109 protein-coding genes, 2 tRNA genes and 1 other RNA gene (2 of these 112 cut by a window edge) are annotated in these 113062 nt (G+C 58.7%); 53 read left to right on the top strand and 59 right to left on the bottom strand.

The window, feature by feature from the left end:
* The 3 genes from G6N80_RS10610 to G6N80_RS10600 all read left to right on the top strand — a co-directional run.
* Positions 1-1461: the 3' portion of a sensor histidine kinase gene (locus G6N80_RS10610; RefSeq protein ID WP_165133653.1), read on the top strand. Its footprint begins 396 nt before the window's first position; the window shows 1461 of its 1857 coding nt (coding positions 397-1857); the start codon falls outside the window, past its left edge; the stop codon is at positions 1459-1461.
* Complete coding sequence (locus G6N80_RS10605) at positions 1458-2819, top strand: sigma-54-dependent transcriptional regulator (RefSeq protein ID WP_062554878.1); 1362 nt, start codon at positions 1458-1460, stop codon at positions 2817-2819. The genes G6N80_RS10610 and G6N80_RS10605 overlap by 4 nt, the downstream gene beginning before the upstream one ends.
* Before the next feature lie 91 nt (positions 2820-2910).
* The gene (locus G6N80_RS10600) at positions 2911-4212 is read left to right on the top strand and encodes a UDP-glucose dehydrogenase family protein (RefSeq protein WP_062554879.1); all 1302 of its coding nucleotides are present in this window, start codon (positions 2911-2913) and stop codon (positions 4210-4212) included.
* A gap of 10 nt (positions 4213-4222) precedes the next feature.
* Here the strand turns inward: G6N80_RS10600 and G6N80_RS10595 are convergent, their stop codons facing one another.
* On the bottom strand, positions 4223-4675 hold the full coding sequence (locus G6N80_RS10595; RefSeq protein WP_062554880.1) for a response regulator: 453 nt from the start codon (positions 4673-4675) through the stop codon (positions 4223-4225).
* Entirely contained in the window at positions 4672-5808 is a 1137-nt protein-coding gene (locus G6N80_RS10590; protein ID WP_165133650.1) for a PAS domain-containing protein, read from the bottom strand. Before G6N80_RS10590 ends, G6N80_RS10595 begins: the two co-directional genes overlap by 4 nt.
* Before the next feature lie 156 nt (positions 5809-5964).
* Between G6N80_RS10590 and G6N80_RS10585 the strand changes: the two genes are divergently transcribed.
* Positions 5965-6041 (top strand) — tRNA-Pro (locus G6N80_RS10585).
* A gap of 89 nt (positions 6042-6130) precedes the next feature.
* Here the strand turns inward: G6N80_RS10585 and G6N80_RS10580 are convergent.
* Positions 6131-7102 (bottom strand): helix-turn-helix domain-containing protein, encoded by a 972-nt coding sequence (locus tag G6N80_RS10580; RefSeq protein ID WP_062554937.1) that lies wholly within the window; start codon positions 7100-7102, stop codon positions 6131-6133.
* A 164-nt stretch (positions 7103-7266) separates the two neighbouring features.
* On the opposite strand from G6N80_RS10580, the gene G6N80_RS10575 reads away from it, so the two are divergent.
* From G6N80_RS10575 to ccoS, 11 genes are all read left to right on the top strand, one after another.
* The gene (locus G6N80_RS10575; protein WP_082547200.1) at positions 7267-8019 is read left to right on the top strand and encodes a YqcI/YcgG family protein; all 753 of its coding nucleotides are present in this window, start codon (positions 7267-7269) and stop codon (positions 8017-8019) included.
* Between the two features lie 26 nt (positions 8020-8045).
* Positions 8046-8741: a class I SAM-dependent methyltransferase gene (locus G6N80_RS10570; protein ID WP_062554939.1), complete on the top strand. Its 696-nt coding sequence runs from the start codon at positions 8046-8048 to the stop codon at positions 8739-8741.
* A gap of 110 nt (positions 8742-8851) precedes the next feature.
* Entirely contained in the window at positions 8852-10123 is a 1272-nt protein-coding gene (locus G6N80_RS10565; RefSeq protein WP_165133647.1) for an APC family permease, read from the top strand.
* Between the two features lie 245 nt (positions 10124-10368).
* Positions 10369-11994 carry a cytochrome-c oxidase, cbb3-type subunit I gene (gene ccoN / locus G6N80_RS10560; RefSeq protein WP_165133644.1) on the top strand — a complete coding sequence of 542 codons (1626 nt, stop codon included), beginning with the start codon at positions 10369-10371 and terminating at the stop codon, positions 11992-11994.
* A gap of 12 nt (positions 11995-12006) precedes the next feature.
* Positions 12007-12738 carry a cytochrome-c oxidase, cbb3-type subunit II gene (gene ccoO / locus G6N80_RS10555; protein WP_165133641.1) on the top strand — a complete coding sequence of 244 codons (732 nt, stop codon included), beginning with the start codon at positions 12007-12009 and terminating at the stop codon, positions 12736-12738.
* Positions 12739-12751: 13 nt separating this feature from the next.
* Positions 12752-12904, top strand: coding sequence for a CcoQ/FixQ family Cbb3-type cytochrome c oxidase assembly chaperone (locus G6N80_RS10550; protein ID WP_062554943.1), 153 nt, complete (start codon positions 12752-12754; stop codon positions 12902-12904).
* 2 nt (positions 12905-12906) lie between these two features.
* Positions 12907-13770 (top strand): cytochrome-c oxidase, cbb3-type subunit III, encoded by an 864-nt coding sequence (gene ccoP, locus G6N80_RS10545; RefSeq protein ID WP_165133638.1) that lies wholly within the window; start codon positions 12907-12909, stop codon positions 13768-13770.
* 207 nt (positions 13771-13977) lie between these two features.
* Entirely contained in the window at positions 13978-15558 is a 1581-nt protein-coding gene (ccoG, locus tag G6N80_RS10540) for a cytochrome c oxidase accessory protein CcoG (RefSeq protein WP_165133635.1), read from the top strand.
* The gene (locus G6N80_RS10535) at positions 15555-16049 is read left to right on the top strand and encodes a FixH family protein (protein WP_062554946.1); all 495 of its coding nucleotides are present in this window, start codon (positions 15555-15557) and stop codon (positions 16047-16049) included. The genes ccoG and G6N80_RS10535 overlap by 4 nt, the downstream gene beginning before the upstream one ends.
* On the top strand, positions 16046-18352 hold the full coding sequence (locus G6N80_RS10530) for a cation-translocating P-type ATPase (RefSeq protein ID WP_165133632.1): 2307 nt from the start codon (positions 16046-16048) through the stop codon (positions 18350-18352). The genes G6N80_RS10535 and G6N80_RS10530 overlap by 4 nt, the downstream gene beginning before the upstream one ends.
* Entirely contained in the window at positions 18349-18498 is a 150-nt protein-coding gene (gene ccoS, locus G6N80_RS10525; RefSeq protein ID WP_165133629.1) for a cbb3-type cytochrome oxidase assembly protein CcoS, read from the top strand. Before G6N80_RS10530 ends, ccoS begins: the two co-directional genes overlap by 4 nt.
* A gap of 12 nt (positions 18499-18510) precedes the next feature.
* On the opposite strand, the gene G6N80_RS10520 is transcribed toward ccoS, so the two are convergent.
* From G6N80_RS10520 to G6N80_RS10475, 10 genes are all read right to left on the bottom strand, one after another.
* Positions 18511-19206 (bottom strand): ParA family protein, encoded by a 696-nt coding sequence (locus G6N80_RS10520; protein WP_165133626.1) that lies wholly within the window; start codon positions 19204-19206, stop codon positions 18511-18513.
* A gap of 148 nt (positions 19207-19354) precedes the next feature.
* Positions 19355-20440: a protein-glutamate methylesterase/protein-glutamine glutaminase gene (locus G6N80_RS10515; protein WP_165133623.1), complete on the bottom strand. Its 1086-nt coding sequence runs from the start codon at positions 20438-20440 to the stop codon at positions 19355-19357.
* Between the two features lie 3 nt (positions 20441-20443).
* Positions 20444-21304 (bottom strand): CheR family methyltransferase, encoded by an 861-nt coding sequence (locus G6N80_RS10510; protein WP_165133620.1) that lies wholly within the window; start codon positions 21302-21304, stop codon positions 20444-20446.
* Positions 21305-21316: 12 nt separating this feature from the next.
* On the bottom strand, positions 21317-21805 hold the full coding sequence (locus tag G6N80_RS10505) for a chemotaxis protein CheW (RefSeq protein WP_062554951.1): 489 nt from the start codon (positions 21803-21805) through the stop codon (positions 21317-21319).
* A gap of 1 nt (position 21806) precedes the next feature.
* Complete coding sequence (locus tag G6N80_RS10500) at positions 21807-23735, bottom strand: methyl-accepting chemotaxis protein (protein WP_165133617.1); 1929 nt, start codon at positions 23733-23735, stop codon at positions 21807-21809.
* A gap of 84 nt (positions 23736-23819) precedes the next feature.
* Positions 23820-25505 carry a methyl-accepting chemotaxis protein gene (locus G6N80_RS10495; protein ID WP_165133614.1) on the bottom strand — a complete coding sequence of 562 codons (1686 nt, stop codon included), beginning with the start codon at positions 25503-25505 and terminating at the stop codon, positions 23820-23822.
* An 18-nt stretch (positions 25506-25523) separates the two neighbouring features.
* Positions 25524-26039 carry a chemotaxis protein CheW gene (locus G6N80_RS10490; protein WP_165133611.1) on the bottom strand — a complete coding sequence of 172 codons (516 nt, stop codon included), beginning with the start codon at positions 26037-26039 and terminating at the stop codon, positions 25524-25526.
* Positions 26036-28051: a chemotaxis protein CheA gene (locus tag G6N80_RS10485; RefSeq protein ID WP_165133608.1), complete on the bottom strand. Its 2016-nt coding sequence runs from the start codon at positions 28049-28051 to the stop codon at positions 26036-26038. The genes G6N80_RS10490 and G6N80_RS10485 overlap by 4 nt, the downstream gene beginning before the upstream one ends.
* Positions 28048-28416 carry a response regulator gene (locus G6N80_RS10480; protein WP_062554956.1) on the bottom strand — a complete coding sequence of 123 codons (369 nt, stop codon included), beginning with the start codon at positions 28414-28416 and terminating at the stop codon, positions 28048-28050. Before G6N80_RS10480 ends, G6N80_RS10485 begins: the two co-directional genes overlap by 4 nt.
* Positions 28416-28739 carry an STAS domain-containing protein gene (locus tag G6N80_RS10475; RefSeq protein ID WP_165133605.1) on the bottom strand — a complete coding sequence of 108 codons (324 nt, stop codon included), beginning with the start codon at positions 28737-28739 and terminating at the stop codon, positions 28416-28418. The genes G6N80_RS10480 and G6N80_RS10475 overlap by 1 nt, the downstream gene beginning before the upstream one ends.
* Positions 28740-29033: 294 nt before the next feature.
* Here G6N80_RS10475 and G6N80_RS10470 point away from each other — a divergent pair, with 294 nt between their 5' ends.
* Positions 29034-30764, top strand: a complete 1731-nt coding sequence (locus G6N80_RS10470) for a chemotaxis protein (protein WP_206531711.1) — start codon at positions 29034-29036, stop codon at positions 30762-30764.
* 8 nt (positions 30765-30772) lie between these two features.
* Here the strand turns inward: G6N80_RS10470 and G6N80_RS10465 are convergent, their stop codons facing one another.
* Together G6N80_RS10465 and G6N80_RS10460 are read right to left on the bottom strand one after the other, a co-directional pair.
* Positions 30773-31525 (bottom strand): siderophore-interacting protein, encoded by a 753-nt coding sequence (locus G6N80_RS10465; RefSeq protein WP_165133599.1) that lies wholly within the window; start codon positions 31523-31525, stop codon positions 30773-30775.
* 145 nt (positions 31526-31670) lie between these two features.
* The gene (locus G6N80_RS10460) at positions 31671-32741 is read right to left on the bottom strand and encodes a DUF475 domain-containing protein (protein ID WP_062554959.1); all 1071 of its coding nucleotides are present in this window, start codon (positions 32739-32741) and stop codon (positions 31671-31673) included.
* A 467-nt stretch (positions 32742-33208) separates the two neighbouring features.
* Here G6N80_RS10460 and rbfA point away from each other — a divergent pair, with 467 nt between their 5' ends.
* The 5 genes from rbfA to G6N80_RS10435 all read left to right on the top strand — a co-directional run bounded on the left by rbfA (position 33209) and on the right by G6N80_RS10435 (position 38629).
* A complete protein-coding gene (rbfA, locus tag G6N80_RS10455; protein WP_165133596.1) occupies positions 33209-33625 on the top strand; it encodes a 30S ribosome-binding factor RbfA in 417 nt (138 codons plus the stop codon).
* Positions 33626-33632: 7 nt separating this feature from the next.
* Positions 33633-34562 carry a tRNA pseudouridine(55) synthase TruB gene (gene truB / locus G6N80_RS10450; protein WP_165133593.1) on the top strand — a complete coding sequence of 310 codons (930 nt, stop codon included), beginning with the start codon at positions 33633-33635 and terminating at the stop codon, positions 34560-34562.
* 160 nt (positions 34563-34722) lie between these two features.
* On the top strand, positions 34723-34992 hold the full coding sequence (gene rpsO / locus G6N80_RS10445) for a 30S ribosomal protein S15 (protein ID WP_062554961.1): 270 nt from the start codon (positions 34723-34725) through the stop codon (positions 34990-34992).
* Positions 34993-35297: 305 nt separating this feature from the next.
* Entirely contained in the window at positions 35298-37433 is a 2136-nt protein-coding gene (pnp, locus tag G6N80_RS10440) for a polyribonucleotide nucleotidyltransferase (RefSeq protein ID WP_062554962.1), read from the top strand.
* Between the two features lie 179 nt (positions 37434-37612).
* Entirely contained in the window at positions 37613-38629 is a 1017-nt protein-coding gene (locus G6N80_RS10435; protein WP_165133590.1) for a class I SAM-dependent methyltransferase, read from the top strand.
* 76 nt (positions 38630-38705) lie between these two features.
* Here G6N80_RS10435 and fabI read toward each other — a convergent pair whose 3' ends face one another.
* The 3 genes from fabI to fabA form a co-directional block, all read right to left on the bottom strand.
* The gene (gene fabI / locus G6N80_RS10430; protein WP_062554964.1) at positions 38706-39512 is read right to left on the bottom strand and encodes an enoyl-ACP reductase FabI; all 807 of its coding nucleotides are present in this window, start codon (positions 39510-39512) and stop codon (positions 38706-38708) included.
* A gap of 4 nt (positions 39513-39516) precedes the next feature.
* Positions 39517-40740 (bottom strand): beta-ketoacyl-ACP synthase I, encoded by a 1224-nt coding sequence (gene fabB / locus G6N80_RS10425; RefSeq protein ID WP_165133587.1) that lies wholly within the window; start codon positions 40738-40740, stop codon positions 39517-39519.
* 70 nt (positions 40741-40810) lie between these two features.
* Positions 40811-41326 (bottom strand): 3-hydroxyacyl-[acyl-carrier-protein] dehydratase FabA, encoded by a 516-nt coding sequence (fabA, locus tag G6N80_RS10420; RefSeq protein WP_062554966.1) that lies wholly within the window; start codon positions 41324-41326, stop codon positions 40811-40813.
* Positions 41327-41615: 289 nt separating this feature from the next.
* Here fabA and irrA point away from each other — a divergent pair, with 289 nt between their 5' ends.
* On the top strand, positions 41616-42032 hold the full coding sequence (irrA, locus tag G6N80_RS10415; protein ID WP_165133584.1) for an iron response transcriptional regulator IrrA: 417 nt from the start codon (positions 41616-41618) through the stop codon (positions 42030-42032).
* Here the strand turns inward: irrA and G6N80_RS10410 are convergent, their stop codons facing one another.
* A complete protein-coding gene (locus G6N80_RS10410; protein ID WP_062554968.1) occupies positions 42033-42689 on the bottom strand; it encodes a trimeric intracellular cation channel family protein in 657 nt (218 codons plus the stop codon). It abuts the gene before it with no gap.
* Positions 42690-42848: 159 nt separating this feature from the next.
* Between G6N80_RS10410 and G6N80_RS10405 the strand changes: the two genes are divergently transcribed.
* Positions 42849-43304 carry a hypothetical protein gene (locus G6N80_RS10405; protein ID WP_062555447.1) on the top strand — a complete coding sequence of 152 codons (456 nt, stop codon included), beginning with the start codon at positions 42849-42851 and terminating at the stop codon, positions 43302-43304.
* Here the strand turns inward: G6N80_RS10405 and G6N80_RS10400 are convergent, their stop codons facing one another.
* From G6N80_RS10400 to G6N80_RS10375, 6 genes are all read right to left on the bottom strand, one after another.
* Positions 43305-44078, bottom strand: a complete 774-nt coding sequence (locus tag G6N80_RS10400; RefSeq protein ID WP_165133581.1) for a YdcF family protein — start codon at positions 44076-44078, stop codon at positions 43305-43307.
* Between the two features lie 5 nt (positions 44079-44083).
* Positions 44084-44791, bottom strand: coding sequence for a YoaK family protein (locus G6N80_RS10395; RefSeq protein WP_165133578.1), 708 nt, complete (start codon positions 44789-44791; stop codon positions 44084-44086).
* A gap of 230 nt (positions 44792-45021) precedes the next feature.
* Entirely contained in the window at positions 45022-45849 is an 828-nt protein-coding gene (locus tag G6N80_RS10390) for an alpha/beta hydrolase (RefSeq protein ID WP_062554970.1), read from the bottom strand.
* Between the two features lie 18 nt (positions 45850-45867).
* Positions 45868-46707 carry a tryptophan 2,3-dioxygenase gene (gene kynA / locus G6N80_RS10385; RefSeq protein WP_062554971.1) on the bottom strand — a complete coding sequence of 280 codons (840 nt, stop codon included), beginning with the start codon at positions 46705-46707 and terminating at the stop codon, positions 45868-45870.
* Positions 46704-47903 (bottom strand): kynureninase, encoded by a 1200-nt coding sequence (kynU, locus tag G6N80_RS10380; protein ID WP_062554972.1) that lies wholly within the window; start codon positions 47901-47903, stop codon positions 46704-46706. Before kynU ends, kynA begins: the two co-directional genes overlap by 4 nt.
* A gap of 120 nt (positions 47904-48023) precedes the next feature.
* The gene (locus tag G6N80_RS10375; RefSeq protein ID WP_062554973.1) at positions 48024-48581 is read right to left on the bottom strand and encodes a DNA-3-methyladenine glycosylase; all 558 of its coding nucleotides are present in this window, start codon (positions 48579-48581) and stop codon (positions 48024-48026) included.
* Between the two features lie 109 nt (positions 48582-48690).
* Between G6N80_RS10375 and G6N80_RS10370 the strand changes: the two genes are divergently transcribed.
* A complete protein-coding gene (locus tag G6N80_RS10370) occupies positions 48691-48945 on the top strand; it encodes a hypothetical protein (protein ID WP_062554974.1) in 255 nt (84 codons plus the stop codon).
* 91 nt (positions 48946-49036) lie between these two features.
* On the opposite strand, the gene G6N80_RS10365 is transcribed toward G6N80_RS10370, so the two are convergent.
* Positions 49037-49112, bottom strand: a tRNA-Ala gene (locus G6N80_RS10365).
* 151 nt (positions 49113-49263) lie between these two features.
* Positions 49264-49650, bottom strand: a complete 387-nt coding sequence (locus tag G6N80_RS10360; RefSeq protein WP_062555449.1) for a TIGR02300 family protein — start codon at positions 49648-49650, stop codon at positions 49264-49266.
* Between the two features lie 266 nt (positions 49651-49916).
* Between G6N80_RS10360 and cmk the strand changes: the two genes are divergently transcribed.
* Complete coding sequence (cmk, locus tag G6N80_RS10355) at positions 49917-50552, top strand: (d)CMP kinase (RefSeq protein WP_165133575.1); 636 nt, start codon at positions 49917-49919, stop codon at positions 50550-50552.
* 171 nt (positions 50553-50723) lie between these two features.
* Positions 50724-52427, top strand: a complete 1704-nt coding sequence (gene rpsA / locus G6N80_RS10350) for a 30S ribosomal protein S1 (RefSeq protein WP_062554976.1) — start codon at positions 50724-50726, stop codon at positions 52425-52427.
* Between the two features lie 69 nt (positions 52428-52496).
* Here the strand turns inward: rpsA and G6N80_RS10345 are convergent, their stop codons facing one another.
* From G6N80_RS10345 to rimP, 10 genes are all read right to left on the bottom strand, one after another.
* Positions 52497-54218, bottom strand: a complete 1722-nt coding sequence (locus tag G6N80_RS10345) for a hypothetical protein (protein ID WP_165133572.1) — start codon at positions 54216-54218, stop codon at positions 52497-52499.
* A 228-nt stretch (positions 54219-54446) separates the two neighbouring features.
* Entirely contained in the window at positions 54447-55073 is a 627-nt protein-coding gene (locus G6N80_RS10340; RefSeq protein WP_165133569.1) for a ribonuclease D, read from the bottom strand.
* Between the two features lie 534 nt (positions 55074-55607).
* A complete protein-coding gene (locus G6N80_RS10335) occupies positions 55608-56609 on the bottom strand; it encodes an Ldh family oxidoreductase (protein WP_165133566.1) in 1002 nt (333 codons plus the stop codon).
* 117 nt (positions 56610-56726) lie between these two features.
* Positions 56727-57707 (bottom strand): TonB family protein, encoded by a 981-nt coding sequence (locus G6N80_RS10330; protein ID WP_165133563.1) that lies wholly within the window; start codon positions 57705-57707, stop codon positions 56727-56729.
* A gap of 10 nt (positions 57708-57717) precedes the next feature.
* Entirely contained in the window at positions 57718-58173 is a 456-nt protein-coding gene (exbD, locus tag G6N80_RS10325; protein WP_062554982.1) for a TonB system transport protein ExbD, read from the bottom strand.
* Between the two features lies 1 nt (position 58174).
* Entirely contained in the window at positions 58175-59173 is a 999-nt protein-coding gene (exbB, locus tag G6N80_RS10320) for a tonB-system energizer ExbB (protein WP_183898024.1), read from the bottom strand.
* A 413-nt stretch (positions 59174-59586) separates the two neighbouring features.
* Positions 59587-62388 (bottom strand): translation initiation factor IF-2, encoded by a 2802-nt coding sequence (gene infB, locus G6N80_RS10315; RefSeq protein ID WP_165137008.1) that lies wholly within the window; start codon positions 62386-62388, stop codon positions 59587-59589.
* A gap of 100 nt (positions 62389-62488) precedes the next feature.
* A complete protein-coding gene (locus G6N80_RS10310; RefSeq protein WP_062554984.1) occupies positions 62489-63175 on the bottom strand; it encodes an RNA-binding protein in 687 nt (228 codons plus the stop codon).
* Positions 63172-64794: a transcription termination factor NusA gene (gene nusA, locus G6N80_RS10305; RefSeq protein WP_062554985.1), complete on the bottom strand. Its 1623-nt coding sequence runs from the start codon at positions 64792-64794 to the stop codon at positions 63172-63174. The genes G6N80_RS10310 and nusA overlap by 4 nt, the downstream gene beginning before the upstream one ends.
* 74 nt (positions 64795-64868) lie before the next feature.
* Positions 64869-65456, bottom strand: a complete 588-nt coding sequence (rimP, locus tag G6N80_RS10300) for a ribosome maturation factor RimP (RefSeq protein ID WP_062554986.1) — start codon at positions 65454-65456, stop codon at positions 64869-64871.
* A gap of 235 nt (positions 65457-65691) precedes the next feature.
* On the opposite strand from rimP, the gene G6N80_RS10295 reads away from it, so the two are divergent.
* Both G6N80_RS10295 and G6N80_RS10290 read left to right on the top strand, forming a co-directional pair.
* Positions 65692-67341, top strand: coding sequence for an MFS transporter (locus G6N80_RS10295; RefSeq protein ID WP_156379214.1), 1650 nt, complete (start codon positions 65692-65694; stop codon positions 67339-67341).
* A 27-nt stretch (positions 67342-67368) separates the two neighbouring features.
* Entirely contained in the window at positions 67369-67824 is a 456-nt protein-coding gene (locus G6N80_RS10290; protein WP_165133557.1) for a GNAT family N-acetyltransferase, read from the top strand.
* A 1-nt stretch (position 67825) separates the two neighbouring features.
* Here G6N80_RS10290 and G6N80_RS10285 read toward each other — a convergent pair whose 3' ends face one another.
* Together G6N80_RS10285 and recR are read right to left on the bottom strand one after the other, a co-directional pair.
* The gene (locus G6N80_RS10285) at positions 67826-69073 is read right to left on the bottom strand and encodes a lytic murein transglycosylase (protein ID WP_183898018.1); all 1248 of its coding nucleotides are present in this window, start codon (positions 69071-69073) and stop codon (positions 67826-67828) included.
* A 10-nt stretch (positions 69074-69083) separates the two neighbouring features.
* Positions 69084-69689, bottom strand: coding sequence for a recombination mediator RecR (gene recR / locus G6N80_RS10280; RefSeq protein ID WP_165133554.1), 606 nt, complete (start codon positions 69687-69689; stop codon positions 69084-69086).
* 56 nt (positions 69690-69745) lie between these two features.
* On the opposite strand from recR, the gene G6N80_RS10275 reads away from it, so the two are divergent.
* Positions 69746-70366, top strand: coding sequence for an MOSC domain-containing protein (locus G6N80_RS10275; RefSeq protein ID WP_165133551.1), 621 nt, complete (start codon positions 69746-69748; stop codon positions 70364-70366).
* A 33-nt stretch (positions 70367-70399) separates the two neighbouring features.
* Here the strand turns inward: G6N80_RS10275 and G6N80_RS10270 are convergent, their stop codons facing one another.
* From G6N80_RS10270 to ffs, 3 genes are all read right to left on the bottom strand, one after another.
* Positions 70400-70723, bottom strand: a complete 324-nt coding sequence (locus tag G6N80_RS10270; RefSeq protein ID WP_062554991.1) for a YbaB/EbfC family nucleoid-associated protein — start codon at positions 70721-70723, stop codon at positions 70400-70402.
* Between the two features lie 24 nt (positions 70724-70747).
* Positions 70748-72628 carry a DNA polymerase III subunit gamma/tau gene (locus G6N80_RS10265; RefSeq protein ID WP_062554992.1) on the bottom strand — a complete coding sequence of 627 codons (1881 nt, stop codon included), beginning with the start codon at positions 72626-72628 and terminating at the stop codon, positions 70748-70750.
* A 125-nt stretch (positions 72629-72753) separates the two neighbouring features.
* Positions 72754-72850, bottom strand: an RNA gene (ffs, locus tag G6N80_RS10260) — signal recognition particle sRNA small type.
* A 106-nt stretch (positions 72851-72956) separates the two neighbouring features.
* Between ffs and G6N80_RS10255 the strand changes: the two genes are divergently transcribed.
* The gene (locus G6N80_RS10255) at positions 72957-73367 is read left to right on the top strand and encodes an HIT domain-containing protein (RefSeq protein WP_165133549.1); all 411 of its coding nucleotides are present in this window, start codon (positions 72957-72959) and stop codon (positions 73365-73367) included.
* Positions 73364-74326 (top strand): NAD(+) diphosphatase, encoded by a 963-nt coding sequence (gene nudC, locus G6N80_RS10250; protein WP_165133546.1) that lies wholly within the window; start codon positions 73364-73366, stop codon positions 74324-74326. Before G6N80_RS10255 ends, nudC begins: the two co-directional genes overlap by 4 nt.
* A 16-nt stretch (positions 74327-74342) precedes the next feature.
* On the opposite strand, the gene G6N80_RS10245 is transcribed toward nudC, so the two are convergent.
* The 3 genes from G6N80_RS10245 to G6N80_RS10235 are packed head-to-tail and all read right to left on the bottom strand — an operon-like array spanning position 74343 to position 76926.
* Entirely contained in the window at positions 74343-75284 is a 942-nt protein-coding gene (locus tag G6N80_RS10245) for a DMT family transporter (RefSeq protein WP_165133543.1), read from the bottom strand.
* A 10-nt stretch (positions 75285-75294) separates the two neighbouring features.
* A complete protein-coding gene (locus G6N80_RS10240) occupies positions 75295-76158 on the bottom strand; it encodes a prephenate dehydratase (RefSeq protein WP_062554996.1) in 864 nt (287 codons plus the stop codon).
* Between the two features lie 12 nt (positions 76159-76170).
* The gene (locus G6N80_RS10235) at positions 76171-76926 is read right to left on the bottom strand and encodes a 3-deoxy-manno-octulosonate cytidylyltransferase (RefSeq protein WP_165133540.1); all 756 of its coding nucleotides are present in this window, start codon (positions 76924-76926) and stop codon (positions 76171-76173) included.
* Between the two features lie 156 nt (positions 76927-77082).
* Here G6N80_RS10235 and G6N80_RS10230 point away from each other — a divergent pair, with 156 nt between their 5' ends.
* A complete protein-coding gene (locus tag G6N80_RS10230; protein ID WP_062554998.1) occupies positions 77083-77631 on the top strand; it encodes a c-type cytochrome in 549 nt (182 codons plus the stop codon).
* A gap of 81 nt (positions 77632-77712) precedes the next feature.
* Here the strand turns inward: G6N80_RS10230 and G6N80_RS10225 are convergent, their stop codons facing one another.
* Positions 77713-78660 carry an AEC family transporter gene (locus G6N80_RS10225; RefSeq protein ID WP_165133537.1) on the bottom strand — a complete coding sequence of 316 codons (948 nt, stop codon included), beginning with the start codon at positions 78658-78660 and terminating at the stop codon, positions 77713-77715.
* A gap of 328 nt (positions 78661-78988) precedes the next feature.
* On the opposite strand from G6N80_RS10225, the gene G6N80_RS10220 reads away from it, so the two are divergent.
* Complete coding sequence (locus G6N80_RS10220; protein WP_062555452.1) at positions 78989-79981, top strand: adenosine kinase; 993 nt, start codon at positions 78989-78991, stop codon at positions 79979-79981.
* 9 nt (positions 79982-79990) lie between these two features.
* Here the strand turns inward: G6N80_RS10220 and G6N80_RS10215 are convergent, their stop codons facing one another.
* On the bottom strand, positions 79991-80545 hold the full coding sequence (locus G6N80_RS10215; RefSeq protein ID WP_062555000.1) for an SH3 domain-containing protein: 555 nt from the start codon (positions 80543-80545) through the stop codon (positions 79991-79993).
* A 180-nt stretch (positions 80546-80725) separates the two neighbouring features.
* Between G6N80_RS10215 and G6N80_RS10210 the strand changes: the two genes are divergently transcribed.
* Positions 80726-81730, top strand: a complete 1005-nt coding sequence (locus tag G6N80_RS10210) for a 2-hydroxyacid dehydrogenase (protein ID WP_062555001.1) — start codon at positions 80726-80728, stop codon at positions 81728-81730.
* 212 nt (positions 81731-81942) lie between these two features.
* Complete coding sequence (locus G6N80_RS10205) at positions 81943-82443, top strand: DUF3833 family protein (protein WP_165133534.1); 501 nt, start codon at positions 81943-81945, stop codon at positions 82441-82443.
* Here G6N80_RS10205 and G6N80_RS10200 read toward each other — a convergent pair.
* Genes G6N80_RS10200 through recF form a run of 3 tightly spaced genes read right to left on the bottom strand, consistent with a single transcriptional unit; the run spans position 82433 to position 84838 of the window.
* Positions 82433-82924, bottom strand: a complete 492-nt coding sequence (locus tag G6N80_RS10200; protein ID WP_165133531.1) for a GNAT family N-acetyltransferase — start codon at positions 82922-82924, stop codon at positions 82433-82435. The genes G6N80_RS10205 and G6N80_RS10200 overlap by 11 nt on opposite strands.
* A 2-nt stretch (positions 82925-82926) precedes the next feature.
* A complete protein-coding gene (locus G6N80_RS10195) occupies positions 82927-83688 on the bottom strand; it encodes a molybdopterin-synthase adenylyltransferase MoeB (RefSeq protein WP_165133528.1) in 762 nt (253 codons plus the stop codon).
* A 28-nt stretch (positions 83689-83716) separates the two neighbouring features.
* Positions 83717-84838, bottom strand: a complete 1122-nt coding sequence (gene recF / locus G6N80_RS10190) for a DNA replication/repair protein RecF (RefSeq protein WP_165133525.1) — start codon at positions 84836-84838, stop codon at positions 83717-83719.
* A gap of 173 nt (positions 84839-85011) precedes the next feature.
* Between recF and G6N80_RS10185 the strand changes: the two genes are divergently transcribed.
* Genes G6N80_RS10185 through G6N80_RS10175 form a run of 3 tightly spaced genes read left to right on the top strand, consistent with a single transcriptional unit; the run spans position 85012 to position 86108 of the window.
* A complete protein-coding gene (locus tag G6N80_RS10185; protein WP_165133522.1) occupies positions 85012-85302 on the top strand; it encodes a hypothetical protein in 291 nt (96 codons plus the stop codon).
* 33 nt (positions 85303-85335) lie between these two features.
* Positions 85336-85554, top strand: a complete 219-nt coding sequence (locus G6N80_RS10180) for a SlyX family protein (protein ID WP_062555006.1) — start codon at positions 85336-85338, stop codon at positions 85552-85554.
* A gap of 11 nt (positions 85555-85565) precedes the next feature.
* Positions 85566-86108 (top strand): DUF924 family protein, encoded by a 543-nt coding sequence (locus tag G6N80_RS10175; RefSeq protein WP_165133519.1) that lies wholly within the window; start codon positions 85566-85568, stop codon positions 86106-86108.
* Between the two features lie 7 nt (positions 86109-86115).
* Here G6N80_RS10175 and G6N80_RS10170 read toward each other — a convergent pair whose 3' ends face one another.
* The 5 genes from G6N80_RS10170 to G6N80_RS10150 form a co-directional block, all read right to left on the bottom strand.
* Positions 86116-86412: a hypothetical protein gene (locus G6N80_RS10170; protein ID WP_165133516.1), complete on the bottom strand. Its 297-nt coding sequence runs from the start codon at positions 86410-86412 to the stop codon at positions 86116-86118.
* Between the two features lie 96 nt (positions 86413-86508).
* A complete protein-coding gene (locus G6N80_RS10165; protein WP_165133513.1) occupies positions 86509-88137 on the bottom strand; it encodes an ABC transporter ATP-binding protein in 1629 nt (542 codons plus the stop codon).
* A 5-nt stretch (positions 88138-88142) separates the two neighbouring features.
* Positions 88143-89291 carry an ABC transporter permease gene (locus G6N80_RS10160; RefSeq protein WP_062555008.1) on the bottom strand — a complete coding sequence of 383 codons (1149 nt, stop codon included), beginning with the start codon at positions 89289-89291 and terminating at the stop codon, positions 88143-88145.
* Complete coding sequence (locus tag G6N80_RS10155; RefSeq protein ID WP_062555009.1) at positions 89288-90370, bottom strand: microcin C ABC transporter permease YejB; 1083 nt, start codon at positions 90368-90370, stop codon at positions 89288-89290. Before G6N80_RS10155 ends, G6N80_RS10160 begins: the two co-directional genes overlap by 4 nt.
* A 161-nt stretch (positions 90371-90531) precedes the next feature.
* The gene (locus G6N80_RS10150; protein ID WP_425503943.1) at positions 90532-92313 is read right to left on the bottom strand and encodes an extracellular solute-binding protein; all 1782 of its coding nucleotides are present in this window, start codon (positions 92311-92313) and stop codon (positions 90532-90534) included.
* 269 nt (positions 92314-92582) lie between these two features.
* On the opposite strand from G6N80_RS10150, the gene mepA reads away from it, so the two are divergent.
* The 9 genes from mepA (at position 92583) to G6N80_RS10105 (ending at position 101223) form a co-directional block, all read left to right on the top strand.
* On the top strand, positions 92583-93599 hold the full coding sequence (gene mepA / locus G6N80_RS10145; protein ID WP_165133507.1) for a penicillin-insensitive murein endopeptidase: 1017 nt from the start codon (positions 92583-92585) through the stop codon (positions 93597-93599).
* A gap of 103 nt (positions 93600-93702) precedes the next feature.
* Positions 93703-94083: a methylglyoxal synthase gene (locus G6N80_RS10140; RefSeq protein ID WP_062555457.1), complete on the top strand. Its 381-nt coding sequence runs from the start codon at positions 93703-93705 to the stop codon at positions 94081-94083.
* A gap of 13 nt (positions 94084-94096) precedes the next feature.
* Entirely contained in the window at positions 94097-95119 is a 1023-nt protein-coding gene (locus G6N80_RS10135; RefSeq protein WP_165133504.1) for a glucokinase, read from the top strand.
* Positions 95120-95345: 226 nt separating this feature from the next.
* On the top strand, positions 95346-97067 hold the full coding sequence (locus tag G6N80_RS10130) for an ABC transporter ATP-binding protein (RefSeq protein ID WP_165137002.1): 1722 nt from the start codon (positions 95346-95348) through the stop codon (positions 97065-97067).
* Between the two features lie 30 nt (positions 97068-97097).
* A complete protein-coding gene (gene dapB / locus G6N80_RS10125) occupies positions 97098-97919 on the top strand; it encodes a 4-hydroxy-tetrahydrodipicolinate reductase (protein ID WP_165133501.1) in 822 nt (273 codons plus the stop codon).
* Between the two features lie 24 nt (positions 97920-97943).
* Entirely contained in the window at positions 97944-98579 is a 636-nt protein-coding gene (locus G6N80_RS10120) for a 2,3-bisphosphoglycerate-dependent phosphoglycerate mutase (protein WP_062555013.1), read from the top strand.
* A 398-nt stretch (positions 98580-98977) separates the two neighbouring features.
* Positions 98978-99676: a DUF1045 domain-containing protein gene (locus G6N80_RS10115; RefSeq protein ID WP_062555014.1), complete on the top strand. Its 699-nt coding sequence runs from the start codon at positions 98978-98980 to the stop codon at positions 99674-99676.
* On the top strand, positions 99673-100812 hold the full coding sequence (locus G6N80_RS10110) for an alpha-D-ribose 1-methylphosphonate 5-triphosphate diphosphatase (protein WP_062555015.1): 1140 nt from the start codon (positions 99673-99675) through the stop codon (positions 100810-100812). The genes G6N80_RS10115 and G6N80_RS10110 overlap by 4 nt, the downstream gene beginning before the upstream one ends.
* Before the next feature lie 108 nt (positions 100813-100920).
* A complete protein-coding gene (locus G6N80_RS10105) occupies positions 100921-101223 on the top strand; it encodes a hypothetical protein (RefSeq protein ID WP_165133498.1) in 303 nt (100 codons plus the stop codon).
* Positions 101224-101233: 10 nt separating this feature from the next.
* On the opposite strand, the gene polA is transcribed toward G6N80_RS10105, so the two are convergent.
* Positions 101234-104224, bottom strand: coding sequence for a DNA polymerase I (gene polA / locus G6N80_RS10100; protein ID WP_165133495.1), 2991 nt, complete (start codon positions 104222-104224; stop codon positions 101234-101236).
* Positions 104225-104426: 202 nt separating this feature from the next.
* On the opposite strand from polA, the gene G6N80_RS10095 reads away from it, so the two are divergent.
* From G6N80_RS10095 to G6N80_RS10085, 3 genes are all read left to right on the top strand, one after another.
* Positions 104427-104816, top strand: a complete 390-nt coding sequence (locus G6N80_RS10095; RefSeq protein ID WP_165133493.1) for a hypothetical protein — start codon at positions 104427-104429, stop codon at positions 104814-104816.
* 360 nt (positions 104817-105176) lie between these two features.
* Positions 105177-105635, top strand: coding sequence for a MarR family winged helix-turn-helix transcriptional regulator (locus G6N80_RS10090; protein ID WP_062555019.1), 459 nt, complete (start codon positions 105177-105179; stop codon positions 105633-105635).
* 80 nt (positions 105636-105715) lie between these two features.
* Complete coding sequence (locus tag G6N80_RS10085) at positions 105716-107098, top strand: dipeptidase (protein WP_165133490.1); 1383 nt, start codon at positions 105716-105718, stop codon at positions 107096-107098.
* 355 nt (positions 107099-107453) lie between these two features.
* Here G6N80_RS10085 and G6N80_RS10080 read toward each other — a convergent pair whose 3' ends face one another.
* Positions 107454-107663, bottom strand: coding sequence for a cold-shock protein (locus G6N80_RS10080; protein ID WP_062555021.1), 210 nt, complete (start codon positions 107661-107663; stop codon positions 107454-107456).
* Between the two features lie 442 nt (positions 107664-108105).
* Between G6N80_RS10080 and G6N80_RS10075 the strand changes: the two genes are divergently transcribed.
* A complete protein-coding gene (locus G6N80_RS10075; RefSeq protein ID WP_165133487.1) occupies positions 108106-108585 on the top strand; it encodes a YbaK/EbsC family protein in 480 nt (159 codons plus the stop codon).
* Here G6N80_RS10075 and G6N80_RS10070 read toward each other — a convergent pair.
* Positions 108582-108938 (bottom strand): hypothetical protein, encoded by a 357-nt coding sequence (locus tag G6N80_RS10070; RefSeq protein WP_062555024.1) that lies wholly within the window; start codon positions 108936-108938, stop codon positions 108582-108584. The two genes, G6N80_RS10075 and G6N80_RS10070, sit on opposite strands and share 4 nt — an antisense overlap.
* A gap of 171 nt (positions 108939-109109) precedes the next feature.
* Positions 109110-109322, bottom strand: a complete 213-nt coding sequence (locus G6N80_RS10065) for a hypothetical protein (RefSeq protein ID WP_137134937.1) — start codon at positions 109320-109322, stop codon at positions 109110-109112.
* Between the two features lie 498 nt (positions 109323-109820).
* Here G6N80_RS10065 and G6N80_RS10060 point away from each other — a divergent pair, with 498 nt between their 5' ends.
* Positions 109821-112424 (top strand): PBP1A family penicillin-binding protein, encoded by a 2604-nt coding sequence (locus G6N80_RS10060; protein ID WP_062555026.1) that lies wholly within the window; start codon positions 109821-109823, stop codon positions 112422-112424.
* 256 nt (positions 112425-112680) lie between these two features.
* Positions 112681-113062, top strand: partial view of a molecular chaperone DnaK gene (gene dnaK / locus G6N80_RS10055; RefSeq protein WP_062555027.1) — the start only. It continues 1517 nt past the right edge of the window; only the first 382 of its 1899 coding nucleotides appear in the window; the start codon lies at positions 112681-112683; its stop codon lies beyond the right edge, outside the window.

Raw genomic sequence — 113062 nt, 5'->3', positions numbered from 1 at the left:
TGGCGTGAACCGTCGAGCTTCGTCGGTGTCGATTACAGTTTTCGCCAGTATTTTTCCCGCGCGATGGCTGAAGGAAAGGCGGAGCATTTTGCGCTTGGCAGCATCAGCCTGCGCCCGGGTCTCTACATCTCGCAACGGGTGGGTCCGCCGGACAATCCGATCGGGGTGGTGGTGGCAAAGGCCGAGTTCGACCAATTGGAGCGGGACTGGCGCGATGCGCAACGACCGACCTATGTCACGGACGCCCATGGTGTCGTGCTGATCACCAGCATCGAGTCCTGGCGGTTCATGGTCGAGGCGCCCTTGTCTCCGCCGGTGCAAGCCGAGATCAGGAGTAGCCTGCAATTTGGCGATGCACCGCTTCTGCCCTTGCCGATCACGCGGGAACGACAGCTTTCCGGGGATGCCGCTACAATTGATGCACTGCTTCCAGGAGCCTCAGTCGCCGGGTTTGTCGAAATGAGCCTCCCAGTGCCATCCACCCCCTGGTCACTCAGGTATCTGCTGCCCGTCCAGCCGCAACTCGACAATGGTGTGGGGCAGGCGCAGGTTTTATCCATGGCCATCCTGTTGCCCCTGCTTGGCCTCGCCGCTCTGGTAATCTGGCGCAGACAGACATCTCTTCGTCATATTGCAGCGGAGCAGGCGGCGCGGATCGAGCTGGAGCGTCGGGTTCTGGAGCGCACAACGGATCTGAGCCGGGCGAGAGACCGTCTTGAAGCGGAAATTGCCGATCACCGAGCCACCGAGAACCGCTTGCAGGGCGTCCAGGAGGAACTCGTCCAGGCAAACCGCTTGGCCATTCTTGGACAGGTCGCGGCCGGTGTCGCCCATGAGATCAACCAGCCTGTGGCGACAATCCGGGCCTATGCCGATAATGCTATAACCTATCTTGACCGTCAGCGAGAGGATGCAGCGCGTGACAACCTTACGGAGATCGCCGGACTGACTGAGCGGATCGGGTCCATTACCGAGGATCTGAAGGCCCTTGCACGGCGCGGTCGATCTGCAGCCGAGCCGGTGGATATGCGGGAAGCGATCGCGGGTGCGCTGGTCCTGTTGAAAAGCCGCTTCTCCGGACGTCTGGACCGGGTCGAGATCTGGGCGGAAGAGCAGGATCTCTATGCGATCGGCAACCGTCTTCGGTTGGAGCAGGTGCTGATCAACCTGATCCAGAATGCGCTGGAAGCGGTCGAACCTGTCGCTGACGGGACGGTGGTCGTCTCGGCTGGCCGCGATGCCGACAGGATTCACATCAGAATTGAAGATAATGGCGGCGGCATCGCTCCAGCAATCCAGGAACAGCTGTTCTCGCCTTTCAACAGCTCGAAGGAAAAAGGGCTTGGTCTCGGTCTCGTCATCGCCAAAGACATCGTGACGGATTATGGCGGCAAGCTTTCGGTGGAGACCTCGTCGCAGGGCACAATCTTCCTCATTGATCTGAAGCAGGCTGACAGATGAACGCTACGACCTCCCTCCTTCTGGTCGATGATGACCGGGATCTGTTAAAAGCCACCGCTCAGACCCTTGATCTTGCCGGTTTCTCCGTCACCAGCCGAACCTCTGCATTGGAAGCATTGAGCAGTCTTGAGCGCGACTATGCCGGTGTCGTCGTCTCAGACATTCGAATGCCTGCTATGGATGGTCTGGAGTTTTTCGAGCGTATTCGATCCATCGACCCCGATATACCTGTCATCCTCATGACCGGGCATGGCGATATTCCCATGGCCGTGGTGGCTATTCAGGCGGGCGTTTATGATTTCATGACCAAGCCTTTTGCCGCCGATCGTCTGGTCCAATGCGTGAGGCGTGCTGCTGAAAAGCGCAAGCTCGTGCTTGAGAACCGCCGTCTGCGCGAGGCGGTGCAGGATGAAGATCAGGGCGATGTAACCCTTCTCGGTCAAACCCCGGTCATGCAGCGGCTTCGAAACACCATTCGCCAGATCGCCGACACAGATGTGGACGTTCTCCTGACGGGCGAAACCGGTACCGGGAAGGAGGTCGTGGCAAGCCTTCTGCACCGATGGAGCAGCCGCTCGAAGGGGAATTTCGTAGCACTGAACTGCGGCGCCTTGCCGGAGCAGATTCTGGAGAGCGAATTGTTCGGGCACGAGACGGGCGCTTTCACCGGCGCACAGAAGCGACGTGTCGGGCGCATTGAGCATTCCAGCGGCGGCACTCTTTTTCTGGATGAGATCGAGAGCATGCCGCCAGTCTCCCAGATTCAGATGCTTCGCGTGCTGGAAATGCGCGAGGTTACGCCGCTTGGGACGAACGAGGTGCGGCCAGTCGATCTACGGGTCATCGCCGCCGCTAAGGTCGATCTCGGCAACCCGCAGGAACGCCGCGATTTCCGCGAAGATCTCTATTATCGATTGAACGTTGTCAGTCTGTTTATCCCTCCCTTGCGTGAGAGGCGGGACGACGTGCCACTGCTTTTCCGCTTTTTCTGTCAGCGCGCGGCTAAGCGTTTCAATCGCGAGGTTCCACCGCTGACGATCTCCCTCAACCGCCATCTGCAGGATCACACGTGGCCCGGCAATGTTCGCGAGCTGAACCATTTCGCCGAGCGGTTCGTTCTGGGTCTCGAGACGCTCACCCATGACACCTTGATGCCGGAAGCTGAGGTAATGGATCGCTCCGGAACGCTGCCGGACCGCATGGCAAAAATCGAGGCGGAACTGATACGGGAGGCCCTTCAGGCGAATGATGGGGACGTGAAGCGCACAATCGAGGCCTTGGGAATTCCGCGCAAGACATTCTACGACAAGCTTCAGCGACATGGGATTTCGCGCGCGACTTTCGTCAATGGTAGCTGAATGACATTTGAAAGTTGAGAGCATGGCCTATATGCCATGGCTATGAACCCTTCATGCTCCCGCCCGGGAGAACGTCAAGCGAGAGCTCTTCATGCGTATCACGATGATCGGTGCCGGCTATGTGGGTCTGGTATCGGGTGTGTGCTTTGCCGATTTCGGTCACCATGTGACCTGTGTGGATAATGTCGAGGAAAAGGTTGCCGCCCTGAAGGCAGGCACCATTCCCATCTATGAGCCTGGACTGGACGAACTGGTAAAGTCGAATGTCAAGGCGGGTCGCCTGATGTTCACGACTGATCTGAAAGCGGCGGTGGCAGAGGCAGACGTGGTGTTCATCGCGGTGGGGACGCCCTCACGTCGTGGCGATGGCCATGCCGATCTCTCCTATGTGTACGCCGCAGCAAAGGATATCGCGCACGCCATGACCGGTTTCACGGTTGTCGTGACGAAATCGACGGTACCCGTTGGAACCGGCGACGAGGTGGAGCGGATCATCCGCTCTGAGCGCCCGGATGCTGAGTTCGCGGTGGTTTCCAATCCGGAATTCCTGCGCGAAGGTGCCGCGATTGCCGATTTCAAGCGGCCCGATCGGATCGTCATCGGCTCGGAGGATGAGCGCGCAAGCGAGGTGATGCGGGAAGTCTATCGTCCGCTCTACCTCAACTCCGCGCCCCTGTTCTTCTGCGATCGCCGGACGTCCGAGCTGATAAAATATGCCGGCAATGCGTTTCTTGCCATGAAGATCACCTTCATCAACGAGATGGCTGATCTCTGCGAAAAAGTGGGCGCCGATGTCCAGAAAGTGGCCAAAGGCATTGGCATGGACAAGCGCATCGGCGACAAGTTCCTGCATGCCGGGCCTGGCTACGGGGGCTCCTGTTTTCCGAAGGACACGATGGCTTTGGTGAAGACGGCGCAGGACAATGACAGTCCGGTCCGCCTGATCGAAACGACAGTCGCGGTCAACGATACCCGCAAGCGTGCCATGGCCCGCAAGGTTATCGCAGCCTGCGGTGGCTCCGTGCGCGACAAGAAGATTGCTGTATTGGGGCTGACCTTCAAGCCGAATACGGACGACATGCGGGACGCGCCTTCGCTTTCGATCATCCAGGCACTTCAGGACAACGGGGCGCTCGTCCATGCCTATGATCCCGAAGGCATGGAGGCCGCACGAGGTATGTTGCCAGATGTCGACCTTGGCGACAGTCCCTACGATATCGCCGCAGGAGCGGACGCCCTGGTCCTTGTTACCGAGTGGGATGAGTTCCGGGCTCTGGACCTGCGACGGCTGAGGCCGATCATGAACGCGCCGGTGCTGGTCGACCTGCGCAACGTCTATCCGGCCGATGAAGTCCACCGTTACGGCTTCGAATATCACGGCGTCGGGCGATAGCGAGCGGCAACTATGCCTGCGATTGACGTTGCTGTCTGCTTTCCGTCATCTGTCGCCGACGCAGCCAGGGAGATGGCACGAGGCTCGGCGGGATGTTGCCGCGATTTTCGCCACGCACGAACGTTTCGATGAAGGAGAGCGCATTCTCGAGCCCGTTCATCGTATAGGGCTTCTCGATCGCTCCCATCGCTCCGGCAAAATCTTCCGGGATGCGCTTTAGATTGCCACTCACGAAGACATAGGAAATACCCTTGCTTTCAAGGTAGCGGCCCACATCGATGCCAGTCGGGCCATCCAGCAGGTGGATGTCGACGAAGGCGAATTCGGGGTGCTCCCGGTCGATGATGGCCTTTGCCTCCTGGCTGGACATTGCGACGCCCACGATCGTGTGTCCGGCATTTTCCAGCTCGCTTTCGAGTTCCAGCGCCAGCAAGGCCTCGTCTTCAACAATCAGAATATTCACGCTTTCCTGCTCTCCTCGACACTTCCGACCGGCAGACGAATATCGACGATCGTGTCGTGATGGTGTTGGTGTCGTTCTATCTTTGCATTCACCTGCCGCGCGCAGGTTTCCAGAATCGTGCGGCTGAAGGCTTCAGCTTCACTGTCGACGGCCACATCGACCGGTGGCATTGTGTCCTTGACTCTGATCTGGAAGTGTCCGTTCAGGCGGCGGATGCAGATGTCGATGGCACCGCCCCCGTCCTTGAGACCTCGCCGCACGGCGTCCCCGACAAGCTCGTTGATGATCAGTGCCAGAGGCGAGGCCTTTATGGCCGGCACGAGGACTGGCGATAGGTCGAAATGAACGTGGATGTCGTCGCGTCGCAGCGCGCTGATCATATCCGTAATGAGGTCTCGCGCGAAGTCCGATACGTCGAAGCGTTCTACATCTGCGGTCGTGAAAAGTTTCCTCTGGACCGTGCTGAGCGCTTCGACACGGTCCAGAACCGATCTTAGTGTTTTCTGAACGGTCGTATCCGCACTGGTTCTCGCCTGCAGTTTGAGAATGGATGCGATTGTCAGCAGGTTGTTCTTGACGCGATGATCCACCTCGTGAACCAGCAGCGTTTTGGCATCCAGGGCATCGCGCAAGTCCTTGGTACGGCGCGCCACCTCTTGCTCTGCGGAACTGCGGGCCGCAGCGAGTTCCTTCTGCTTGTCTTTCACATGCGTGAAATCCAGCTGAGACGCGAAAAAGTAAATGACTTCGCCTTCGCTGTTACGGACTGGACTCATGAAAAGCGCATTCCAGAACGTCGAGCCATCCTTTCGATAATTCAGGATATCGACCTCAAGGCTTCGCTCGGCAGCAATGGCTTCGCGAAGCTGTGTGATGGCTGTTTGGTCGCTTTCAGACCCCTGCAAAAGCCGGCAGTTCCGACCGACCAGCTCCTCCTGCGAATAGCCTGTAAGCTGTGAGAATGCCTTGTTCGAAAAGATGATCGGATTATCGGGCTGCCGCGGATCGGTAATCAGCATCGGCATGCGCGTTGCTTTGAACGCGGCAGCAAACGGATCCTCCGACCCATGTTCCGCAAGAAGACGGTCGCCGGCTTCCCTTGCGTTCTGCTTTGAATTCTCTTCGCTGTTCATACAATGTGAGCCGCCTGAAAGAGTGCGAAACCAGATAATGAAATAAGGCTGGATTGGTTCCTGAAAAGTACTTCTGCCCACTGCGGGCGACTTAAAAAAATCGTGCCAAGTGCTTGTTAAAGCCGCAGGCCTCGGTTATAGGAGCGCCACTGGTCACGGAGTGTAGCGCAGTCTGGTAGCGCACCACGTTCGGGACGTGGGGGTCGAGTGTTCGAATCACTCCACTCCGACCAGTCGAAAAGCTCGCAGTCGTGGGCTTTTTTCGTCTTTGTCTCCCGGTTTCCTTTTTTCTTTGCCCATGGTCCCCTATTGATCGGAGACGTCAGGCGCCCGAGCAATCCGAGTCGGAGCGAAAACGGCGTCGATAGGCCGCCGGAGACGTATGAAACTGTCGCTGGAAGTGATGGCGGAAGGTATCGATCGTCCCGAAGCCGACAACCAGCGCTATGTGTTCCAAGGGCATTACGGTTTCTTCAAGCAGCTCGCGAGCACGCGCCAGCCTCTGCTGTATAAGCCATTCCGCTGGTGCGGTGCCGGTTGCCGCCTCGAAGCGGCGAATGAATGTGCGGCGGCTCATCAGGGCCTTTGCGGCCATGTCATTGACTGAAATCCTTTTCTGCAGATTTCGTCCCATCCATGCGCAGAGGTCGGCAAGGCCATCTACTTGCGTCTGAGCCGACGCAGGGATGTATTGACTCTGATCACCATCTCGATGCGCCGGAATGACCATGCGCTGCGCCACGGCCCGGGCGATCCTGCCGCCTTGATCCTTTCGAATGATATGGAGGCAAAGATCAAGGCCAGCGGCTCGCCCGGCTGAACTCATCACGTCCCCGTCATCGACATAAAGAACTTTCGAATCCACCTGTATGCGCGGAAATCGTTCGGCAAGAAGCCGCGCCTGCGACCAGTGGACTGCTGCCCGCCGTCCATCCATGATTCCAGCCTCCGCCAGAAGAAAGACGCCAGAGCAGATGGAAACGATCCTTGCTCCTCTGGTGCTGACACTCTGGATGGCATGAATGGCCGCACGAGGCAGCGGAGTATCCACGTCGAGCCAGCCAGGCACAATAACGGTATGGGCATTGAGAAGCGCTGAAGGACCCGCCTCGACATCAAGGCTCACCGGTCCAGCCGAGATCCTGCCCCCTTCTCGTGCGGCGCAGACAAGAACCTCGTAGCAAGGCTGAAAAGCGTTGCTCAGAGAAAATATTTCGAGCGCCGCTCCAAGCTCAAAGATGTTGACGCCGTCATAGGCGAGGATCGCAACACGCGGCAGAGATTTGGAATCCATCGCTCACTATCCTTGCAGGGCAATTTGGCACGATTTTCGGCAATACTGTCACATCCGACCGTTGTGAACATCTTACCACAAATGTGAAGTTTGCACCCCGACGGGCAAGCATGACCGATGGCCGATAACGGCATCAGTTACGCCCGATCTCAAAGGGTAATTATATGATTTTATTATCTTCTCATATTCAATCACTAGGCGCACCCAGTGCTGCAGATCTGAATTGGTCAGGTCATCTGATGCAGCAGATTTCCTCTCGCTTCGAGCTCAAGGATGGACCGGAGTTCCCTTGTGTATTCGCGCAAAACGCGCATCAACGAGGCAACATCCTTTGCCTTCCCATCCCCTTTCAGAGCGATCTCGGAACCTACCGGTTCGAAGTGCTTTTTGAGGGATTGAAAGCCTATCTCAAGGCGGAGTCCCAGTGGGACGGTTCAGTCAACACCGCTCGCCCGTTATTAGTTCTGTTCCAGCCGATGGAGCACCTTTCGACCACGAAAGACTACGAACGGATCTTCGTCGAAGCGCTCCAGTATCTTATCGATAACGATCAAGTTCCGTGGGTGAACGGAACGCCGACGAAGCCTGAACAGGAATATTGGTCGATGTGCTTCGACGGCCAGCAACTCTTCATCAATGTGAGCCATCCCCAAAACGTAAATCGCCTAAGCCGCAACCTCTGTGACGCCATGGTGCTGGTCATCAACCCGCGAGAACGCTTTGACGTGGTCGCCGGTGCTCACAAGCGCGGCTACGCGGTGCGCGAAAAGATCAGGAAAAACATCGATCTGTATGATCGGATCTCGCATAGCCCGCTTCTCGGTCACTATCAGGCCGGTGATCTTGAATGGCCGCAATACATGCTTCCAGACAACAATGAGGCGCCTCCCATGAGATGCCCGTTGAAATTTCGTTGATTGATGGGGTGAAAGGGGGGGCAGTAATGGCAGGTTTGGCATTTCGTATTCCAGAGCCGGAATACATGACGGAAGAGGAGGAATTTTGCTACGCGCTGGCGGACTACAGTGTTCCGCATGAGGCGCTGGCGAGAGAGATCGTCTTTACGGTCGACAGACGGTCGGTGCGGGCGCTCGATATCGGCTGTGGTCCGGGAGACGTACTGCTTCGATTGCGCAATCATGCGCCGAACTGGACGCTCTTCGGTGCTGATATCTCGGCGCGGATGTTGACGATTGCCCGCGACGCGGCACAAACGAGACTTGCATCGCATCACCAGGGCATCAACTGGATTTTGACCAACGGCCGCAGTCTTGGTTTTGAAGACGGCTTCTTCGACGTCATTCTGAGCAATAGCGTGTTGCACCATGTCGCCGATGCGGATCAATTCTGGCGTGAGATCGGTCGTCTTGCGGTCGACGGCTGTCATATCTTCGTCCGAGACCTGCGGCGGCCTGCTAACGAGGAAGAGGCGCGCCGACTTGTAGAACTGCACGTGGGACAGGAATCGAGGGTGGTTCAGGATCACTATCTCAGCTCCCTGAAAAGTTCCTACACCTGCCAGGAAGTCCGGGCGCAACTGGATGCTGCAGGTCTGGAAGGCCTGCAGGTCGAGGCTCTGGAGGACCGTTACCTGACGGTAAGCGGCCGGCTGCGTCGTACTGTTACAGCAGAGATATGAAACAGCAGCGCGTGGAAAACGGGTGAGCGGGTCCGGGCAGTTCGATTGTGCTTTCATGCCAGTCGTCGCCCGGCCCGGGAGAACTGCAAAAGACCGGGTGGAGAATTGCCATGTCACTCAAGAAATCGATGTCGGTTCCACAGGGCGTCGTCCTCGCCATATGCACCATCATCGGCTCCGGATTGCTTGGCCTTCCCGGCCTGGCAATAGAGGCAGGCGGAGGCGCGGCAGCCGCATTGGCCTGGCCGCTGACCATGCTGATCTCTCTTCCGCTCGTCGTCATCTTTCTCAGCCTCTCATTGCGCGTCCAGAGTTCCGGCGGTGTTGCCCGCTATGCAGCGATGGCGCTGGGCGACTGGGCGGAAACGGCCGTGTCCCTTATCTTTGCGATAACCTTCATGCTGTGTATTCCGATCGGGACATACATGGGCTGCATCTATCTGCAGAACATATTCGGACTGCCGGAAAGCTCGGTCATCTGGTTGGCGATCGGCGTTCTCTCCGTCTCGACCATAGTGAATTTCTTTGGCTTGCGGCCCGCATCCTGGATCAACATTGCATCGGCGCTTTCGCTCGTATTGCTCGTCGTACTCATTGTCATCAGCCAGCCTGATTTGCTGGCAAAAGGAACGACAGCCTATCGGCACTACGCGCTGTCTCTCCCCGATGTCCCAATCTCCTCGCTCTGGACTGCCGCCGCTGTGCTTTTCTGGGCGTTTCTGGGATGGGAGAACTTGAGTTTCGGGACGGAAGAAGTGTCCGGCGGCACGAAAGCGATCAAGACGATCTTTGCGGTCGGGTTTGTTCTGGTGACGGCAATCTATGCGGCTCTTGCTGTCGTTGCTACAGGGGCCGAAGCATCGGGATTGAACATCCACGGCGTTGCCGGGCTTCTGGGGTTGCTGGATGGAAGCCCGCTTGCAATTGTCGCCTATCCACTCATCGTTCTTGTGGTGCTGGCCAATGTGAACGCCTGGGTATTTGCCGCCAGTCGTCTGATCTATTCCGCGGGGCGCGCCCATATCTTGCCGTCATTTCTGGGTCATCTCGCAGAAAATGGTATGCCGAGACGCTCGCTCGCGTTCATGCTGGTGGCCTATATATGCATCTGTACAGCGCTTCACCTCGGTCTGTTCTCCATCACAGATGGATTGATGCTGGCAAACCAGAACTTCATCGTCATCTATCTGGCTGTCATCCTCTGCTATGTTCGGCTCAATCGCAGCTTGTTCGCAAGGTTGATCGCTCTGCTTGCCGTCGCTTCGAGCCTTTTCCTGGTTGCTGGCTTCGGTTGGACATTGCTGGTCCCGCTCGCGCTGATACTTGCGGGCCATCAGTTGGAACAGCGTCGGCGGCTGCGACCTGCCGCGCTCGCAAGCTGATCCAACAGGCGTCTTTCCTCCCGGACCAGCAGCCTGCTGCTCCATGAACTGGAGTGGCAGGCTGTTGAGCGGAGAGCAAGAAGTGCTCTAGTTGCGATTATTTGAGCCTGGACGTGCACTTCGAAAATCTCTGTTGATTCAGATCAAGGCTCTCTTCTCCCGATAATGTGATTTCTCCCAAGCGAAGGGGTTCGTCGGTCCAACCGGTGCGGATCCTGCAATTGACGTCTCTGGGGGATGTTCCGATGAACAATACCATACCCGTCGTGGCGCTGACCCTGGGGGCCTTCGTGGCCCTCCTGGGGGCTGGCTTTGCCAACGACAGTCTTTTCGCCGCGCATATGTGGGTGCTCTTTTTCACCCTGACGGCATTCACAATCATTCTGCTTCGGCGGGTCAACTTCGCTCCCGTTAAGAAGGTGGCGCAGGCTTCCGATCATTCCGGCTACTTCGATGAAGTGGTGAAATACGGTGCGATCGCCACGACCTTCTGGGGTGTCGTCGGCTTTCTGGTCGGCGTGGTCGTTGCCTTGCAACTGGCATTCCCCGATCTCAACTTCGGACCTTGGTTCAACTTCGGGCGCATGCGTCCGTTGCACACATCTGCCGTCATCTTTGCCTTTGGTGGTAATGCGCTGCTGTGCACCTCGTTCTACGTGGTCCAGCGAACATCGCGTGCACGCTTGTTCGGTGGTGATGGTTTGGGTTGGTTCGTCTTCTGGGGCTATCAACTCTTCATCGTCATGGCCGCTACTGGTTATCTGCTCGGCATCACACAGGGCCGCGAATATGCAGAACCTGAATGGTATGTCGATCTTTGGCTGACGGTTGTCTGGGTCGCCTATCTGGTCGCTTTCCTCGGCACGATCCTGATGCGCAAGGAGCCGCATATCTATGTGGCAAACTGGTTCTACCTTGCCTTCATCGTTACCATCGCCATGCTTCATGTGGTCAACAATCTGGCGATTCCGGTGTCCTTCCTGGGCGTCAAGAGCTACTCGGTCTTCTCCGGTGTTCAGGATGCGCTCACACAGTGGTGGTACGGCCATAACGCGGTCGGCTTCTTCCTGACTGCTGGCTTCCTTGGCATGATGTACTATTTCGTGCCCAAGCAGGCCAATCGCCCGGTCTATTCCTATCGCCTGTCGATCATCCACTTCTGGGCTCTGATCTTCATGTACATCTGGGCCGGCCCACACCATCTGCACTACACCGCACTGCCGGATTGGGCGCAAACGCTGGGAATGGTCTTCTCGATCATGCTGTGGATGCCATCATGGGGCGGCATGATCAACGGTCTGATGACGCTGTCCGGCGCTTGGGACAAGATCCGCACGGACCCGATCATCCGCATGATGGTCATCGCGATTGCCTTCTATGGCATGTCGACCTTCGAAGGCCCGATGATGTCCATCAAGGCCGTCAACTCGCTCAGCCACTATACGGAATGGACCATCGGTCACGTTCACTCGGGCGCCCTTGGCTGGGTCGGTATGATTTCCTTCGGCGCCGTCTACTTCCTCGTGCCGAAGCTGTGGAACCGTAACCGCCTCTACAGTCTGGCCATGGTCAACTGGCACTTCTGGCTGGCCACCCTCGGCATCGTTGTCTACGCCGCCGTGATGTGGGTTGCCGGTGTGCAGCAGGGCCTGATGTGGCGCGAATACGATAATCAGGGCTTCCTGGTCTATTCCTTCGCGGAAACCGTGGCCGCCATGTTCCCCTACTATGTGCTGCGTGCCGTTGGTGGCCTCATGTATCTGGCTGGTTCGCTGATCATGGCCTTCAATATCACCATGACCATCCTGGGTTACGAGCGGCGTGAAAACGTACCGGGTGCTATCCCGGCCGCCCTCCAGCCTGCCGAATAAGGAGTGGATCCCATGTCCATTATGGAGAAACACCAGTTTATCGAGCGCAATGCGACCCTGCTTCTGGTCGGCTCGCTTCTCGTCGTCTCGATTGGCGGTATCGTGGAAATCGCACCGCTTTTCTACCTGCAAAATACGATCGAGAAGGTGGAGGGCATGCGCCCCTACTCGCCGCTCGAGCTGGCGGGTCGCAATATCTATATCCGCGAAGGTTGCTACGTCTGTCACAGCCAGATGATCCGTCCCTTCCGCGACGAGGTCGAGCGCTACGGCCACTATTCGCTTGCCGCGGAAAGCATGTACGACCACCCCTTCCAGTGGGGCTCCAAGCGAACCGGTCCGGATCTTGCACGCGTCGGTGATCGTTATTCCAACGAATGGCACGTCCAGCACCTCACCCGTCCGCGCGATGTTGTGCCGGAATCGGTCATGCCCGGCTATGCCTTCCTGAAGGAAACGCAGCTCAAGGTGACTGATGTCACCATGGATCTGAAGGCAAACGCGTTGGTCGGCGTCCCGTATTCGGAAGAAATGTTGCAGAACGCCAAGGCAGACCTTGCAGCGCAGGCTGATCCGAACGCCGATACGGCGGGTCTTCTGGCTCGCTATCCAAAAGCCAAGGTTGGCGATTTCGACGGCAACCCGGCTCAGCTTACCGAAATGGATGCTCTGGTTGCCTATCTCCAGATGCTCGGCACGTTGGTCGATTTCACGACCTATGACGACGCCACTGGTTATCGTTGAGGAGGGCTGATCCATGGAAGTCTACACGGCAATGCGCCACTTCGCCGATAGCTGGGGTCTCCTGGCGATGGCTCTGTTTTTTGTCGGCTCGGTCCTGTTCGTTCTGCGCCCAGGCGCAAAGCGCTCGGCTCAAGACGCCGCAAGCATCCCTCTGAAGGAGGATTGATCATGGCAGACAAACATATCGATGAGATCAGCGGCGTCGAAACCACCGGCCATGAGTGGGACGGCATCCGCGAGCTGAACAATCCGTTGCCACGCTGGTGGCTCTGGTTCTTCTACGGCACGATTGTCTGGGCTATCGTCTACATGATCCTGTATCCGGCCTGGCCTTTGCTCACCAGCGCGACGCCGGGAATATGGGGCTATTCCAGCCGGGCCGAAGTTGCAGCTGAAATCGTCGCTGCGAAAGAGGCGCAGGGCGAAATGCTGCAGAAGATCGCAGACTCGTCCGTGCAGGAGATTCTCGCCGATCCGCAGCTGACCAAGTTCGCGACCGCTGCCGGTGCCGCGGCCTTCAAGGTCAACTGCGTCCAGTGCCATGGCTCGGGTGCGGCCGGTGGAGCTGGCTATCCGAACCTCAACGATGACGACTGGCTGTGGGGTGGAAACATCGAGCAGATCCATCAGACGATCTCGCACGGTATCCGCTTCCAGGATGATGCCGAAACAAGGGCATCCGAAATGCCAGCCTTTGGCGATATTCTGAAGCCGGATGAGATCAAACAGGTGGCGGCTTATGTCGTGAGCCTGACCGAAAAGCCGCACAATGCCGCACTCGTTGAACCCGGCAAGCAGCTGTTCGCAGACAATTGCGCTTCCTGCCACGGCCAGGATGCCAAGGGTAACCGCGAATTCGGAGCCCCAAACCTTGCCGATGCCATCTGGCTGAAGGTCAGGGGTGAGGAGCAGATCATCGCCCAGATTCGCCAGCCCAAACATGGAGTCATGCCAGCCTGGACAGCGCGCCTCGGCGATACGACTGTGAAGGAGCTGGCAGTCTACATTCATTCGCTCGGTGGCGGCGAATAACGATCTCCCGGACGGAACCTGAGTTCAACACTCGTCCTGAATTAGAGCCGTCTCTTCAACAAGAGGCGGCTTTTTTCAGTTTCGCCGAACGGGCTGGTTTCCATAGCGGTGCGACATCGCGGCGCGGCGGATCCATTCTTGACCTATATCAAGGTATGCTGTCGCATCCGGTGCGAAAAGGCTGGGAGATCATACTGGATCCTTGCCATGAACCTTTACACAGCCCCATCCACCAAAGACCGGAAGAAGACAGAGGACGAGAAGCGCCCCGCTGCGCCGCCGCCTCACGAGCCGCTCTACGAAGCCCAGAAAAAGATTTTTCCCAAGGAAATCAAAGGTCGCTTCCGGCGCTTCAAATGGCTGGTCATGCTGATCACGTTGGGGATCTATTATCTGACGCCCTGGATACGGTGGGACAGAGGGCCCTTCGCCCCTGATCAGGCGGTGCTGGTGGATCTGGCCAATCGTCGCTTCTATTTCTTCATGATCGAGATCTGGCCGCAGGAGTTTTTCTTCGTTGCCGGTCTGCTGGTCATGGCAGGCTTTGGCCTTTTTCTCGTGACGTCTGCGGTCGGTCGCGCCTGGTGCGGCTATGCCTGTCCTCAAACGGTGTGGGTCGATCTCTTTCTGGCTGTCGAACGCTTTGTCGAAGGCGACCGGAACGCGCGCATAAAGCTGGATGCGTCACCCTGGAGCGCGCAAAAGCTGGCCAAGCGCACTGTCAAGCATGCGGCATGGCTTCTCATTGCCATTGCAACAGGCGGCGCCTGGATCTTCTATTTCGCCGATGCACCTTCGCTTGCCTTTGATTTCGTCACCGGCCATGCAGCTTTCGTCGCTTATTCCACAGTCGCGATCCTTACAGCCACGACCTATGTGCTGGGCGGGCTGATGCGCGAGCAGGTCTGCATCTACATGTGTCCCTGGCCCCGCATCCAGGGGGCCATGCTGGATGATAATTCGCTGGTCGTGACCTATAATGACTGGCGGGGCGAGCCGCGCGGCAAGAGCGCGAAGAAGGCGGTCGCGGAAGAGCGAGCCGTTGGCGATTGCGTCGATTGCAACGCCTGCGTCGCCGTCTGTCCCATGGGTATCGATATTCGCGATGGCCAGCAATTCGAATGTATCACCTGCGCTTTGTGCATCGATGCCTGCGACAACGTGATGGACAAGCTCGGACGTGAACGTGGTTTGATCGCCTATGCCACATTGAATGAATATCAGTCCAACATGGCGCTGGCGACTGATGGCGGGCGCTCGAGCATCGATCCGAACCGTGTACGCAAGTCCGACGGAAGCTTTGTCGATCAGATCCGGCACTTCGACTGGAAGATCCTGCTTCGTCTTCGCACGCTTCTCTATATGGGGGTCTGGAGTGCGGTAGGGCTTGCCCTGCTGGTCGCCTTGCTCAGCCGCGATCGGCTGGAGATCAACGTCCTCCATGACCGCAACCCCCAATTTGTTCTCGAATCGGACGGTTCGATCCGCAACGGCTACACGGTGCGCCTCCTGAATATGATCCCAGAGCGCCGCACGGTATTTCTGTCGCTACAGGGATTGCCGGGCGCGGAAATGAAGATCCCCGAAATCTCGACCGATTATGCGGACCGCGTCTTCGCCATTCCGCTGGATCCGGACAAGGCAACGCCACTCAAGGTCTTCGTCACTTTGCCCAAGAAGGCGATCTTTGATCCGAGAGAAGGCTTCAACTTCGTCCTGGAAGACCGCGCCAGCGGCGAGACGGATATTTACCACGCAAACTTCAACACCCCGGGAGCCAGCAAATGACAACGCGCGATGCAGGCAGCTTCACCTTTACAGGCTGGCATATGCTGGGAGTGATCGGACTCTTTTTCGGTACGATCATATCGGTGAACTTCTACATGGCCTATCAGGCCGTCCATTCATGGAGCGGGCTCGTCGTCGAAAACACCTATGTCGCGAGCCAGCAGTTCAACGCGAAGGTCAATGAAGCAAAACAGCTGAATGCGTCAGGCATAACAGATGTACTCTCTGTCACACCCTCGAAGATCGAGATCCTGATCACCGATGCCAAAGGCCAGCCGGTCTTTGCAGATGAGGTCTTTGCGATCTTCAAGAGGCCCGTGGGCGACCATCAGGATTTCAGAGAGACACTTCAGCCATTGGGCAGAGGTGTATACGCTGTGGAACGAACCGTACAGGCGGGCCACTGGATCGTTGATATCAGTGCCCTGAAAGATGGAAGCCGCATCCTCCACCATTCGCAGCGGATTGCCGTCATGGGAGAGGCAAGATGAGCTGCTGCGCGCCCGGTACCGAGGCCGCGCTTGAACTGGCCGGCGCCTCACACACATTTCCCTCTTCCGAAGAACTGAGGCTGGCAAGCCGGGATGTCGGCGATGGCTTCCGTCAACTGGATCTCAGCGTTCCGGGCGTCCACTGCGGTGCCTGCATCACAGCGGTAGAACAGGCCTTGCGTGACGTTCCAGGCATTCGCAGGGCGCGCGTCAATCTTTCAACGCGGCGGGTTTCGATTGTCTGGACTGCGACCGCCGAAGTAGCCGGGCAAGAAACGGATCCGCGATCCTTCCCGGCGGCCATCTGGAAGCGAACCGGTTACGAATCTCACCTCTTCTCCGCAGAGCTCGAGGGAGACGATGAGATCAGGTCCCAGCTTCTCCGCGGTGTTGCAGTCACAGGCTTTGCCGCGGCCAACATCATGTTGCTTTCCGTCTCTGTCTGGTCCGGAGCAGAGGCGGCGACGCGTGATCTGTTTCACTGGATCTCGGCCTTCATCGCAGCACCCGCGCTGATCTACGGGGGACGCTTCTTCTATCAGTCAGCCTGGGCTGCGCTCCGGCACGGACGCACGAACATGGACGTGCCGATCGCGCTGGCAATATCCTTGTCCTATGCTGTCTCCCTGTGGGAAACGATCAATCATGGCGAACATGCATGGTTTGACGCAACCGCCTCGCTCCTGTTTTTTCTGCTGATCGGCCGCACTCTCGATCATATCATGCGTGATCGTGCCCGCTCCGCCATCGTCGGCCTTGCACGTCTGTCTCCGCGGGGCGCCATGGTCATTCAGCAGGACGGCTCGCGTGAATATCGTCCGCTTGATGAAGTGAAGCCGGGCGATCGTATCGCAATCTCTGCCGGTGATCGATTGCCAGTCGACGGGATTATCAAACAGGGCAGCAGCGATGTCGACCGCTCCATCGTCAACGGCGAGTCTGATCCGTGCCCGGTTGGCCCCGGGGCCAGCGTCCAGGCGGGCACCATGAACTTGACAGGCGCTCTCGTGATCGAGGCGACGGCGTCAGCGCGCCAATCGTTCTTGTCCGAGATCATCGGGCTCATGGAAGCAGCTGAAGGTGGCAAGGCACATTACCGGCGCATTGCCGATCGTGCTGCCCAGATCTATGCCCCTTGCGTGCATGTTCTGGCGCTTGCAACCTTTCTGGGCTGGGGCATTTTCGGTGGTGACTGGAAACAGGCGCTGCTGATCGCCATTGCCGTTCTGATCATCACCTGCCCCTGTGCGCTCGGCCTTGCTGTGCCTGTGGTTCAGGTGGTCGCGGCCGGACGCCTTTTCAAACACGGGATCATGGTGAAGGACGGCTCGGCAATGGAGCGTCTCGCCGAGGTCGAAACGATTGTCTTCGACAAGACGGGAACACTGACCCTGGGCAAGCCACGCCTCGTTTCGAGTCGAGGAAAACCCGCACACGTGGCAATGGCAGCATCGCTGGCCGTCCATTCGCGACATCCCCTCTCGCAAGCGATCCACGCTAGTCATGTTGGGCCTGTTCTGGCTTTTGACGGTGTCGAGGAACTGGCGGGGCAGGGGATCCAAGCAGAAACGCCGGACGGGACCTACCGACTGGGCCGTCGTACATTTGCCTCGCCTGCCTCTCCCGAGATTGACACAGGAGGATTCTCAGAGGTTGTCCTGTCGCTGGAAGGACAGGAACTCGCGACATTCCTGTTTGAGGATATGCTTCGTTCCAATGCGCGCGAGGCAATCGAGGCTCTGAAGCAGCACGATCACGAACTGATGCTTTTGTCCGGTGATCGGGAAAGCGCTGTGGCTCGGGTGGCCGATCATCTGGACATTGACGCCTGGCGGGCTGAACTGACGCCGCGTGACAAGTGCGAAGCCCTCGCAGAACTCACACAAACCGGCACAAAAACGCTGATGGTCGGTGACGGCATCAACGATGCGCCAGCTCTCAGGACAGCCTACGTGTCAATGGCACCTGCAACCGCAGCTGACGTTGGAAGGCAAGCCGCCGACTTCGTTTTCATGCACGAGGGGCTGGATGCGGTACCGACGGCGATCAGCATCTCGAAGCAAGCCGGTCGCCTCATTCGAGAAAACTTCGCCTTGGCAATTGGCTATAACGTCATCGCCGTTCCGATCGCCATTGCCGGTTATGCAACACCGCTTATTGCCTCGATAGCAATGTCCACATCATCGCTGATCGTTGTGGCTAATGCTCTGCGTCTCAATGGAATCGTCAGATCACGGGCTAATTCGGCTCCTCGGCAGGCTGTGATGACGACGAGCCAAACCAGAGAGGTGCATGCAGCATGAACATGCTGATTTATCTTATCCCGGTCGCTCTGGCTTTGGGTGGATTGGGTCTTGCAGCGTTCCTCTGGTCGCTGAAGAGCGGCCAGTATGATGATCTGGATGGCGCGGCCTGGCGGGTGCTGGAAGACGACGGGCCGAAATCCTGATTTTCGAACCATTCAGGCGGCGTTGCGTGACTTTGCCGCCTGTTGGGTGCGTGCAACACGCCGCATGACATCCTCGGCATAGAGGCGAGCGTTTTCACGTGCCTTGTCCAGATTGCTGATCCGACCAAGATCCATGGTGTGAAGTGTGCCGCCGCAATCGAAGACGTCGCGGAAAGCCGACCGCTCTATGATCGGAACGTTGAGAACATCCACGTTCTTCTGGGCCAATAGTCCTTTGACGGCCAGGAGTGCACGCGTCGTTACCATCGAATTGACCCGGGTGAGGATCACGGAATGGGGCACCTTCAGTCCGAGCTTGTCATCGAGGTATTGCAGCAACTCAAGAACATGTGCGCCGCCCTGCGCATCCATCGCACACCCTTGGATTGGTATCAGCACATGATCGGAAAGCCCGATTGCCTTGGCAAGAAGCGGGCTGCGTGCACCGGGAAGATCGATCAGAACATAGTCCGATTTCTTCCGGGCTTCCTGCAGATGGCGGTCGATCGAGGATTGCGTGACATAGGGGATGACATTGAGGCGGGCGACGGGCTGCGATAGATCGTACCAGCGCGACATCCAGTACTGCGGATCGGCATCCAGAACCGTCACCCGGTGGCCCATCTGTGCCAGTTCTGTAGCGAGCAAAAGTACGGCGGTTGTCTTACCGGCGCCGCCCTTGGTGTTGGCAAAGGTGATAACGGACATGGTCTATCCTGATCAATGAAATCATGAGGCTGCATCGCTCGGCTGCTGCACGCTCATCGTGTGATTGCATTGTCGGTCTTCATGGTTAATCAACGGTATATGAACAACTAAAACAATAGAGGTTTGATCCAGTCCGTGCAGCCAGATTTCACCGGCGCCGGTCTGCTGCCATGATCTCCTGTGCGATCTGTTGAAGCGACACGATACGGTCAACGCCGCCGCGCGCGATAGCTTCCTTTGGCATGCCGAATACGACGGATGATGCCTCGTCCTGGGCGAGCGTAAAGGCACCCGCTTGATGCATTTCCTCCATTCCCCGGGCACCATCGTCTCCCATGCCGGTCATGATCACGCCCATGGCATTGGCGCCGGCGGCGCGGGCGGCGGAGCGAAACAGAACATCGACGGATGGTCGGTGGCGGCTGACAAGCGGACCGGTACGTACAGAAACATGGTAACGTGCGCCACGACGCTCAAGCAGCATGTGCTTGTCGCCGGGTGCAATCAGTACATGACCCCGCAGAACCGGATCGCCATCCTCTGCTTCCTTCACCTCGACTTCGCATAAACCGTTGAGGCGCTTGGCGAAAGCCGCGGTAAATTTCTCTGGCATATGCTGCACGATGATGATGCCGGGCGCGTTGGCAGGTAAGGTTTCCAGCATTTCGCGCAGCGCCTCCGTGCCGCCGGTGGAAGCACCGACGCACACGACCATCTCGGTCGTTTTTGCCATCGCCCCCCCGGTGGGCGGTGGAAGGATTACATCGGCAGTCAGCTTTTCCTGGACCGGGCTGGGAGCCTCGCTCCGGAAACGCTTCAGTTTGTTCATCCGGGCCCGGGCGGCGCCCTTGACGGCGGTTCGGACGCGCTCGGCGCTTTCGGCAAGTTGATCGGCTGCGCCGATCTTTGGTTTCAGGATGATGTCGACTGCGCCTGCCTCCAGAGCCTGCATCAGGGTCTCCGAGCCCTGTTCGGTCAGCGAGGAGCACATGACCACCGGGATCGGATGCTGGGACATCAGCTTGCGCAGGAAGGTGATCCCGTCCATCTGCGGCATCTCCACATCAAGCGTGATGACATCCGGGATCTCATCTCGGATTTTTCGTGCTGCCATGAACGGATCGGTAGCCGCACCGATCACCTCGATTTCATCATCTTCGGACAGGATCTTGGTGAGTGTCTGCCGGATGCTGGCGGAGTCGTCGACGATCAGAACTCGGATCTTTTTCTTCATCAGTCAGATTCGCTTGAAGATGGTGTTCGCGACCTGCTTGATCGGCAGATCGAGCCCTGTGGCAGATTCGGAGTGGCCGATAAAAAGATAACCCCCTGGAATTAAGCAATCGCAAAGGTTGGAGAGGACGTGCTTTTGCGTAGGCTTGTCGAAATAGATCAGCACATTCCGGCAGAAGATGATGTGCTGCAAATCCCGGACGGGATAGGCTTCATCCATCAGGTTCAAACGTCCAAAGCCAACCTTGCGACGGAGCGATACGTCGATCCGGACTTCTCCTCTGTCCCGGTCGACATGATCCAGCACGTATTTCCGTCGAAGATGATGGGGTACGGGATCAACCATGCCCACCGGATAGATCGCTTTCCGGGCTGTCTCCAGCACTTCCGTGGAAAGATCGGTGGCGATGATCTGGTAATCCAGGTTCGGGTCACGTGATCCGAGTGCTTCGGAAAGCACCATGGCTAGCGTATACGGCTCGGCACCGATCGAGCAGGCAGCACTCCAGACCCTCAGCTTTCCCGGAACATCTCTCAAGAGATCCGGCAGGGCCGTGTCGATGAGATACTCGAAATGCTTTGGCTCACGAAAGAAGTCAGTCTTGTTGGTCGTCACCGCGTCGATGAGGAAGATTGCTTCTCTTTCCAGCCCGTTATGGTCGAAGAGATAATCGCAATAGTCGTCGAACGTGGCGATATTGCACACGCGCAGGCGCTTTCGAAGCCGGCCCTCCAGCATGGTCGCCTTGGTAACGGGCATCTTGATGCCGCTATATTTGTAGATGAACTTCGCCAGACGATCGAAATTCCGCCTGCTTAAACGGTCATCCGGAGACTGGGAAACCTGCCTGGCTGCTAAGCTCACGTAAGAACTCCGTTACGCTACGTGCTGCATGCGCGTGGCAGTCGCCAGTGCGCTGCCGCTATCGGAGAACAACCGGGCAAGATCGATGATGACGACGAAGCCGCCATTGCGGCGCACGACGCCGGAAATATAGTCGGAGCGCCACTGAATCCCGATATCAGGCGCTTCTTCGATCTGATCTCGCAGGAATGGCACGACTTCGTAAACACGGTCCGCGACCAGCCCGAGGGCGAGAACGCGATTCTCGACGGGAACATCCAGAACCAGGATACGTGTATGGGACGTCTTGACGGTTGGTGTCATCCCGAGCCGAACGCGAAGGTCGATGACGGGCACACCCTGACCTCGCACGTCCCGGAGCCCCAGAAGATAGTCAGGGCCATGGGGGATTTTGAACGCATCCTCGTGATCAAGGATTTCTCGGACGACTTCAACAGGCACGGCGAAGATTTCTTCGCCGAGACTGAAGGTTACGAACTGCGCTTCGGTTTTCTGCGCCATATCAGGCAATCCTCTGAAAGTCGTGATCCTCGTCATCGGGTCCACCCATGTCGAGCGCGAAGCCCTTCACGCGGGATTGTTGGCCCGCCACGCTGTTGTCCGATGAGCGAGCCGACGAGGCAGTCTTGGTGGCCGGACGCTTGGCTGATGGCTTCGGCTTTGCTGCCTGCTGCGGCGCGACGACCGGTCGAGAACCACCGGAGCGTTCGACCCGGAAGAAGGCGATGGACGCCTGTAATTCCTCGGCCTGTGCGGCGAGTTCTTCCGAGGTCGCCGACATCTCTTCCGATGCCCCGGCATTTTGTTGAATGACCTTGTCGAGTTGCTGGATCGCTTCGTTGATCTGGCTTGCACCAATATCTTGTTCGCGGCAGGCGGCTGAGATTTCTGCAACAAGTTCCGCTGTCTTCTGGATATCTGGCACGAGCCGGTTCAGCATCTCACCTGCTTCCGTCGCAACCTGGACAGTGGCGCCAGAGAGGGCGGAGATTTCGGCGGCTGCAGCCTGCGAGCGTTCTGCGAGCTTGCGTACTTCGGAGGCGACGACGGCAAAGCCCTTGCCATGCTCCCCGGCACGCGCAGCCTCGACCGCGGCATTGAGGGCAAGCAGATCCGTCTGCCGTGCGATTTCCTGTACGATGGAAATTTTCTCGGCAATCGTGCGCATCGCGAGGACCGCCTTGTTCACGGCCTGGCCGGACGCTTCAGCATCGCGCGAAGACTGGCGGGCAATCTTCTCCGTCTGAGCCGCATTGTCGGCATTCTGCTTGATGTTGGCGGCCATCTCTTCCATTGAGGCAGAGGCCTGCTCGGCAGCGGAGGCCTGCTCGGTCGCGCCCTGGCTCAATTGTTCCGAACCAGCCGATAGTTCCTGACTGCCGCTGGACACGTTGTCTGATGCAGACAGTGCATCGCCCACGATTGTGCGAAGGCGCTCCACCATCTTCTCCAACGAGATTCCCAGAGTGTCCTCGTCGGACTTGCGGCGCACATCAGTCGTCAGATCGCCTTCTGCAATGTCCTGGGCAATCGCTGCCGTTCTATGCAGATAGCCCACCATACGCTCCATGGCGATGCCGAGCGTGTCTTTGTCGGACAGCCGTTTCACGGTAACACTGATGTCACCTTCGGCGATCTGATCGGCAATGGAGGCTGTCTGACGCAGATTCGCAGTCATCTGGTTGACGGTGTCGATGACGTCCTTGACTTCATCATTGGTCTTGACCTGGATCTGCTGGTTCAGGTCTCCAACAGCGACCGCGCTGGCCGCAGATTGTATTGCAGCCAGCCCGCCTCGAATTCCGCGAAGAATGACGAACGCGGTTACGGAACCAACGAGCAGGGCGATGATAAGTCCGGATGTTACGATTGTGAGAGCGAGCGTCTTGCTTTCGATTGCATGCTCTTCCGCCTGCTGCATCTGACTGCGGTTGGTCGCGAGCCGACCTTGCAGCAGGGTTTCGATCTGCGACATGAGGGGAGAACTCTGACCTTGCATTAGAGCGAGGGCAGCCTGGCGATCACCGGCCCGAATATGCGCCCGAATCTGGTCATCGATCCTGCCGATGTCCCCCGCCAGTTTTACGATGTCCGCATAGGCCTTCTTGCCGGCCTCGGTTTCCGCAGCATCGGCCGCCCACTGGGCTGATTCGATGAGTGCTTTACGACTTGCGTCACTTTCTGCGATCAAGCGAGACGTTTCAGCTGCCGTCTGAGCTTCGATCAGGCTCAATTGCGCACGCGCGATCTGAGCCTGATCTTTTGACATGGTCAGCGCATTGGCCTGACGCGCCACCGGCCCCTGGAGGACGTGATGGAGTGTCTTTGCGGAGTCATCAAGGGCGTAGAGACCATATCCGCCCGTGATCAACATCAAACCCAATAGAAAGGCAAATGTAGCCGTCAGTTTTGTCTTGATAGTCAGGCGCATCACACTGAATCCCCGTGAGCGAAGAAAGCTTAAACGACCCGGTTCCCCAGAACGGGCGAGATGTAGGTTTGGAAGTCAGAGCGCCTAGGCGCTCTGACGAAAGTGTGCGTCTTCATCATCGGGTCCGCCCATATCCAGCGCGAACCCTTTGACGCGGGACTGCTGACCAGCCACGCTGTTGTCAGGGCGACGTTGCGGCGCGGCTTTGGGGGGGGCACGTTTTGTCTTGGCACTCGCCGACGATACGGGAGCTGTCCGGTGCCCACCGGAAGCCTCGACCCGGAAGAAGGCGATGGAGGCCTGCAACTCCTCGGCCTGTGCGGCGAGCTCTTCCGAGGTCGCCGACATCTCTTCCGATGCCCCTGCGTTCTGCTGTGTCACCTTGTCCAACTGCTGGATCGCGTCGTTGATCTGGCTTGCACCGATATCCTGTTCACGGCAAGCGGCAGAGATTTCGGAAACAAGTTCCGCCGTCTTCTGGATGTCTGGTACCAGCCGGTTCAACATCTCGCCTGCTTCCGTCGCAACCTGCACGGTGTCACCGGAGAGGGCGGAGATTTCAGCCGCCGCAGCCTGCGAGCGTTCTGCGAGCTTGCGTACTTCGGAGGCGACGACGGCAAAGCCCTTGCCATGTTCCCCGGCACGTGCGGCTTCGACGGCAGCGTTCAGGGCAAGCAGGTCTGTCTGTCGGGCGATTTCCTGAACGATGGAGATCTTTTCCGCAATCGTGCGCATCGCACCGACCGCCTTGTTTACGGCCTGGCCGGACGCTTCTGCATCGCGCGAGGACTGGCGGGCGATCTTTTCCGTCTGGGCGGCGTTGTCGGCATTCTGCTTGATGTTGGCGGCCATCTCTTCCATTGAGGCGGAGGCCTGCTCGGCAGCAGAAGCCTGCTCAGTCGCGCCCTGGCTCAGCTGTTCCGAACTGGCAGAAAGTTCCTGGCTACCGCTGGAGACGTTATCGGAGGCAGAGAGCGCGTCGCCCACGACGCTCCGGAGGCGCTCGATCATCGTATTCACGTAGCCGAGAAGATCGCCGATCTCATCGCGGGTCGTCACATTTGCAAGCTTGGTCAGATCACCTTCGGAAACTCCCTGCACAGCCCCAACGGCGTTGCGCAGACCGCGATTGATACCGACCGCAACGAAAATGCCAACCGCGCAGGAGAAGATCAGCAATGCTGCTGTTCCAGCAATCAGGGTCGTGCGTGATTGAGCGTAGAGCTGATTTGTTTCCTCATCGATCTGGACCAGTTCATCCGCAACCGCTTTGTTCACGGCTTCAACAGCTTGCAACAGCCTGCCAACCATTTGTGCGCCTTCACCCATCGAAAGCTCACCAGCCTTACGATTAGATTCGTCGGTGTTTTCGGTCGCTAGTGCCAGAATACTATCCTGCAGACGTTCAAAGCCTTCGAATGTTGCTCGGAAATCCTGCAATTGCTTCTGCAGATCCTTATTTTTGCTTTCCTCAAGCGTGGCGAGGTTCTTGCGGACCTCGGCGCGCGCATTCTTGGCGCCCTCAACAAATGACGGGATACGCTTGGCATCGGTGTTGAGGATCGCGTTTTTCTCGAACCGAATGCTGTTCAGCACCGCTTTGCCCAGCGCGCCGGAATCGGCCAGGTTCTCGGCCGGTCCCTTGACGATGTCTGTAATTGCCGAATTGAGCGTGGAGAGATTGTTAATGGAGAGGACTGCCATCGCCGCAGACATCAAAACGATCAGAGCGAATGCAACTGTCAATTTTAACTTTATGGTTATCCGCATGTCGGTCTTCCTTTTGGCTCAGGCTTGCGACGAGCTTCCGCCGAGGCGGTCACCCTGAGCCGAGAAAATGGTGTGAAGGTTGGGGATTATGATGAATTCTCCACCTCGTCTGACGAGGCAGTCGATGAAGTCAGGACGCCAGCGCATGCCGACGCTCGGAGGCGGTTCACCCGCGGACTTCATCAGAGTGGTGACTTCATTCACCTTATCCGTACGGATGCCGACCAAGGTCGGCTCCCCTTCTATCTCGAGCTGGATGACGATGATCCTGCTATCGATCGTTGTGCGTGTGGCCTCCATGCCGAAGGCCAGGCGGATATCTGCAAGCGGGATGACCTTTCCGCGAAAGTTGATGACGCTCGCAACGAAGGCCTTGGCGCCAGGCACACTGGTTTCTGGTACAAGATCGAGTATTTCCTGAACCTTGATCGCTTCCAGGGCGAACATTTCGCCAGCGATATCGAAGGTCAGAACCTCCAGTTCTTCTGCATTTCCCCAGAGGCTTTCGGGAAGTTTTCGTGCCGGTTCGCTCATCCTGCTGCGCGCAATTGCGCCTCCTGATGCTGCCCCGCCGCGACCAGATGGCCGACGTCGAGGATAAGGGCGACCCCGCCATCGCCAAGGATGGTTGCACCGGAGAAGGTCGCGACGTCATGGTGCAGTTTGGACATGCTTTTGATCACGGTCTGGTGGTCGCCGATGATCTGGTCCACCACGAGACCGACACGTTCCGAGCCGGTCGAGATCACCACGACCTTCTGGAAGGGATCTGGCGTCGTGTTCGTATGGAAGAGATCCCGCAGGCGGATGAAGGGAACCAGGCTGTCGCGCAGCGAGATGAAGCTGCGTCCGCGAGAACGCATGTCCTCTTCCGGCGAAAGTTCCAGGCATTCCTCCACGGCGGAGAGCGGTATCACGTAGCGACCGGCGCCAACCCGCACCAATAGCCCATCGATGATTGCAAGCGTCAGCGGAATGGCGAGCGAGATTTCCGATCCGGTGCCGTTGTGGCTCATCACGTCGATCGAGCCACGCAGAGCGTCAATCGTCCGCTTGACCACGTCCATGCCGACACCACGGCCGGACAAGTTTGTCACCTGCTGTGCTGTCGAGAAGCCCGGTTGGAAGATGAGCTGTAGAAGATCCTGATCTGCCAAGACCGCGTTGGGAGCGATGATCCCGGACGCTTCCGCCTTGGCTCGCACACGCTCGCGATTGATGCCGCGCCCATCATCCTTGATGGTGATGATGACTTCGCCCGCCGCCTGGCGCGCGGAGAGGTAAATGTGACCGACAGGGTCCTTTCCGGCGGCTCTGCGTTCTTCCGGCGTTTCCAGCCCATGGTCGCAGGAGTTTCGAACAAGATGAACCAGAGGGTCCGCGAGACGTTCGACGACGCTCTTGTCCACCTCGGTCGTCTCGCCTTCGGTGATCAGTTCAATGGTCTTGCCGGTCTCGATGGCAAGATCATGGACCAGACGGCGGAAGCGACTGAAGAGATGCGCAACCGGAACCATGCGCAGGACCATCATCGTGTCACGCAATTCGCCGGAAAGCCGCTCGACGTCCTCCGACACGGCGCGCAGTTGCAGGTCGCCGCTGGAGCCAGCCAACTGGCTAAGGCGAGACTGTGCAATAACCAGTTCGCCGACCCGGTCCATCAACTCGTCAAGTCGCTCCGCCGGGACACGCACGTTCTCGTTCGATTTTGCCTGCTTCGCGTCCTGTTGCTGCGGAGCAGATTTCGCAGGCACCGCACTGTCCTGACGGGCAGGGGCGCTGGCGATCTCGATTTCCTTGGTCTGTGGTGGCTGTGCCTGTTCGATCGGCGCAGCGATAGTCTTCCGACGCTCGCCTACAATTTCGAGGCTGAGCTGCATTTCATCCATGACGAAAATGAAGACGTCGTCGATAGCAGAGCGTGGCTGTGTGGTTTTCAGATCGACAGTCCAGGAGAGGTAGAGATCGCGCGGGTTCAGATCGTCGAGCGCCGGGATTTCCTGTTTGTCGACTTCGATAGTGCACTCTCCGAGCTCACGAAGCTCATCAAGCAAGGGAAGCGGATTTGTGCCATTCACCATCGCATTGCGAGGCAGGCTGAAGTGAAGCCTGTAATGGGTCAGGTCGGGGCCGGCCGCAGGCTTGGCGATCGCCTGCATGTCAGGATTGCCAGCATGCTCAACGGCCAGCCTCAGCGCGGATAGAAGATGTTCGCTTGCCGCGTCGTGATCCCCGGCAGGAACCTCTATGAGCGCGCGCATGTGGTCGGTGGCATTGAGGACGGCACTGACCAGGTCGTGCGTGGCCGGAACAACACCCTTGCGAACCTGATCGAAGGCGCTTTCGCAGTGATGGGTGAAGGCCGCCAGCGCCTCGAACCCGAACATGGCGCCGGATCCCTTCAGCGTGTGCAGCCCACGGAAGACGGCGTCGACCTGGTCCTTGTTGGCCAGGTCATGATTGAGATCCAGCAGACCGGTTTCGATCTGCTCAAGCAATTCCGCAGCTTCCGTACGGAAAACCGCTATTGGATCGGGAAAACTCATCTGCCGAGAACCTTCTTGACAATCTTGACCAGGCTTTCCGGGTCAAAGGGCTTGGTCAGCCAGCCTGTCGCACCGGCGGCCTTGGCTTGGCTCTTCAGTTCGTTGTCGGATTCAGTCGTGAGAAAAATGACCGGGACCCCCATATAGGCAGGGAGCTTGCGAAGCTCGCGGATCATGGTCAGGCCATCCATCTGCGGCATGTTCAGGTCTGTCACGATCAGATCGAATTGACCGCTTCGCATTTTGCTTAATCCATCCATACCGTCCACGGCTTCCGTGATGGCATAGCCCGCATTGGTGAGCGCAACGCGTGTGGTAAGGCGGATACTGGCAGAATCGTCAACAGTCAGAATCTTGGCGGTCATTACTTAACTCCATCATGCAGCCAGAAGTTGGAATCTTCCGGAGATATGTTTTGCAGGAAACCGCCTCGCTCAAGCACGTCACGCACATGACCTGACGCCGGCTTCAGCAGTGTGAGCTTCTTGCCGGAGGTCGAGGCATAGATGCGCGCCGACTCTATAAGTTGGATGAGGCTGAGATCTACAGGCTGGTCATCAGTTATATCTATAGCAACCGCAGATTTCTGGGTTAGTGCTAATAGAAGCTCATCGCAATGGTTAGATATGGTGCGAAGCGTAAGGCTTTCGTCCCAGGAAAGGACCGCCACAGTCTCATTGCTGCTCATCGCGAATTAACCTGTCGCTAAACGGTGATTCAACTTTGGGTAATGTGGTGCCGGATGCTTAACAAGTTACTAATAGTCGAGCATCACTTCTTGCCTAGTAATTTCCGGTGCCTTCAGAATTGCGCACTTCAGCGTCAGGAAAATTAACCAAGCTGCAGAAATCGTGAGTCCTATTGGCAAGTCTTTAACGCCCGGCAGGTCAACTAATTCACGCACAAGTCGAGTAAAGCGATTCGGAACTCGATGCGCAGTGCTGGAACGGGGCAATTCTGCCTAAAACCGGAGATTGACGGCGTGGTAATGGCAGCAACCAGAAAAGAGATGAGCTTTCCGCGCGATGCCTCATCTTATGCGGATCGGCTGGAGGAAGCGCGTACGCGCATCGAGCAACGCTTTCTGGACGGTGGCGCTGTACTTCTGTCTATTCTCGATATCTTGAACAAGATGATCTCTTCTCTCGATGCCCTGACCGGCTCGCTGGACGAAGGAACTGCCAACGCCACCATGGGCGAACTGAAAGCCACCGTTGCCAGGCTTTCCAGCCTCACGGAAGGCGAGGCGAAGCGGCAGATCGGATTTCGAGAAATTGCCGAGGCAGAACGCTCTTTGCGTCCTCACATCAGCCGGATGCAGGAAACACTGCGTTATCTTCGAACCTTTGCCGTAACAGCCAAGATCACAGGGGCCGGTATCCCGGATTTCGCAGGATTTGCGGAAGAGATCCTCGAACGCATCCAGGAAGGCAGCGAGCAGGTCAATGGCCTGTCGCAAAAGCTCGGCGAACTCGGATCAGGACTTGGTCCTGTCATGAGCAAGGGCTCCGCGACACTGGACCGATATAGCCAGACGATTCCGACGATCGTGTCTGGCCTGGGGCGCGGCATCGATCAGATCAGCGCGCACCGCCACGAACTCAACCAGCGTGCCGAGCAGGTAAAGGGTATTGCAAGGGGCATCCAGAACAAGTTGGCTTCCACCCTTTCCGCCATGCAGGTGGGTGATATCACTCGCCAACGTGTCGAACACTGCCAGACCTCATTCTCGATACTGGAGGATTATCTTCTATCCGCGGAAGCGGCATCGCTGAGCCGTGACGATCATGAGGCGCTCAGAGCCATCGTTCGCCAACTCGTCGCTGAACAATTGCATCAGACGCGCCAGGATTTTGAGCGCGATACGGCGAGAATCGTCGAGACAATCGCGAGCTTCCGTCATGAACTTGGCCAGATCACGACAATCCAGCGTGAAATGGTCGGCGAGGGTGACGAGCCCTCGAACGGATCGTTACGCGATCTCGAAACCGGCATTGGACAGGCGCGTTCAGCCGTTACCGAAATCGAGGCGGTCGCTGACGAGGCTTCCCGGATGACGAGGCGCACCCTGGCGACAGTGGAAGTTCTCCTGAAAGACATCGGGATCGTTCGTGTCGTTCGCGGCGACATCCACTATATGGCCCTCAATACGAACCTGCGTTGCGGCAAGATTGGCGAGGAAGGCAAGGCCATCAACGTTGTCACGGCGGAATTACGCATCTTCGCAGGTCATCTGGATGAAGCGGCTGAGCAGATCCTCGAGCAATTGAAGTTGCTTGAAGGAGCGGCAAAAGGCCTTTTGACCGATACGCCAGAAGATGCTCCACAGGATTGCCTTGATGATCGTCTGCGGCGCGCGCTGGAAAGCATCCGCTCGGTCGGCCAGGCCATGGAGGGTGATCTTTCCAATTTGGCGAAGGAAGGCGCTTCTGGAGTTGCTGAAATGAATGCCGCTCTTCAGCGATTGGATTTTCGTGCGGATCTGGGTGAAATCCTCCATCGGTGCGAAGAGGAACTGCATACCAGTTCCCACCAGTCCGTCGATGTCACGCGCCTTCAGCCTGCACTCGATGTCATTGGTCCCAGGATCAACCGGATCTACACAATGGCGGCCGAGCGAGAGCTTCACGCTGCCATCCTTGGAACCGCTGTCCCGGAGCAGGCACCGCTTACCGTCCTCTCGGATGATGATCTCGATGCCGCTCTGTTTTGACCTGAAAGTCAGTCATCGACGTGATCGTGACCGCCGTTGCGACCGGGGCGCCAGTAACCTTCTGATGCGATCCGATCCCGGCTGAAGCCACGTTCGATGAGATAATGGCGCTGGGCCCGCACATTGCTGGTCTCGCCGATGATGAGAGCCTGCCCATGTCCGTCAGGCAGCGCAAGCGTGCTCAACCGATCGATCATCACCGAGCTCGGGCCTGCCTTGCCGCGTGCGATCCACTCGATCGTGACTTCCCCTTGCGTCTCGAAATCCTGTTTCCAGCTATCATCCTCGATCTCGATGAAAGCCATCGCTCGTGCGCCGGTCGGCAATGTCTCGAGAATGTGCAGGATGCCGGGAATGCAGGTTTCATCGCCAGTCAGCAGGTGCCAATCGGCATCCGGCCTGAAAACCACCCGTCCGCGCGGCCCCTTTACCTCGACCTGATCGCCCGGCTTTACGCTTCGGGCAAAGTTGGGACCGACGGAATTACCGTGCAGAACGAAGTCCACAGAGAGGGTGTTGGCATCCCGGTCAACTGCGCGCACGGTATAGTGCCGGCGTCCATGGCCGCCTGCCGGATCATTCAAGAAAAAGACGATGTCCTGTCCAGGTTTGTACTCGAAACGGTCTATGTTTTCGACGCTGAACACAATACGCCGCATCTTTGGCGTCACGTCGAAGCTTTCAAGCACGGTGAGTGTCCAGGAGGGCAAATTGGGGCCTCGACGAGGCGTCTCTGTCACAGGGGGTGAAACTTGATCCATGGCAAATTCCTGAAAATTGAGAAGCAATCTGCCTCCCTGAATAGCGGTCAATTCCTGTATTTAAAAGTCATGTTTTATTACGGTTATGTCATGATACCTGCAAAATGAAACCGGGCCCATCAAGGGCCCGATATCGTGTCTGAACTCAAGTCAGTGCTTCGGCACCATGTGCCTGTTCACGTCGATTGTAGCGGATGGACGACCAGAGCGAGAGACCAATCAGACCTGCGCCGCCGAGACCGGTAATGACCTCCGGGATATGATACAGCGTCTGTACATACATGATGACCGAGAGGATCAGGATGGCATAGAATGCGCCGTGTTCCAGGTAGCGATACTCTGCAAGCGTGCCCTTCTCCACCAGCATGATGGTCATCGAGCGCACATACATGGCGCCGATACCGAGGCCGATGGCGATGATGAACAGGTTCTGCGTCAGGGCGAAAGCCCCGATCACGCCATCGAAGGAGAAGCTGGCATCGAGCACTTCGAGATAGATGAAGGCTCCGAGGCCACCTTTGGCCGCTTCGCTCATTGTCTTCTGGGACGCATCAAGAACGCCGCCCAGCACTTCCACCAGAAGGAAGGTCAGGAGGCCGTAGACTGCTGCATGCACGAAGGTCGAGGCATCGGCTTCCGGCAGCAATTGCGAGAACAGCATGATCAGCAGCAGGACGAAGGCGATCTCGACGCCCTTGATCGTCGCAAAACGTGCAACACGGCTTTCGAGAAACTCCACCCAGTGCACATCCTTCTCATGGTTGAAGAAGAAGGTGAGGCCGACCATCATCAGGAAGGTACCGCCGAACGCGGCGATCGGCAGATGCGCCTCGTGCATGATACGTGAATATTCTTCCGGACGCGATGCCGCCAGAACGATGGCATCAATGGGTCCAATGCCTGCTGCGATCACGACGATCAGTAGCGGGAAGACGATACGCATGCCGAAGACGGCAATCAGGATGCCCCATGTCAGGAAGCGCTGCTGCCACACGGGCGTCATGTCTTTGAGCTTGTTCGCATTGACGATGGCGTTATCGAATGACAGGGAAATCTCCAGCACGGCCAGGACCGCACAGATAAAGAAGACCGTGAGGGTTCCGCTCACGGTTCCCGTCGACTGCCAGCCGAGAACGCCACCCAGCACAAGTCCGACAAAGGTGACGATGAATGCCCATCGAAAATAACCGAGGGTGGAGGATGAGGAACTGCTCATGGCTGCACCTCCTGGCTATTCGCGAAGGAGGGCATGCAAAAAGTTGCGGGCACGCGCAGGGCGTCACCCGTCGAACGGATTGGATAGTAGGTCATGTTTGTTATCCGCCGGCTATGCTGCAGGCGGTACCGACATCGCGAGAGCGCCGTAAAAACTCTCGCCAGAGGGGCCCGGCACCAATGTTCAATCCCCGGCTTCGGTTTAGCCATGGGGGAGACAGCGGTTAAAATGGAGGATTCTCATAAAACGTCAAGTTCGATGTGCGACACGGTAACGCATCAGGTCAAAAATTCGTAGGGTTGGGTTATCGAAAAACTCAGCTCTTCGTGAACGCATGTCAGGCAGATTTGCCCGGAAACCTTGACGTTTGGCATCAAGCGAGGCATTGAGCACGCCTGCCCGCGCCAACCGGTCCGGATTCTGCTATTCTGGCATCTTGAGATTGGCCGAAGGAAAGAAAAACAACAATGAGCAAAGCAACTTCTTCAGCGCCTTCCCAGCGCATGCTGCGCGTTGGCGAACAGGTCCGTGCCGCTATCACGCAAGTCCTGCAGCGGGGCGAAGTGCGCGACGATATCATCGAGCGTACGGTCATTTCTGTTTCGGAAGTGCGCATGTCACCTGATCTCAAGATCGCAACCGCCTATGTCACACCGCTCGGCGTGTCCGATCATGCCAAGGTTATCGAAGCCTTGAACCGCAACGCGAAATTCATTCGCGGACGTATGGGCGGCGCACTTCGCCAGATGAAATACATGCCCGAAGTTCGCTTCCGCGACGATACGAGCTTCGACAACTACAAGAAAATCGATGAGCTTCTGCGCTCACCGGAAGTCAGCCGCGATCTCGCCGCTGATGCTGAAAAAGATGACGAAAACGAATAAGAGCAAGATGTCCAAACCGCGTAAACCCAAGGGCCGGGCCATTTCCGGCTGGCTCGTTCTCGACAAGCCCGTTGATTTTGGCTCCACCGAAGCCGTGGGCAAGATCAAATGGCTGTTCAACGCCCAGAAGGCCGGCCATGCCGGTACGCTCGATCCGCTTGCATCTGGCATGTTGCCGATCGCTCTGGGCGATGCGACCAAGACCGTGCCTTACGTCATGGATGGGCGCAAGATCTATGAGTTCACGGTTTCCTGGGGCGAAGAGCGCACGAGCGACGATCTGGAAGGCGAGGTGACGCAAACCTCTGACAAGCGTCCCTCAGAGGAAGAGATCCTGGCGCTGCTGCCGAATTATACGGGCGTCATCAGCCAGGTTCCTCCGCAGTTTTCGGCGATCAAGATTGCTGGGGAGCGCGCCTACGATCTGGCGCGTGACGGCGAGACGGTCGAAATTCCGTCTCGAGAGGTCGAGATCCACCGGTTGACGCTGTTGAAGGCGGAAAAAGATCGCGCCTTCTTCGAAGTCGAATGCGGCAAGGGAACCTATGTTCGTTCGCTGGCGCGCGATTTTGGCCGCGACCTTGGATGCTACGGCCACATTTCAGGCCTCCGTCGTACGTTTGTAGCGCCTTTCGCTGAAGAGGCGATGGTGCCACTGGCGGAACTGGTGGCTCTGGAAGAGATCGAGGACCGTGACGAGCGTCTGGCAGCACTCGACGCATTCCTCATGGAGACGAGCGAGGCCTTGTCTGCGCTGCCGCAGATCCGCATCAGCGATGATCAGGCCCATCGTATTCGCATGGGCAATCCGATCATTCTGCGTGGACGCGATGCGCCCGTCGATGAGCCGGAGGCCGTGGCGCTTGCCGGTGGCAAGCTGGTAGCAATCGGCGAAATCGGACAGGGCGAGTTCCGGCCGAAGCGCGTTTTCGCCTGATTTGCGGCAACTAACATAGCTCTTCCCATCAATGGCCGAATGGTTTATAGCCACGGCCAGCTAGGGTGCGCTTGTGCGTGCCCTTTGCGTTCATGGCCAAGGCTGGACGACATCCCGGCCTTTGGTGTCTTTATTCCTAAATTTCAGAAAGGATTGTCCGATGTCGATCACTGCAGAGCGTAAGGCTGCCCTCATCAAGGAATACGCAACCGTTGAAGGTGATACCGGTTCTCCGGAAATCCAGGTTGCTATCCTGACCGAGCGGATCAACAACCTCACCGAGCACTTCAAGGGCCACAAGAAGGACAACCACTCCCGTCGTGGCCTTCTCAAGATGGTCTCGAGCCGCCGTTCGCTGCTCGACTACTTGAAGAAGAAGGACGAAGGCCGTTACACGAAGCTCATCTCGAGCCTCGGTATCCGTCGCTAAGACCAGATTCGGCGGACGATCCAAAGGGTCGTTCGCCGCATTTCATCCGGGCGCAAGACCCGGAAACGGCCGCATGGATTGCGGCAGACTTGGCAGGCCCGGATCCGCCGTTCCTGCTAACTTAACCGATGACCTGTCATGGGGCAGGATTGCCGGATGCTTTCGCCAGGCACATAGTCTGGCTCATTGAAAGCCTCTTGTTGTCTTGCCCGTGATCTCGTCACACGAAGCGCTGGATGCGGCTTTCGGCATGCTCCCCTTGGCGGGTGAGGTGCAAGGCCGCCGCGCATGAAGGACTGAAAATCATGTTCAACACACATGCTGTCGAAATCGAGTGGGCAGGCCGCACGCTCAGACTGGAAACCGGCAAGGTTGCTCGTCAGGCGGATGGCGCCGTCATCGCCACCTATGGCGAAACCGTGGTCTTGGCGACTGTGGTCTCTGCCAAGGAGCCGAAGCCGGGCCAGGACTTCTTCCCGCTGACCGTCAACTATCAGGAAAAGACCTATGCTGCCGGCAAGATCCCGGGCGGCTATTTCAAGCGTGAAGGCCGTCCTTCGGAGAACGAAACGCTGGTTTCGCGCCTGATCGACCGTCCAATCCGTCCGCTCTTCCCGGAAGGCTACAAGAACGACACGCAGGTTGTCGTCACCGTCATTCAGCATGACCTGGAAAACAACCCGGACATCCTGTCCATGGTTGCTACCTCTGCTGCCCTGACGCTGTCCGGCGTTCCGTTCATGGGCCCGGTTGGCGGCGCACGCGTTGGCTACATCAATGGCGAATACGTTCTGAACCCGCATCTGGACGAGATGGACGAGTCGACGCTCGACCTCGTTGTCGCCGGTACATCCGACGCGGTTCTGATGGTTGAGTCCGAAGCCAAGGAACTCAACGAAGAAGTCATGCTTGGCGCCGTCATGTTCGGCCACAAGGGTTTCCAGCCGGTCATCGACGCCATCATCAAGCTGGCTGAAGTGGCTGCCAAGGAGCCGCGCGAGTTCGAACCGGAAGATCATTCCGAACTCGAAGCCGAAATGCTGAAGCTTGCCGAAGCCGAACTGCGTGACGCCTACAAGATCACCCAGAAGGCTGACCGCTACGCTGCCGTTGATGCCGTCAAGGCAAAGGTCAAGGCACACTTCCTGCCTGCCGAAGGCGAAGCCAAGTATGCGCCCGAAGTGGTTGCAGCCGTGTTCAAGCACCTGCAGGCCAAGATCGTTCGCTGGAACATCCTCGACACCAAGAGCCGCATCGACGGTCGCGACCTCGAAACCGTTCGTCCGATCATTTCGGAAGTTGGCATCCTGCCGCGCACACACGGTTCCGCTCTCTTTACCCGCGGCGAAACGCAGGCTCTGGTCGTTGCAACGCTCGGCACGGGCGAAGACGAGCAGTATGTCGACAGCCTGACGGGCATGTACAAGGAGCAGTTCATGCTCCACTACAACTTCCCGCCCTATTCTGTCGGTGAAACTGGCCGCATGGGCTCCCCGGGCCGCCGCGAAATCGGCCATGGCAAGCTCGCATGGCGCGCTATCCACCCGATGCTGCCCACGCCGGAACAGTTCCCCTACACTCTGCGCGTCGTGTCTGAAATCACCGAGTCCAACGGTTCGTCCTCCATGGCAACCGTTTGCGGCACCTCGCTGGCGCTCATGGACGCAGGCGTTCCTTTGGCCAAGCCGGTTGCCGGTATCGCCATGGGCCTCATCCTCGAAGGTGAGCGCTTTGCGGTTCTCTCCGACATCTTGGGTGACGAAGATCACCTCGGCGACATGGACTTCAAGGTGGCCGGCACCGAAGCGGGCATCACCTCGCTGCAGATGGACATCAAGATCGCCGGTATTACCGAAGAGATCATGAAGGTCGCTCTCAACCAGGCCAAGGGTGGCCGTAACCACATTCTCGGCGAAATGGCCAAGGCCATCACCGAAAGCCGTGGTCAGCTGGGCGAATTCGCACCGCGCATCGAAGTCATGAACATCCCGGTCGACAAGATCCGTGAAGTCATCGGTTCGGGCGGTAAGGTCATCCGCGAAATCGTTGAGAAGACCGGCGCCAAGATCAACATCGAGGACGACGGTACGGTCAAGATCGCATCTGCTTCCGGCAAGGAAATTGAGGCAGCCCGCAAGTGGATCCATTCCATCGTGGCAGAGCCGGAAGTTGGTCAGATCTACGAAGGCACCGTCGTGAAGACGGCCGACTTCGGCGCATTCGTCAACTTCTTCGGCGCACGTGACGGCCTCGTTCACATCTCGCAGCTGGCTTCCGAGCGCGTTGCCAAGACCTCCGACGTCGTCAAGGAAGGCGACAAGGTATGGGTCAAGCTGATGGGCTTCGATGAGCGTGGCAAGGTTCGCCTGTCCATGAAGGTTGTCGATCAGGCAACCGGCCAGGAAATCAAGAAGGCTGAAGGCGACGCTGCCGCTGAATAAGGTTTCTTCTTGAGACCATTCTTGGGGCGCGGGATCGTTTCCGCGCCCTTTTGCTATCCCGGAGCACGTCCGAGCAAAAATGCGTTAGCGGTTTTGCGTCCGGACTGCGTAGAAACAAAGACATAGAGCATAATCAATGATCCGGTTGACCGGAAAAGCTCTAAGACCCGGAACCCACCATGATCCGCGACGCCGCTAAAACACTGTTTCATCCCTTCGCCATTGGCACGCTGGACGCGCCGGGCGAGGGCAGCCGCTTCCTCTTTCTTGCTGCGGAAGTGGCGCCTCGTTTACCCGAGGACTTCAAGGCTGAGATCCTGAACATCCAGCCGCTTCGCCCTCTCTTTCGTCCCTTGAGCGCGACCGGTGCCCGTGTGGTTCCGGAAGTTGAAGGCGAGAACTTTGATGGTGCGCTGATCCTGTGCAGCAAGCACAAAGGCGAAAACGAGCAAAATGTTGCCGAAGCCCTGACGCGTGTGCGCGACGGCGGGGTCATTGTTCTGGCCGGCGCCAAGGAAGACGGCATCCAGCCGCTTCGCAAGCAGCTCGCCAATCTTGGCTTCGACGTGGAGCACATGCCGAAGTATCACGGGGTTGTCGCCTGGTTCACAAGACCGGCAGACGTTACGGCTGCTGTGGTCAAGCTCGCAAAGCAGCCGCAATTGATCGACAATCGGTTTGAGACCGTTGCTGGAACCTTCTCGCACGATCATGTCGATCCGGGCTCGGAGCTGCTCGCAAGCCGCCTGCCGCGCGATTTCGATGGAAACGCAGCCGATCTGGGCGCAGGTTGGGGCTATCTCTCGGTCATGCTCAAGGAAGCGTCGCCGCGTACCAATCGTATCGATCTCTTCGAGGCCGATCACCGTGCATTGGAGTTCGCGAAGCAGAACCTTGCGCGCGATTGCCCGGATCTCGCGACCCGCTTTTTCTGGCAGGATCTGGTGGCTGAGCCGATCAAGGAGAAGTACGATCTCGTGATCATGAACCCGCCATTTCATGAGGGCCACGCGGCCGATCCAGCCATCGGCCAGGCTTTCATCAAGGCAGCATCCAGCGCGCTGCGCATCGGCGGCCAGTTGCTGATGGTGGCCAACCGCGGTCTGCCCTATGAGCCGGTCCTGAAGGCAGAATTCAAGGAAAGCAGTGAAGTTTGCCGCAATGCCCGCTTCAAGGTGCTTCAGGCACGAAAGTAGGTCAAAGTCGCCATCGATTAGAAAAGGCCCCCGGATCTGATGATTCGGGGGCCTTTCTTGTTCGACGCTCGGTTTCTTACTCGGAGTCGGCGTTGCGCAGACGATCCAGATTGGGCAGCGAGGTGATGTTGTAGCCCGCATCCACGTAGTGGATTTCACCCGTGACGCCGCGCGAAAGATCTGACAGGAGATAGAGGGCGGAACCGCCGATATCCTCGATTGTCGCGGTGCGGCGGAGCGGCGAATTCTTCTGGTTCCAGGAGTAGATAGCGCGTGCATCCGAAATGCCAGCGCCGGCCAGGGTCCGGACAGGGCCAGCCGAGATCGCGTTGACGCGAATACCCTTTGGACCATAGTCTGCGGCCAGATAGCGTACGGACGCTTCCAGAGCTGCCTTTGCGACGCCCATGACGTTGTAGTTCGGGATAACGCGCACCGAGCCGCCATAGGTCAACGTCAGCATCGCGCCTTCGTCCGTCATCAGTTCTGCGGCGCGCTTTGCGATCTCCGTGAAGGAGAAACAGGAGATGACCATGGTCCGGCTGAAGTTGTCGCGCGTCGTATCCGCGTAAAGGCCCTTCAGCTCGTTCTTGTCGGAGAAGCCGATCGCGTGGACGATGAAGTCCAGCTTGCCCCAGCGCTCCTTGATGGCATCGAACGTGGCATCGACAGATGCCAGATCCTCGACATCGCAGGGCAGGACGAAATCGGAATTGACCTCTGCTGCCAGCGGCTTGACGCGACGGCCCAGCGCTTCACCCTGATAGGTGAAGGCCAGCTCTGCGCCCTGCGCCGAAACAGCCTTGGAGATGCCCCAGGCAATGGAGTGATTGTTCGCGACGCCCATGATGAGCCCGCGTTTTCCCTGCATGATACCGCTCATGGTCTTATCCGTTATAGCGCTGGAAGACGAGCGTGGCGTTGGTGCCGCCGAACCCGAAGGAGTTGGAAAGGGCAATATCGAATTTCGCATTGTCGATGCGCTGACGAACGACAGGCATATCGGCAAAATCTGGATCGATCTCTTCGATATGCGCGCTTTCACCAATGAAGCCAGCCTGCATCATCAGCAACGAATAGATCGATTCCTGAACGCCGGCCGCGCCGAGAGAATGGCCCGTCAACGACTTGGTGGATTGAATGTGCGGGATCTTGGAGCCGAAGACTTCGCGGATCGCTCCCATTTCCTTGGCGTCACCCACGGGCGTGGATGTGCCATGCGTGTTGATGTAGTCAACCTCGCCTTTAACTGTAGAGAGCGCCTGCCGCATGCAGCGGATTGCGCCTTCGCCGGAGGGGGCGACCATATCGTAGCCGTCGGATGTCGCACCGTAGCCGACCACTTCCGCATATATCTTCGCGCCACGCGCCTTGGCACGCTCCAGCTCTTCGAGAACGAGGACGCCTGCGCCACCGGCGATGACAAAGCCGTCTCGGTTGGCATCATACGCGCGCGAAGCAACCTCTGCGCGGTCGTTGTACTTCGTTGACATGGCGCCCATGGCGTCGAAGAGGTCGGACATCGTCCAGTCCAGATCCTCGTGGCCACCGGCAAACACCATATCCTGCTTGCCCCATTGGATCATTTCGACCGCATTGCCGATGCAGTGCGCCGATGTCGAGCAGGCTGAGGAGATCGAGTAGTTCACGCCATGCAGCTTGAACCATGTGGCAAGCGTTGCCGAAGCAGTGGAAGACATGGCCTTCGGCACAGCGAACGGCCCAATGCGCTTGGGGCTGTTGTTCTGGCGTACGATATCGGCAGCTTCAACGATCTGGCGGGTGGAAGGACCGCCGGAGCCCATGATGATGCCAACGCGCTCATTTTGCGCGTAATCGGCTTCTTCCAGGCCTGCGTCGGCAATCGCCTGCTTCATCGCAACATGGTTCCAGGCGCCGCCCTGGGAGAGAAAGCGCATCGCGCGCCGATCCACCAGTTCGGTCGGATCAAGGGTAGGCTTGCCCCAGACCTGGCACTTGAAGCCGTGCTCGGCAAAATCGCTGGAGAAGGTGATGCCGGACTTGGCATCGCGAAGCGAGGTGGTCACCTCATCGGCATTATTGCCGATTGAAGAAACGACACCCAAACCCGTGACAACTACCCGTCGCATGACAATGAACCTTTTGAAGTCGTTGAAAAAAGAAAGCCGACATCGCCGGCTTCCTGGCACTGGCCTGCAATCAGGCCGCCTTGTCCTTGGAAAGCCCAACACGAAGGTCGGTCGCCTGATAGATCGTCTCGCCATCGGCCTTCAGCCAGCCATCGGCGGTGCCAAGAACCAGACGCCCACGCATGACACGCTTGAAGTCGATGCCGTATTCCAGGAGTTTTGTGTGCGGGCGAACCATGCCCTTGAACTTGACTTCGCCGGTTGAGAGAGCCATTCCGCGGCCTTCCTCACCCAGCCAGCCGAGGAAGAAGCCGGTCAGCTGCCACATCCCGTCAAGGCCGAGGCATCCTGGCATGATCGGATTGCCCTCGAAATGGCACGGAAAATACCAGTCGTCCGGCCGCACATCGAACTCGGCGCGCAGAAAGCCCTTGTCGAAGGCGCCGCCTGTTTCGGAAATTTCCGTGATCCGGTGAACCATCAGCATGGGCGGCAGCGGCAATTGCGCATTGCCCGGCCCAAACAGTCTGCCGTGGGCGCACTCGATCAGTTCTTCGTATGTGTAGCTGGATTGTCTGCTGCTCATGAGGTCTTTCCGTTCCCCCTCGTCTTTGGTCCACAGCGTGTTTAAAGCAAGACCGCTGGAAAATGAAGCGCGAGGGTTAGGTCTCCTGCGGATAAGCAGAAGCTTTTCGCGCCATCTTGGTGGTCGGCATATAGGAAGCGGCACCGGCAAACCAGAGGCTTTGAGCGCATTTTTCGCATTTCGACCTAACAGGAACCTTAGAAGCGCCATTTCTCGCTATTGAAAGTAAGGGCTGCAAAAGTTATATCGAAAACTTGAGTACATTGGTCTTGATGGAGCAAGGCAACGAATGGCGGACGCCACAGTTCAAGTGGAAACAAGACTTCGCGCGTGCGGCTTGCGCCCGACGCGTCAGCGCGTAGCGCTGGCCGATCTCCTGTTCGCCAAAGGTGATCGTCATCTGACGGTCGAAGAACTGCATGAGGAAGCCTCCCAGGCAGGCGTGCCTGTGTCGCTGGCGACCGTCTACAACACGCTCCACCAGTTTACGGAAGCCGGACTGATTCGCGTTCTGGCCGTCGAGAGCGCCAAGACCTATTTCGATACGAATATCTCCGATCACCACCACTTCTTCGTCGAGGGACGCAACGAGGTGCTGGATATTCCGGTCAGCAATATCGAAATCGGCAATCTTCCCGAAGCACCCGAGGGAATGGAAATCGCCCATGTGGATGTGATCATCCGCCTGCGCGAAAAGAAATCCTGATTAATTCCGCTTTTTGGTTTTCGTCTTCAGCGCCTCGTCCGCGGGCCTGCCTGGACGCGGGCGATAGCGTGGCAGCGTCCATCCGAAATGCAGTGCACCTCCGCGAAGCGCAAAAGCGATGACGATGCCCGCTGCGGAACTGGCGGCCAGCGGCAGATCCAGCAGCTGTGCGGCTGTGAAGGCGCTGGCGCCAGCAAGTGCTGCCGTCACATAGATTTCAGGGCGCAGCAGAATTGACGGCTCGTTGGCAATCAGATCGCGCAGAATACCGCCGAACGTTGCCGTCATCGTGCCGGTAACGATGGCGATGGTTGGCGAACCGGTGGTCGCCAAGCCCTTGGCCGCCCCCATAACGCTATAGGCCGAGAGACCGATCGCATCCAGCCAGATCAGCAACTGGTAGCGCCATTCGATCATGTGCGCTGTCAGAAACACGATGATTCCAACTGCAACACAGATGAGCAGATAGGTCGGGTCAGCGACCCAGAAAACTGGCTTGCCGAGCACGAGATCACGCAGAGTCCCGCCGCCCACCCCCGTGGCCGCCGAGAAGAACAGAAAGCCGATGAGATCCAGTTGCTTGCGTGATGCTGCAAGCGCGCCTGTGGCGGCAAACAGGGCGACCCCTGCGTAATCCAGCAATCCGAGCAGAGCCATGGCAGGGCTTTCCCCTTAATGTTCACAAGCGTCGCACAAGTACGGCGCGATTATATGCGCGGCATCTGATTTTGATGCCGCCGTCCCGGCAGGTTTGTATGCCGTGAAAAAGCATCGGGGAAGTCGATCGTGGTAAAAAGCTTCAGCAATCTTTTCTTGATGTCATCGCTCGCTATCCTCATGGCAGTCGCGCCCTCGGTTGCCTCTGCGCAGCAGCCGTTGTTAAGTGATCCCGAGATCTACGAAAAGGATCACTACCGCAAGGAATGCCCCGGCGTTTTGTTCGGCGATGGCTTCATCAAGCGCTTTGACGTCAATAATGATGGGTTGATCGACGCAGTCGTCAATCATGGAGAAATGACCTGCAAGGGTCAGAAGGGCATTGGCTGCACCGAGGAAGGTTGCCCCAACAACTTCTATCTTCAGGTCAAGGAAGGCGGCTACTTCATGATCGCCACCGCCCAGATCTATGGCTATGATTTCGTCAAGCGGTTCGGCAACATGGTGTTCGTCTTCAAGATGCACCCGAAATATTGCAACCGTACCGAAAAGCCCGATTGTGAAATGACGGTCCGGATCCGCGGCGCGCAAATGGTCACGATCTCGAAGAAATAGTCAGCCGGTTCGCCCGGATAGCCGATAGGCGACGATCGCCAGCCATTCCCGGACCGCCGTTGCCATGTTCTGGGCATTCAGCGAGGGTTGGGTGAAATCGAAGCCGATCTCCGTCCTACCAGTCGTTCGGTAATCGACCGGGTAGGGAATAACGCCGATCCCCATTTTGGCAAAGAGCGCCGTGGCGCGTGGCATGTGGAAGGCGGAGGTCACCAGCAGGCAATCTGTCAGGCCATGCCGCTCTAATAGCTCCCTGGTGTTGGCTGAGTTCTCAAACGTATTGCGCGACGTGTTTTCCTTGATCAGACGGTCGGCGTTGATCCCCAAATCGGTAAAAAACCGTTCTGTCGCCTCTGCTTCACCTTCATAACGCCCGCTGAACGAACCATCGCCACCGGAAATGATCAGACTGGCTTGCGGGTATTTTAGAGCCAGTCTCACCGTCTGCGTATAGCGGTCCGCCGCTGCATTGAACTCTATGCCACCGCGTGCGTCCATCACGTCATTTTCGATCGCGCCACCCAGCATGATGATGCAGGAGACAGAGGCGGGGTCCGGTTGAGGGCGCAGTGCCTTGTTCTCGAGCCTTTGCAGAAGAACATTGCCGGTTGTCGTGTAAAGCGTCACGAACAGCAGAAGCGCAGCAAGGCTCGAAAACAGGAAACCGGATTTCCGCCAACCCGCGAGGCTGAGAAGCAGCGCCAGCAGGATCGCCAGGAACACAAGCGAAAGCGGCTGTGCGACCAGCCAGACGATCTTCGAGAGATAAAACATGAACACTATCTACGTGAGGTGCTGGCAGGGCGCTGGTTATAGCGGTGGTGCAGCGTCTTGCGGATGAAAAGCGACGAAATGGCGATGCCCATGGCAAATACAGCCGCAAGGAACAATGATTCGCGCGCAAATGCACCGCCGATCAGGGCGCCGCACAGGGCACCCGTCACCATGCCGGACCAGGGTACGATCTGGATGGACCAGTCCAGCCGCCGGTCTCCCATGATGAAGCGGCCAATGCCGCGCCCCAGACGCGATAACGCGCCCGTCACATAGGTCAGGCCGATTGGCAGGCCTTCGATCTGTTCGACGGCGGCATTCACGACCCCCATGGCGAGAACGACGAGGTAGAAGCGCAAGACGCCAAGCTGAGGCTGGTCCAATATCGAAGCGAAACTAAGGAGCAGGGACACCGCCGCCAGAACCCCGAAGATCCTGCGTCGAACGATACTGGCGATGACGATGCCTAGCGCGTTGCCCATGACGAAAAGGGCAATGGCGCCGAGCAGCACCAGTCCATGTCCCCAGTTGCCATCCACGAAGAAAATGGCGGCGCGCGTGGTATTTCCCGTCATGAACGAAACAAAGTCGCCGGAAAGCCGCAGGCCGATGGCATCAGTCATTCCGGCCAGGAAGGAAATCGCGGCAACGAGCGCAATCCCTGTCCAGGCACGTTGCGCCCGAATCAATCGCTTTCGCCTCGCCACAGTCATTGGTCGTCACCCGGTGATTCGCATTCCGTCCCACCCAAGCGTAAAGCATGTCGCGCAAAAGTGTGCAGCGGTTTTGCGAAAACGACATGCGTTAAAACAAAGAGACAAAGCGCCAGGAGCGAATCTGAAAGATCGCGACACGCTTTGGATCCCCTTCAGACCGAAGGGGAGGGGCCATGTTGAGGAAGGTCGCTCACATTTTACAGACGAAGACGAAGAAGCGTGAAAAGTCAGGAAAGAAGGGTCTTCACCAGAGGATGATGAGGATCGGCAAGGCCGTCGACAATGGTGAAATGGTGCTTGTCAGGTTCCGCATAGGCTCCGGTTTCCGCGCCGAGACCGAGCCACACGCTGGCCATCAACGTATTCTGGCGAACGAATTCAGAGCGCTCGTTCGCACCCACCCAGCAGAAAAGGCGCGTGTCGCGACCGGGCCTCATCAAGACGGGACTTTCCTGAGCGGCCTCCGCATCGTCTAGCCGCAGCTTGGCATTGAGGTTGGTGTTCACCAGCGGCCGCAGATCATGAACGCCGGAAATCGAAACCACCGTCCGCACCCGTGACCGAACATCGTTCGGCAGCGGTGAAGTTTCGGCCACCATGCGGGTGACAAGATGCCCGCCGGCGGAGTGGCCTGTCAGGTGGATTGGTCCGTCGATCTCGCCTGCCGCATCCGAAATCGCAGCGGCAACTTCCTGAACGATGTTACCCACACGCACATCCGGACAAAGCGTGTAGGAAGGCATGGCCACCGCAAAGCCATGCTCGATGCTGCCATGGGCCAGATGCGACCAGTAGTTTTTGTCGAGTGCCTGCCAATAGCCGCCGTGGATGTAGACGACCAGACCCTTCGGGGTTCCTTGTGGCAGGAAGAGATCAAAGCGATTACGCGGGTTTGCACCATAGGAAAGATCGAGCCGGGCGCGACCTGCTTCGATCATGCGTTCGCGATAGAGCCTTGCCGGTTCCACCCAGACTTCAGGCCAGGCTTCGCCGCGCGGGATGTTGCCGCCGTTTGTATAGGCGTCGCTCCAGTCATCGATCCGGTAAAACAGCATGAATCCCTCCCGCTGGTGTCAAAGTACGGTTCTGACGCGCCACAATTCTGGAAACAGTTCCACCTCCAGCATCTTCTTCAGATACTGGGTGCCAGACGTCCCACCGGTGCCGCGCTTGAAGCCGATGACACGCTCGACGGTGGTGACATGGTTGAAACGCCAGCGACGGAAATAGTCTTCGAAATCCACCAGCTTTTCCGCCAACTCGTAAAGCACCCAATGTTTGCCGGGCGCCGCATAGACGGCTCGCCAGGCTTCCAGCACCTGCTCGCTCTCACCACGTTTGTCACGCCAATCCTGGCGTTCGCCGTCAGCGCCGATGTCGAAACCGCTTCGTCCGAGAAGCAGAATGGCTTCATCGTAAAGGCTTGGGCGGGACAAGATGTCTTCCAGATGCGTCATCAGGTCCGGGCGGTGCTGGTGCGGCCCCAGCATCGCTGCATTGCGATTGCCCGCCAGAAACTCGATGGCGCGATACTGATAGGACTGAAAGCCGGAAGACTGACCAAGCGCGTTGCGGAAATCGGTATATTCGCTTGGCGTCATCGTGCGCAGCACGTCCCAGGCACTGTTCAATTGCTCGAATATGCGTGCCACGCGTGACAGCATCTTGAACGCGGGCTGCGGATCGTCCCGTCGAATGGCCTGCATGGCGGAGGTTATCTCGTGGATCGCGAGCTTCATCCAGAGCTCGGACGTCTGATGCTGGATGATGAACAGCAATTCGTCATGCGCGCTGGAAAGCGGCTTCTGGGCAGACAGGATCGGGTCGAGCTGCAGATAATCCGTATAGGACATGCGCTCGCGAAAGGACATTTGCGCCCCCTCCCGGGAAGGATCGTAGGGCTTGTCGGTCACGTCACGAGCGCCTTCTGCTTGAATTGCGGTTGGTCCCAGAGATTATTCGTCATGATGTCGGCCAGAATATCGACAGCAGCGCGAACGTCGGTCTCATCGATATAAAGCGGCGTGAAACCAAAGCGGATTGCGTCTGGCGCACGGAAATCACCAATCACGCCGCGGCTGATCAAGGCCTGCATGATCGCATAGCCTTCCGGATGGATGAAGGATACCTGGCTGCCCCGCTGGGTGCCGTCGCGTGGTGAACCGAGTTTCAGGCTCGGGCATTTGCCTTCAACCTCACGAATGAACAGATCGCACAGCGCAATCGACTTCTGTCGGATATCGGCCATGTCGATGCCGTCCCACGCATCGAGAGCCGCATCGAGCGCCGCCAGCGCAATGATCGGCGGCGTACCGACGCGCATGCGGTCTATTCCGTCGCCCGGACGATAGGTAAGATCGAAAGCAAACGGTCTTTCGTGCCCCAGCCATCCCGAGAGGGCAGGACGTGCCTTGTCCGCCCATTTCGGCGCCACATAGATGAAGGCGGGCGCCCCCGGCCCACCGTTCAGATATTTATAGGTGCAGCCCACGGCGAAATCGGCTTCAGCCCCCGCGAGGTCAACCGGGATGGCGCCTGCAGAATGCGCCAGATCCCAGATCGCAAGTGCACCCACGGCATGGGCCTTGGCGGTCAGCACCTTCATGTCATGCAGCCGGCCGGTGCGATAATCCACTTCCGTGAGCATCGTCACGGCCACGGTCTCATTGATCGCCGCCTCCACTTCGTCCGGCGCGACCACTTTGAGCACGTAACCGCGATCGAGAGACTTTATGAGTCCTTCCGCCATGTAGAGATCGGACGGAAAGTTACCGCTGTCCGACAGGATCACCCTGCGGCTTTTGTCTTCAACGAGATCGAGGGCTGAGGCAAGTGCCTGATAAACCTTGATAGAAAGCGTGTCACCCATGACCACGGTTCCGGCAGGTGCACCGATCAGTCTGCCAACGCGGTCGCCTATCCGGCGGGGCATGGTCATCCACTGCGCGTCGTTCCAGCCGCGGATCAGCATCTCGCCCCACTGATGTGTCATCAGCGAGGAAACCCGCTCGACGGCTGAATGCGGCAAGGGCCCGAGCGAATTCCCATCCAGATAAATGACACCATCCGGCATGTAAAACAGTTTGCGTGTCCTAGCGAAATCCATCATGCCGACAATCCCATCATAAACCTCACCGCCTCGTCATAGCCGAAGAATATAGACGATAACGATAATCCAGATATTTTAAGTTTAAAATAGTCTTGGTGAGGTGACTGCCAATTTTACCAATCAAGACGACCTGAATTTTTTGCTCACGTAGACGGAATTCTGCAGACCGAAGCGCCAGAGATGATCAACCGCCTTGCTGATGCCGATTCTCCGGTCTGTGACGACCAGCACCGATTCGTGGGATGGTTTCAGTTCGAAGGGCGCGTCTGACAAGGGTAGGCCATCATGCCGGATGTCGATGCCGAGTGCCTGGGAAACCCTTCCGGGTCCAGCGCATAGCAGTAATGGATCGGAAACCCGGCGCCGCTCTTCCATTTCTGCCAGGCCGTGGACCGGCTGGAGGGCGCGGATCAGCACCGCGCTTGCGGGAAGGCACACGAAGTTCAGGCACCAGTGGATGCCATAGGAACGGTAGACATAGGCGTGCGCGGGCGGCCCGAACATGGAGCGGTTGCGGTTGGTCTGACCGCGAAAACTATGCGAAGCCGGATCATCGGGCATATAGGCTTCAGTCTCGACGATGACCCCGCCAATGCCATCAACGCAAAGGCTCGCACCGATGAGATCGCGGGCAACCTCGACGGCGCTCCTGTTGAAAAACTGTTCTAATTCCTGCAAACGCCTCTTTCTCCCATTTCCCTGTCGCTATCTGGACGCGGCGAAAACATTCGGCAAGTCAAAGATCAGCAGGCTTGCCATCGTCAAGCTCCCATCTTAGGTAAGCGCCATGGCTGCGCGCGATCGATACTCCCGGAAACTTGAATGCCCTCAATGCGGACACTCCGGCTTTGCCGAGGTTTCCGAGGATGATGACCCGCGCCGCAAGGACCCCGGCTTCCAGATCGACGAAATGCCGAGGGGCTTCTCGACCGAATTCGCGTCACGCGATCCCCGCAAATACATGCTGCGCTGCCAGTGCAGCCACAAGTTTCGCTTTGAAAGCAAAAGCGTTTACGCGCCGGGCGGCGAGCCGCGGCGGTAGGTGGTCTGGTAGGTCGACGAGGTTGGTCTGAAACGCTCGTCTGCTACGACAGATGCAACAGCTTCAAACGTAGAATTAGAACGGAAAAGTTTGGTGGAGCTAAGCGGGATCGAACCGCTGACCTCTTGCATGCCATGCAAGCGCTCTCCCAGCTGAGCTATAGCCCCATCAGGGTACCGGGCATTTACCGGTTCCGGGAACCCGTTCGAAGCAGCGCTTCTGTCGGGGTGGCGGCTTATTACTTCCGGAAATTTCCAAGCGCAAGCCGAAAATGAAAAGCCCGGTGATTTTTTTCACCGGGCCTCGAAATTCAAGAGCTTAGACTTCGTCTTCGTCGCCACCGACGCCGATGATGCCGGACACATCGTCATCATCATCATCTTCATCGGCTTCCAGGAACGTGTCGTCGTCGTCGCCGTCGATCTCGACGTCGTCATCGCCCATATCCGGAATGTCATCGCCAGCCGCCGCGTCATCACCCTCTTCGAGCGAGACCAGTTCGACATCGGGATTTTCCGTATCGACTTCGGCGACCTCTTCCTCTTCGGCCTGCTCCATCTTCATCTGCGCCGTGTTCTCTTCAAAGAAAGAGAGTGGCCAGGATTTGCCGGTGTAAGGAGAGACGACCGGATCTCTGTTCAGGTCGTAGAATTTCTTGCCCGTATCCGGGTCGGTACGCTTGGTTCCAAGTTCCGCTTTTGCCACTGTGGATGCCCCGTGAGAATGGCCGATCAGTTCGGCGTTGCCGCAAATGCGACGCTCAAAAATGTTAGCCGGTCCCATTAAAGCTTGTAAATCCCCATGTCAAAGGCAAACTTCGCATGTAAATGCCCGGTTTCCGGCCCTTTTGCAGAACCTGTCGCGTGCGCGTTGTCTCCCATCAACTCACGAGGACAATACAAAACTTCTCCGTCTGGTCATGCGGCGGATATTTCGTTAAGCCGGATCCCGTTGATTTTCGGGAGTGAGTCATGACTTTTATCATCGCGATCGATGGGCCAGCTGCTGCCGGCAAAGGAACGCTCTCGCGCAAGATAGCCGATACCTACGGCTTCCATCACCTCGATACGGGCCTGACTTACCGGGCCACCGCAAAGGCGCTTCTGGATGCCGGCCTGCCGCTGGACGACGAGGCCGTGGCCGAGAAAATGGCTTGCGAGGTCGATCTGGCCGGTCTTGATCGCTCCGTCCTGGCGCAGCACCATATTGGAGAGGCGGCCTCCAAAATCGCAGTCATGCCGTCGGTTCGGCGCGCCCTTGTCGAAGCCCAGCGCGCCTTTTCGAACCGAGAGCCGGGAACCGTATTGGATGGGCGCGATATCGGCACGGTTGTCTGCCCACAGGCGCAGGTCAAGCTGTATGTGACGGCCTCGCCGGACGTGCGAGCAAGGCGTCGTCATGACGAAATCATCGCAAATGGTGGAAGTGCCGATTACGAGGCCATTTTCGAAGATGTCAAAAAGCGCGATGAACGCGATATGGGTCGCGCCGATAGCCCTTTGAAACCGGCAGATGATGCGCACTTGCTTGATACATCGGAAATGAGTATAGAGGCCGCATTTCAGGCAGCCAAGATCTTGATCGACGCAGTCCTGAACCCCAATTGACGGTCCGTCGGCCAAGCCGGTGAACCGGAGACTGAACAGACTAAGCTTGAAGATATGGGTCCTGCGCCGGATTGCCCTCGAAGTGTGTAGGGCGGACTTGTTCTTTGGGTATGAACAACACCAACCCCCGGCGCATTGCGTGCCAGACAAACGGCACGATCAGGAGATTTCATGTCAGTAGCAACCCCCACGCGGGAAGATTTCGCAGCCCTTCTCGAAGAATCCTTTGCCTCTAACGATCTGGCCGAAGGCTATGTTGCCAAGGGTACAGTCACGGCAATCGAGAAGGACGTCGCGGTTATCGACGTAGGCCTCAAGGTTGAAGGCCGCGTTCCGCTGAAGGAATTCGGCGCCAAGGGCAAGGACGGCTCGCTCAAGGTCGGCGACGAAGTTGAAGTTTACGTAGAGCGCATTGAAAATGCTCTCGGCGAAGCTGTTCTGTCGCGCGAAAAGGCTCGCCGCGAAGAAAGCTGGATCAAGCTCGAAGCCAAGTTCGAAGCTGGCGAGCGCGTTGAAGGCGTTATCTTCAACCAGGTCAAGGGCGGCTTCACGGTTGACCTCGACGGCGCTGTTGCCTTCCTTCCGCGCTCTCAGGTCGATATCCGTCCGATTCGTGACGTAACGCCTCTGATGCATAACCCGCAGCCCTTCGAAATCCTCAAGATGGACAAGCGTCGCGGCAACATCGTTGTTTCGCGTCGTACGGTTCTGGAAGAGTCCCGTGCCGAGCAGCGTTCTGAAATCGTTCAGAACCTCGAAGAAGGTCAGGTTGTTGACGGCGTCGTCAAGAACATCACCGATTACGGTGCGTTCGTTGACCTCGGCGGGATCGACGGCCTGCTGCACGTCACCGACATGGCATGGCGCCGTGTGAACCATCCGTCGGAAATCCTGAACATCGGCCAGCAGGTCAAGGTTCAGATCATCCGTATCAACCAGGAAACTCACCGCATCTCGCTCGGCATGAAGCAGCTCGAGTCGGATCCGTGGGATGGCATCTCCGCCAAGTACCCGGTTGGCAAGAAGATCTCCGGTACCGTCACCAACATCACCGACTACGGTGCATTCGTTGAGCTGGAGCCGGGCATCGAAGGCCTCATCCACATCTCCGAAATGTCCTGGACGAAGAAGAACGTTCACCCCGGCAAGATCCTGTCCACGAGCCAGGAAGTTGACGTGGTCGTTCTCGAAGTCGATCCGTCCAAGCGTCGTATCTCGCTCGGCCTGAAGCAGACCCTCGAAAATCCGTGGCAGGCATTTGCCTACAGCCATCCGGCTGGCACGGAAGTTGAAGGCGAAGTCAAGAACAAGACCGAATTCGGCCTGTTCATCGGCCTCGAAGGCGACGTCGATGGCATGGTTCACCTGTCCGACCTCGACTGGAACCGTCCAGGCGAGCAGGTCATCGAAGAGTTCAACAAGGGCGATGTCGTCAAGGCTGTCGTTCTGGATGTGGACGTCGAGAAGGAACGCATTTCGCTCGGTATCAAGCAGCTCGGCCGTGATACGGTCGGTGAAGCCGCTTCCTCTGGCGAACTGCGCAAGAACGCTGTCGTTTCGTGCGAGGTCATCGGTGTTAACGATGGCGGCGTTGAAGTGAAGCTCGTCAACCATGAAGACATCACGTCGTTCATCCGCCGCGGCGATCTTGCCCGCGACCGCGATGATCAGCGTCCTGAGCGCTTCTCCGTTGGCCAGGTCTTTGATGCTCGCGTCGTCAACTTCTCCAAGAAGGACCGCAAGGTCATGCTGTCGATCAAGGCTCTCGAGATCGCAGAAGAGAAGGAAGCTGTTGCACAGTTCGGTTCGTCCGATTCTGGCGCGTCGCTCGGCGACATCCTGGGCGCGGCTCTGAAGAACCGCAGCAACGACTAATCGTCGCTGGACTGAATAGAACAACCCGCCGGTGCCTTGATTGGCCCCGGCGGGTTTTTTTGTTGCCTGTTACCAGCCGCCCAGTCGCCCGTAGAAGTCGGATGATTCTGCCGAGGTAGTTTCGTCCGCTTCAGATGTCTCGGGAGCGCCGCTGCGATGCGAAGCCTCATCACGGTCACGGGATTGGTCTTGCTGATTGTCTCGCCGCCGCCTGTGGTGCCGGTCCTCATCCTCTGCCTCCACCGCCGGAATCAGGGCATCCTCATCGTCACCCGGTCCGCCGTCTGAGGGGTAGAGCACATGCGCCGGCACAGCACTTTCCTTCAGGACTGTCCGCATCTGGACCAGAGCCTGCGCCAGACCCGCGATGGCGGATTCATCCTGAAGCAAGGCCGCGGTCAGACTGAGCGGGATCGCAGGCTGTGGAATGATCTCCGCCGCACTGGGCACGGACATGGCGTCTGGTGGGGACGATTTCAAAACTGGTGCGTGATCTTTGGAAGCGGCTGCTTGCCGTGCGATCAGCGCCTCCTTGTTCAGACCTTCAAGCACATCTTCCCCAGCTGCCGAGCTGGCTACTCCGATGCGCTGAAAAAACAGATTGGAGCTGTTTTCCCCCTCTGCGCCGCCCATGATCTGCACTTCCGAGGCTTCAAGGATCAATCGCTTGGCAAGCATAGCATCATTTGCTTGCACTGCGCGGCCAGTTGGGTTGGCAGTGGTTTTCACATCCGTCGGGCGTGTCCCTGCCTCCTCATCTGCTTCACCATAGGCGTTGGGCAGGATCTGCCGATAGCCCCTTTCGTCAAAATCACTCTCGTCCAGAGTGAGAGAAGGGTTCCCCGTCTGCAGCGTTTCGGCTTTGGTTGAAGTGCTGGCAGAAACCTTCGTGAGGTTAGGCAGCGAATCTGCTGCCGCCTCGCTGTCGGATTGGGGGAGCGACGCCGGCATTGCCGTGGCCAGGGCAGGCGATGTGCTGGAGGGCATCGCGCTTCGGCCCCCCGGAACTGCGCGTTGCGAAGCCGCCCGGTCAATATCCGAATCACTGCCCTTGATGGCGATCTCAAGACTGACAGGCTCGTCGGCTCCAGATATGGCTTCTTGCGGACCTCGATCGGCCATTGGTTGGCCGCTGGAAAGGGCAGATCGAGTAGGCGCCCGCAGGTCGCCTGGAACCTGCTCTGGCAGCTGCAGCATAGGACGGGTGGTTCGAGACTGATCTATCGCCCCCGTATCATTGGCGGCTTTTGGCGGAATGACAGGCCGAAACGTCTCTGAAAAGTCGTCGATATCGTCAAGATCGGTATAGCCGGCTGTGATTTGACGCTGAGCCGCCTCGCGATCGCGACCGACCGTTTCCAGCTGCGCCGCAAGCTTCGTAGCCTCCGGCCCTGCTGGATTACGCAGTGCCTGCACAAGCATGCCAATCGCCAAACCACGGACCCACTGATTGAGCGCTTTCTGCAGAGCGGCTTGAGCGGATGGAGGCAATGCCTTCAGAGCGTCCAGCAACCGCTCCGTAAAGTTTGCCATGCTTTCGTCTGGTTGCCGCTCGATGTTCAACAAGGAGCCGATCATGTCCGTCACATTGGCAATGCTGCGCCCGCTGGAAAGCTGTCCGGCAAGTGCGAGTGCGACAAGCCGTTCCTGAACGGGTTGAGCCGCATTGACCGGGATTACCGGCTCAATGTCACTGCCTGCTGGCGGTTTGATGGACGGGGCTTCAACTGGTGCGTCCTGGGGTGATTGTGCCGGACGGAGAGAGGCAACGCTGGAAATAGGCGGCAGCATAGGGACACCTCCGCTTGCCTGGAACAACGGGCATTTCGGCGAACTTCAGGAGCCTCCCGGGTTTCCTTTCCCTGCGCCACGTCTCATGACGTGAATCTGCCGACAGGCTGTCAGCCTGCCCAGATCAAGGTAAATCTTTGGTAAACAAACTCCGCCGGGAGGCCGGTTTTATTGCGATCAGGCAATCAATATGTCGCAAATCGAACCAGTCGATCACCTTTGCAACCATCAACTATGGGCGAAGATATCCGTCTCTTCCCAGCCGAGAAGGTCGAGTTTCGAACGTGTCGGCAAGAAGGCAAAACAGGCTGCCGCCAGTTCCATACGATCGTCACGCATCAGGCGTGCGAGCAGCTTGTCTCGCAACGCGTGCAGATGCAGAACATCCGAGGCTGCATATTCGAGCTGTGCCTGAGACAGGACCTCGGCCGCCCAGTCTGTCTGCTGCTGCGCCTTGGAGATATCGACCTCAAGCAACTCCTTGAGATTGTCCTTCAGGCCGTGGCGGTCCGTATAGGTACGGGTAAGGCGGGAGGCGATCTTGGTGCAGAACACGTTTTCCGTCGTCACGCCGAAGGTATGGAAAAGCACCGCGATATCGAACCGGCCATAATGAAAGATCTTTTGCCGCGAAGCATCGGCCAGAAGACTGCAAAGATTCGGTGCCTGGGGTTGACCGCGGGCAATGCGAATAACGTCCGCTGTGCCGTCTCCGGGCGAGAGCTGGACGACGCAAAGGCGGTCTCGGCGCGGAACAAGGCCCAGAGTCTCCGTGTCGATTGCAACAGCATCCGTGTATCGCTTCATGTCCAACCCGGAAATGTCGCCCTCGTGATAGCGGATCGTCGTGCTCATGCCTGCCCTCGGTTATCAAGTCTCGGATCTATCGAGTGAATGCCTACTTCAATCCCAGCTTGATCAAAAGAGAAATCACCCTGAAGATCGAGGGTCTCCGCCCCATCCTTCCAAAGCCTCCCCATAGCAATCGCTCAAACATTTGGCGGCGGCGAGAAGAGATATGCAGTATACGCATTGCTGCATTGCGGTGAAACTCTTGTTCCCGCCGACCGTAAATCATATATATCAACCATCGAAGCGACGCACTCCTCCTCCCAGCGTCGCACGATGAGATCGGCAATCTCCTCCTCCTCCCAAATTGCCGATCAGGTTTAAAAGCCTGCCGCACCTCCTCCCGCGGCAGGCTTTTTCATTTCTAAAGCATGGCGCGCAATAGTGTGCCGCGGTTTTGCGGTAACGACACGCGATAAAACAAAGAGATAAGCGTCAGGAGCGAATCTGAAAGATCGCGACGCGCTTTAGAACGCCTTCATCAGCCGCTCTTGTAAACGCCTTGAAGCCGTCTAGGCTGCTTCTGCTGACTTCACGCCGTCAGTGACGCACAATCAGCTTTTCGATTGCCTGCATCAGGCTATCATCCACCTCTAGCCCGTTCTGAAGGGCAAGCGCGCGCAGACCCAGACCCCGTCGGCCAGGCAATCGTACACCTTCTTCGCGAGACATCTCCTCCGCAAGAAGCTGAATACGACTGTTGACGCGTTCACCGGCAGCCGCGCAGGGATCAATCGCGATGATGAAATGGCCGAGTGCCGGAGCGGGCCCTTGATCGTCGAAAAGCGAGCTTGCCTCGAAAGAATAGTTGGCGCCGGTCAGGCTGGCCGCCAAAACCTCCACCATCAAGGCCAAAGCGGCTCCCTTGGCGCCTCCAGCGGGGGCCATGGTGCCGGTCAGGGCGATCGTTGCATCGGTCGTGGGGTTTCCGTCAGGATCCAGAGCCCAGTCATCCGGTATTGATGTACCCTTCTGGTGCGCCTCCATAACCTTGCCGCGCGCGACTTTCGACAGGGCGAGATCAATGATGATCGGCTCCTGCCCTGGAACGGGCAAACCAAACGCTATGGGGTTCGTGCCGAAAAGCGGCCGTCTGCCACCCCATGGCGCCATGGATGCCGGAGCATTGGCAAACATCAGGGCAATGAGACCCTTCTCGGCAAACCGCTCCACCGTCAGCGCCAGAACGCCTGCGTGGTGCGAGCGATGAATGGCCGCCGCCGCAATACCTTGGCTCTTCGCAAGCGGAACGAGCCGATCAACGGCAATGTCGATGGCCGGATAAGCAAAACCCAACCCTGCATCGATTGAAAGCATCGAAGGTCGCGGTTGGATCACGGCAACATGTGCGTCCGGCTTCACCTTTCCGGACCGCGCCTGCGCGACGTAGGCCTGCACGCGTCTCAGGCCATGCCCGGATTGTCCAGCCGCCTCTGCCGCAACAAGGCTTTTCGCAACAGACAGTGCGGCTGTCGCAGGAACGCCATTGGCTTCGAAAACGGAAGCGATCTGACGTTCGAGTTCGGAAAGCGAAATATGCATGCTTCAGTCCTTGGCTGGTCGCGGCGAACGAATCCCGAGAGCGCGACCCGCAAGGGCTTCACAACATTGGCGCATATCGATATCGCAAAATCGCAACACACGTTTGCGCGGCATGCTTTAGCAGTTTCTATAGCCGAGCGGAACCGTAACCTTGTTGCCGATGCCCGAAGGCGGTGGCGGCACGGGAGAGGCCCGGCGAACCAGATCCACCATGTAGTCATCGAAATCGCCAAAGCCCGAAGAACGCGCCAGCGAAACGGCGCTCAGATTTCCGCCACCATCAATCCGGAAGCTCACATAGGCGGTGCTACCACGTCCATTGGCCGGGCACTTTCCGCGCTGACGGGCCAGATGCGCCGCAAGCTTGGCCTGCCACTTCGCCGGTGAAACGGAAGACGTGCCAGTTGCGCTGGATGTGGCGGCTGCAGCTGTCCGCGTCGATTCCTGAACGTCGGCCTTTGCCTGTACGGTAGCTTTCGCTGCCGGCGGCTGCGGCTTTGGCTTGCGCTGTTCTACCTTCTTTTCAGGCTTCGGCTCGGGCTTCTGCGTCACCACCGGCTTTGGCGTCTCCGGGGCAGGGCGGGCTGCGGGCAAAGGAACCTCGACATGCTCCAACATGGTCAGTTGTTGTTCCGCCGGTTGTTCAACGGGCTCCGGAATCTCTTGTGGAATGGTCTGGGTGGTTTCCTGCACCGGTTCCGGCTTCTCCTCGATCGGTGGCGGCTCCGGTTTGAGCATGGCAGTTTCCAGAGGCTGCTCTGCTGACGGTTCCGGTGTTGGCTCAGGTTCCGGGACGGGCTGTGCGTCAGGCGTCAACTCGGCCTGCTCAACCGGTTTGCTTTGCTCTGTCTTGACCTCAAGCGAGTCTTGCGTTTCTTCGGACACAACCGTTTCCTCGGTCGCTGCGGCTTCCGGAACCGCTGCAAGCTCGATCATGATCGCGGCAGGCGGCGCAAGATCACCGCTCTCCTCCGGCTCATGACGCAGCAGAACAGCGGCCGCAGCCAGATGCGCGGTTAGAACCAGCGAACTTGCCCCGGTCCACAGGGCTGCTTCACCCAGTCTTCGTTTCCATCTGCCGGCTGTGGATGTCATCATGACTAACTCCTCAAGGCCCTAGTGCCGGTGTCGTCGTTGATGGAACGCCAACCGTTTCCAGGCCCACAAGAGCGATCTTCAAATAACCAGCATCGCGCAAAAGGTTCATGACTTCCATGAAGTGGCCGTAGTCCACCATCTTGTCGGCACGCAGGAAGATCCGCGTATCCTTGTTGCCCTGTGTCTGCGCTTCCAGAGCCTGTGAAAGCTGCTCGCGCGCTACGGGGTCATTGCCAAGGTTAAGGCTAAGATCTTCCTTGACGGTCAGATACAGCGGTTGGTCAGGTCTCTGGGCCGGTTTCGCGGTCGAGGCGGGGAGATCGACATTGACATCCACTGTCGCGAGCGGCGCCGCCACCATGAAGATGATCAGCAGAACGAGCATGACATCGATGAAAGGGGTGACATTGATCTCATGATTCTCGCTCAGATCATCCCCATGGTTTTCGCGAATTCCACCTGCCATGTCACTCTCCCGCCATCAGCGACACGTTAGGCTTTGTACGCTGGCCAGGCGGCACTTTGCGGAAATCCAGATCGCGGCTCACCAGCCGCTCGACACCTGCGGCGGCATCGGCCAGTAACTGCCGGTAACCGGTAATGGACCGGGCAAAGATGTTGTAGATCACCACGGCAGGAATGGCGGCTACCAGACCGATCGCAGTCGCCAGCAGCGCTTCAGCAATGCCGGGTGCAACAACAGCAAGGTTGGTCGTCTGGGATTCGGAAATGCCGATGAAGGAGTTCATGATCCCCCAGACGGTCCCGAACAGTCCAACGAAGGGTCCGACGGAGCCAATCGTAGCAAGTGCACCGGTCCCGCGCATCATCCGGCGACCCGCGCCGACCTCGATCCGTGAAAGTACCGACGCGACGCGCTCCTTGACGCCTGAATTGTCGGCATGATCGAGCGTGGTCTCGGAAAGCTTGAGTTCGCGTGCTGCCTCATGAAGCATGGTGGCAGCCGGACCTTTACGCCGCTCCGCAAGCACAATGGCGTCCGCCAGTGTGCGCGACTGACGAACCGCCTCCACGATTGCCGTCGCGCGCCGCCGCGCGCCCATAAGTTCCAGAGATTTGGCCAGCCAGACCGTCCAGGTCAGCAGAGAGGCCAGCGCAAGGCCGATCATGACGCTCTTGACCACCCAATCGGCGGCCATGAACATGCCGAGAGGCGAAAGATTATGGGGAATGTCCGAGCGCTCGCCGCTTGGGAGCAACTGGGAGAGCGCTTGACCCGTTGCCTCGACAATTGACTTACCCTGTGGCGCGTCGCCGGCTGGCGGCGTTGCTGCCGAAGTAGCACCGGTTGACGGCGTGGTCTGCCCAGGGGCAGCAGGAGCGCTCCGGTCCAAAGGTGCCGTAACTGCCGGGGCGGCTTGCTGGGTCTGGGGAGTTGAAGGCTGCTCGGTTTGCGCAAGGACTGGCAGGGCAATAAATGCAAGGCAGGTTGCCACCAGAAGCATCCGGCTCCAAGAATTCCGGGCTGTCGGCGGTTGAATAGAGAGGTTGGCGAGTGTGTAAGACATGGACAGCTCCCGATTTCTGACCGGCATCAGGGATGACGGGTTATCCCGCCCTATCGCGGACAGGCCAGTCCTGCCACGCTCCGTTGAGCTACCGCATAATAAACATGACGAAAAATGTAAACTATTAAAGGCCGCCGTTTGAAAGAATCTTTCAGACGGAACTCATGTTTTAAAGCATGGCGCGCAAAAGTGTGCAGCGGTTTTGCGATAACGACATGCGATAAGGGAAGAGAGATAAAGCGGCAGGAGCGAGTCTGAAAGATCGCGACGCGCTTTATCTCAAAAGGCTTTCTGAAACGAAAAACGCCGGGCACGAGGCCCGGCGTCGGATGCAATCGATCGTGTGACGATCAGAGTGTGCGTGTAACGTGTTCGACACGGAAGCACTCGATGGTGTCGCCAGCGCGAATGTCTTCGTAGTTTTCGAAGGCCATACCGCATTCTTGACCCACCGGTACTTCAGAGACTTCGTCCTTGAAGCGCTTGAGTGTCTTGAGCTTGCCTTCGTGGATGACCACGTTGTCGCGAACCAGACGCACGCCTGCGCCGCGCTCGACCTTGCCTTCCACGACACGGCAACCGGCAACCTTGCCGACCTTCGTGATGTTGAAGACCTCGAGGATTTCGGCATTGCCGAGGAAGGTCTCGCGACGTTCCGGCGACAGAAGACCCGACATCGCTGCCTTCACGTCATCCACCAGATCGTAGATGATGTTGTAATAGCGAATTTCGATACCTTCGCGTTCAGCCAGCGAGCGAGCCTGTGCGTTAGCACGAACGTTGAAGCCGATGATGGCTGCGTTCGACGCTTCAGCGAGTGAGATATCCGATTCCGTCACGCCACCCACTGCGGAGTGAACGATGCGGGCACGAACCTCGTCGGTGCCGAGCTTGTCGAGAGCGCCGGCAATGGCTTCGATCGAGCCCTGCACGTCACCCTTAATGACCAGCGGGAACTCCTTCATGCCGGAGCTCTGGAGCTGGTTCATCATCTGCTCGAGCGAGCCGCGCGAACCGGACTGGCGTGCTGCCGCCTTGTCACGGGCCAGACGCTGGCGGTACTCGGAGATTTCGCGAGCACGTGCTTCGTTCTCGACGACGGCGAACTTGTCACCGGCAGCAGGTGTGCCCGACAGGCCAAGAACCTCGACAGGCATGGCCGGACCGGCTTCCTTGACGTGCTCACCCTTGTCGTTGACCAGCGCGCGAACGCGGCCCCACTGATCGCCCGCCACGATGATCTGGCCCGGACGCAGAGTACCCTTCTGGATCAGAACGGTCGCAACGGCACCGCGACCACGGTCGAGCTCGGCTTCGATAACCGTACCTTCAGCCGTCCGGTTCGGATTGGCCTTCAGGTCGAGAATTTCGGCCTGCAGCAGGATAGCTTCAAGAAGCTTGTCGAGGTTGGTCTTGTTCTTTGCCGAAACTTCGACGTCAAGAACTTCACCACCCATGGATTCGACGAAGACTTCATGCTGCAGAAGCTGCGTGCGCACCTTCTGCGGATCAGCCGTCGGCTTGTCCACCTTGTTGATCGCCACGATGATCGGCACGCCGGCCGCCTTCGCGTGGTTGATCGATTCGATCGTCTGCGGCATCACGCTGTCGTCGGCCGCAACCACGAGGATTGCAATGTCCGTCGCTTGCGCACCACGGGCACGCATGGCCGTAAAGGCGGCGTGGCCGGGCGTATCGATGAAGGTAATCTTCTGGCCGTTCTGTTCGACCTGATAGGCACCGATATGCTGCGTAATACCACCAGCTTCGCCAGCAACGACGTTGGCGTGACGGATGGCGTCGAGAAGCGAGGTCTTGCCGTGGTCGACGTGGCCCATGATGGTCACGACCGGCGGACGCGAAACCAGCTCGCCTTCATCGTCCTTCACGTTGAAGATACCTTCTTCAACGTCCGACTCGGAAACGCGCTTCACGGTATGGCCGAATTCGGTTGCGATGAGTTCTGCAAGGTCGGCGTCGATGACGTCGCCCGGCTTCATCATCTGACCTTCCTTCATCAGGTACTTGATCACGTCGACAGCGCGTTCGGACATACGCTGCGAAAGTTCCTGGATCGTGATCGTTTCCGGCAGGATGACTTCGCGCATGACCTTTTCACGCGTTTCCTGCATCTGGCTGCGGCGGAACTTTTCCTGACGGCGGCGCATGGCAGCCATCGAGCGGCCACGCGAGGAACCGTCATCATCCACATCGGCGGTGGTCACCGTCAGCTTGCCGCGGCGGCGATCGTCTTCCTTCGGACGGGCCGGAACCTTGGCCGGAGCCGGGGCGGCAACCTTGCCACGCGCCGGACCGCTACGGGCTGGACCGCGATCATCGTCTTCGTCATCCGATGGCTTGCGACCACGAACCGGCAGACCAGGCTGCGGGGCAGGTGCGGCCGGAGCCGCACGGGGCGGCTGGGGACGGTTGTTGTTTTCGCGCGGGCGAGCCGTGACCGGAGCCGCAGACTGGGAACGTTCCGCTGGAGCCTCTGCAGCCGGAGCTGGCTGTGCAGTGGCGGGCGCAGCAGGCTCGGCGAGCGCCTGAGCCTTTGCCTCCGCAGCACGACGCTCTTCTTCGGCACGCTGTTCTGCAGCGCGACGCTCTTCCTCAACCTTGCGACGGGCCTCGTCTTCGGCACGCTGCTTGGCTTCGATGATATCGCGTGCCTGAGCTTCTGCCAGGGCGCGGCGGCGTGCATCCATTTCCGATGCGGAAAGGTCGTGCAGCACTGCACCGCGCGGACGGTCGTTGTTCGGACGCGAGTTGTTCTGCTGGGGGCGGGAATTACCCTGCTGCGGCCGCTGGTTCTGCGAGCTCGGCTGATGAACGCGCTGGGGTGACTGCGGCGCCGGACGGGCGGGCTGCGGCGCGGGCGCTGCGGGGCGTGCCTGCTGAACAGGAGCCTGCTCTACGGGGCGCGGCGGCTGGGCAGCCGGTGCTGCTGCAACGGGAGCCGCAACAGGCGTGATCGGCTTTTCGTCTTCGGGGCGGAGAGGGCGGCGCTTGCGGGTTTCAACCACAACCGCTTTGGTGCGACCGCGACCCATATCCTGGCGCACGGTACCCTGGCTCATCCCTGACGGCTTCAGGGTGAGGGTTTTCTTGCCCGATACGCTGAGTGTCTTGTCGTCTTTACTGTCGGTCATCCGTTCCTGTTCCTTCCGGCAGGAGCGGATGGCAACCATCAGGTCCTGTCGTTCAATACACGTCTTCCAATGCGGCAGCCGGCAATAGCCGGTGACCGCGTCATGTGTCTGACCGGCCAGCGCCACCATCTGCTCCGGAGTGACCGCCATTGCGGTACGTTTCGAGCATGGTTGCGCGCTTCACTACACCTTCACCCGCCTGTCCGGCAAGCGCCGCGGCATGGATAAAAGCATTCTGGCCCATCAGTTCGTCCATTTCGGCTGCGGAGAAGAGCCGGAAAGAGGGAATCTCCTCCTCGGCATCCGTTCCGAGCCTCCAGGCCTTGCGGGCCTGGTCAATCTTTCGCACGCCATCTGCGGCGGCATCGGCAGCGTGAAACACGCCGACCGCTTCGCCGGTCCGCACGGCATTATCCACCTTCATCGCGCCGGAGATGAACTGTCCCGCCTTGCGAGCCATGCTCATCATCCCGACCAGATCGGTTACCAGCAGGCGCTCGACCATCAGGCCCAGATCGGGCTCGGCCTTCACGTCCCGCTTGAGAGCCCTGGCGAAGAGCTTGCGTTTGATCGCGAGCTCCACCAGATCCCGTTCCGCCTTCACCCAGCATCCACGACCGGGTAATTGCCGCTTCAGATCCGGCACAACCTGCCCCTGCGGGCCGGCAACGAACCGGATCAGTTCATGAGGGTCGAAGGTCTTGCGGCTCACGATACAGGTACGATCGTTCACCACGAGTTCCTCTTCATCCGCTGCGTGATCACGGGCGTCAGCCGCCGCAATCATTGTTCGGCAGCGGCGTCCGCCTCCTCGTCAACGGCCTCTTCTTCAAGAGCAGCCTGTTCGCGAGCCAGATCTTCCTGCGTGATCCAGCCAGCAGCCAGGCGCGCCTGCAGGACCATGTTTTCCGCTTCCACGCGGGAAACGTCGAACTTTGAAAAGAGGCCTTCGAATTTCTTGGTCTCACCGTCCTTGCGCTCGGACCAGCCAACCAGATCGTCTGCAGCGCAACCGGCGAAATCCTCTACGGTCTTGATACCGTCTTCGCCAAGCGCAACGAGCATCTTTGCCGTCAGGCCGTCGATCTGGCGCAATTCGTCGGATACGCCGAGTTCCCGGCGTTTTGCATCCATTTCGGCTTCGATCCGGTCGAGATATTCACGAGCACGCGTCTGGATCTCGTTGGCCGTATCTTCGTCGAAACCGTCGATAGAGGCGATTTCGCCAAGTTCAACGTAAGCCAGTTCCTCGACCTGCGCAAAGCCTTCGGACGCCAGAACCTGACCCACCATTTCGTCGACGTCGAGCGCATCCATGAACAGGTTCGTGCGCTCGTTGAATTCCTTCTGGCGGCGCTCGGATTCTTCCTGCTCCGTCATGATGTCGATATCCCAGCCCGTCAGCTGCGAGGCAAGACGAACGTTCTGGCCACGACGACCGATGGCCAGCGAAAGCTGCTCGTCCGGCACCACGACTTCGATGCGCTCTGCATCTTCATCAAGAACCACCTTGGCCACTTCCGCAGGTTGCAGTGCGTTGACGATGAACGAAGCCGGATCGCCCGACCACGGAATGATATCGATCTTTTCGCCCTGAAGTTCGCCGACGACCGCCTGAACTCGGCTACCGCGCATACCAACGCAGGCGCCGACGGGATCGATCGAGCTGTCGTTTGAAATGACGGCAATCTTGGCGCGAGAACCCGGGTCGCGAGCAACCGACTTGATCTGGATGATGCCATCGTAGATTTCCGGCACTTCCATGGTGAACAGCTTCACCATGAACTGCGGATGGGTACGCGAGAGGAAAATCTGTGGGCCACGCTGTTCACGGCGAACGTCGTAAACGTAGGCACGAACGCGGTCACCATAGCGCATGTTTTCGCGCGGGATCATCTCGTCACGGCGAATAATGCCTTCGCCACGGCCAAGGTCGACGATGACGTTGCCGTATTCGACGCGCTTGACCGTTCCGTTGACGATTTCGCCGACACGATCCTTGAATTCGTCATACTGGCGATCGCGCTCGGCTTCACGAACCTTCTGCACGATAACCTGCTTGGCAGACTGTGCAGCGATACGGCCGAAATCCATCGGTGGCAGCGGATCGGCAATGAAGTCGCCGATCTTGGCGTCGACGTTGCGGTCACGGGCCAGAGCGAGCGGAATCTGGGTCGTGTAGTCTTCCGCATGTTCCACGACTTCCAGCAGGCGCTGAAGGCGGATCTCGCCCGTCTTGGAATTGATGTCCGCGCGGATATTGCTTTCCGTGCCGTAACGCGAACGAGCGGCCTTCTGGATAGCATCGGCCATAGCGGCCAGCACGATTTCGCGGTCGATGACCTTTTCGCGCGCCACTGCATCTGCGATTTGCAGAAGTTCAAGCCGGTTCGCACTCACTGCCATTGTCGTCAGTCTCCGTCGATCGATTTTGTCTGTGCCCCAACCCGAGGAGGGTGAAGGTCTTGAAACGTGTTGTCTTACTCTTCGTCAGCGTCGTTCTGGTTCGCGGCTTCCGCCTTGGCCAGTTTGTCGGCGCGCAGGGCGTCGCGGATCAGATCATCCGTCAGGATCAGCTTGGCTTCCGCCAGGGCTGTGAACGGAACACGCAGGCGGGGCTCTTCCCCGTAGCCGATCTGGTCGCGCTCCAGCGTGAAGCCTTCGTCGTCTGCCTCGGTAATCTTGCCGCGAAAACGCTTGCGGTTATCCAGCAGGATGGAGGTCTCGCATTTCACGATATGACCGGACCAACGGGCAAAATCAGACTTGCGAACCATGGGCCGGTCGATTCCGGGCGACGATACTTCCAGATGATACGCCTTATCGACGGGATCTTCCACATCGAGAACCGGAGAAATCGCCATCGAAACCTGCTCGCAGTCTTCAACGGTCATCGTACCGTCGTTGCGCTCGCACATGACCTGAAGGGTCAAACCGTTGAGGTTCAGCAAACGCACCCGCACAAGACGAAAATCCATCGCGTCGAGAGTGGGTTCAATGATTTCGGCGATCCTGAGATCGAGGCCCGTCTCGACGATGAGACGCGGTTCCTTCTGGTTTTCCTGCATATGGTCTTCCGGCTTTGCTCGCACAAGGGCGAGAACGTCGCGTGCATCGACCGCCTAACAAAAAAGAGCGGGTCCGGTGCGGCCCCACTCTTCATCTGACGATCAAGAATTTGAACTCTCTATACCGCTTAAGCCCCGTGAATGCAAGGGTTGCGGTCAGAGCCGCCAAAGCCTCTCGATTTGCGCTTGTTAGAGGTGGCCAGCACGCTAAGTTAGTCAGCCTAAACAAATCAGCATGAGGTTCAACGTGCCCGAGCGCATCTCATCCTTTGCGCCCTTCCGTCACCAGACCTTCCGTGAAATCTGGCTCGCAAGCGTCGTTTCCAATTTCGGCGGTCTGGTGCAAGCGGTCGGTGCCGCCTGGATGATGACGGCGATCTCCAGTTCGGAAAACATGGTGGCGCTTGTTCAAGCCTCGCAGGCTCTGCCGATCATGCTGTTTTCCCTGATTGCCGGGGCGCTGGCGGACAATTTCGACCGTCGGGCGATCATGATCTCCGCGCAGGGGTTCATGCTCATTGTCTCGGTTTTTCTGGCAGTGTTTGCCTGGGTGGATCTTCTGACACCCTGGCTGCTGCTGGCCTTCACCTTCCTCATCGGCTGCGGAACGGCGCTCAACAATCCATCCTGGCAGGCCTCCGTCGGGGATCTCGTCCCGCGTCCGGTCCTTCCTGCCGCGGTCTCCTTGAACAGCGTCGGCTTCAATATCACCCGCAGTGTCGGCCCTGCCATCGGCGGCATTATCGTGGCCTCTTTCGGAGCGGCCGCGGCCTTCGCCGTCAATGCCATGAGCTACATCTCCCTGATCTTTGCCCTGTCGCGCTGGAAGCCCGAAACACCGGACAACCGGCTTCCGCGCGAGACTCTCGGGAGAGCGCTTTCGGCGGGCTTTGGCTACGTGGCCATGTCTCCGAAGCTCATCAATGTCCTGTTTCGCAGCCTCCTCTTCGGCGTCTCCGCCAGCGCCATTCTGGCGCTGCTGCCGCTGGTCGCGCGCGATCTTGTCGTGGGTGGTCCGCTGACTTACGGTCTGATGCTCGGTGCCTTTGGCGTGGGTGCCGTGATCGGCGCCCTTTTGAATGCGCGCATTCGCGAAACATTTTCGACGGAGATCATCGTCCGCATCGCTTTCACCGGCTTCGGGGTGAGCGCTGTAACCGCTGCGCTCTCATCCTCCACGCTCCTGACCTGTGCAATCCTTACGATCCCTGGGGCGTGCTGGGTTCTGGCGCTTTCGCTGTTCAATACAACGGTGCAACTGTCGACACCGCGCTGGGTGGTCGGGCGCGCACTTTCCTTTTACCAGACAGCGACCTTCGGCGGTATCGCCCTAGGCAGCTGGCTCTGGGGCATGCTGGCGGAAACCTATGGCGTCTCAACCTCACTGATGATTGCCAGCCTTGCGATGGTCTTCGGCGCACTGTTCGGCTGGCGTTTCGCGCTTCCCTCCATGGAAGCCCTGAACCTCGATCCGGCCAACACCTTCCGCGAACCTTCGCTTCGGCTCGATCTCCAGCCAAGAAGCGGCCCGATCGTTCTGCTTGTTGACTATACGGTGCGCGAAGAAAACGTGCCCGCCTTCCTGGCGCTGATGTCCGAGCGACGCCGCATCCGTATTCGTGACGGTGCACGCCAGTGGGCCCTGATGCGGGACTTGGAAAACCCGGATATCTGGACGGAAACCTATCACACGGCCACCTGGGCGGATTATGTGCGTCATAATCAGCGCCGCACCAAGGCAGATGCGGAGATCTGGACCCAGATCCGGGCGCTCCACGCGGGGCCGGATGGTCCACGTGTCCATCGCATGCTGGAGCGGCAGGCCATACCTCCCGATCACGCCCGTGAGGATGTCTTCCACAAATCGGCGCTCGATCTCCATTGACCTTGTCGCAACATCCGGAAAACCCGCATGACCGAATATCGCAGAGCCGAAGAGACAGACCTTACCGCCATCGTCGCCATGCTTGCCGATGACGCTCTGGGCCGGACCCGTGAAGTGGTATCCGATCCGGTCGACCGACGGTATGTCGATGCATTCCATGCCATTCAGGCGGATCCAAACCAAATGCTGGCAGTCGCCGTCGATGGCTCAGGCGATGTCGTAGGATGCCTGCAGATCAGCTTTCTGCCTGGGCTTTCCCGCCTTGGCCTCTGGCGCGGCCAGATCGAAAGCGTGCGGGTGGCGGCAAGCCAGCGTGGCAAGGGCGTCGGGCGGGAGATGATTCGCTGGGCCATCGAAGCGTGCCGCAAGCGCGGCTGCGGCGCCGTTCAATTGACCTCCGATAATCGCCGGGAGGACGCCCATCGCTTTTATGAAAGCCTTGGCTTCGAGAAAAGCCACGCGGGCTTCAAACTGAACCTTTGAACTATCTAAGCCGCGCCTTCAGGCTCTCGTCCGGGAAACAAGTGGGAGCCATCCCGCTCTTCGCCTGCCAGTCGCCAATCGAGCGGCGGGTCTTGAAACCTGCCAGCCCATCGGCGCGGCCGACATCATAACCCTTTGCCTGCAAGCTTTTCTGCATGGCCAGCACATCGGAACGCAGCATCTTCCCCGTGGGGTTCCAGCCTGCCTGAAACGGACCTGCTCCATTTGCGATGCGGTCCGAGAGATTGCCGATGAAGAGCGCATAGAGATCGGAGTTGTTATATTCCTTCAGCACGTAGAAGTTCGGCGTCACGATGAATTCCGGTCCGTAGCGACCGGCAGGCACCAGCATCATGCCATCTACCTTTGCCTCATGTGCCGGAAAGCCTTTGCCGTTGACGCGGGAAATTCCGAGCGAAGCCCATTGCGAAATCAGCTTGGCGAGATCCGGCCCCTCCTGCGCACAGGAAACCTGAGCCGGGATCGTCACCTCGAAGCCCCAGTCGCGGTCGCGCTGCCAGCCCTTCAGCACGAGATAGTGTGCGATGGAGGCGAGTGTATCCGGCACGGAATCCCAGATATCCGCCTTGCCGTCGCCGTCGAAATCAACCGCATACTTTGCGTAACTCGAGGGCATGAACTGCGGCTGGCCCAATGCGCCGGCCCAGGAACCCCGCATACGCTCCGGCGTGATGTCGCCGTGCTGGATAATGCGCAAAGCGTCGATCAACTCGGTGCGGAACATGTCCTTGCGGGTGGACATGAAAGCCTTTGTTGCCAGCACATCCAGCGCCGCAAAGGGCAGTTTCGCACGTCCATATCCGGATTCACGACCCCATATCGCAAGAATGATCGACCCCGGTACACCATAGGTCTGTTCTACCTTGCGCAAGGTCGCAGCATGCGTCTGCGCCAGCGAACGCCCGGTCATGGCCAGGCCTTGCATGCGTTGCTCGGAAAAATAGGCGCCGGGTGAGGAAAATTCGGCCTGGGTTTGATCCTGTTCCTTCGGCGGCGTGGTGCCCGGTGGAACAAGGTCCGGCAGGTCCCATTTCAATGAAACGCCTTTCAGCGCCGCATCGATGGTGGAGGCGGAAACGCCGGCCTTCTTCGCTTCCGGCGTGATGTCCCGGCTAAGCCATTGGCGAAATTGCTGCTCAACCTCGGCCTTGGAGGGAGCCGCCAGCGCAGGCATGGGAAGGGCGAGTGCCATCAATGATAGGCAAAGTGTACCAAGTTTCCGGATCATCCACGCCTCCTCAAATCGCCGTTCGTGCGCGTAACGCTGCCGTCAGCGTACCCTCGTCCAGGTAATCCAGTTCCCCACCCACGGGCACGCCATGGGCAAGACGGGTGATTTTCACGGGCAGGTCTGACAGGCGGTCCGTGATGAAATGGGCGGTTGCCTGACCTTCCACGGTCGCGTTGACGGCCAGAATGATCTCGCGAATGCCGCCTTCGCTCACGCGGTCGACAAGGCTTTTGATGTTGAGATCGTCAGGCCCGACGCCATCGAGCGGTGAAAGCGTTCCTCCCAGCACATGATAGGCGGCGTTCATGGCGGCTGCCCGCTCAAGCGCCCAAAGGTCCGATACGTCCTCCACGACGATGATGACGGATTGATCGCGCCGCTCGTCGGTACAGACGGTGCAAGGGTCGCTTGTATCCACATTGCCGCAGCGGGAGCAGACCTTCACCTTGTCATAGGCCTCGCCCAGCGCGTGAGAGAGCGGGCCCATCAATTGCTCGCGCTTCTTGATGAGATGCAGCGCCGCCCTACGTGCGGAGCGGGGGCCAAGCCCCGGCACCTTCGCCAGCAGTTGAATGAGTTTTTCGATTTCGGGACCGGTAACACGTTTTGCCATGAGGCGCTTTTAGACGATAAGCACCGTTAACGGAATCTCACATTGAGGTATCTCTCATGAAAGTCAGCGCCGTCTGTCTCGGCCAGCCTGAAAAACTACCGGGCAAGAGCTACAAGAGCGGCATCAACAAGCAGCCGGTGGGCTATCCAGTCCATGTGGACGAGAACGGGCTGGTGGGTGATTCGATCTGCAACGGCAAATATCACGGGGGCCACGAACAGGCGGTCTATATGGAAGGCAGCGAGACGCTCCGCTGGTGGGCGCAGGAACTGCAAAGGAATCTGCCACCGGGAACCTTTGGCGAAAATCTGGTCATTGATGGCCTTGAGAATCGCGATGTCTGTGCGGGCGACCGCTTCCACCTGGCAGGTGGCGTCATTCTGGAAGCCACATCACCGCGCGTTCCCTGCAACACGTTCACGGCGCATATGAATGATCCGAAAATTGCCAAGCGCTATACAGCGGCGGCGCGACCCGGCATTTATTGCCGCGTGATCCAGACAGGGGTTCTTGCAGCCGGTGAAGACGTCGAATTTCACCCCTATCGGGGCGAGCGCGTCAGGATTGCCGAACTCATGATCTTTCAGCCAAAGCGGCTCAGCATCGAGCAGCGAACCCGCTACCTGAGCGTTCCGCTGCATGAAGATCTCCAGGCAAAAATCAGGGATCTGGTATAAAAAAGGGCCGCATCTGCGACCCTTCGTCGGAGATCAGAACGGCAGCTTCATGCCGGGAGGCAGCGGCAGACCAGCCGTCACGGCGGCCATCTTTTCCTGCGCCTGCGCCTCGCTCTTGTCCTTTGCATCCTTGTGTGCGGCAACGATAAGGTCTTCAAGAATCTCGACCTCGTCTTCCTTGAACAGCGACGGGTCGATCTTGAGGCTGCGCAACTCGCCCTTGCCGTTCAGAACAACAGTCACAAGGCCGCCACCCGCCTTGCCCTCGACCTCAAGAGCGGCGATTTCCGCCTGCATCTTTTCCATCTTGGCCTGCATTTCCTTGACCTTGCCCATCATGCCCATGATGTCGCGCATCGTCTTGTCCTTCTCTTGTCGTTGTCAGATGTCGAGGTCGTCACCCGGCAGAATGTCGCCTTCGTCTGTTTCGATTATCGCCGGAGGTTGAGCCTCTTCCAACTCGTCCTCAACCGGCACCTTGATGCGAACGTCAATGATCCTGGCGCCCGGAAACTGAGCGAGAATGGCCGCGACATCCGGATCGGCTCGTGCATCCGTCTTGTGCTGTTCCTTGATCTGCGCTTCCGCCTCGGCCAGCGTCGGTTCGCCGCGCTCATTGGATAGCGTTACCCACCAGGTAATGCCGGTCCATTCTTTCAGCTTGGATGCCAGATCACTGGCAATGGATTTCGGCGCATCCGGCTCCAGGCGAATCTCAAGCCGACCCGGTTCCAGTTTGACCAGATGAACGGATTGGCGCACGCGTGCCCGCAGGATCGGCTCCCGGTTCGCTGTGCAGAGGTCGGAGATATCGGCGAGCGATCGGACATCCACCTTCGGCTGAGGCTGCGCATTTTCTTGCGGCCTGGTTTCCACGCGCCCGACCGGGGAGGGCTCAGCGCTGCTGGAGGGAACGGCCTGAAGTCGTGCCACCGGTTGTCCAGCCGTGGTGCGGGCCTGCGGTGTTTCGATTGCGCGGGCGGCCGGTGCCGCAGACATGGAGGCAGAACCGCCAAGGCTGGCCCGGGCGCCGCCACCGGAACCGCTTGGCGCGGATGCAGCGCCAGCATTGCCCGAAGCCAGAAGCTCGGTCACGCGTCTCGCCGCATCCTCCGGCGAAGGAAGGTTCGCCGCATGGGCAAGCCGGATGAGTACCATTTCGGCAGCACCTGCCGGACGAGACGAGTTTTCCGTTTCGGGTATGCCTTTGAGCAGCATCTGCCACATGCGAGACAATGTGGTGACGGCAACGGCTGCGGAAAACTCGGCACCGCGAACGCGCTCCACTTCGCTCAACGAAGCATCGTCGGCGGCTGCCGGAATATATTTGATCCGGGTTACCAGATGGGTGAAATCGGCAAGATCGGTCAGCACCACGACCGGGTTGGCGCCCGCTTCGTACTGGGCAGTAAACTCCTCCAACGCTGCCGTCACGTCACCACGAACAATGTGCTCGAAGAGGTCGACGATACGCGCCCGGTCGGCGAGCCCCAGCATGCCACGCACGGTTTCCACCTGAACGGAACCGCCACCATGGGCAATCGCCTGATCGAGCAGAGAAAGGCCGTCACGGGCGGAACCTTCCGCAGCGCGGGCAATCATCGCAAGCGCTTCCGGCTCGAACGCGATCGCTTCCTTGCCGAGAATGGTCGAGAACAGGCCGACGAGATCAGCGGCACTGATGCGGCGCAGGTCGAAGCGCTGGCAGCGCGAGAGAACCGTGATCGGGACCTTGCGGATTTCCGTCGTCGCAAAAATGAACTTTACATGCTCTGGCGGCTCTTCCAGCGTCTTCAAGAGACCGTTGAAGGCTTGCGTCGAAAGCATATGCACTTCGTCGATGATATAGACCTTGTAGCGCGCCGATACCGGGCGGTAGCGCACCTGCTCGATGATCTCGCGAATATCGTCGATGCCGGTATGGGAGGCAGCATCCATCTCGATCACATCGACATGGCGGCCTTCCATGATAGCCTGACAATGCTCGCCCGGAACGCGCAGGTCGATGGTCGGCTTATCGATGTCAGCGGTCTTGTAATTCAGGGCTCGCGCCAGAATGCGCGCTGTCGTGGTTTTGCCCACGCCACGAACACCCGTCAGCATATAGGCCTGGGCAATCCGGCCGGTCTCGAACGCGTTGGTCAGCGTTCGTACCATGGGCTCCTGGCCGACCATCAGGTCGGAGAAATCCTTCGGGCGATATTTTCGCGCCAGAACGCGGTAGGTGGCTTGGGGGGAATTCGTCAGGCCCGCATCACTCATCAGGTGTCACTCATCCTGTACCGCCAGTCTGATGGAAGCCTTGGTGGGGCCAATTCATCTCCGGTCAGTTCATTGATCGGACATCAGCGGGAAGCTGGCCGAAAACTGACCGTGAGATAGATTAGGTGGGAGGCTGGCACGGCGACCCGTGCCGGGCTCGTTAGGGCTGCTTCCTTCCGGACCTGACCCGGTTGGCGAGTGGCTCGTCCACCACCAACCTCCCGAGGCCACATATCGTCGTTTCCCAAACCAAATGCAAGCCCCCAAACCAAATGCGAGCCAAGCCCTGAAAAAACTGCTAGCAAGATTATCGATGCAGGAGAGCCACGTGAATCGATTTGTGCTGGACCCCCGACTGGAAAAGGATTCTGAACTCGTCACCACGCTTGGCCTCTGCCAGTTGCGTTTGCTGAAAGACAGCCGCTGGCCTTGGTTGATGCTGATTCCACAGCGGGCGGATAAGACCGAGATCTTTCAACTGACGCCGCTCGACCAGACGATGCTGACCTTCGAGATCAATCTGGTTGCAGAAGCCTTGAAGACGGTGACGAAGGCTCGCAAGATCAATGTGGGTGCTCTCGGCAACATCGTTTCGCAGCTTCACGTCCACATTGTTGCCAGGCACGAAGGTGATCCCAACTGGCCCGGTCCGATCTGGGGTCATGGCTCCGCCACGCCTTGGGCCGACGATGCCAAACAAAACTTTCTGACCAATCTGAATGAAGCCCTCGCATCATGACACTTACCATTTTTGAAACTCGTGCGCCGCACGATGAGCCAAGCAAGCTGACCGCATTTTCCGGAAACCGCCTGAATCGGGACGCCGAACATCGTACCGACGATTGCCTGGAGCAGGCGCTGGGTGTTCCAGGGCAGACGCTTCTGGTCATTGCTGGCGGCAAGGTCGTCCTCAAGCGGGAGGAGCCGGTTCCAGGCGCGTTCTTTTCGCGTGACGAGATCGCTGACCTGGGGTCGGACGAGGACAATGCCGTTCTCCTGGGCTACACGGTCGATGGAGCGCCACGCATCGCCATGCCGATTCGCACTCCCATGGAAGAGCTTGAAGCACGTTTCCGATTGACGGATGGCCGAAGCGCCTTCCGAGACGGTCTGCTGGATGAGGAAACGCTTGGCATCATCGCACAGGGCATCAGTCTGGTGCACTGGAACGGGGCCAACCTGTTCTGTGGCAAATGCGGAACGAAGACGGTCAGCCAGCAGGGCGGCTACAAGCGCAGCTGTCCGAACTGCGGACATATGATGTTTCCACGCACCGATCCGGTTGTCATCATGTTGACGGTCGACATCGAGCGCGATCTGGTGCTGCTGGGTCGCGGGCATCATTTTGCCCCGGGAATGTATTCGACGCTCGCCGGCTTCGTAGAGCCGGGTGAGACCATCGAAGATGCCGTTCGCCGCGAAACCTTCGAGGAAGCCGGCATCCGCACAGGCCGCGTTCGCTACCATGCCTCCCAGCCATGGCCCATGCCGCATTCTCTCATGATCGGCTGTTATGCCGAGGCGCTCGACCGGGACATCAACCGTGATGAGCAGGAGTTGGCAGATTGTCGCTGGTTTACGCGGGACGAGATCGCCACCATGCTGGACGCCGATCCTTCCGGAGAGGGGCCGTTCAGTCCACCACGCGGGGCGATCGCTCACCGGCTGATGCGCGATTGGGTGGAATGGCAAAGATAAGGGAGGCCGATGACGGTCAGTGAACCGCCATCACCTCGTCCTCCACCGCTTTGGGCTTGCGACGTGTAAACTGGTGCACCGCCAGCGAGACGCCAAGGATCTGCAGAAGGGCACCGAGGCTCTCGGTTATCGTAGGCCATCGCCCATCCATCATCAGCCCGAAGATGAGGCCGAAAACTGTTTCGGCAATGATGAGTTGCGCCGTCAAAGCGAGCGGCAGGCGGCTGGATGCGATGCTCCAGCACCACGTGGCAAGCCATGAAGCGGCAATGCCAAGCACGATGGCCCAGAGGAAGAAACGCGTTACCGCTTCGGCTGGTGCAGTGACATAAGCATTGGAGGCTAGGGGGATCAGCATCCCTGCACCGATCAGGCAGCCGATACCATGCAGTGTCGTCCAGTCGATGGCGCGCGGTGGATTTTCTGAGCGCATGACCTTTGCATTGAAAATGCCATAGACGACCCAGACCAGAAGGGCCGCCACGGCGCAGCCGATACCGGCGGCCATCATCTGCCGACCCTCGACGTCCAGCCCGTTCAGATGCTCGGCGTTGACGATCAGGATCCCGCTGCCGATCATCACGAGCGGCAGGCCGATCCTGCGCCACGAAATCGATTTGTCGATGAGATTGGCGATCACTGGCAACATGATGGGGGTGATGCCGATGATCAGCGGCGGCACGACGGATCCGGCCCACAGCACAGCCTGCGATGCAAGCGCGAAATAGGCGACATAGCCAATTAGGCCCAGGACCGAGCCGGCGAGCACGTGCCGCCAACCGATGTTGCGCGGTCGGAAATAGGGATGCGCCAACGATATCAGGCAGGTCAGCCCGAAAATCGCATAGCGCGCTATCGTGATGTCCCACAGCGTGAAGGGGTGCACCAGCCGCGCGGCAACAAAGGTCAGCCCCCAGACGGCACAGGTAAACAGACCGGCGAGCAGACCAAGCAGCATGACGCGACCGTCACGCTGCGTTCAGGGTGCCGCGCATCGGATGTCCTCGATAGACGCCAAGAATGCGAACCTTTTCGGAAAAGAACCGGAGTTCCTCCAGCGCGCGGCGCACCGGTGCATCATCCGGGTGCCCCTGGATATCCGCATAGAACTGGGTCGCGATGAACTTGCCGCCGATCTGGTAGCTTTCCAGCTTCGTCATGTTGATGCCGTTGGTGGCAAAACCGCCTAGCGCCTTGTAGAGTGCTGCCGGAATGTTGCGGACATTGAACACAAAGGTTGTGACAAGAACGTCTTTCTCGTCGCGGCGTGTCGTCCAGTGTTCGTCGCGAGAAAGAACCACGAAGCGTGTCACATTGTGTTCGGAATCCTCGACGTTTTCCTGCAGGATGTCGAGACCGTAGAGGCTGGCTGCAAGCCGTGGCGCCAGCGCCGCCATGCTGCGGTCCCCCCGTTCGGAAACCAGTTTGGCAGCACCCGCCGTATCACCTGCCACAACGGCCTTCCAGCCGTTCGAGCGGATGATCTTGCGGCACTGACCGAGCGCATGGATATGGCTATGAACGGTGCGAATATCGTCATGCTTCACGCCCGGCAAAACCATCAGCTGGAAGCGGATCGGCATGAAGTATTCGCCGACGATATGCAGGCGCGATTCCGGCAAGAGATGATGGATATCGGCAACCCGGCCTGCCAGCGTATTCTCGATCGGGATCATGGCGAGATCCGCATCGCCGCTTTCCAGGGCCACGAAGGCATCTTCGAAGGTCGGGCACGGCAAGGGCTCCATTGTCGGGAACATGTCCCGGCAGGCCATGTCCGAATTGGCGCCGAAATCGCCCTGAAAGGCGATGCGATTGGTGGTCTGAACCATCTGCTTTTCCGATTATTGCTTGCGGCCAGCAAGGATTGCACGGGCCTTTTCGAGGTCGGCGGGAGTATCGACGCCGAGAGGAACCGAGTCAACGATCTCGACATCGATGCGCATGCCCGCCTCCAGGGCGCGCAATTGCTCGAGGCGCTCGCGAAGCTCCAGCGTCGAAGGACGCAGCTTTACGAATCGTTCAAGTGCCGAGCGGCGATAGGTGTAGAGGCCGATGTGGTGATAAAGCGGACCGGGGCCCGTCGGTGCGGTTGCCCGCGTAAAATAAAGGGCCCGAAGGCGGTTGTCCGCAATCGGCGAACCGATGACCTTCACGATGTTCGGGTTGAGCTTGTCTTCTTCGTCTAGGATCTCGACCGTCAGCGTCGCAATATCGACGCTATTGTCTTCCATCGGACGAAGCGACGCGTGGACTGCATCCGCCTCGATTGTTGGCAGGTCGCCCTGCACATTGACGACAAACTCAACCTTGCCTTCGGGATCCGCCGCAAGAAGTGCCTCATAGATGCGATCGGAGCCGGATTGATGGTCGTCGCGTGTCATGACCACGTCGAACCCGGCGGCCTTCACAGCCTCAAAAACACGCGTATCGTCCACCGCAACCATCACGCGACCGACATCGGCTTCGCGTGCACGATGCGCCACCTGCACGATCATCGGCAGCCCGTTGATGTCCGCCAGTGGCTTGCCGGGAAGCCGCATCGACGCCATCCGTGCCGGAATGAGAACGAGTGTCTTGTCAAATCGCGGATTGCGCATGGTTTTCTCTTCGTATATGCCGCGCTGATGGAGGCAAAAGGTCTCAGGGGCGGGTTCGTGATTCAGGTTGCGCCAGTCCCGCAAAAGACATAGCTTTCGGTGGAATTCAAGGTGGGACGCCTGTGATTCCGACGGGTGGGAAGGAGCTTTTCGCGGATGAATGCCTATTCGAACATGGCTATGGGGGCCTTGCTCAGCACTGTATTTGTCTTGATGTCTGTGTCGATCGCCTCTGAAGGGCTTTTTCATTCGAAAGCGCCTGAAAAGCCTGGCTTTGCGATTGTAGCGGAAGAAGCGCCGAGCGCAGGTGGCGAAGCCGCCGCTCCGGCTGCTGTTCCGATCGCACAGCTTCTGGCAAAGGCCGATGCAACGGCGGGTGCCGCCGTCTTCAAGAAGTGTCAGGCCTGTCATTCCGGAGAGAAGGGCGGACCGAACAAGGTCGGTCCAGATCTCTGGGGTATCGTCAATCGCCCGATTGCGGGCCACGAAGGCTTTAGCTATTCGGCAGCTCTTAAGGATTTCTCCAAGGGCGGTTCCGTGGTCTGGGACTTTGAGCACCTAAATCACTTCCTTGCTGCGCCAAAAGCTTATGTTGCCGGAACGGCCATGGGTTTTGCCGGTGTGAAGAAGGATGATGAGCGCGCAAATCTGATCGCTTATCTCCGTTCGCTGGCCGATAGCCCGGCACCGCTGCCGACGCCCTGATCAGGCGTTGGGTCCGACTCTAATCGAAAGGCTCGCCCTGGCGGGCCTTTTTTTCGTTCGTTGTCGCCTGCCGATATTAACTTAGCTGAGAAGCCAGGCCCAGAAGCTGACGGAAAGAACGCCGAAGAGCGTCGTGATGCTGATGACGGAAGCGGCCAATCCGCTGCCGGAGCGAAAGCGCGTCGCGATGATCCAGGCGTTGATGCCTGTGGGAACGGAGGCGGTCAGGACCATGGCGGCCGTCCAGGTCTTCGGCAGGTCGACCAGCAGGGCAACGGCGTAGACTGCTGCCGGAAAAAGGATCAGCTTCAGCACTGCCATGACCGAGGCAAGCCCAAGCTGCCCGCGTACCGGATATTTGGTCAGTGTCATGCCGAGAGAAATTAGTGCAGCCCCGGCGGTGATGCTGGCGATCTGGTCGACGACGCTTTTCAGCACGGTTGGCAGAGTACCAAAGCCCGAAAGATTGAACGCGACGCCCAAGGCCAGCGCGATGACCAGCGGATTGCGGCTGAGATTGCTGCCGACCTGTTTCAGAACCGCGCCGATGCTGCGCCGCCCACCGCCATCGACTTTGGCGCTGGCATGCTCCATCAGGATCGTGCCGATGATCATCATCAGCGGCAAATGGATCGCCAGCAAAATGGAGATTGCAAGAATGCCGTCATCGCCCACCGATCGTCCAACCAGCGGCAGCCCGATGAACACATTGTTGGCGAAGGCGGCGGACATGCCGGCAATGACGCCCACCTTTTCATCCCGCTTGAAAAGATACTTCGCGATCAGATGACCAATGGTCCAGGTGACCGCAACGCCGCCGAAATAGGCAATCCAGAGCCTGAAAGGTGAAGCGCCTCCAAAATGCGCTTCCGCCAGCGTCCGGAAAATGAGTGTCGGCAAGGCGATCTTGAAGACGAATTCAGCGATCGAATCGCCCGCCTCAGAGCGCATGAGACCGGTCCGGGCGACAAGCCAGCCAATCAGGATCAGGATGAAGACGGGAGCGACATTGGTGAATACGGCAGACAAGGCGGGAACTTTCCGGGTCGGGGAGTTCCGGTCTATCGCATTCGCATATCAGTGACAAATGATGCTGCACGCGGGCGATGCAGAAAAAACACGCCCGTCCTCGGCTATGAACCCACGCTGCAAGCTTCGCGGTTGTGAGGGGTACCGGAACCGCCTCGCGCCAGTTCATCCGTGGACTGCAAGGCGTTCCGATGCTCAAGTCACTAAACGATAAGGATGACGATGGTATGACAGCAGTATCGAGCGCGCGACGGCCGGTTTTTTGCTTTTCTTCGGGCGTGAAATTATCCATACAGAGCGCGCAAATCCTACGGAGATGGATCAGTTTATGAGCAAGTTCGACGTCCTCACCATCGGCAATGCCATTGTCGATATTCTGTCCCGCTGCGAGGACACGTTTCTGGACGAGAACGAGATCATAAAGGGAGCGATGAACCTGATCGATGCCGATCGCGCCGAGCGTCTCTACAGCCTGATGGGCCCGGCCCACGAGGCATCCGGCGGAAGTGCCGGCAATACGGCGGCAGGTGTTGCCAGTTTCGGCGCGCGGGCTGCCTATTTCGGCAAGGTGGCCGAAGACGAACTGGGCAAGATCTTTCAGCACGACATCCGCGCGCAGGGCGTTCATTTCGAAACGAAGCCTGAAGGCACCTTTCCACCAACGGCCCGCAGCATGATTTTCGTCACACCCGACGGCGAACGCTCGATGAACACCTATCTCGGTGCCTGCGTCGAGCTTGGTCCCGAAGATGTGGAGCCGGAAGTCGTTGCCCAATCCAAGGTCACCTATTTCGAGGGCTATCTCTGGGATCCGCCGCGTGCCAAGGACGCCATCCGTGATTGCGCCCGCATAGCTCATGAAAACGGGCGTGAAGTCTCCATGACGCTTTCCGACAGCTTCTGTGTCGGACGTTACCGCGCGGAGTTTCTCGAACTCATGCGCTCCGGAACCGTAGACATCGTTTTCGCCAATCACGAAGAAGCCCTCTCGCTCTACGAGACCGATGACTTCGAACTCGCTCTGTCCAGCATAGCAAAGGACTGCAAGCTGGCGGCTGTCACACTTGGCGAAAACGGCGCAGTGATCGTGCGCAAGGACGAGCGGGTGAAGGTCGAGGCGATCAAGATCGATCGCCTGCTCGACACGACCGGCGCGGGCGATCTGTTTGCAGCCGGCTTCCTGACGGGCTACACGCAGGGCCGCTCGCTGGAAGATTGCGGCAAGCTTGGCTGCCTTGCGGCAGGAATCGTGATCCAGCACTTCGGGCCACGACCCATGGTTTCCCTGAAAGACGAAGCGATCAAGGCCGGGCTGCTGTAAAGGCAGCCCTTATTTGAAGGCTTCTCCCGGATAGGCGCCCCAGATTTCGCCTTGCGAAACCCAACCCTCGGCACTTCCGGCCTGCGCGCGGCACCAATCGCCATTGCATTCCTTGATATGGATGATGACGCCGGGCTCAAGCTTGGCAACCACCTGAGCCGAGGTCTGGGCTTCGCGCCGCATGTTGACAAAGACATCCTTGCCCTTGCCACGCATCCAGGGAGCGGCAATCGCGGTGCGGTCACCCGATAGAAGTGCCTGGTTCACCCAGCCTTCCGTGCCCTCGGCATCACGCACACGCCGCCAGTTTTCGTATTCCTGGATGATCTCCATCGGAAGCCCTTCCTTGGTGTACATCCAGGAGACCGCATAATCGACGCTTGGCCCGATGCGGATATTGACGCGGCGTGACTTCAGGCTGACGAAGCGGGGGAGGGGCAGGCCACTGGCACCCTTGGTCGTGCCTTGCGCATGGGCAGTGCTGTCTTCCATCACAGCGCCAAGCGTGGCTGCCATGATTGCAAGAACGCTGGTAAGGCATATGGTTCGTATGAAACGACGCATGTAAACTTCTCTCTGGCCCGTGAGGTTCAGTCAAACCGAAAAACCTTGGCCGGACCTGTCGTTGCGCAAGTCCGCGAGGTTTTATTTGTCTTCCCCGTCGGGTCTGGTAGAAAACGGCTGATCCGCCGAATGTCGCCGATCTTGGTTAACGACCTCTGAACGCGTTTCTGAAGGATACTCATGACTGCCAGGAAGAAGCCCAAGGTTTATCTGACCCGCAAACTGCCGGATGCGGTGGAAACGCGCATGCGCGAATTGTTCGATGCCGAATTGAACATCGATGATTCGCCCCGCACGCGTGAGCAGTTGGCGGAGGCCCTGAAAACCGCGGAAGTTCTCGTTCCCACGGTGACCGACCGGATCGATGCGGGCCTGATCGAGGCCGCCGGACCGCAATTGAAATTGATTGCCAGTTTTTCCAACGGTGTCGATCACATTGACGTTGATGCCGCAGCAAAGCGCGGAATTACCGTCACCAACACGCCCAACGTCCTGACGGAAGACACCGCCGATATGACGATGGTTCTGATCTTCGCCGTACTGCGACGCCTGATCGAAGGTTCGAAAGTACTGACCGATGATCCATCGAGCTGGGCAGGGTGGTCGCCGACCTGGATGCTGGGGCGACGCATTGGTGGAAGGCGCATCGGAATCGTCGGCATGGGGCGAATCGGGACCGCCGTTGCCCGCCGTGCCAAGGCGTTCGGCCTTTCCATTCACTATCACAATCGCAAGCGTGTGAACCCGGCCACCGAAGAAGAGCTGGAGGCGACCTATTGGGATAGCCTCGACCAGATGCTGGCGCGGGTCGATATCGTATCCGTCAACTGTCCGTCGACTCCGGCGACCTTCCATCTTCTGTCGGCACGACGATTGGCGCTCATGCAGCCGTCCAGCATTATCGTGAACACCGCCCGTGGCGATATCATCGATGAAGATGCGCTGATCCAGCTTCTGCGGGATGGTAAGATCGCCGGCGCGGGGCTTGACGTGTTCACCAATGAACCCCTGGTCAATCCGAAGCTTCTCAAGCTTGCCCATGAGGGCAAGGCCGTGCTGCTTCCACATATGGGGTCTGCCACCATGGAAGGGCGGATCGACATGGGCGACAAGGTCATCATCAACATCCGGACCTATTTCGACGGTCATCGCCCGCCAAACAGGGTGCTGCCCGGTCGCTTGTGACAAAGGTCCTCAACTGTTCGTTTCAAAGAGCCCGCATCCATGCAAGGACGCGTTACTGCGTTAACGCGGCAGAGCCTGCCCGTGGTGTGAAGGTCAGTTCGGGCAGTTCCCTCAAGAGCGATAGCGGCTAAATTCCATTCGAGATTTCGTGATCGGAAATCCAGTCGCTCGGCGGTCGCGTATCACATCGCAAACAGGAAAGGAGACAGCCTATGAACAGGGCAGTGCTCTCTATGGCGATGGGGCTTGCGATGCTGACTGTGACGCAAGAAGCGTATTCAGCGGATTTTACACTCGAATCCTATTTCACCGGCAAGACGAAGGCGACCGGATCCTTCAGCGCCATCAATGGCGTGAAGAGGCAGTTCGATGTCGACCTGACCGGCACGTGGAATGGCAAGACATTGACCTTGCGCGAGGATTTTAAATATTCCGATGGCGAACGCGACACCAAGACCTGGCGCTTCACCAAGATCGGACCCGGCAAATACACCGGAACCCGTGAAGACGTGATCGGAGAAACGACCGTCGAAATCGAGGGCAAGGTCGCCAAGTTCAACTACCTTATCAATCTTGGAACGTCTGCCAAGCCCAACAAGGTGCATTTCTACGACACGATGGAACTGAAACCGGACGGCACTCTCGTCAACACGGCATGGGTTACGAAGTACCTGCTGCCGGTTGCCAAGACGACGGTGATCTTTAAGCGGTAACCGGTTGCGCCAGCGGCTTCATCATCTCGATGAAGGTGATGCGGTCATAGCCCGGATGAGAGCGATCGGCGGTTTTGACAAAACCCCAGCGCTGGAACGCTTGGTGATTCTCGCGAAGTTCGATGCGGGTTTCCAGACGCAGGTTTGGAAGCCCGCGCTGGACAGCTTCCAACTCCGCACGCTCGAGAAGCGCGCGACCGATGCCCTTGCCTTGCATCGCCTTGGAGATTGCAAGTTTGCCGATGTAGAGGCAAAGCGGCGGCTCAGGCCGGCAGAAGATGCAGCCGACCAGCACGCCCTGATCTTCCGCAATGTAGCAGATTTCATCTTGTGCCTTTTGGGCAAGCGACGTTTCCGTCAGCTTGTGGGCCGAGGATGGTGGATCAATGCGCTCATCCATATAGGCAAAGGCCGACATGATCAGCGAAAGCAGTCCGGACCAGTCGGTAAAGTCATCGGGTAGCTTGTTGATGCTCAGCATGGTCAGGCCTTTGAACGCCGCCGGTAACGGATGGTGTTGAAATTCGCACCGAGGCTATCGTAGCTCAGCAGGCGACCGATCAAGGGTTCGCCGATGCCGGTGACGATCTTGATGACTTCCATCGCCATCAAGGTACCGATGACACCGGTGAGAGCGCCAATGACGCCGGTTTCTGCGCAATTGGGCAAAAGCCCCTGCGGCGGCTTGATGGGGAAGAGATCGCGGTAAGTGGGGTTCTGTTGGCCTTCTTCATTCGTCTCGTAAGGCGCCAGAACCGTTACCGTGCCATCGAACCGCCCGACAGCGCCTGTGACCAGCGGAATTTCCGCCGCCTCTGCCGCATCGGCAGCGGCATAGCGTGTATCGAAATTATCGGAACCATCCACCAGAAGATCGAAACGCTTGAGGTGGGTTGCAGCGAAGTTTTCGTCGAACCGTTCCTCAAAACGCATGACCCGCACATTGGGGTTGAGGCGCGCAATGGCCTGCGCGGCACTTGCCGTCTTCAGCTCGTTCAGCGTGCCGCTATCGTGGATGACCTGACGCTGGAGGTTGGAGAGCGATACATGGTCGTCATCGGCAATGCCGAGCGTTCCAACGCCCGCAGCCGCCAGATATTGCAGCACAGGGGCGCCTAGTCCGCCGGCACCGATGACCAGCACACGGGCATTCTTGAGGCGTTGCTGCCCTTCGCCACCCACTTCCGGCAGCAGGATATGCCGCTTGTAGCGCTCGATTTCGTCCTGGCTGAGTATGTCTGTCATGAGGATTCTGGCATTCTGGAGTGCAAGATCAGCTAAGGACTTTGCCCTGGCTGACGGTGAAGAACTGCGCCCGATCGTTCAGCGCGGAGAACATGGCACGATCCGTGCCGGTCATGAAGGCCTGACCGCCAAGATCATGAACGAGATCGAAGAGCGATGCACGGCGACCCTCATCGAGATGGGCGGCAATCTCATCCAGCAGCAGAACGGGCGCACAGCCCGTCATGTCGCCCGTCAACCGTGCATGGGCAAGGATCAGCCCAACCAGAAGCGCCTTCTGCTCCCCGGTCGAGCAACGCTCCGCTTCCATGTCCTTCTCCCGGTGGCGCACCAGAAGATCGGCACGGTGGGGACCATGAAGCGTGCGTCCGGCGGCAGCATCGCGATGGCGGCTATCGCGGAGGTTTTCCGCATAGGCCTCTTCCAGTTCGGCATAAGGGCGCGTGTCGTCTTCATCCAGAAAACCAATCAGGCTGAGGGTTGGAGAAGGAAAGGGCGTTTCGCCGCTCCGCGCAATGAGCGCAGCCAGCAGCGTCAGCATTTCGCGGCGGGCGGCCGCCATGGCAATGCCGAGCTCGGCCATCTGCACCTCGATGCCGCTCAGCCATGCAGGATCGAACCGGCCTTCTGAGAGAAGACGATTGCGGCTGCGCATGGCGCGCTCATAATCGGCTGCGCGACGCCCATGGGCCGGATCGAGCGACAGCACGAGCCGGTCCAGAAAGCGGCGGCGATCCGATGCGCCGCCGGTGAATAATCCATCCATGGCCGGTGTCAGCCACAGCACGTTCAGGTGGTCGGTCAGTTCCTCTACTGACTTGGCAGGCGTACCGTTAAGACGCAGCTTGCGGCTTGTGCTTTCTTCACCGGTCTCAATGCCGGTGCCGATGGCCACCGCGCCTTCGCGTCCCTCAAGATCGGCAAAAACCGAAAAGCCGCCGGACGCCCCAACCCGCGTTACATCCGACAGGACGGCGCGGCGCAGGCCGCGACCGGGCGAGAGAAAAGAGACGGCTTCCAGAAGATTGGTCTTGCCCGAACCATTGTCCCCCGTCAGCACCACATGACGCTCGTCCAGCGCAAGAGTGGCTGATGCATAATTGCGAAAATCAGTGAGCTTCAGCCGGGTGAGATAGGTCTTCTGCGCCATGCTGCTCTGCTATCGCCAGTGACCGGCGAAGGCAAGCGGATCGTGGTCTCTTCGGAATAGTCTTGATCACTATCGAGAACTGTAAGCAAAGTCAGATCAAACTATCTGAGGATGAAGAATTCTGCTGATGTAACCTGAGCCACTGTGCTATCTTGTCGCAGGAGGATGCGCGCATGGTGGAGAATGAGGAGATGACACCGGACGAAGCCCGCGACGACCATTGGCAGATGCTGCGGTTTCTGGGCTTCAACGCCGGGTTCGGCTTTGCAATCGGGCTTCTGATCGCAGTTGCGCTCGTGTGGATGAATGTGGGCGATCTGGGCACGCGCATTATGCGTTCGGCCAATCCGCCGCTGGTATTCTTCATGCTATCGGTGCCGCTGGCCTTTACCTTTGCCAGCGCCGTGCTGGGATCGGCGGTGATGCTGATGCCGTACAAGCGCAAGAAACAGCTGAAAGGGTAGCCTCAAAGCCCTTGCTTCGCTACAAAGCCAGCCATGAGCGAGATCAAGACTGACGCAGAGCGCATAACGCTTCTGGAAGAGACCATTGCCCATCAGGCGAGGACAATCGACGAACTGTCAGAGCAGATCGCCGAACAGTGGAAAGTTGTGGAGCAGACGCGCGCAAAGCTGGACCGGCTGACGGAGCGTTTTCTCAGTCTGGAAGAATCGTCCCTTGAAGCGCCCGCCATCACTCGGCCACCCCATTATTGAGGATTGTCACCATGATTCATGAAGGGGCCGCCAAGGTTCTCGGCTTTTGGATTGAGGCCGGGCCGGAGCGCTGGTTCGACAAGAACGCCGAATTCGATGCAAGTTTCCATGACCAGTTTCGCGACCTGCATTTTGCCGCAGCGCGGCAGGAATTTTCCGGCTGGCTGAGAACGGCGCAGGAAACTCTGGCGCTGCTACTGTTGCTCGACCAGTTCCCGCGGAACTGCTTTCGTGGCACCGCGCATATGTTTGCGGCGGACTACCTGGCGCTTCATTATGCAAGACAGGCTCTTGCGGCAGGGCTGCACAGCCAAGTCGAAGAGCAATTGCGGATCTTCTTCTATCTACCATTTATGCACGCTGAGACTCTGGAAGATCAGGAATTATGCTGCACTCTGTGTGAGCCACTGGGCGGCACATCCCTTCAATACGCCATCATTCACCGGGACATCGTTGCCCGCTTCGGCCGCTTTCCGCATCGCAACTCTATTCTGTTAAGAGAGACGACAGCGGAAGAGCAGGCCTTCCTGGACGCGGGTGGCTTTTCCGGGTGATTCGATATCAAGGGTTCGATGATGGTGACGCATTCGGATTTGCGGGCGTTGTCGGACCAGCAGGCGGGCTCGCCGTCTGCTCCGCTGGCGGTTCGGTCGCTTGACCATACCATTCGGCGGCACCCCACGCGACCATCGCCAGAAGAAGACCGGCCACGAGCACCATGAAAACCGGCTTTCCCTTTTCACCCTGACGGGCGTCTGTCGGCGTCAGGGGTTTTTCGACCGGTGGTGTCGTGCTGCGGGTAAAGTTCGGATCCTGCAAATGCGTGGGCGTGCCACGGTCGTCGATACGTGTGTTCATGCCGATGTTCCTCCATGGCGCGGTGATTGCGCAATCTGGGGAGCCAACGACGTGGGATTAGAAATGGTTCCGAGGGCAGAAAGCCCCGGAACAGGGTTATTGCGCAACGGCCCCGGTACGCACCGCTTTGAGGTTGAAAGCGGCGGCCATCAGCGCCTTGGTATAATCATTCTTCGGCTCTGCGAAGATATCCGCCGACGGGCCTTCTTCCATGACCTTGCCCGAGCGCATGACGATGACGTGGTTGGCCAGTGCCTTCACCACCTTCAGGTCGTGGCTGATGAAGAGGTAAGCGAGATCGTGCTTCTGCTGCAGGTCTCGCAAAAGATCCACAACCTGGGCCTGAACGGTCATATCCAGCGCCGAGGTCGGCTCGTCCAGCATCACGAAACGCGGTTTGAGAACCATGGCGCGGGCAATGGCAATGCGTTGGCGCTGGCCACCGGAAAATTCATGCGGGAAGCGCCAGCGGGTAGCAGGGTCCAGCCCCACTTCCTCCAGCGACCATGAAACCTGCCGGTCTCGCTCCTCGAAGGAAAGCTGCGGCTGGTGCACACGCAAACCTTCGGCGATGATATCGCTGACAGACATGCGGGGGCTGAGTGAACCGAAGGGATCCTGAAACACCACCTGCAACCGGTCCCGCAGCGGGCGCATCTGCTTGAAGGTATATTCGTTGATGTCCTTGCCGATGAAACTGATGCGGCCCTGGCTGGAAATGAGTCGCGCCAGCGCAAGGCCTAGCGTCGTCTTGCCGGACCCGGATTCGCCAACGATGCCGACCGTTTCCCCGGCGCGAAGGGTGACATCGATACCATCGACCGCCTTCACATGATCCACCACCTTGCGCAGGAAGCCCGCCTTGATAGGGAACCAGACGCGAATATCCTTGCCTTCCATGACAACGGAACGTGACGGATCCGCAGCGGGCGGTTCGCCGCGCGGTTCCGAATCCAGCAGATGGCGGGTGTATTCGTGGGACGGACGCTCGAACACATCCGCGACCGCGCCCTGCTCGACAATCCTGCCCTTGGTCATGACGCAGACGCGATCCGCGAAACGGCGGACGATGCCGAGATCATGGGTGATGAACAGGATGGACATGCCATAGTCGCGCTGAAGCTTTTTCAGAAGCTCCAGAATCTGGGCCTGAACGGTGACATCGAGCGCTGTCGTCGGCTCGTCCGCGATCAGAAGCTTGGGGCGGTTTGCGAGCGCCATGGCAATCATCACACGCTGACGCTGGCCGCCGGAAAGCTCATGCGGATAGGCTTTCAACCGCTTCTCCGGTTCGCGAATGCCAACCTGATTGAGGAGTTCGATCACGCGGGCACGCGCAGCATCACCTGTCATGGCCTGGTGTAGTTCAAGGATTTCCGCCACCTGCTGCTCGATGCTGTGCAGCGGGTTGAGCGAGGTCATCGGCTCCTGAAAGATCATGGTGATGTCATTGCCACGTACATGGCGCAGCTCGGCATCAGAGGCCGTCAGCATGTCCTTGCCCTCGAACAGGATGGAACCGGACGGATGGCTGGCCGATGGATAGGGCAGGAGCTTCAGCACCGAATTGGCGGTAACAGACTTGCCGGAACCGGATTCGCCGACCAGCGCCATGACTTCGCCAGGCTGGATGTCGAAGGAGACCCGGTCCACGGCGAGCGACTCATGGCCGCCCTGATGAAACGCGACCGACAGGTCTCGAACGGAGAGGAGGGGCTCTGTCATCAGGCTCACCGGAATGTCTTGCGGGGGTCGAAGGCGTCACGCACGGCTTCCCCGATGAAAATGAGCAGCGAAAGCATGACGGACATGGCGAAGAAGGCCGTCAGCCCCAGCCATGGCGCCTGGAGGTTGTTCTTGCCCTGCGCGATCATTTCACCGAGCGAGGGCGAGCCGGGTGGCATGCCGAAGCCAAGGAAATCAAGCGAAGTGAGCGTTGCAATCGAGCCGGAAAGAATGAACGGCAGGAAGGTGAGCGTCGCGACCATGGCGTTCGGCAACAGGTGGCGGAACATGATGGTCCAGTCACCGACACCCAGCGCACGGGCTGCCCGCACATATTCGAAATTTCGCGCCCGCAGGAATTCGGCCCGCACCACGCCGACGAAGCCGACCCACTGGAACAGAAGCATGATGCCGAGCAGGACGAAGAAGCCGGGAGGCAGGATCGCAGCGATGATCAACAGGATGTAGAGAACCGGCATGGAGGACCAGATCTCGATGAAACGCTGCATCAGAAGATCCGTCCAGCCGCCGAAAAAGCCTTGGATCGCGCCAGCGGTCACGCCGATGATGGCCGACAGGATGGTAAGCGCTAGCCCGAACAGAACCGAGATGCGAAAGCCGTAGATGAGGCGGGAGAGAACATCGCGCGCCTGATCGTCGGTGCCGAGCCAGTTCATGTTGCCGAGCGTGCAGTTCGGATCGGCATCCTTCAACGGATAGGCAGCGCAACGCTCTGCCTTGTCCATCAGCCAGAAGGGTTGCGTGGGGGCAGAATGGGGAATTTCGGAATTCACCGTCTGATAGGAATATCGGACTGGCGGCCAGATCATCCAGCCATTGCCCTGAATTTCCTGCTGGATGTAGTCGGACCGGTAATCGGTGGTCGCCAGAAAGCCGCCGAACTTCTCCTCCGGATAGTTCACGACGACGGGAAACAGCATCTCGCCCTTGTAGGAGACCATCAGCGGTCGGTCATTGGCGATCAGTTCGGCGCAGAGCGACAGCACGAACAGGACCATGAAGATCCAGAATGACCAGTAGCCGCGACGGTTGGCCTTGAAATTCTGCCAGCGACGAAGGTTCGTCGGCGAAAGAAGACCGCGCCGGGGCGGTGCAGCGGGAGCGGTGCGTTCAGCGACAGAGGCCATGCTCATACCTCCCGCTTTTCAAAGTCGATGCGCGGATCGATCCAGGTATAGATCAGGTCCGAAATCAGACCGACCACGAGGCCGAGCAGCGAGAAGATGTAAAGTGTGCCGAAGACGATCGGGTAGTCGCGGTTGACGATCGCGAGATAGCCAAGACGGCCAAGGCCATCCAGCGAGAAGATGTTCTCGATCAAAAGCGAACCGGTAAAGAAGGCAGAGATGAACGATGCCGGGAAACCGGCAATCACGATCAGCATGGCATTGCGGAACACATGGCCATAGAGCACGCGATGCTCCGACAGGCCTTTGGCGCGCGCTGTCACCACATACTGTTTCTTGATCTCATCGATGAAGGAATTCTTCGTCAACAGCGTTGTCGTCGCAAAGGCCGACAGGGACAGCGCAATGAGCGGCAGCGTGAGGTGCCAGAAATAGTCGACGATCTTCTGCCACCAGTTCAATTCGGCCCAGTTGTCGGACACAAGGCCGCGCAAAGGGAACCAGTCGAAGAAGGAACCGCCCGCGAACAGCACGATCAAGAGAATGCCGAACAGGAAGCTCGGCACCGCATAGCCGATGATGATGACGCCGGAAGTCCACACATCAAAGGCCGAACCATCCTTCACCGCTTTGCGAATGCCAAGCGGAATGGAGACCATGTAGGAGACGATCAGGATCCAGACGCCCAGCGACATGGAAACCGGCAGCTTGTCGATAATGAGATCCAGCACCGAGGAATTGCGGAAGAAACTCTCGCCGAAATCGAAGCGGATATAGTTCCACATCATTTCCAGAAAGCGCGTGAGAGGCGGCTTGTCGAAGCCGAACTGCTTCTCGAGCTTGGCAATCAGCTCCGGATCAAGACCCTGACCGCCGCGATAACGCGCCTCGTCTCCGCCACCGGCCTGCAGGCTTTCCGAACCTCCGCCGGAAAGCCGGTCGCCGCTATCGGAGCCCTGCAATTGCGCAATGACCTGTTCGACCGGACCACCCGGTGCAAACTGTACCACGAGGAATGAAATGCCCATGATGCCGATCATCGTCGGAATCATCAGCAGAATGCGGCGAAGGATATAGGCTCCCATCAGCGCTGGCCCGTCTGGCTGGCGCCTGCGCAGCGCGTGTCATTCCTGGTCAAATTGCAGCATCTCCTGAGAGCTAGGTTAGAGAATCAGTTGTCCCGACTAGAGGGACTCTATGGCGAGAATGGCGCAAGCAGCTTGAACCGGGCTTGCGCCGCTGAAGTTTACTTTGCCCACCAGAGCGCCGGGAAGCCGATGCCGTATTCGGGCAGGGGATCAGGGCGAACGAGCTTGCTCCAATAGGCGATGCGCGTTTCGCCGGAATAGAACATCGGGATGACGAAGTGGTTCGCCAGCAGCACGCGATCGAGCGCATGGACCGCGGCAACCTGATCCTCCCGCGTCGGAGCGGTGATGATGAGCCGGATAATCTGGTCGACGGCCGGATCTGCAATGCCGGCAAGATTGCGCGAACCGGTCTGGTTTGCGGCTTCCGAACCCCAATATCCGGCCTGCTCGTTGCCGGGGTTCATGGTCTGCGCCCAGACGCCGAATATCATGTCGAAGTCGAAGCTGCGGACGCGATTGACGTATTGCGAGGAATCCACGGTGCGAATGCGCGCATCAATGCCGATCTTCTTCAGGCTTGCCACATAGGGAAGAACCGTCCGCTCCATGGACGGGCTGTTGAGCAGTATCTCGAAGCTCATCTGTTGACCGGTCTTGGCATTGACCATCCGGTTGCCCTTCAACTCCCAGCCCGCCTGCTTGAACAATTCGACGGCCTTGCGCAGGTTATCGCGCACCTTCTGCGGATCGCCATTGACCGGATTGGTGTAGGGCTCGGTGAAGACGCGGGCCGGAACCTTGTCCTTCAGGCCGTTGAGGATCTCCAGTTCCTTGCCTTGCGGAAGTCCCTTGGCGGCCAGATCCGTTCCCCAGAAGAAACTGTCCACACGGTTCAGGCCACCAAAGGCCAGATTCTTGTTCAGGTCCTCGAAGTCATAGGCATAATTCAGCGCCTCGCGAACACGCGCATCCTTGAACTGGTCGCGGCGCAGGTTCGGCACATAGGCCTGCATGACGCCCTTGGCGCGGAACTCGTTCTTCAGCGCCTCACGCTTCACCCGCCCATCCTTGACCGCATCGAAATCATAGCGTGTCGCCCAGCGGCTGGAACTGTTTTCCTGACGATAATCGATCTGCCCGGCCCGGAAGGCCTCCAAGGCCACATCGTAATCAGCAAAATAGGTGTAGGAGATCACCCGGAAATTGTTCTGGCCAATATTGATCGGCAGATCCTTGCCCCAATAGTCGTCCCGCAATTCGTAGCGGATGGTGGAGCCGGCCTGGAAGCTGGCGATCTTGTAGGGGCCTGAACCCATGGGCGGCTCCAGGCTTCCCTTGGAGATGTCGCGCGCGACGCCCTTGGTATCCTTGCCCTCATACCAGTGCTTGGGCAGAATCGGAAAATCCCCGACGATAGCGGGCAATTCCTTGTTGTTCTTTTCGTCGAAGCGGAAGGTCACGTCCCGCTCGCCGGTTTTCTCCGCGCTTGTTACATGACGGTAGTAGTTCGCCAGGACATTGCTGTTGGCCTTGGCGCTCTGGAAGCTGAACACCACATCATCCGGTGTGACCGGTTTTCCGTCGGCCCATTTTGCTTCTGCACGTAGCCGGAATGTCACCGACGAGCGGTCTTCGGGAAATGACAAGGCCTCCGCCAGCAAGCCGTAGCTCACGCCGATCTCGTCTTCCGACTGCTTCAAAAGCGTATCGAAGACGATACCGACACCTGCTGCCGGATTGCCTTTGTCGGCCAGTGGATTGAAGCTGTCATAGGTGCCTTCATCGGCAAGTCGCAACTCCCCCTGCCTGGGCGCGTCCGGGTTCACATAGGGCAGGCGCTTGAAATCCGCGGGCAGCTTTGGCGGCTCGAGAACGCCGATCGCGTGACGCCACTGTGGCTGGTCCTGGGCATGGAGATCGGCCGGAGACGCCATCATTGCCAGCACTGCGAGCGCCAGCGCCCCATTTCGAAACTGCGCCAAATTCATTCGGGCTGCCCCTTCTTATTTTGCGTATGTCGATGAAGCATAAGGCAATTATCGACAAAAAACAGTCCGGCCGCCTCACCATCGGTTTACCGCGGATCGCGGCTTGCCCTCAATTGGCCCCAGAATTGAGGGCAGAGATTCACCAGACAGGCAAATCAGTTTAGAAAAGACACGAGATGGCTTTACTGGCAAAGCGGCAAAAATCTGGATTCCTGCGCATGAGATCATTCCCGACTGTCCTGAAGGCTGGCGTGCTGAGCATGCTTTCGCTTTCCCTATCCCTCTCCGCCGCCATGGCGGATCAGCCGGCCAAGCAGGCTTTTGGTGCCGTGACGCTGCCGAGTGCAGGAACACCGACGCCGATCGGCTCCTACGCGAAGGGCTGCATTTCCGGTGCCGTGGCGCTGCCGGATGATGGGCCCCATTGGCAGGCCATGCGCCTTTCCCGCAACCGCCACTGGGGCATGCCGCAGACGGTTTCATTGCTGAAGAAGCTTTCGGAAGACGCAGTCGCTCTCGGCTGGGGCAATGGCATACTGGTTGGTGACATGTCGCAGGCACGCGGTGGGCCGATGGCCTTCGGTCATGCATCCCATCAGGTGGGGCTGGATGTCGATGTATGGTTCACGCCCATGCCGGAAAAGCGCCTGACGCCGGAGCAACGAGAAACAATTCCCTTCACCTCCATGCTGGACAAGTCGAAGTTCCTGACGGTTGATGGCCGCAAATTCACCTCGACGGCGGCACGGCTTGTCATGACTGCCGCCAACTATCCGCAGGTGGAGCGCATTTTCGTCAACCCGGCGATCAAGAAGAAACTCTGCGACAGCTGGACCGGCGACCGCACCAATCTTGGCAAGGTGCGGCCCATGTATGGCCACGACGAGCACTTTCACATTCGTTTGACCTGCCCTCCGGGACTTGCCAGCTGCAAGCCACAGGCCGCGGTTGCCGCGGGCGATGGCTGTGACAAATCGCTGGCCTGGTGGTTCACCGATGAGCCTTGGGCCAAGCCGAAGAAGGATCCGAATGCGCCGCCGCCAAAGCCGCCGCGTCCGGTCATGGTGTCCGATCTTCCCAAGGCCTGCGCCGCTCTGCTGGAAGCCCCTGCCAATCGCAATGCCGTAGCCGGAACCCGACCGCCAGCCGCACCCGCTTCGGCGCTTGCACCCATGGCAGATGACGATCTGCCCGATCTGCCCGACAGTGCTCCATCTCCGCGCGCCAAACCCTGATTATAATCGGTTTAAATGCTTCCCATGTCCGACTGGTTCAGTGTAGATACGGCCCGTGGGCATGGGAAAAGCTCGTGTGCTCTGACGAATGGGAGGCGGTCCGATGTCTGACAGACCCTGTATCGCGCTGATTGCGCATGACCAGAAAAAGGCTGAGATGGCCGAGTTTGCCCGGCGGCATCAGCTTGCTCTCTCCCGATTTCGAATTGTTGCGACCGGAACGACAGGCGGGCGCGTTCTGGACGCCTGCCCGACATTGGATGTGACGCGCCTGAAAAGCGGACCGCTGGGCGGTGACCAGCAGATTGGCGCGATGATTGCCACCGGCGAGGTTAGCATGCTGATCTTTTTCACCGATCCATTGACGCCGCTGCCGCATGATGTTGACGTGAAGGCGCTCACCCGCCTGGCGACCGTCTACGACATTCCCATGGCGCTGAACCGCGCGACAGCTGAAAAGCTGATCGATTTTCAACTGACCTGATACGGATTTTCTGATGGCAAACGCATCCGAGAGCGAAACTCTGGCCTTCCCGATCCTGATCGGCGACATCGGTGGAACCAATGCCCGATTCTGGATCCTGTCGGACGCGAAAGCCGAGCCGCAGCAATTTCCCAATGTGCGCACGGCAGACTTCGTCAACATCGATGATGCGCTTGCCGGTGAAATCCTGCCGAATGCGAAGCAGAAGCCGCTCTCTGCCATACTGGCGATTGCCGGTCCGATCGAGGGCGATGAAATCGCGCTGACCAACTGCGACTGGGTGGTGCGCCCGAAAACCATGATCGCCGATCTCGGTTTCAAGGATGTGCTTGTCATCAACGATTTCGAGGCGCAGGCCTTGGCCGCAGCGACGCTGGCGCCGGAATATCGCGAGCCGATCGGTCCTGCGCACGAGGCACAGATTGCCTCTCGCGTCGTCATGGGTCCCGGAACGGGTCTGGGTGTGGCAGGACTGCTGCGCGCCCGCGACATGTGGTTTCCCATCCCGGCCGAAGGCGGCCATGTGGACCTCGGCCCTCGCAGCGAGCGCGACCTGCAGATCTTCCCGCATATCGAGCGGATCGAAGGTCGTGTTGCGGCGGAGCAGATCCTGTGCGGGCGTGGTCTCGTCAATCTTTACCGGGCGCTGTGCACGGCGGATGGCATAGAGCCGAAGTTCACTGACCCGGCAGACATAACCTCGCATGGCCTTGCCAAGTCCGACCCCCAGGCAACCGAAACGCTTTCCCTGTTCGTCACCTATATTGGTCGCTATGCGGGCGATCTGGCGCTGATCATGATGGCAAAGGGCGGGGTCTATCTGGCAGGCGGTATCAGCCAGAAGATCATTCCCGCCTTCCGCTGGCCGGAATTCCGTGCCGCCTTCGAGGACAAGGCCCCGCACAACGGCCTGATGCGCCAGATTCCCACCTTCGTGGTCACGCATCCGCAGGCCGCTCTCTCCGGACTTGCAGCCTTTGCCCGCACGCCGGATGAATTCGGCCTGAACACCGCAGGCCGCCGCTGGCGTGGTTGATGCAAAGCCGCAAGTTGTTGCTGCTCTTTCTGTTGCAAGGCGGGAACACCTTGCAGCAACAGCACGGCTGACACGCAATGGTGTGCTAGCAAAATAGGCACGGACTGGCTAAGACCGGCTTGAGTTTGGCAATTTCGCCGCCTCGTCACATGGGACATTGCTTTTGGAGCAAAGCGAAAAAGAAAGACTTGCCGCGTCCCGCGTCGATGCCGGTACAGTTACCAGCATGCTGAAGCGCATCATCGCGGAAAACGGTCGCGAGCACGTCAAGGGCTATGCTTTCGCCATCAGCTGTCTTGTGCTCGTCGCGCTGTCCACGGCCTTTACGGCCTGGATCATGGAATCCGTGGTCAACGAGGCCTTCGCCAACAAGCGCGCCGACCTGGTGCTCCTGATCTGCGGCTCAATTTTCGTTGCCTTTCTCATTCGCGGTTTCGCCTCCTATTTCGAAGCGGTGACGCTTTCCAAGATCGGCAACAACATCGTCGCCGTCTATCAGCGCCGCCTTTACGACCATTTGATGAAGCTGTCGGTCGGTTTCTACAACGAGTCCCGCTCCGCGCATCTGGCAGCGCAGATCAGCCAGAACGTCAACGGTATCCGTGACGTGATGAACCTGACGATCACATCGACCTCGCGCGATCTCCTGACGCTGATTGCGCTGATCGGCGTGATGATCAGCAAGGACTGGATCCTCTCGCTCATCGTGTTTTTCGTCGCGCCGCCGCTGCTCTATGCCCTGCGCTATGTATCGAAGCGGCTGCGCAGCGCGACGCGCGAGTCTGTCGAGTTCAATAGCCATGTCGTCGGTGCGATGCAGGAGACGATCCAGGGCATTTCCATCGTCAAGGCCTTCACGATGGAGCAGGAACTGAGCCGTAAGGTCGATTCCATCATCGGTTCTGCGGAAAATCGCGCCAACCGCATTGCGAGGCTCTCGGAACGCACGGCGCCCCTGACGGAAACCTTCGCCGGCGTGGCGATCTCCAGCGTTCTGGCCTATGCAGCTTTCCGCTCGATCTACAATGACGTGCCGCCGGGCGCCTTCTTCTCCTTCGTGACAGCGCTTCTGATGGCCTATGACCCGGCCCGGCGTCTCGCCAAGCTGCAGGTCAATATCGAACGCGCCGTCGTCAACGCGCGCATGATCTACGATCTGCTGGATCTCCAGCCCATGCAGCGGGAGCATCCGGAAGCCAAGGATCTGGTGATCACCTCCGCCACTGTCGAACTGCGCGACGTCGTGTTCCGCTACGGCCCGAACGAGCCGGTGCTGAGGGGCGTCAGCATCACCGCCGAAGGTGGCAAGACGACCGCGCTGGTTGGCCCCTCGGGTGCGGGCAAATCCACGATCATTGCGCTGATCCCGCGATTCTATGATCCGGCAGAAGGCACGATCCTGATCGACGGGCAGGACATTGCCAAGGTCACCAAAGCCTCGCTTCGCAATCATATCGCCTATGTTTCGCAACAGCCCTATCTGTTCGAGGGCACGATCCGCGACAATATCCGCTATGGCCGGCCGGCTGCGACAGATGCTGACGTGGAACAGGCAGCAAAGCTTGCCTATGCCCATGATTTCATTCTGGCCCAGCCGCTTGGCTATGACACGCCTGTCGGCGAAAATGGCGTGACACTCTCCGGCGGCCAGCGCCAGCGGCTGTCCATCGCGCGTGCATTGGTACGCAATGCGCCGATCCTGTTGCTCGATGAGGCGACCTCCGCACTCGACAACGAATCCGAAGCCGCAGTCCAGAAGGCCCTTGAAACAGCCATGAATGGACGAACTGTTCTGGTCGTGGCCCATCGACTGTCGACTGTCGTCAAGGCCGACAAGATCGTGGTGATGGCAGAAGGTCGCGTGGTGGAAGAAGGCAGCCACGAGGAACTTGCACGCCGTCAGGACGGGCTTTACGCTCGCCTCAACAATCTGCAAGCGCCGAACTGATCAAATCCCGGATGGAGAACAGAGTTTCCGATGAGCGAGCATGACATGAAGCTGGTGGTCGTGGGCGCCGCAGGGCGTATGGGCCAGACCCTGATCCGCATCATTCAGGAGACCAAGGGCGCGAAACTTCATGCAGCGGTGGAGCGGGAAGGTTCACCCTTCATCGGCAAGGATGCTGGCGAGCTGGCGGGTGCCGGATTCATTGGCGTTCCGGTTACCGCAGATCCGCTTGAAGCCTTCCTGCATGCCGATGGCGTTCTGGATTTCACCTCACCTGCCGCCAGCGTCAATTTCGCCGGTCTGGCCGCTCAGGCCCGGATCGTTCATGTGATTGGAACGACGGGCTGTGCGCAAGCCGACGAAGACAAGTTCCAGGCCGCCGCACGCCATGCCAGAATTGTCAAATCCGGCAATATGAGCCTTGGCGTGAACCTGCTCGGTGTCCTGACGGAGCAGGCCGCCCGTGCGCTGCCTGCGGCAGGCTGGGACATCGAAGTGCTGGAAATGCACCACAAGCACAAGGTGGACGCGCCTTCCGGCACGGCCCTTCTGCTGGGCGAAGCCGCAGCCAAGGGCCGTGGCATTGCGCTAAAGGACCATTCCGTTTGCGTGCGCGATGGCCATACCGGCCCGCGTGAAGCTGGCTCCATCGGCTTTGCCACGCTGCGCGGCGGCTCGGTCATTGGCGAACATTCGGTTCTTTTTGCCGGCGAGGGCGAAATCGTCACCCTCTCGCACAGCGCCGGAGACCGCTCGATTTTTGCCCGTGGTGCCGTGGCCGCAGCCCTATGGGCGCATCCGCAAAAGCCGGGCTTCTATACCATGCTCGATGTACTCGGGCTCAACAGCTGATCACCCTTATATCTGGAGGAATTCATGAGCGGAACTCTCGTACTCGTCCGTCACGGACAGAGTGACTGGAACCTGAAGAACCTGTTCACCGGCTGGAAGGATCCTGAACTGACAGAGCTTGGCGTACAGGAAGCTACCGCAGGCGGACAGGCTCTGGCTGAGACCGGCATCAAGTTCGATATCGCCTTTACCTCCGAACTGAAGCGCGCCCAGGAAACCTGCCGCATCGTTCTGGAAAAGGTCGGTCAGAGCGGTCTGGAGACGATCCGCGATCTCGCCCTCAACGAGCGTGACTATGGCGATCTTTCTGGGCTGAACAAGGACGATGCTCGTGCAAAGTGGGGCGAAGAGCAGGTGCATATCTGGCGCCGTTCCTACGACATTCCGCCTCCGGGTGGCGAATCCTTGCGTGACACCGGTGCTCGCGTCTGGCCCTATTACCTGACTGAGATCCTGCCGCGCGTCTTGAAGGGGCAGACGGTTCTGGTGGCAGCGCATGGCAATTCTCTGCGTTCGCTGGTCATGGTTCTGGATCGGCTTTCGAAGGAAGAAATCCTGAAGCTGAATCTCGCGACCGGCGTACCCATGGTCTACAAGCTGAACGCGGATTCGACCGTTGCGTCCAAGCAGGTGCTTGGCGATATGTCTGGCGCGCACTGACACCTATCTGACATGAGAGCGGCCCCGCGATTGCTCGACGGGGCCGCTTGCCATCCGGATCAGGGGATTCATCCGGAGGAAGGAAGAGGGCGGATCTTGCACGCATCTGCACCGCTTCCGGGGAATTTACTCGAAACTTTTACTTGGCGTACCAGTAGGCAGTAAGCACGCCGCTCGCTGCAAAGACGGCCATGAAGGTTGCCATCAGGATTTCTGCATCCATCGTCATTCTCCTTCTGTTTGCGTGACAATGCGCAAACAGAGCATTTGGTTGCGATAGGGCGCTGGATTTTCATTTCAGCCAGCAACATAAGTTGCATGGGGCTGTGAGAGAAATGTCATAAACATCCTGTTTGTAGAGCAGATTATCGATCCGACAGAACAGGTCATCACCCCGCATGCGCAATGCCATCTACTTCTCGCCGCCAGAAACTCATGCACTGACACAGACCGCGAGCGCCTGGCTGGGACGCAGCGCCTTTGGGACGCTTTCCGCTGAGACCGTGACGGCGGGATCATCGGCAGAAGAGCACCGGCAACTGACTGCGGAACCGGCGCGTTACGGATTTCATGCAACGCTCAAGGCGCCGTTCCTTCTGCCGACGGACCGGACGCAAGGGGCGCTGGAGATCTTCTTCGACGAGTTCTGCAGCAGGCAGGCGCCGACGCTAGTGCCGAGGCTCGAACTGACGGAGATTGGCCCTTTCTTCGCCCTGACCTGCGGTGGCGGGACGGAAGGGATCAACCACCTCTGCAACAGCGTGGTCGAAGCATTCGAACCCTGGCGCGCACCGCTGACCCCGGAGGATATGGCGCGCCGGAAGCCGGAGCGGTTGAGCGAGCGCCAGCGGGAGCTTCTCGATCGCTGGGGCTATCCTTATGTCTTCGAGGAATTCCGGTTTCACATGACGCTGACCGGACCTGTCGAGGAAGGCAGCAAGGCCAGGGTCCGGGATATCCTGCAGACTGTTTTCGCAGACCATCTTGGCAGGCCGCTGCCCATTGAGCATCTGGGTCTTTTCGTGGAAGTGGAGCGCGGTGCACCCTTTACGGTGGCTCGCCACGCAGAACTGCGCGGCATGGGGGATCGCCCATGAGCCACGAGCAGGTGTTTACCAATGCACGGATCGTCCTGCCGGAGAGTGTCATCAGCGGTGCAGTGGTCATCCGCGACGGGCTGATTGCCGACATCAGCGAATCCCCAACCCGGACCGGCGAAGATCTGGACGGGGATTATCTCATTCCCGGACTGGTGGAACTGCACACCGACCACCTGGAAACACATTACGCACCGCGTCCGGGAGTGAAATGGGATCTGACGGCCGCCTTGCAGGCCCATGATGCCCAGATCGCCACCTCGGGCATTACCACGGTCTTCGATTGCCTGCGGCTGGGCTCGGATGAAGCCGGTGGGTTCGCACGCGGCGAAATGCGCGAATTGGCCAATGTCATTGAACAGGCGCAGAATGAGGGCCGATTGAGAGCGCAGCATTTCCTGCATCTGCGCTGCGAAGTACCGTGTCCGGACGTGCTGGAGCAGTTCTCGGATTTCGAGGGCGATCCGAATGTGCGCCTGGCGTCCCTGATGGATCACGCACCCGGCCAGCGGCAGTTCCAGACGCTGGAGCAGTACATCTTTTTCTACAAGACCAAGCGCGGCCTTGATGAGGAGGCGTTTCGGGCCTTCACCCAACGCCGGATGGAAGCCTCCGCGCGCTATTCTGCCAGACACCGCGATGCTCTGGCCGAGCGCTGTGCCGCCAACGGCATCTTTGTGGCAAGCCATGACGATGCGACCCTTGCGCATGTGGAAGAAGCAATTGGCCATGGGGTGCGGCTTGCGGAATTCCCGACGAGCATCGAAGCGGCGGAAGCATCGCATGCGGCGGGTCTCAGCGTTCTGATGGGCGCGCCGAATGTCGTGCGCGGCAAATCGCACTCCGGAAACATCGCTGCACGCGATCTGGCGGAGCGCGGCCTGCTGGATGTTCTTTCGTCAGATTACGTGCCCTTCAGCCTTTTGCATGCACCGTTCATTCTGGCGGATACGGTGGAGGGACTGGATCTGCCGCATGCCATCTCAATGGTCACCCGAGCCCCAGCCGACGCTGTTGGTCTGACGGATAGAGGCCGTATCGCAGAGGGCGCCAGGGCGGATCTCGTGCGCGTGCATCGGGTCAGCGGCGTCCCGGTCAGTCGTGCTGTTTGGCGCGCGGGCAATCGTATTGCCTGAGCTGAAAGACCTCGCGCTGGCCTGCGCGGGGAACCACTCCACTCCAAATGAGTTTCTTTCACCAGGCTTGAAGCCAGGCCTGCAAACTAGAAGCTATGGAGAAACGGAATGGACGACCTTCGATCGATGAAACACAGCAAGATCGAGACCGACCTTGACCGCGTTTCAGCACTCGAAGCGCGTATCGTCGTGCTGGAAATCGTATCCATGTCGGCGCTGGCCATGGCAATGGATACGTCCGAGAATGCCGATACGGAAGCGGCGCGGGGCATGGCGGGCCTTATCGTGGATACGGTCAACCAGCGTTGCGATGAACTTGGCGTGTCGGACCAGACGCGCAAGGCGGCACGCGATTACGCGAACCGCCTCTTGGGTGTTGCCATGGAAAGCCTTTATCCAAAACAGCATTGATCAATGGAGATCAATGCGCCTCGTCCCAATTCGAGGCGGCACGCGCATCGACTTTCAAAGGAACCTTCAGTTCGAGTGCCGGGAGAGCGGCGTTTTCCATCGTATGGACGATGACCGGCATAGCGACACCCACTGCCTCGTCTTCCACTTCGAAAATCAATTCATCGTGGACCTGAAGCAGCATCCGCACCTTCTCGCCCAAACCAGATTTCGCAAGCGCCGGTTCGATCTGCACCATGGCACGGCGGATGATATCTGCCGCAGAGCCCTGGATCGGCGCATTGATTGCTGCGCGCTCGTTGAACGCTCTTACCGACGGGTTGGACGACTTGATGTCCGGATAGTGGGCGCGGCGTCCGAAGATGGTTTCGACATAGCCGTTCTCCCGCGCAAACGCCTTTGTGCTCTCCATATAGTCGCGAATGCCGGGGAAGCGCTCGAAGTATTTCTTGATGTAATCGCCGGCTTCGGAGCGTTCGATGGATAGCTGGTTGGCAAGACCGAAGGCCGAGATGCCGTAGATGATGCCGAAGTTGATCGCTTTGGCACGGCGTCGGACCTCGGATGGCATGCCTTCCACCGGCACGCCGAACATTTCGGACGCCGTCATCGCATGAATATCGATCCCCTCGGCAAAGGCCTGCCGAAGCTGTGGGATGTCGGCGACATGCGCGAGGACACGCAGTTCGATCTGGCTATAGTCAGCCGAAAGCAGCTTGTGTCCGGGCGTCGAGATAAAGGCCGTGCGGATCTTGCGGCCCTCCGCATTGCGCACCGGAATGTTCTGCAGGTTCGGCTCGGAGGAGGAGAGGCGACCCGTGGTGGTGGATGCGAGCGAATAGCTCGTATGCACTCTCTTCGTCTCAGGATGGACATAGGAGGGCAGGGCATCCGTATAGGTGCTCTTGAGCTTGGTCAGCTGGCGCCAGTCCACGATCTTGCGCGGCAGGGGCTCGCCCTGCGCTGCCAGATCTTCCAGAACCTGCGCTGATGTGGACCATTGCCCGGTCTTGGTTTTCGAGCCGCCGGGAAGGCCCATTTTGCCGAACAGGATATCGCCCAGCTGCTTCGGCGAGCCGATATTGAAGCGCTCGCCCGCCAGCTCATAGATTTCGTCCTCGAAGCTTGCCGCCTTTTGCGCCAGTTCGCCGGAAAGGCGCGACAGGATCTGCCGGTCGATGGTGATGCCGCGTTCTTCCATATGGGCCAGAACCGGCACGAGCGGACGCTCCAGCCGCTCATAGACGCGGGTAAGACCAGCGGCGGCGAGGCGCGGCTTCAAGGTCAGCCAGAGGCGCAGTGTCACGTCGGAGTCTTCGGCGGCATAGGCGGTGGCCTTGTCGATGTCGACATAATCGAACGTCACGGCGGATTTCCCGCTGCCAGCCACATCCTTGTAAGCAATCGGCGTATGGCCAAGCCAGCGCTCCGACAGCGCATCCATGCCATGATTGCCAGCACCCGCTTCCAGCACATAGGAGATGAGCATGGTATCATCGAAGCCCCGCAACGTGATGCCGTGGCGCTTGATGACGAGATAGTCGTATTTGAGGTTTTGCGCGACCTTCAGGACAGACGGATCTTCCAGCAGCTCCTTCAGGAGCGCCAGAGCCTCTGCCATCGGAACCTGGTTCTCGACAAGCTTTACGCCATCGCTGAACAGATCGTCGGCACCCGCCTTGTGCGCCAGCGGCAGATAGGCCGCCCGGATCTCGTTCGCGTTCGGCTGTTGGGTATTGTCCTGAATGGCAAGCGAGACACCCACCAGCTCCGCCTGCATGGGATCGAGCGAAGTGGTTTCCGTATCAAAGGCCACGATGCCCGTTTCCCGGGCAGCAGCGATCCAGAGCTTCAGGTTTTCGACCGTGCGGATCGTCGTATAGGAGGCGTGGTCGATCTTGTGACCGGAAAAGGCCTCATGCCTCTGCGCTGCCAAATCCATGGCCCTTGCGCCATCCGCCGAGGACGCAGAGGCGGGCTTGGCGGACGCTGTCGCAGCCTTCGGCGCTTCCGCATCCTGACCCTCGGCCACGCCCGGATCGAGATCCGGTCCATGGGCTGTTGCCCCCCATTCGACCGGCACTTCCGCGGGCTCGATGGCAGACGCATCGCAATCACAAGTCTCTGCAACGCGACGGGTCAGCGTGGTGAATTCCATGGCCTTCAGGAAGGCGATGAGCTTCGGTCCGTCCTGTTTTTCCAGAACCAGCTCTTCCAGGCCAAGCTCCAGCGGCACATCCGTGCGAAGCGCCACCAACTGGCGGGAAAGACGGGCTAGATCCGCATTGGCGACAATGTTTTCGCGTCGCTTGACCTGTTTGATCTCCGAGGCCCGGGCCAATAGGGTTTCGAGATCGCCGAATTCTTCCAGAAGCTGAGCGGCGGTCTTCGGGCCAATCCCGGGAATGCCGGGAACGTTGTCGGTCGAATCGCCGGTCATCGCCTGAAGATCGATCATCTTTTCAGGCGGCACGCCCCATTTCTCGATGACATCAGGAATGCCGATCTGCTTGTCCTTCATCGCGTCGTACATATGCACGTTGGGCGTAACGAGCTGCATCAGGTCCTTGTCGGAGGAAACGATGGTGACATCGGCGCCGATGGCCTCTGCCGCACGAGCATAGGTCGCGATGATGTCATCCGCCTCGAAACCTTCCGTCTCGATGCAAGGCAGATTGAAGGCGCGCGTCGCGTGGCGGATCAGACCGAATTGCGGGATCAGGTCCTCCGGCGGGGCCGAGCGGTTCGCCTTGTAGAGAGGGTAGATTTCCTTGCGAAAGGTCGTCGAGGAATAGTCGAAAATGACGGCGAGATGCGTCGGCGTCACTCCGACATCGGTGTTGCGCGCATCGCGCAGGAGCTTCCACAGCATGTTGCAGAAGCCTGAGACCGCATTGACGGGCAGGCCGTCCGACTTGCGGTTCAGGGCAGGGATGGCGTGAAAGGCGCGGAAGATGAAACCCGAACCGTCAACGAGGAAGAGATGATCGCCTGTTTTCATGGAAGGATGGATAGCGCGACAGCGGCAAAAGGTCCATCGGCGAGACCTGCTCGGCCACGTTTTAATCAGGGTTCAACGCCGGATTATCGGAGGTACTATCAGCCCCGTTCGCAGCGCTGTTCAGGTTTCTGACGTGCATTTTTGGACGATGCACCTAAGTTGAAAATGGATTTCTGAGGCATATGACAACGGGAATAGGCGGATGATTGCTCAAACATCTGGTTCGAACAGGCGGAATTTCTATCTCCTCTTGCTGGCGCTGATCCTTCTGGTCACTGTGATGGACTATCAGCAGGGAAGGAGCGGAGCAGACATTTTGCGCCATGTCATGCTCTGCCCGGTCTACCTTCTGGCGGGCCACGGCATTGCAGCTCTCTTTCCCCCTGTAGATCGAGCGTCCAGTTCGTGGTGGATCGACATGGAGCGTCACATCCTCGATGGCCTTTCGCTTGCAATCTTCCCCGTCGTGGTCCTTGACCATCCGGGGGTAACCCTTCTGGAGCAACTGCAGACCTTACTCCTGTCCATGCTGCTTTACGTTTTCGCGCGATGCGTGATGTCGTGGGTGAAGCACCGACCTTCGACCAAGTGATCACCGCAACGTTACCTCGTTGTCATCGAGCCTCGCCTTGAATCTGCCCGATACGAAAACCATCTCAATCGTACCGGCGATTGATCACGCCGCAGCCTGACCGCTGGCTCGTCCCCCGCCGCGGCAGGCCGGGCAAAGGCTCATCCCCCCTCTCCGGGCCTTTGTCCCTCCATTCCGCCACGACCGTCCCCCTCCCCGGTCGTGGCGGTTTCACTTTCTGGGCCTCCCCTTTCAAAAGCCTCAAAAAAGCATACGGTGCTATGCAACTTCTGCTGCCCGAATCATTTGGCTGTTGCCCGGCAGACGGATGGCCTTAGACCATCGGGCAGGGGGAGGCCTCAAAACAGGCTCAGGGATGCCATGCCATTTGAACGCTCGGATTCTGCGCTGTATCTCGCCACGCAACTGGCCAAGGGGCTTTCTCGCGCCTTGCAGAAACGGGCAACGGCGCTGGGTTTCTCCCCAGGCCAGTTTCCAGTGCTTCTGTCGCTTTGGCACGAGGACGGACTGACCCAGCGCCAGCTCCTTGACCGGCTGGATGTCGAGCAGGCGACATTGGCAAATACGCTCGCACGCATGGAGCGCGATGGCCTCATCCATCGAACGCCGCATCCCACCGACCGGCGTGCCCAGATCATTGTCCTGACGGAACACGGTCGTTCGCTGGAACGTCTGGCGATCGAAGCCGCAGCCCATGCGGATGATGAGGTCTTTGCCGGGTTTCGTCGTTTCGAGCGAGAACTGTTGATGGAATACATGCGCATGGCCATCGCCAATGCGCGCAGGCTGGACGATCCTTCGGAGCAGGGTCGCTCCTGAATTTCTATGCGCACCCGGTTTCCTCTTGGTACAGATCGGTCTAGGTTCAGGCCTTCGCAATTTAGTAAGAGCTGATCTCCATGACCGATCTCACTCCCGTTCTCGACCGGGCGGACAAGAACCTCGACAAAAGCCTTGAGCGCCTTTTCGAACTGGTGCGCATTCCCTCGATCTCCACCGATCCATCCTACAAGGCCGATTGCCGCAAGGCCGCTGAATGGCTGGTGTCGGCGCTCACGGAACTGGGGTTCACGGCTTCGGTTCGCGATACTCCCGGCCACCCGATGGTGGTCGCCCATCATGAGGCCGGTCGTGCGGATGCGCCGCATGTGCTGTTTTACGGTCACTACGACGTCCAGCCGGTCGATCCGCTGGAGCTTTGGGAAAACGATCCGTTTGCTCCGGCCATCAAGGAGCTCGACGGTGGCCGCAAGATCATCACTGGTCGCGGCACCTCCGACGACAAGGGCCAGTTGCTGACCTTCCTCGAAGCCTGCCGCGCCTACAAGGACACTGTCGGCTCCCTACCGGTGAAGATCACCATCCTGTTCGAGGGTGAAGAGGAGTCGGGCTCCCCATCGCTGAAGCCATTTCTGGAAGCGAACCGGGATGAGCTGAAGGCGGAGTATGCGCTCGTTTGCGACACGGGCATGTGGGACACGCAAACGCCCGCAATTGCCGCGACCCTTCGCGGTCTCGTCGGAGAAGAAGTCACAGTGCAAGCTGCCGATCGTGACCTGCACTCCGGCCTGTTCGGCGGCGCTGCTGCGAACCCGATCCACATCCTGACGACTGCGCTTGCCGGCCTTCGCGATGAAACAGGCCGCATCACGCTTCCCGGCTTTTATGATGGCGTCGAGGAAACGCCGGAAAACATCAAGGCAAGCTGGGGAACGCTCGGTCGCGATGCCAAAAGCTTCCTCGGCGAAGTTGGCCTGTCCGAACCATCTGGCGAGAAGGGCCGCTCCGTCCTGGAACTCACTTGGGCAAGACCGACCTGCGAGGTCAATGGCATTTGGGGCGGCTACACGGGCGAAGGGTTCAAGACGGTCATTGCCGCCAAGGCATCCGCCAAGATCTCGTTCCGACTCGTGGGAACACAGGACCCTGACAAGATCCGCGAGAGTTTCCGCACCTATATCCGCTCAATGATCCCGGCAGATTGCTCGGTCGAGTTTCATGAGCATGGCGGATCGCCTGCCATCCAGTTGTCCTATGATTCGCCCGTGCTGACGAAGGCCAAGGCCGCTCTTTCCGACGAATGGCCGAAACCTGCCGTGATCGTCGGGATGGGGGGCTCGATCCCGATCGTCGGCGACTTCCAGACCTATCTCGGAATGGATTCCCTGCTGGTTGGCTTCGGCCTGATCGATGACCGAATTCATTCGCCAAACGAGAAGTACGATCTCAATTCCTTCCACAAGGGCATCCGCTCCTGGGTGCGTATTCTTGCGGCTCTTTGATTTGGGAAAATGAGGAGGACTGCGTTCACTCCGAGCGCAGTCCTCAAAAACAAAAAGGCCGGGACGAACCCGACCTTTTATCTGCCTGTTTCACTCTGCCAGTACATCCGTGGTCAGTTTGCAAAACAGGTCCGGCATTTCGACGGCGCCAACCTAAATCAGCGCTTCTGTATCTTCATGGTCTCTCAAGAAGGTTAACGTTCGGTTAACGAAACCGTAAACCTTCGAAAGGCAACGCAGCCGTGAGGCTGGCGGAAGATCGCGTCGTCATGCCGCTTGATCCTGAAATGGGAATGGCGCCCCGCGATTGCAAGGGCGCCATTCAAAAACAAATCCGAAGTGTCGGATAAAGCTATCAGGCAGCCTGCAGGCTGTCAGCCGAAACGCGGCCCGAACGACGGTCGGTGACCAGTTCGTAAGCGATCTTCTGGCCGTCCTTGAGGCCGGCCATGCCAGCGCGCTCAACAGCAGAGATGTGAACGAAAACGTCGGCAGCGCCGTCGTCAGGCTGGATGAAGCCGAAGCCCTTGGTTGCATTGAACCACTTTACAGTACCAGTAGCCATTACGAAGTCCTTTCTTTCGCAACGTTGACTTTGTTCCGTGCCCGAAGGCGCGAAACGTGGAAGGTCGTATTTGAAGGAAAGGTCGTCGTAAGCGCAGTCAGCGCTGTAGTGCCGCTTGTCAAACAAATATCGATGTCAGGGAGTTAGCCTCGCCACGCCGCGTGTGTCAAGGCTGACGGAATATCACAACTCCCGCTTAAAAATGGAAGAAGCCCGGCGTGGGAGGAGGATACGCCGGGCTTCAGATACTGACCAACAACTGGGAGGAGGAGGTGTTGTTGGTCCCGTCGACAAACACTGGGAGGAGGAGTGCGTTTGCCGATGACCTCAAGATAATACAGAATAGCTTAAAAAACAGTCAACATTTCGCAGTGCAGCATTGCATTTTTCGCATGGCTCTTTCCGGCTTGCGCAGGAGGGGCGTTCTGGATAGCGTGACGACATGAGCCTACAGTCCGTCAAAGATTTTTTCGCCGTTCATGCACCCGATATTTCGGTCATCGAGACCGAGGCCAGTTCGGCTACTGTTGCCCTTGCCGCCGAGGCGCACGGCGTTGATCCAGACCAGATCGCGAAGACCATCTGCTTGCGAGCAGGGGATGAAGTCGTGCTGCTTGTTGCCTCTGGGATGAGCCGTCTCGACAATCGAAAATTCAGAGACCGCTTTGGGGCAAAGCCGCGCATGCTGGAGGCCGATGAGGTCGTGGCGCGCACAAGTCATCCCGTCGGGGGTGTCTGCCCGTTCGGTGTTGCTGAACCTCTGCAGATCTACTGCGACGAATCCTTGCGAAGGTTCGAGCTCGTCGTCCCGGCAGGCGGCGCAACCAATGCCGCCGTGAAGATTTCGCCACAAAAAATGGCGGAGTTGACCTCCGCCATTTGGGTCGATGTTTGCCAACCGCCAAAGGCGCCAGAAGCTTAGCTGTAGTAGCGACGATACCAGGCTTGCTTCTGCTCGAACGAGTTCGAACCGACGAGATAGCCAAGTGCAAAGAATACGCCGCCGACAACCGTCAGAAGGGTTCCAGCCGTTGCCGGATGCTCGCGAATGACGCCCGCAACGGAAGTCGCTTCTTCCTGGACGTACTGGGCTGCATCGCTCGCCTTTTCCTTGACCGTGTCATAAGCCTCGGAGCCAAAATTACCCAGCGATGCGCGAATGCTATCCATCTCGCGGCGCAGTGCAGACAACTCAGCACGCAGGGCATCGTCGGCCTCGTTGGCAATGCGCTGGCCACGTGCTTCAAGCGACCCTTCTCTTCCGGCTTCGATCATGACGCGATCTCCTTGTTCATCAACCTCAAAAGACGCCGGTTAACTACCAAGTCCGTGATAGGTTCCTTGTGATCTGTTCTCAGTGGAAGCTTTGCGGATCAGCCCCCTGTTCAGGGGCATGGGTTGGATCTGACAAAGCGGGCGGAATTCCAACCCGCAGGACATTGCGGCTTATCGGCTTTGAGCCATGGCCTCGGCCAGCGCCGCCAGGGCTTCCTTCTCGTCCATTCCCTTCTGCAAGGAGTTGACCAGAATAAGTGCCAAGGCCTCACCGTCCGGGCTGTCCTTGCTGATCTGGTATTGCTGGCAGGCAGTGTCAAAAACCTGCTGCAGCAAGGTCAATTGCGCGGGGCCGACAGGTCGTCGTATCTGTTTGGAATGCAACTGAACCTCCATCCGTGCCTGGCAGTCTTCTCCCGAGACGCCGTCAGATCATTCAACCACAAGCTCTTCACGATCCGGGATGGCGCCCCTACGCAAAATTGTCATCAAGCCGGAAGAAACGCAACATTGTGATTAAGTGACGGTTATATGTATTTGTTGTCGTTTCGAAGGCAACTAGCATTCTTTGTAGATGATTTAGCATAGGCTCATAATTTTGCTGCACCAGATGCATACACCATGCAGGATCTATTTTGGCTCAGTCCTTTTTACACTTTGAACGTGCAATTGGTTGTGTCCGTCAAGGTTTCTGCAACCTCGTGTGTGATCCAGTAGGTTAGCAGATAGGAATTGGCTTTAACGCCCCCTTAAATCGCCGCATTTAGCTTGCAAGGCGGCAAGTTATGGCGGGGTCTGCGGCGCAACGATCCCTTGCGTCGCTTCCTTTGGCCCAAGACCGCTGCAATGTACTACCAACAACCGGGAGCATGGCCAGGAGATATGGCATCGGGCAAGAGACCGCGCGAACGCGTCGAGCCATCATTTGGCGCCGATCAGGACAATGATTCAGGCGAACTGCGTCTCGGCGCAGGAGAGCGGATCGTCGGTCACTCTTCCCGCAAGTCGAAGCGTGTTCCCGTTGAAGACATCGATGACGATGATGATGGGGAGGAAGAGGACCTGGAGCCGCGAACCCGGCGTGCGAAACCGGCAAGGACGAAGCGGCCAGCCCGCGCAAGTCGCGGTGGCGGCTTCTTTGGTGCAATCCGCTCTTTGCTCTACTGGTGCATCGTTCTGGGAATATGGGCCGGTATCGCGGTCGGCGGCGTGGTTATCTATTTCGCCGCTCAGATGCCGAGTGCCAGCACCTGGTCGATCCCCGACCGCCCTCCCAATGTGAAGATTACTGCGCTGGATGGAACGCTGGTCGCCAATCGCGGTACGACCGGAGGCGAGGCGATAGCGCTCGAGGAGATGTCGCCCTATCTGCCCCAAGCCGTCATGGCCATCGAAGACCGCCGCTTCTACTATCATTTCGGCGTCGATCCCCTTGGTCTTGCGCGTGCCTTCGTCAACAATCTGACGGGCCGTAGCATTCAGGGCGGTTCGACTCTGACCCAGCAATTGGCAAAGAACCTGTTTCTATCGCCGGAGCGGACATTCGAGCGCAAGGTACAGGAGGTGCTGCTCTCCTTCTGGCTGGAGCACAAGTTCACCAAGGATCAGATCCTCGCGATGTACCTGAACCGCATGTATTTCGGTTCGAACGCCTATGGCGTGGAAGCAGCGTCCCAGCGCTATTTCAACAAGTCCGCGCGAGACGTGAATCTTGCGGAAGCCGCCACGCTTGCGGGTCTCCTGAAGGCGCCGAGCCGTCTTTCTCCAGCCCGCGATCCGAAAGCGGCCGAAGAGCGGGCGCAAGTCGTATTGGGGGCCATGCGCGAGGAAGGTTATGTGACCGCCGAGGAAGCAAAGACCGCCATGTCGCAGCCGCCTGCCAAGGCGCGTTCCTACTGGTCCGGAGCCGAGCATTACGCCGCCGACATGGTGATCGACGAGGTCAAGGCGCTCATTGGTGATGTGAAGACGGACATCAACGTTCAAACGACCCTGGACATGCGGCTGGAAAAGCAGGCGGAAGCTGCACTGACCGCAGCACTGGACAAGGAAGGCCGCAAGGTCAATGCGTCCCAGGCGGCTCTCGTTTCGGTGGATGCGACCGGAGCCATCCGCGCCGTGGTCGGCGGACGCGATTATACCGATAGCCAGTTCAATCGCGCGGCCAAGGCCAAGCGCCAGCCGGGCTCTGCCTTCAAGCCCTTTGTCTATGCTGCGGCACTTGAGGCTGGTTACAGGCCCGACACCCTGATGAATGACGGGCCGGTGAGGATCGGCAACTGGACGCCGGAAAATTATGACCAGAAATATCGCGGCCAAGTCACTCTCTCGACTGCGCTCGCCCACTCGCTGAACACGATTGCGGCCCAACTCGTGATGCAGGTCGGTCCGAAGAATGTGATTTCGGTGGCGCACCGGCTGGGCATTGATTCCGATCTGCAGGAAAACGCATCCATCGCGCTCGGAACGTCGGAAGTCTCACTGGTGGAGCTGACCTCCTCCTACGCAGCCTTCATGAACGGGGGCATGAAGGCGACACCGCATCTGGTGACCCGCATCACCGATACGAGCGGCAAGGTTCTTTACGAGGCAGACTATTCCAACCCGCCGCGCGTGCTGAGCGAACAGGTTGTGGCCAATCTGAACGGCATGCTGAACCGCGTGATGACGGAGGGTACGGGTCGTGCAGCGCAGCTTTCCAAATGGCAGGCGGCGGGCAAATCTGGTACGACGCAATCGTTCCGAGACGCGATCTTCGTCGGTTTCACCAGCACCATGACGACGGGCATCTGGTTCGGCAACGACGATGGGACGCCGATGAAGAAGGTGACCGGAGGCGGACTGCCTGCCCGCGCGTGGAAGACCTACATGACGGCAGCACTTGAGGGCTACAAGCCGACGCCTCTCTTTGGCGTTGGCATCCAGCCCGCCAAGCCGGAGCCGCAGACAACCTTGAGCGATATCATTTCCGGTGTTCTCCCGGGTGTTGGTGGATCGCGCGACGATTTCCCGCCCGCACCTGATGCGCCGCCGGAAGATGTGCCCGTACAGGGCCAGGCAAGCTATCCGGCAGCGCCGCCGCCGGTCCAGCAGGGGTACCCAGCACAGCCGCAGCAGCCCGTGACACGGGAACCCGCCATGCGCGACCCCGCGCAACGGGCGCCTTCCCAGCGTGATCCAGCCCCTGTGGACCGACGCCAGCAGGCGGTTCAACCGAACTATCCGCCGGGAGCCGTTCCCGATTACAGGGCTCGCGATGGCGGGCAGATGGTGCCTCCGGCCGATGTGCCCAATCGAGGCTACCAGGACTATCGCCAGTATCGCGGACCCTATGACGACCGTGTCCCCCCGGATGCCGTTCTCGAAGGCCGGGCACCTCCCGATGCCGTGCTGGAAGGGCCTGTTCCGCCGGGGGATGTGGGTGGAAGCAGTCGTCGCGGACAGCCACGCGAATCGACACTTTTCGATATCATCATGGGCCAATAGAGACCGCTGGATTGAAGCTTGCGTTCCCCGTACCCCTTCTCGCGACGCAAGTGCCCTTGCGTGAGGCTTGATCCGCTGCGAATTCCGCATTTTTTTGCGCGAGACCAGTGACTTTCCTGCCTTGCAGTCGGAAAAAGCGGTCCTTATATACGCCGCATGACAGCAGCCGATGCTGCGAAACCATCCCAGTCGAGGAACTGTCAGTGGAATGCCTTGAGAAGGGGTTCCGACAGTTCGCTTAAAGGAGAGAGAAGAAATGGCAAAAGTAATTGGCATCGACCTTGGCACGACCAACTCCTGCGTTTCCGTCATGGACGGCAAGGACGCGAAGGTGATCGAGAATGCCGAAGGCGCACGCACCACGCCGTCCATGGTTGCATTCAGCGATGATGGCGAGCGTCTGGTCGGCCAGCCGGCCAAGCGTCAGGCTGTAACAAATCCCACGAACACGCTGTTTGCCGTCAAGCGCCTGATCGGTCGCCGCTACGACGACCCGACGGTTGAGAAGGACAAGGGCCTCGTCCCTTACGAAATCTCCCGCGGTGACAATGGCGATGCCTGGGTCAAGGCCAATGGCAAGGGCTATTCTCCTTCGCAGATCTCCGCCATGATCCTTCAGAAGATGAAGGAAACGGCTG

Origin of the sequence: Rhizobium rhizoryzae (assembly GCF_011046895.1) — a bacterium.
Lineage (GTDB): Bacteria > Pseudomonadota > Alphaproteobacteria > Rhizobiales > Rhizobiaceae > Neorhizobium > Neorhizobium rhizoryzae.
The sequence above is the reverse complement of the archived record's forward strand: the minus strand, read 5'-3'. Positions and strand labels throughout refer to the sequence as shown.

Bases quoted from the DNA above. Each gene is read 5' to 3' on its own strand.
- G6N80_RS10605 (WP_062554878.1), top strand. From the start codon at position 1,458: ATGAACGCTACGACCTCCCTCCTTCTGGTCGATGATGACCGGGATCTG.
- G6N80_RS10600 (WP_062554879.1), top strand. From the start codon at position 2,911: ATGCGTATCACGATGATCGGTGCCGGCTATGTGGGTCTGGTATCGGGT.
- G6N80_RS10590 (WP_165133650.1), bottom strand. From the start codon at position 5,808: ATGAACAGCGAAGAGAATTCAAAGCAGAACGCAAGGGAAGCCGGCGAC.
- G6N80_RS10580 (WP_062554937.1), bottom strand. From the start codon at position 7,102: ATGGATTCCAAATCTCTGCCGCGTGTTGCGATCCTCGCCTATGACGGC.
- G6N80_RS10575 (WP_082547200.1), top strand. From the start codon at position 7,267: ATGATTTTATTATCTTCTCATATTCAATCACTAGGCGCACCCAGTGCT.
- G6N80_RS10570 (WP_062554939.1), top strand. From the start codon at position 8,046: ATGGCAGGTTTGGCATTTCGTATTCCAGAGCCGGAATACATGACGGAA.
- G6N80_RS10565 (WP_165133647.1), top strand. From the start codon at position 8,852: ATGTCACTCAAGAAATCGATGTCGGTTCCACAGGGCGTCGTCCTCGCC.
- ccoN (WP_165133644.1), top strand. From the start codon at position 10,369: ATGAACAATACCATACCCGTCGTGGCGCTGACCCTGGGGGCCTTCGTG.
- ccoO (WP_165133641.1), top strand. From the start codon at position 12,007: ATGTCCATTATGGAGAAACACCAGTTTATCGAGCGCAATGCGACCCTG.
- G6N80_RS10550 (WP_062554943.1), top strand. From the start codon at position 12,752: ATGGAAGTCTACACGGCAATGCGCCACTTCGCCGATAGCTGGGGTCTC.
- ccoP (WP_165133638.1), top strand. From the start codon at position 12,907: ATGGCAGACAAACATATCGATGAGATCAGCGGCGTCGAAACCACCGGC.
- ccoG (WP_165133635.1), top strand. From the start codon at position 13,978: ATGAACCTTTACACAGCCCCATCCACCAAAGACCGGAAGAAGACAGAG.
- G6N80_RS10535 (WP_062554946.1), top strand. From the start codon at position 15,555: ATGACAACGCGCGATGCAGGCAGCTTCACCTTTACAGGCTGGCATATG.
- G6N80_RS10530 (WP_165133632.1), top strand. From the start codon at position 16,046: ATGAGCTGCTGCGCGCCCGGTACCGAGGCCGCGCTTGAACTGGCCGGC.
- ccoS (WP_165133629.1), top strand. From the start codon at position 18,349: ATGAACATGCTGATTTATCTTATCCCGGTCGCTCTGGCTTTGGGTGGA.
- G6N80_RS10520 (WP_165133626.1), bottom strand. From the start codon at position 19,206: ATGTCCGTTATCACCTTTGCCAACACCAAGGGCGGCGCCGGTAAGACA.
- G6N80_RS10515 (WP_165133623.1), bottom strand. From the start codon at position 20,440: ATGAAGAAAAAGATCCGAGTTCTGATCGTCGACGACTCCGCCAGCATC.
- G6N80_RS10505 (WP_062554951.1), bottom strand. From the start codon at position 21,805: ATGGCGCAGAAAACCGAAGCGCAGTTCGTAACCTTCAGTCTCGGCGAA.
- G6N80_RS10500 (WP_165133617.1), bottom strand. From the start codon at position 23,735: ATGCGCCTGACTATCAAGACAAAACTGACGGCTACATTTGCCTTTCTA.
- G6N80_RS10495 (WP_165133614.1), bottom strand. From the start codon at position 25,505: ATGCGGATAACCATAAAGTTAAAATTGACAGTTGCATTCGCTCTGATC.
- G6N80_RS10490 (WP_165133611.1), bottom strand. From the start codon at position 26,039: ATGAGCGAACCGGCACGAAAACTTCCCGAAAGCCTCTGGGGAAATGCA.
- G6N80_RS10485 (WP_165133608.1), bottom strand. From the start codon at position 28,051: ATGAGTTTTCCCGATCCAATAGCGGTTTTCCGTACGGAAGCTGCGGAA.
- G6N80_RS10480 (WP_062554956.1), bottom strand. From the start codon at position 28,416: ATGACCGCCAAGATTCTGACTGTTGACGATTCTGCCAGTATCCGCCTT.
- G6N80_RS10475 (WP_165133605.1), bottom strand. From the start codon at position 28,739: ATGAGCAGCAATGAGACTGTGGCGGTCCTTTCCTGGGACGAAAGCCTT.
- G6N80_RS10465 (WP_165133599.1), bottom strand. From the start codon at position 31,525: ATGGATCAAGTTTCACCCCCTGTGACAGAGACGCCTCGTCGAGGCCCC.
- G6N80_RS10460 (WP_062554959.1), bottom strand. From the start codon at position 32,741: ATGAGCAGTTCCTCATCCTCCACCCTCGGTTATTTTCGATGGGCATTC.
- rbfA (WP_165133596.1), top strand. From the start codon at position 33,209: ATGAGCAAAGCAACTTCTTCAGCGCCTTCCCAGCGCATGCTGCGCGTT.
- truB (WP_165133593.1), top strand. From the start codon at position 33,633: ATGTCCAAACCGCGTAAACCCAAGGGCCGGGCCATTTCCGGCTGGCTC.
- rpsO (WP_062554961.1), top strand. From the start codon at position 34,723: ATGTCGATCACTGCAGAGCGTAAGGCTGCCCTCATCAAGGAATACGCA.
- pnp (WP_062554962.1), top strand. From the start codon at position 35,298: ATGTTCAACACACATGCTGTCGAAATCGAGTGGGCAGGCCGCACGCTC.
- G6N80_RS10435 (WP_165133590.1), top strand. From the start codon at position 37,613: ATGATCCGCGACGCCGCTAAAACACTGTTTCATCCCTTCGCCATTGGC.
- fabI (WP_062554964.1), bottom strand. From the start codon at position 39,512: ATGAGCGGTATCATGCAGGGAAAACGCGGGCTCATCATGGGCGTCGCG.
- fabB (WP_165133587.1), bottom strand. From the start codon at position 40,740: ATGCGACGGGTAGTTGTCACGGGTTTGGGTGTCGTTTCTTCAATCGGC.
- fabA (WP_062554966.1), bottom strand. From the start codon at position 41,326: ATGAGCAGCAGACAATCCAGCTACACATACGAAGAACTGATCGAGTGC.
- irrA (WP_165133584.1), top strand. From the start codon at position 41,616: ATGGCGGACGCCACAGTTCAAGTGGAAACAAGACTTCGCGCGTGCGGC.
- G6N80_RS10410 (WP_062554968.1), bottom strand. From the start codon at position 42,689: ATGGCTCTGCTCGGATTGCTGGATTACGCAGGGGTCGCCCTGTTTGCC.
- G6N80_RS10405 (WP_062555447.1), top strand. From the start codon at position 42,849: ATGTCATCGCTCGCTATCCTCATGGCAGTCGCGCCCTCGGTTGCCTCT.
- G6N80_RS10400 (WP_165133581.1), bottom strand. From the start codon at position 44,078: ATGTTTTATCTCTCGAAGATCGTCTGGCTGGTCGCACAGCCGCTTTCG.
- G6N80_RS10395 (WP_165133578.1), bottom strand. From the start codon at position 44,791: ATGACTGTGGCGAGGCGAAAGCGATTGATTCGGGCGCAACGTGCCTGG.
- G6N80_RS10390 (WP_062554970.1), bottom strand. From the start codon at position 45,849: ATGCTGTTTTACCGGATCGATGACTGGAGCGACGCCTATACAAACGGC.
- kynU (WP_062554972.1), bottom strand. From the start codon at position 47,903: ATGATGGATTTCGCTAGGACACGCAAACTGTTTTACATGCCGGATGGT.
- G6N80_RS10370 (WP_062554974.1), top strand. From the start codon at position 48,691: ATGGCTGCGCGCGATCGATACTCCCGGAAACTTGAATGCCCTCAATGC.
- cmk (WP_165133575.1), top strand. From the start codon at position 49,917: ATGACTTTTATCATCGCGATCGATGGGCCAGCTGCTGCCGGCAAAGGA.
- rpsA (WP_062554976.1), top strand. From the start codon at position 50,724: ATGTCAGTAGCAACCCCCACGCGGGAAGATTTCGCAGCCCTTCTCGAA.
- G6N80_RS10345 (WP_165133572.1), bottom strand. From the start codon at position 54,218: ATGCTGCCGCCTATTTCCAGCGTTGCCTCTCTCCGTCCGGCACAATCA.
- G6N80_RS10340 (WP_165133569.1), bottom strand. From the start codon at position 55,073: ATGAGCACGACGATCCGCTATCACGAGGGCGACATTTCCGGGTTGGAC.
- G6N80_RS10335 (WP_165133566.1), bottom strand. From the start codon at position 56,609: ATGCATATTTCGCTTTCCGAACTCGAACGTCAGATCGCTTCCGTTTTC.
- G6N80_RS10330 (WP_165133563.1), bottom strand. From the start codon at position 57,707: ATGATGACATCCACAGCCGGCAGATGGAAACGAAGACTGGGTGAAGCA.
- exbD (WP_062554982.1), bottom strand. From the start codon at position 58,173: ATGGCAGGTGGAATTCGCGAAAACCATGGGGATGATCTGAGCGAGAAT.
- exbB (WP_183898024.1), bottom strand. From the start codon at position 59,173: ATGCTTCTGGTGGCAACCTGCCTTGCATTTATTGCCCTGCCAGTCCTT.
- infB (WP_165137008.1), bottom strand. From the start codon at position 62,388: ATGACCGACAGTAAAGACGACAAGACACTCAGCGTATCGGGCAAGAAA.
- G6N80_RS10310 (WP_062554984.1), bottom strand. From the start codon at position 63,175: ATGATTGCGGCGGCTGACGCCCGTGATCACGCAGCGGATGAAGAGGAA.
- nusA (WP_062554985.1), bottom strand. From the start codon at position 64,794: ATGGCAGTGAGTGCGAACCGGCTTGAACTTCTGCAAATCGCAGATGCA.
- rimP (WP_062554986.1), bottom strand. From the start codon at position 65,456: ATGCAGGAAAACCAGAAGGAACCGCGTCTCATCGTCGAGACGGGCCTC.
- G6N80_RS10295 (WP_156379214.1), top strand. From the start codon at position 65,692: ATGAGGTTCAACGTGCCCGAGCGCATCTCATCCTTTGCGCCCTTCCGT.
- G6N80_RS10290 (WP_165133557.1), top strand. From the start codon at position 67,369: ATGACCGAATATCGCAGAGCCGAAGAGACAGACCTTACCGCCATCGTC.
- G6N80_RS10285 (WP_183898018.1), bottom strand. From the start codon at position 69,073: ATGATCCGGAAACTTGGTACACTTTGCCTATCATTGATGGCACTCGCC.
- recR (WP_165133554.1), bottom strand. From the start codon at position 69,689: ATGGCAAAACGTGTTACCGGTCCCGAAATCGAAAAACTCATTCAACTG.
- G6N80_RS10275 (WP_165133551.1), top strand. From the start codon at position 69,746: ATGAAAGTCAGCGCCGTCTGTCTCGGCCAGCCTGAAAAACTACCGGGC.
- G6N80_RS10270 (WP_062554991.1), bottom strand. From the start codon at position 70,723: ATGCGCGACATCATGGGCATGATGGGCAAGGTCAAGGAAATGCAGGCC.
- G6N80_RS10265 (WP_062554992.1), bottom strand. From the start codon at position 72,628: ATGAGTGATGCGGGCCTGACGAATTCCCCCCAAGCCACCTACCGCGTT.
- nudC (WP_165133546.1), top strand. From the start codon at position 73,364: ATGACACTTACCATTTTTGAAACTCGTGCGCCGCACGATGAGCCAAGC.
- G6N80_RS10245 (WP_165133543.1), bottom strand. From the start codon at position 75,284: ATGCTGCTTGGTCTGCTCGCCGGTCTGTTTACCTGTGCCGTCTGGGGG.
- G6N80_RS10240 (WP_062554996.1), bottom strand. From the start codon at position 76,158: ATGGTTCAGACCACCAATCGCATCGCCTTTCAGGGCGATTTCGGCGCC.
- G6N80_RS10235 (WP_165133540.1), bottom strand. From the start codon at position 76,926: ATGCGCAATCCGCGATTTGACAAGACACTCGTTCTCATTCCGGCACGG.
- G6N80_RS10230 (WP_062554998.1), top strand. From the start codon at position 77,083: ATGAATGCCTATTCGAACATGGCTATGGGGGCCTTGCTCAGCACTGTA.
- G6N80_RS10220 (WP_062555452.1), top strand. From the start codon at position 78,989: ATGAGCAAGTTCGACGTCCTCACCATCGGCAATGCCATTGTCGATATT.
- G6N80_RS10215 (WP_062555000.1), bottom strand. From the start codon at position 80,545: ATGCGTCGTTTCATACGAACCATATGCCTTACCAGCGTTCTTGCAATC.
- G6N80_RS10210 (WP_062555001.1), top strand. From the start codon at position 80,726: ATGACTGCCAGGAAGAAGCCCAAGGTTTATCTGACCCGCAAACTGCCG.
- G6N80_RS10205 (WP_165133534.1), top strand. From the start codon at position 81,943: ATGAACAGGGCAGTGCTCTCTATGGCGATGGGGCTTGCGATGCTGACT.
- G6N80_RS10200 (WP_165133531.1), bottom strand. From the start codon at position 82,924: ATGCTGAGCATCAACAAGCTACCCGATGACTTTACCGACTGGTCCGGA.
- G6N80_RS10195 (WP_165133528.1), bottom strand. From the start codon at position 83,688: ATGACAGACATACTCAGCCAGGACGAAATCGAGCGCTACAAGCGGCAT.
- recF (WP_165133525.1), bottom strand. From the start codon at position 84,838: ATGGCGCAGAAGACCTATCTCACCCGGCTGAAGCTCACTGATTTTCGC.
- G6N80_RS10185 (WP_165133522.1), top strand. From the start codon at position 85,012: ATGGTGGAGAATGAGGAGATGACACCGGACGAAGCCCGCGACGACCAT.
- G6N80_RS10180 (WP_062555006.1), top strand. From the start codon at position 85,336: ATGAGCGAGATCAAGACTGACGCAGAGCGCATAACGCTTCTGGAAGAG.
- G6N80_RS10175 (WP_165133519.1), top strand. From the start codon at position 85,566: ATGATTCATGAAGGGGCCGCCAAGGTTCTCGGCTTTTGGATTGAGGCC.
- G6N80_RS10170 (WP_165133516.1), bottom strand. From the start codon at position 86,412: ATGAACACACGTATCGACGACCGTGGCACGCCCACGCATTTGCAGGAT.
- G6N80_RS10165 (WP_165133513.1), bottom strand. From the start codon at position 88,137: ATGACAGAGCCCCTCCTCTCCGTTCGAGACCTGTCGGTCGCGTTTCAT.
- G6N80_RS10160 (WP_062555008.1), bottom strand. From the start codon at position 89,291: ATGAGCATGGCCTCTGTCGCTGAACGCACCGCTCCCGCTGCACCGCCC.
- G6N80_RS10155 (WP_062555009.1), bottom strand. From the start codon at position 90,370: ATGGGAGCCTATATCCTTCGCCGCATTCTGCTGATGATTCCGACGATG.
- G6N80_RS10150 (WP_425503943.1), bottom strand. From the start codon at position 92,313: ATGATGGCGTCTCCGGCCGATCTCCATGCCCAGGACCAGCCACAGTGG.
- mepA (WP_165133507.1), top strand. From the start codon at position 92,583: ATGAGATCATTCCCGACTGTCCTGAAGGCTGGCGTGCTGAGCATGCTT.
- G6N80_RS10140 (WP_062555457.1), top strand. From the start codon at position 93,703: ATGTCTGACAGACCCTGTATCGCGCTGATTGCGCATGACCAGAAAAAG.
- G6N80_RS10135 (WP_165133504.1), top strand. From the start codon at position 94,097: ATGGCAAACGCATCCGAGAGCGAAACTCTGGCCTTCCCGATCCTGATC.
- G6N80_RS10130 (WP_165137002.1), top strand. From the start codon at position 95,346: ATGCTGAAGCGCATCATCGCGGAAAACGGTCGCGAGCACGTCAAGGGC.
- dapB (WP_165133501.1), top strand. From the start codon at position 97,098: ATGAGCGAGCATGACATGAAGCTGGTGGTCGTGGGCGCCGCAGGGCGT.
- G6N80_RS10120 (WP_062555013.1), top strand. From the start codon at position 97,944: ATGAGCGGAACTCTCGTACTCGTCCGTCACGGACAGAGTGACTGGAAC.
- G6N80_RS10115 (WP_062555014.1), top strand. From the start codon at position 98,978: ATGCGCAATGCCATCTACTTCTCGCCGCCAGAAACTCATGCACTGACA.
- G6N80_RS10110 (WP_062555015.1), top strand. From the start codon at position 99,673: ATGAGCCACGAGCAGGTGTTTACCAATGCACGGATCGTCCTGCCGGAG.
- G6N80_RS10105 (WP_165133498.1), top strand. From the start codon at position 100,921: ATGGACGACCTTCGATCGATGAAACACAGCAAGATCGAGACCGACCTT.
- polA (WP_165133495.1), bottom strand. From the start codon at position 104,224: ATGAAAACAGGCGATCATCTCTTCCTCGTTGACGGTTCGGGTTTCATC.
- G6N80_RS10095 (WP_165133493.1), top strand. From the start codon at position 104,427: ATGATTGCTCAAACATCTGGTTCGAACAGGCGGAATTTCTATCTCCTC.
- G6N80_RS10090 (WP_062555019.1), top strand. From the start codon at position 105,177: ATGCCATTTGAACGCTCGGATTCTGCGCTGTATCTCGCCACGCAACTG.
- G6N80_RS10085 (WP_165133490.1), top strand. From the start codon at position 105,716: ATGACCGATCTCACTCCCGTTCTCGACCGGGCGGACAAGAACCTCGAC.
- G6N80_RS10080 (WP_062555021.1), bottom strand. From the start codon at position 107,663: ATGGCTACTGGTACTGTAAAGTGGTTCAATGCAACCAAGGGCTTCGGC.
- G6N80_RS10075 (WP_165133487.1), top strand. From the start codon at position 108,106: ATGAGCCTACAGTCCGTCAAAGATTTTTTCGCCGTTCATGCACCCGAT.
- G6N80_RS10070 (WP_062555024.1), bottom strand. From the start codon at position 108,938: ATGATCGAAGCCGGAAGAGAAGGGTCGCTTGAAGCACGTGGCCAGCGC.
- G6N80_RS10060 (WP_062555026.1), top strand. From the start codon at position 109,821: ATGGCATCGGGCAAGAGACCGCGCGAACGCGTCGAGCCATCATTTGGC.